107 protein-coding genes (1 of these 107 running past the window's edge) are annotated in these 113626 nt (G+C 64.7%); 58 read left to right on the forward strand and 49 right to left on the reverse strand.

Translation table 11 applies throughout. The annotated features are described in order from the left end of the window. Positions 1-444, reverse strand: the 5' end (the start) of a protein-coding gene (locus IVA92_RS06910; RefSeq protein ID WP_247281814.1) for an alpha/beta hydrolase. 549 nt of this gene lie to the left of the window's left edge; the window shows 444 of its 993 coding nt (coding positions 1-444); the start codon lies at positions 442-444; the stop codon falls past the left edge of the window. Positions 445-620: 176 nt separating this feature from the next. On the opposite strand from IVA92_RS06910, the gene IVA92_RS06915 reads away from it, so the two are divergent. Both IVA92_RS06915 and IVA92_RS06920 read left to right on the forward strand, forming a co-directional pair. Continuing rightward, the gene (locus tag IVA92_RS06915; RefSeq protein WP_247281813.1) at positions 621-1202 is read left to right on the forward strand and encodes an XRE family transcriptional regulator; all 582 of its coding nucleotides are present in this window, start codon (positions 621-623) and stop codon (positions 1200-1202) included. Positions 1203-1244: 42 nt separating this feature from the next. Continuing rightward, complete coding sequence (locus IVA92_RS06920; RefSeq protein WP_247281812.1) at positions 1245-1709, forward strand: GNAT family N-acetyltransferase; 465 nt, start codon at positions 1245-1247, stop codon at positions 1707-1709. A 55-nt stretch (positions 1710-1764) separates the two neighbouring features. On the opposite strand, the gene IVA92_RS06925 is transcribed toward IVA92_RS06920, so the two are convergent. Continuing rightward, the gene (locus IVA92_RS06925; protein ID WP_247281811.1) at positions 1765-2295 is read right to left on the reverse strand and encodes a DUF1003 domain-containing protein; all 531 of its coding nucleotides are present in this window, start codon (positions 2293-2295) and stop codon (positions 1765-1767) included. Positions 2296-2404: 109 nt separating this feature from the next. Here IVA92_RS06925 and IVA92_RS06930 point away from each other — a divergent pair, with 109 nt between their 5' ends. The 8 genes from IVA92_RS06930 (at position 2405) to IVA92_RS06965 (ending at position 11120) form a co-directional block, all read left to right on the forward strand. Continuing rightward, positions 2405-3448 carry a LacI family DNA-binding transcriptional regulator gene (locus tag IVA92_RS06930; protein ID WP_247281810.1) on the forward strand — a complete coding sequence of 348 codons (1044 nt, stop codon included), beginning with the start codon at positions 2405-2407 and terminating at the stop codon, positions 3446-3448. A gap of 82 nt (positions 3449-3530) precedes the next feature. After that, the gene (gene xylB / locus IVA92_RS06935; protein WP_247281809.1) at positions 3531-4985 is read left to right on the forward strand and encodes a xylulokinase; all 1455 of its coding nucleotides are present in this window, start codon (positions 3531-3533) and stop codon (positions 4983-4985) included. Further along, on the forward strand, positions 4986-6308 hold the full coding sequence (gene xylA, locus IVA92_RS06940) for a xylose isomerase (RefSeq protein ID WP_247281808.1): 1323 nt from the start codon (positions 4986-4988) through the stop codon (positions 6306-6308). Between the two features lie 12 nt (positions 6309-6320). Then, the gene (locus tag IVA92_RS06945) at positions 6321-7079 is read left to right on the forward strand and encodes an ATP-binding cassette domain-containing protein (protein ID WP_247281807.1); all 759 of its coding nucleotides are present in this window, start codon (positions 6321-6323) and stop codon (positions 7077-7079) included. Then, positions 7079-8161 (forward strand): ABC transporter permease, encoded by a 1083-nt coding sequence (locus tag IVA92_RS06950; RefSeq protein WP_247281806.1) that lies wholly within the window; start codon positions 7079-7081, stop codon positions 8159-8161. The genes IVA92_RS06945 and IVA92_RS06950 overlap by 1 nt, the downstream gene beginning before the upstream one ends. Before the next feature lie 95 nt (positions 8162-8256). Further along, positions 8257-9189 (forward strand): sugar-binding protein, encoded by a 933-nt coding sequence (locus IVA92_RS06955; RefSeq protein ID WP_247281805.1) that lies wholly within the window; start codon positions 8257-8259, stop codon positions 9187-9189. Between the two features lie 107 nt (positions 9190-9296). Beyond that, positions 9297-10274, forward strand: coding sequence for an aldo/keto reductase (locus tag IVA92_RS06960; RefSeq protein WP_247281804.1), 978 nt, complete (start codon positions 9297-9299; stop codon positions 10272-10274). 3 nt (positions 10275-10277) lie between these two features. Beyond that, positions 10278-11120 carry an amidohydrolase family protein gene (locus tag IVA92_RS06965; protein ID WP_247281803.1) on the forward strand — a complete coding sequence of 281 codons (843 nt, stop codon included), beginning with the start codon at positions 10278-10280 and terminating at the stop codon, positions 11118-11120. Positions 11121-11318: 198 nt separating this feature from the next. Here the strand turns inward: IVA92_RS06965 and IVA92_RS06970 are convergent, their stop codons facing one another. The 4 genes from IVA92_RS06970 to IVA92_RS06985 all read right to left on the reverse strand — a co-directional run bounded on the left by IVA92_RS06970 (position 11319) and on the right by IVA92_RS06985 (position 14856). Next, the gene (locus tag IVA92_RS06970) at positions 11319-11684 is read right to left on the reverse strand and encodes a nuclear transport factor 2 family protein (protein ID WP_247281802.1); all 366 of its coding nucleotides are present in this window, start codon (positions 11682-11684) and stop codon (positions 11319-11321) included. A gap of 110 nt (positions 11685-11794) precedes the next feature. Then, positions 11795-12145 carry a RidA family protein gene (locus IVA92_RS06975; protein ID WP_027575148.1) on the reverse strand — a complete coding sequence of 117 codons (351 nt, stop codon included), beginning with the start codon at positions 12143-12145 and terminating at the stop codon, positions 11795-11797. 131 nt (positions 12146-12276) lie between these two features. Next, positions 12277-13194 carry a PHB depolymerase family esterase gene (locus IVA92_RS06980; protein WP_247281801.1) on the reverse strand — a complete coding sequence of 306 codons (918 nt, stop codon included), beginning with the start codon at positions 13192-13194 and terminating at the stop codon, positions 12277-12279. A 3-nt stretch (positions 13195-13197) separates the two neighbouring features. After that, positions 13198-14856, reverse strand: a complete 1659-nt coding sequence (locus IVA92_RS06985) for an FAD-binding dehydrogenase (protein ID WP_247281800.1) — start codon at positions 14854-14856, stop codon at positions 13198-13200. Between the two features lie 265 nt (positions 14857-15121). Here IVA92_RS06985 and IVA92_RS06990 point away from each other — a divergent pair, with 265 nt between their 5' ends. From IVA92_RS06990 to IVA92_RS07010, 5 genes are all read left to right on the forward strand, one after another. Beyond that, positions 15122-15592 carry a hypothetical protein gene (locus tag IVA92_RS06990; RefSeq protein WP_247281799.1) on the forward strand — a complete coding sequence of 157 codons (471 nt, stop codon included), beginning with the start codon at positions 15122-15124 and terminating at the stop codon, positions 15590-15592. Positions 15593-15786: 194 nt separating this feature from the next. After that, the gene (locus IVA92_RS06995) at positions 15787-15981 is read left to right on the forward strand and encodes a hypothetical protein (protein WP_346015479.1); all 195 of its coding nucleotides are present in this window, start codon (positions 15787-15789) and stop codon (positions 15979-15981) included. A 23-nt stretch (positions 15982-16004) separates the two neighbouring features. Further along, the gene (locus tag IVA92_RS07000; protein WP_247281797.1) at positions 16005-16595 is read left to right on the forward strand and encodes an SCO family protein; all 591 of its coding nucleotides are present in this window, start codon (positions 16005-16007) and stop codon (positions 16593-16595) included. A gap of 247 nt (positions 16596-16842) precedes the next feature. Continuing rightward, the gene (locus IVA92_RS07005; RefSeq protein ID WP_247281796.1) at positions 16843-17778 is read left to right on the forward strand and encodes a transporter substrate-binding domain-containing protein; all 936 of its coding nucleotides are present in this window, start codon (positions 16843-16845) and stop codon (positions 17776-17778) included. A 192-nt stretch (positions 17779-17970) separates the two neighbouring features. Then, positions 17971-19611: a lysine--tRNA ligase gene (locus IVA92_RS07010; RefSeq protein ID WP_247281795.1), complete on the forward strand. Its 1641-nt coding sequence runs from the start codon at positions 17971-17973 to the stop codon at positions 19609-19611. 103 nt (positions 19612-19714) lie between these two features. Here IVA92_RS07010 and IVA92_RS07015 read toward each other — a convergent pair whose 3' ends face one another. After that, positions 19715-20368: a helix-turn-helix transcriptional regulator gene (locus tag IVA92_RS07015; RefSeq protein ID WP_247281794.1), complete on the reverse strand. Its 654-nt coding sequence runs from the start codon at positions 20366-20368 to the stop codon at positions 19715-19717. 281 nt (positions 20369-20649) lie between these two features. Here IVA92_RS07015 and IVA92_RS07020 point away from each other — a divergent pair, with 281 nt between their 5' ends. Both IVA92_RS07020 and IVA92_RS07025 read left to right on the forward strand, forming a co-directional pair. Next, entirely contained in the window at positions 20650-20994 is a 345-nt protein-coding gene (locus IVA92_RS07020) for a DUF952 domain-containing protein (protein ID WP_247281793.1), read from the forward strand. Further along, positions 20991-22088: a quinone-dependent dihydroorotate dehydrogenase gene (locus IVA92_RS07025; RefSeq protein ID WP_247281792.1), complete on the forward strand. Its 1098-nt coding sequence runs from the start codon at positions 20991-20993 to the stop codon at positions 22086-22088. The genes IVA92_RS07020 and IVA92_RS07025 overlap by 4 nt, the downstream gene beginning before the upstream one ends. Before the next feature lie 129 nt (positions 22089-22217). Here the strand turns inward: IVA92_RS07025 and IVA92_RS07030 are convergent, their stop codons facing one another. The 5 genes from IVA92_RS07030 to IVA92_RS07050 form a co-directional block, all read right to left on the reverse strand. Continuing rightward, positions 22218-23543 (reverse strand): MATE family efflux transporter, encoded by a 1326-nt coding sequence (locus tag IVA92_RS07030; protein ID WP_247281791.1) that lies wholly within the window; start codon positions 23541-23543, stop codon positions 22218-22220. A gap of 1 nt (position 23544) precedes the next feature. Further along, on the reverse strand, positions 23545-24279 hold the full coding sequence (locus IVA92_RS07035) for an MBL fold metallo-hydrolase (RefSeq protein WP_247281790.1): 735 nt from the start codon (positions 24277-24279) through the stop codon (positions 23545-23547). 21 nt (positions 24280-24300) lie between these two features. Continuing rightward, positions 24301-24606, reverse strand: coding sequence for a DUF6460 domain-containing protein (locus IVA92_RS07040; protein ID WP_247281789.1), 306 nt, complete (start codon positions 24604-24606; stop codon positions 24301-24303). Positions 24607-24833: 227 nt separating this feature from the next. Continuing rightward, the gene (locus tag IVA92_RS07045; RefSeq protein ID WP_247281788.1) at positions 24834-26750 is read right to left on the reverse strand and encodes a cisplatin damage response ATP-dependent DNA ligase; all 1917 of its coding nucleotides are present in this window, start codon (positions 26748-26750) and stop codon (positions 24834-24836) included. Beyond that, entirely contained in the window at positions 26747-27784 is a 1038-nt protein-coding gene (locus IVA92_RS07050; protein ID WP_247282046.1) for a ligase-associated DNA damage response exonuclease, read from the reverse strand. The genes IVA92_RS07045 and IVA92_RS07050 overlap by 4 nt, the downstream gene beginning before the upstream one ends. A 199-nt stretch (positions 27785-27983) precedes the next feature. On the opposite strand from IVA92_RS07050, the gene IVA92_RS07055 reads away from it, so the two are divergent. The 4 genes from IVA92_RS07055 (at position 27984) to pdeM (ending at position 33794) form a co-directional block, all read left to right on the forward strand. Next, positions 27984-28910, forward strand: a complete 927-nt coding sequence (locus tag IVA92_RS07055; RefSeq protein WP_247281787.1) for a methyltransferase domain-containing protein — start codon at positions 27984-27986, stop codon at positions 28908-28910. Positions 28911-29024: 114 nt separating this feature from the next. After that, the gene (locus IVA92_RS07060; protein ID WP_247281786.1) at positions 29025-30254 is read left to right on the forward strand and encodes an ABC transporter substrate-binding protein; all 1230 of its coding nucleotides are present in this window, start codon (positions 29025-29027) and stop codon (positions 30252-30254) included. 229 nt (positions 30255-30483) lie between these two features. Then, positions 30484-33069, forward strand: coding sequence for a ligase-associated DNA damage response DEXH box helicase (locus IVA92_RS07065; RefSeq protein WP_247281785.1), 2586 nt, complete (start codon positions 30484-30486; stop codon positions 33067-33069). Positions 33070-33122: 53 nt separating this feature from the next. Continuing rightward, entirely contained in the window at positions 33123-33794 is a 672-nt protein-coding gene (pdeM, locus tag IVA92_RS07070) for a ligase-associated DNA damage response endonuclease PdeM (protein ID WP_247281784.1), read from the forward strand. Here the strand turns inward: pdeM and IVA92_RS07075 are convergent. Beyond that, positions 33791-34654 (reverse strand): LysR substrate-binding domain-containing protein, encoded by an 864-nt coding sequence (locus IVA92_RS07075; protein ID WP_247281783.1) that lies wholly within the window; start codon positions 34652-34654, stop codon positions 33791-33793. The two genes, pdeM and IVA92_RS07075, sit on opposite strands and share 4 nt — an antisense overlap. Before the next feature lie 95 nt (positions 34655-34749). Between IVA92_RS07075 and IVA92_RS07080 the strand changes: the two genes are divergently transcribed. Both IVA92_RS07080 and IVA92_RS07085 read left to right on the forward strand, forming a co-directional pair. After that, positions 34750-35661: a DMT family transporter gene (locus tag IVA92_RS07080; RefSeq protein ID WP_247281782.1), complete on the forward strand. Its 912-nt coding sequence runs from the start codon at positions 34750-34752 to the stop codon at positions 35659-35661. Positions 35662-35673: 12 nt separating this feature from the next. After that, positions 35674-36447 carry an MBL fold metallo-hydrolase gene (locus IVA92_RS07085; protein ID WP_247281781.1) on the forward strand — a complete coding sequence of 258 codons (774 nt, stop codon included), beginning with the start codon at positions 35674-35676 and terminating at the stop codon, positions 36445-36447. Positions 36448-36556: 109 nt separating this feature from the next. Here IVA92_RS07085 and IVA92_RS07090 read toward each other — a convergent pair whose 3' ends face one another. The 4 genes from IVA92_RS07090 to IVA92_RS07105 all read right to left on the reverse strand — a co-directional run bounded on the left by IVA92_RS07090 (position 36557) and on the right by IVA92_RS07105 (position 42829). Then, on the reverse strand, positions 36557-37327 hold the full coding sequence (locus IVA92_RS07090; RefSeq protein WP_247281780.1) for a TIGR02186 family protein: 771 nt from the start codon (positions 37325-37327) through the stop codon (positions 36557-36559). After that, the gene (locus IVA92_RS07095; protein ID WP_247281779.1) at positions 37324-38241 is read right to left on the reverse strand and encodes a sulfite exporter TauE/SafE family protein; all 918 of its coding nucleotides are present in this window, start codon (positions 38239-38241) and stop codon (positions 37324-37326) included. Before IVA92_RS07095 ends, IVA92_RS07090 begins: the two co-directional genes overlap by 4 nt. 276 nt (positions 38242-38517) lie before the next feature. After that, the gene (locus tag IVA92_RS07100) at positions 38518-41895 is read right to left on the reverse strand and encodes a tetratricopeptide repeat protein (protein WP_247281778.1); all 3378 of its coding nucleotides are present in this window, start codon (positions 41893-41895) and stop codon (positions 38518-38520) included. Between the two features lie 346 nt (positions 41896-42241). Further along, on the reverse strand, positions 42242-42829 hold the full coding sequence (locus IVA92_RS07105) for a PadR family transcriptional regulator (protein WP_247281777.1): 588 nt from the start codon (positions 42827-42829) through the stop codon (positions 42242-42244). A 198-nt stretch (positions 42830-43027) separates the two neighbouring features. Here IVA92_RS07105 and IVA92_RS07110 point away from each other — a divergent pair, with 198 nt between their 5' ends. The 4 genes from IVA92_RS07110 to IVA92_RS07125 all read left to right on the forward strand — a co-directional run bounded on the left by IVA92_RS07110 (position 43028) and on the right by IVA92_RS07125 (position 48945). Next, positions 43028-43411: a nuclear transport factor 2 family protein gene (locus tag IVA92_RS07110; protein WP_247281776.1), complete on the forward strand. Its 384-nt coding sequence runs from the start codon at positions 43028-43030 to the stop codon at positions 43409-43411. 113 nt (positions 43412-43524) lie between these two features. After that, a complete protein-coding gene (locus IVA92_RS07115; RefSeq protein WP_247281775.1) occupies positions 43525-45315 on the forward strand; it encodes an acyl-CoA dehydrogenase C-terminal domain-containing protein in 1791 nt (596 codons plus the stop codon). A gap of 52 nt (positions 45316-45367) precedes the next feature. Continuing rightward, complete coding sequence (locus IVA92_RS07120) at positions 45368-46576, forward strand: acetyl-CoA C-acetyltransferase (protein WP_247281774.1); 1209 nt, start codon at positions 45368-45370, stop codon at positions 46574-46576. A 155-nt stretch (positions 46577-46731) separates the two neighbouring features. Next, on the forward strand, positions 46732-48945 hold the full coding sequence (locus tag IVA92_RS07125) for an FAD-dependent oxidoreductase (RefSeq protein WP_247281773.1): 2214 nt from the start codon (positions 46732-46734) through the stop codon (positions 48943-48945). Positions 48946-49075: 130 nt separating this feature from the next. On the opposite strand, the gene gstA is transcribed toward IVA92_RS07125, so the two are convergent. Next, positions 49076-49690, reverse strand: coding sequence for a glutathione transferase GstA (gene gstA, locus IVA92_RS07130; RefSeq protein ID WP_247281772.1), 615 nt, complete (start codon positions 49688-49690; stop codon positions 49076-49078). Positions 49691-49816: 126 nt separating this feature from the next. On the opposite strand from gstA, the gene IVA92_RS07135 reads away from it, so the two are divergent. The 3 genes from IVA92_RS07135 (at position 49817) to IVA92_RS07145 (ending at position 52459) form a co-directional block, all read left to right on the forward strand. Continuing rightward, the gene (locus IVA92_RS07135; protein WP_247281771.1) at positions 49817-50314 is read left to right on the forward strand and encodes a MarR family winged helix-turn-helix transcriptional regulator; all 498 of its coding nucleotides are present in this window, start codon (positions 49817-49819) and stop codon (positions 50312-50314) included. A 97-nt stretch (positions 50315-50411) separates the two neighbouring features. Then, entirely contained in the window at positions 50412-51782 is a 1371-nt protein-coding gene (locus tag IVA92_RS07140) for a glutamate--cysteine ligase (RefSeq protein ID WP_247281770.1), read from the forward strand. A 110-nt stretch (positions 51783-51892) separates the two neighbouring features. Next, positions 51893-52459, forward strand: a complete 567-nt coding sequence (locus IVA92_RS07145; RefSeq protein WP_247282045.1) for a PAN domain-containing protein — start codon at positions 51893-51895, stop codon at positions 52457-52459. A gap of 58 nt (positions 52460-52517) precedes the next feature. Here the strand turns inward: IVA92_RS07145 and IVA92_RS07150 are convergent, their stop codons facing one another. The 4 genes from IVA92_RS07150 to IVA92_RS07165 form a co-directional block, all read right to left on the reverse strand. After that, complete coding sequence (locus tag IVA92_RS07150; RefSeq protein WP_247281769.1) at positions 52518-53087, reverse strand: nucleotidyltransferase family protein; 570 nt, start codon at positions 53085-53087, stop codon at positions 52518-52520. Between the two features lie 117 nt (positions 53088-53204). Further along, positions 53205-53984 carry a signal peptidase I gene (gene lepB / locus IVA92_RS07155; protein WP_247281768.1) on the reverse strand — a complete coding sequence of 260 codons (780 nt, stop codon included), beginning with the start codon at positions 53982-53984 and terminating at the stop codon, positions 53205-53207. Continuing rightward, positions 53981-55408 carry a metalloprotease TldD gene (tldD, locus tag IVA92_RS07160; protein ID WP_247281767.1) on the reverse strand — a complete coding sequence of 476 codons (1428 nt, stop codon included), beginning with the start codon at positions 55406-55408 and terminating at the stop codon, positions 53981-53983. Before tldD ends, lepB begins: the two co-directional genes overlap by 4 nt. Positions 55409-55520: 112 nt before the next feature. Beyond that, a complete protein-coding gene (locus tag IVA92_RS07165; RefSeq protein WP_247281766.1) occupies positions 55521-56054 on the reverse strand; it encodes an invasion associated locus B family protein in 534 nt (177 codons plus the stop codon). Positions 56055-56502: 448 nt separating this feature from the next. On the opposite strand from IVA92_RS07165, the gene coxB reads away from it, so the two are divergent. From coxB to IVA92_RS07210, 9 genes are all read left to right on the forward strand, one after another. Beyond that, entirely contained in the window at positions 56503-57342 is an 840-nt protein-coding gene (coxB, locus tag IVA92_RS07170; protein ID WP_247281765.1) for a cytochrome c oxidase subunit II, read from the forward strand. Between the two features lie 87 nt (positions 57343-57429). Next, on the forward strand, positions 57430-59046 hold the full coding sequence (ctaD, locus tag IVA92_RS07175; RefSeq protein ID WP_247281764.1) for a cytochrome c oxidase subunit I: 1617 nt from the start codon (positions 57430-57432) through the stop codon (positions 59044-59046). 61 nt (positions 59047-59107) lie between these two features. Next, the gene (locus IVA92_RS07180) at positions 59108-60052 is read left to right on the forward strand and encodes a heme o synthase (protein ID WP_247281763.1); all 945 of its coding nucleotides are present in this window, start codon (positions 59108-59110) and stop codon (positions 60050-60052) included. Between the two features lie 7 nt (positions 60053-60059). Beyond that, the gene (locus IVA92_RS07185; RefSeq protein ID WP_247281762.1) at positions 60060-60224 is read left to right on the forward strand and encodes a CoxF protein; all 165 of its coding nucleotides are present in this window, start codon (positions 60060-60062) and stop codon (positions 60222-60224) included. 5 nt (positions 60225-60229) lie between these two features. After that, entirely contained in the window at positions 60230-60874 is a 645-nt protein-coding gene (locus IVA92_RS07190; RefSeq protein WP_247281761.1) for a cytochrome c oxidase assembly protein, read from the forward strand. An 80-nt stretch (positions 60875-60954) separates the two neighbouring features. Then, positions 60955-61851, forward strand: a complete 897-nt coding sequence (locus tag IVA92_RS07195; protein WP_247281760.1) for a cytochrome c oxidase subunit 3 — start codon at positions 60955-60957, stop codon at positions 61849-61851. Between the two features lie 99 nt (positions 61852-61950). Then, positions 61951-62352: a DUF983 domain-containing protein gene (locus tag IVA92_RS07200; protein WP_247281759.1), complete on the forward strand. Its 402-nt coding sequence runs from the start codon at positions 61951-61953 to the stop codon at positions 62350-62352. After that, positions 62349-63110 carry an SURF1 family cytochrome oxidase biogenesis protein gene (locus IVA92_RS07205; RefSeq protein ID WP_247281758.1) on the forward strand — a complete coding sequence of 254 codons (762 nt, stop codon included), beginning with the start codon at positions 62349-62351 and terminating at the stop codon, positions 63108-63110. Before IVA92_RS07200 ends, IVA92_RS07205 begins: the two co-directional genes overlap by 4 nt. Positions 63111-63215: 105 nt before the next feature. Continuing rightward, positions 63216-63581, forward strand: a complete 366-nt coding sequence (locus tag IVA92_RS07210) for a nuclear transport factor 2 family protein (RefSeq protein ID WP_247281757.1) — start codon at positions 63216-63218, stop codon at positions 63579-63581. 54 nt (positions 63582-63635) lie between these two features. Here the strand turns inward: IVA92_RS07210 and IVA92_RS07215 are convergent, their stop codons facing one another. Then, positions 63636-64970 carry a histidine kinase gene (locus tag IVA92_RS07215; RefSeq protein WP_247281756.1) on the reverse strand — a complete coding sequence of 445 codons (1335 nt, stop codon included), beginning with the start codon at positions 64968-64970 and terminating at the stop codon, positions 63636-63638. Positions 64971-65057: 87 nt separating this feature from the next. Between IVA92_RS07215 and IVA92_RS07220 the strand changes: the two genes are divergently transcribed. From IVA92_RS07220 to IVA92_RS07240, 5 genes are all read left to right on the forward strand, one after another. Continuing rightward, on the forward strand, positions 65058-65702 hold the full coding sequence (locus IVA92_RS07220; protein ID WP_247281755.1) for a response regulator transcription factor: 645 nt from the start codon (positions 65058-65060) through the stop codon (positions 65700-65702). Between the two features lie 546 nt (positions 65703-66248). Then, positions 66249-67667 (forward strand): threonine synthase, encoded by a 1419-nt coding sequence (gene thrC, locus IVA92_RS07225; protein WP_247281754.1) that lies wholly within the window; start codon positions 66249-66251, stop codon positions 67665-67667. Further along, positions 67664-68953, forward strand: a complete 1290-nt coding sequence (locus IVA92_RS07230; RefSeq protein WP_247281753.1) for a pitrilysin family protein — start codon at positions 67664-67666, stop codon at positions 68951-68953. Before thrC ends, IVA92_RS07230 begins: the two co-directional genes overlap by 4 nt. 41 nt (positions 68954-68994) lie before the next feature. Next, complete coding sequence (locus tag IVA92_RS07235; protein WP_247281752.1) at positions 68995-69582, forward strand: GNAT family protein; 588 nt, start codon at positions 68995-68997, stop codon at positions 69580-69582. A 145-nt stretch (positions 69583-69727) separates the two neighbouring features. Then, positions 69728-70378, forward strand: a complete 651-nt coding sequence (locus tag IVA92_RS07240) for a hypothetical protein (RefSeq protein WP_247281751.1) — start codon at positions 69728-69730, stop codon at positions 70376-70378. A 210-nt stretch (positions 70379-70588) separates the two neighbouring features. Here the strand turns inward: IVA92_RS07240 and IVA92_RS07245 are convergent, their stop codons facing one another. The 5 genes from IVA92_RS07245 to IVA92_RS07265 form a co-directional block, all read right to left on the reverse strand. Further along, complete coding sequence (locus IVA92_RS07245) at positions 70589-71074, reverse strand: ATP F0F1 synthase subunit B (RefSeq protein ID WP_247281750.1); 486 nt, start codon at positions 71072-71074, stop codon at positions 70589-70591. A gap of 5 nt (positions 71075-71079) precedes the next feature. Then, positions 71080-71643 carry a F0F1 ATP synthase subunit B gene (locus IVA92_RS07250; RefSeq protein WP_247281749.1) on the reverse strand — a complete coding sequence of 188 codons (564 nt, stop codon included), beginning with the start codon at positions 71641-71643 and terminating at the stop codon, positions 71080-71082. Between the two features lie 66 nt (positions 71644-71709). Next, entirely contained in the window at positions 71710-71940 is a 231-nt protein-coding gene (locus IVA92_RS07255; RefSeq protein WP_007599451.1) for a F0F1 ATP synthase subunit C, read from the reverse strand. A gap of 53 nt (positions 71941-71993) precedes the next feature. Beyond that, positions 71994-72743 carry a F0F1 ATP synthase subunit A gene (locus IVA92_RS07260; protein ID WP_247281748.1) on the reverse strand — a complete coding sequence of 250 codons (750 nt, stop codon included), beginning with the start codon at positions 72741-72743 and terminating at the stop codon, positions 71994-71996. Positions 72744-72853: 110 nt separating this feature from the next. Further along, complete coding sequence (locus IVA92_RS07265) at positions 72854-73228, reverse strand: AtpZ/AtpI family protein (RefSeq protein WP_247281747.1); 375 nt, start codon at positions 73226-73228, stop codon at positions 72854-72856. Between IVA92_RS07265 and IVA92_RS07270 the strand changes: the two genes are divergently transcribed. The 3 genes from IVA92_RS07270 to IVA92_RS07280 all read left to right on the forward strand — a co-directional run bounded on the left by IVA92_RS07270 (position 73136) and on the right by IVA92_RS07280 (position 74727). Further along, complete coding sequence (locus tag IVA92_RS07270) at positions 73136-73690, forward strand: hypothetical protein (RefSeq protein ID WP_247534161.1); 555 nt, start codon at positions 73136-73138, stop codon at positions 73688-73690. The genes IVA92_RS07265 and IVA92_RS07270 overlap by 93 nt on opposite strands. Further along, positions 73587-74108: a hypothetical protein gene (locus IVA92_RS07275; protein ID WP_247281746.1), complete on the forward strand. Its 522-nt coding sequence runs from the start codon at positions 73587-73589 to the stop codon at positions 74106-74108. Before IVA92_RS07270 ends, IVA92_RS07275 begins: the two co-directional genes overlap by 104 nt. A gap of 145 nt (positions 74109-74253) precedes the next feature. Further along, positions 74254-74727, forward strand: a complete 474-nt coding sequence (locus tag IVA92_RS07280) for a secondary thiamine-phosphate synthase enzyme YjbQ (protein ID WP_247281745.1) — start codon at positions 74254-74256, stop codon at positions 74725-74727. Positions 74728-74788: 61 nt separating this feature from the next. Here the strand turns inward: IVA92_RS07280 and IVA92_RS07285 are convergent, their stop codons facing one another. Beyond that, positions 74789-76414, reverse strand: coding sequence for an MFS transporter (locus IVA92_RS07285; RefSeq protein WP_247281744.1), 1626 nt, complete (start codon positions 76412-76414; stop codon positions 74789-74791). A 339-nt stretch (positions 76415-76753) separates the two neighbouring features. Between IVA92_RS07285 and IVA92_RS07290 the strand changes: the two genes are divergently transcribed. Beyond that, a complete protein-coding gene (locus tag IVA92_RS07290; protein ID WP_247281743.1) occupies positions 76754-77425 on the forward strand; it encodes a response regulator transcription factor in 672 nt (223 codons plus the stop codon). A gap of 27 nt (positions 77426-77452) precedes the next feature. Here the strand turns inward: IVA92_RS07290 and IVA92_RS07295 are convergent, their stop codons facing one another. Beyond that, a complete protein-coding gene (locus IVA92_RS07295) occupies positions 77453-80293 on the reverse strand; it encodes a winged helix-turn-helix domain-containing protein (RefSeq protein ID WP_247281742.1) in 2841 nt (946 codons plus the stop codon). 196 nt (positions 80294-80489) lie between these two features. On the opposite strand from IVA92_RS07295, the gene IVA92_RS07300 reads away from it, so the two are divergent. The 4 genes from IVA92_RS07300 (at position 80490) to IVA92_RS07315 (ending at position 83431) form a co-directional block, all read left to right on the forward strand. Next, complete coding sequence (locus tag IVA92_RS07300; protein ID WP_247281741.1) at positions 80490-80909, forward strand: organic hydroperoxide resistance protein; 420 nt, start codon at positions 80490-80492, stop codon at positions 80907-80909. A gap of 34 nt (positions 80910-80943) precedes the next feature. Beyond that, complete coding sequence (locus IVA92_RS07305) at positions 80944-81972, forward strand: alpha/beta hydrolase (protein WP_247281740.1); 1029 nt, start codon at positions 80944-80946, stop codon at positions 81970-81972. A gap of 70 nt (positions 81973-82042) precedes the next feature. After that, positions 82043-82606, forward strand: a complete 564-nt coding sequence (locus IVA92_RS07310) for a cytochrome P460 family protein (protein ID WP_247281739.1) — start codon at positions 82043-82045, stop codon at positions 82604-82606. Next, positions 82607-83431: an SDR family NAD(P)-dependent oxidoreductase gene (locus IVA92_RS07315; RefSeq protein ID WP_247281738.1), complete on the forward strand. Its 825-nt coding sequence runs from the start codon at positions 82607-82609 to the stop codon at positions 83429-83431. 11 nt (positions 83432-83442) lie between these two features. On the opposite strand, the gene IVA92_RS07320 is transcribed toward IVA92_RS07315, so the two are convergent. The 6 genes from IVA92_RS07320 to IVA92_RS07345 all read right to left on the reverse strand — a co-directional run bounded on the left by IVA92_RS07320 (position 83443) and on the right by IVA92_RS07345 (position 93684). Beyond that, on the reverse strand, positions 83443-86952 hold the full coding sequence (locus tag IVA92_RS07320) for a PAS domain-containing hybrid sensor histidine kinase/response regulator (protein ID WP_247281737.1): 3510 nt from the start codon (positions 86950-86952) through the stop codon (positions 83443-83445). A gap of 320 nt (positions 86953-87272) precedes the next feature. Continuing rightward, positions 87273-88502, reverse strand: coding sequence for a 5-aminolevulinate synthase (gene hemA, locus IVA92_RS07325; protein WP_247281736.1), 1230 nt, complete (start codon positions 88500-88502; stop codon positions 87273-87275). 326 nt (positions 88503-88828) lie between these two features. Beyond that, on the reverse strand, positions 88829-89890 hold the full coding sequence (locus tag IVA92_RS07330) for an MBL fold metallo-hydrolase (protein WP_247281735.1): 1062 nt from the start codon (positions 89888-89890) through the stop codon (positions 88829-88831). 218 nt (positions 89891-90108) lie between these two features. After that, positions 90109-92250 (reverse strand): HAMP domain-containing methyl-accepting chemotaxis protein, encoded by a 2142-nt coding sequence (locus IVA92_RS07335; RefSeq protein ID WP_247281734.1) that lies wholly within the window; start codon positions 92248-92250, stop codon positions 90109-90111. Positions 92251-92413: 163 nt separating this feature from the next. Next, the gene (locus IVA92_RS07340; protein WP_247281733.1) at positions 92414-93139 is read right to left on the reverse strand and encodes an outer membrane protein; all 726 of its coding nucleotides are present in this window, start codon (positions 93137-93139) and stop codon (positions 92414-92416) included. A gap of 224 nt (positions 93140-93363) precedes the next feature. Beyond that, positions 93364-93684 (reverse strand): hypothetical protein, encoded by a 321-nt coding sequence (locus IVA92_RS07345; RefSeq protein ID WP_247281732.1) that lies wholly within the window; start codon positions 93682-93684, stop codon positions 93364-93366. Positions 93685-93864: 180 nt separating this feature from the next. On the opposite strand from IVA92_RS07345, the gene IVA92_RS07350 reads away from it, so the two are divergent. Further along, positions 93865-94149 (forward strand): hypothetical protein, encoded by a 285-nt coding sequence (locus tag IVA92_RS07350; RefSeq protein ID WP_247281731.1) that lies wholly within the window; start codon positions 93865-93867, stop codon positions 94147-94149. An 11-nt stretch (positions 94150-94160) separates the two neighbouring features. Here the strand turns inward: IVA92_RS07350 and IVA92_RS07355 are convergent, their stop codons facing one another. From IVA92_RS07355 to IVA92_RS07390, 8 genes are all read right to left on the reverse strand, one after another. Next, complete coding sequence (locus IVA92_RS07355) at positions 94161-95072, reverse strand: AEC family transporter (RefSeq protein ID WP_247281730.1); 912 nt, start codon at positions 95070-95072, stop codon at positions 94161-94163. A gap of 146 nt (positions 95073-95218) precedes the next feature. Further along, a complete protein-coding gene (locus IVA92_RS07360) occupies positions 95219-95428 on the reverse strand; it encodes a hypothetical protein (protein ID WP_247281729.1) in 210 nt (69 codons plus the stop codon). Further along, the gene (locus tag IVA92_RS07365) at positions 95425-95598 is read right to left on the reverse strand and encodes a hypothetical protein (protein WP_247281728.1); all 174 of its coding nucleotides are present in this window, start codon (positions 95596-95598) and stop codon (positions 95425-95427) included. The genes IVA92_RS07360 and IVA92_RS07365 overlap by 4 nt, the downstream gene beginning before the upstream one ends. Before the next feature lie 358 nt (positions 95599-95956). Continuing rightward, a complete protein-coding gene (locus IVA92_RS07370; RefSeq protein WP_247281727.1) occupies positions 95957-97576 on the reverse strand; it encodes an ABC transporter ATP-binding protein in 1620 nt (539 codons plus the stop codon). 2 nt (positions 97577-97578) lie between these two features. Continuing rightward, the gene (locus IVA92_RS07375) at positions 97579-98418 is read right to left on the reverse strand and encodes an ABC transporter permease (RefSeq protein WP_247281726.1); all 840 of its coding nucleotides are present in this window, start codon (positions 98416-98418) and stop codon (positions 97579-97581) included. Continuing rightward, entirely contained in the window at positions 98415-99386 is a 972-nt protein-coding gene (locus IVA92_RS07380; RefSeq protein WP_247281725.1) for an ABC transporter permease, read from the reverse strand. The genes IVA92_RS07375 and IVA92_RS07380 overlap by 4 nt, the downstream gene beginning before the upstream one ends. Positions 99387-99585: 199 nt before the next feature. Further along, positions 99586-101136 carry an ABC transporter substrate-binding protein gene (locus tag IVA92_RS07385; RefSeq protein ID WP_247281724.1) on the reverse strand — a complete coding sequence of 517 codons (1551 nt, stop codon included), beginning with the start codon at positions 101134-101136 and terminating at the stop codon, positions 99586-99588. 272 nt (positions 101137-101408) lie between these two features. After that, positions 101409-102959 carry a winged helix-turn-helix domain-containing tetratricopeptide repeat protein gene (locus tag IVA92_RS07390; RefSeq protein WP_247281723.1) on the reverse strand — a complete coding sequence of 517 codons (1551 nt, stop codon included), beginning with the start codon at positions 102957-102959 and terminating at the stop codon, positions 101409-101411. 134 nt (positions 102960-103093) lie between these two features. Here IVA92_RS07390 and mddA point away from each other — a divergent pair, with 134 nt between their 5' ends. Together mddA and IVA92_RS07400 are read left to right on the forward strand one after the other, a co-directional pair. Beyond that, positions 103094-103879 (forward strand): methanethiol S-methyltransferase, encoded by a 786-nt coding sequence (gene mddA, locus IVA92_RS07395; protein ID WP_247281722.1) that lies wholly within the window; start codon positions 103094-103096, stop codon positions 103877-103879. An 85-nt stretch (positions 103880-103964) separates the two neighbouring features. Then, on the forward strand, positions 103965-104387 hold the full coding sequence (locus IVA92_RS07400) for a GFA family protein (RefSeq protein ID WP_247281721.1): 423 nt from the start codon (positions 103965-103967) through the stop codon (positions 104385-104387). A 53-nt stretch (positions 104388-104440) separates the two neighbouring features. Here the strand turns inward: IVA92_RS07400 and IVA92_RS07405 are convergent, their stop codons facing one another. Further along, positions 104441-106000, reverse strand: coding sequence for a winged helix-turn-helix domain-containing protein (locus tag IVA92_RS07405; RefSeq protein WP_247281720.1), 1560 nt, complete (start codon positions 105998-106000; stop codon positions 104441-104443). A gap of 370 nt (positions 106001-106370) precedes the next feature. On the opposite strand from IVA92_RS07405, the gene pcaB reads away from it, so the two are divergent. The 3 genes from pcaB to IVA92_RS07420 all read left to right on the forward strand — a co-directional run bounded on the left by pcaB (position 106371) and on the right by IVA92_RS07420 (position 109851). Continuing rightward, positions 106371-107732 carry a 3-carboxy-cis,cis-muconate cycloisomerase gene (pcaB, locus tag IVA92_RS07410; protein WP_247281719.1) on the forward strand — a complete coding sequence of 454 codons (1362 nt, stop codon included), beginning with the start codon at positions 106371-106373 and terminating at the stop codon, positions 107730-107732. 112 nt (positions 107733-107844) lie between these two features. After that, entirely contained in the window at positions 107845-109101 is a 1257-nt protein-coding gene (locus IVA92_RS07415) for an aminopeptidase (protein ID WP_247281718.1), read from the forward strand. 294 nt (positions 109102-109395) lie between these two features. Next, positions 109396-109851 (forward strand): cupin domain-containing protein, encoded by a 456-nt coding sequence (locus IVA92_RS07420; protein ID WP_247281717.1) that lies wholly within the window; start codon positions 109396-109398, stop codon positions 109849-109851. A gap of 85 nt (positions 109852-109936) precedes the next feature. On the opposite strand, the gene IVA92_RS07425 is transcribed toward IVA92_RS07420, so the two are convergent. The 4 genes from IVA92_RS07425 to IVA92_RS07440 all read right to left on the reverse strand — a co-directional run bounded on the left by IVA92_RS07425 (position 109937) and on the right by IVA92_RS07440 (position 113526). Continuing rightward, entirely contained in the window at positions 109937-110989 is a 1053-nt protein-coding gene (locus IVA92_RS07425; protein ID WP_247281716.1) for an amidohydrolase family protein, read from the reverse strand. A gap of 110 nt (positions 110990-111099) precedes the next feature. Continuing rightward, positions 111100-111621, reverse strand: a complete 522-nt coding sequence (locus IVA92_RS07430; protein WP_247282044.1) for a hypothetical protein — start codon at positions 111619-111621, stop codon at positions 111100-111102. Between the two features lie 73 nt (positions 111622-111694). Continuing rightward, on the reverse strand, positions 111695-112639 hold the full coding sequence (locus IVA92_RS07435) for an EamA family transporter (RefSeq protein WP_247281715.1): 945 nt from the start codon (positions 112637-112639) through the stop codon (positions 111695-111697). 71 nt (positions 112640-112710) lie between these two features. Next, on the reverse strand, positions 112711-113526 hold the full coding sequence (locus IVA92_RS07440; protein WP_247281714.1) for an MBL fold metallo-hydrolase: 816 nt from the start codon (positions 113524-113526) through the stop codon (positions 112711-112713). Positions 113527-113626 lie beyond the last annotated feature (100 nt).

A 113626-nucleotide genomic window follows, 5' to 3' on the forward strand; every position in this document is an offset into this window, starting at 1 on the left:
GAACTGCGCATCCGCTGTCCGCGGCATGACGCTGGTCGGCCGCACGGGACTGCGCGGGCGATAGGGTACGCTGAGAATGGCAGCGGCGCGGAAGCGATCGGGACGCAGGCGCGCCGTGTGCCAGGCAATTGTCGCACCCCAATCATGCCCGACGATCACGGCGTCCTTCGCCTCGAACGCGTCGAGCACGCCGACGAGATCGCCGACCATGTGCAAGATCGTATACTGGTCGATGGCTTCGGGCCGGTCGCTCTTGCCATAGCCGCGCATGTCGGGCGCAACAGCGCGGTAGCCGGCCGCTGCCAGCGCCTCGAGCTGGTGGCGCCAGGAGTACCAGCCTTCCGGAAAGCCGTGGCAGAGCAGCACCATTGGCCCCTCGCCCTGCTCGGCGATGTTGAGGCTGATACCGTTGGCCTTGATCGTCCGCTGCGTCGGCTCGCCCATGTCGCCTCCCGGTCCTGCTTATGGGAAGCATCCTAATCGGGTGTCCCGGCTGCGCAAAGATTCTAATATATTGGACTGGCGCTCCCGGCATTCGCCTCTCGCCCGGCTTAGGTTGGTCGAGGCGGCATGCGGTCCTTGCGCCGGGCAACGCTTGGATGAAGGCCGGGGCTAAAAAAATGGACCAGCAGAAACTCGATCGTGCGGTCGGCCGCCGCCTGAAGACGCTGCGGACCCAGGCCGGCATGACGTTGAACGAACTGGCAACTCGGTCCGGCGTCAGCCGGGCCATGATCGGGCGGGTGGAGCGGGCGCAGAGCAGTGCGACGGCTGCGCTGCTCGGAAAACTCTGCGCAGCGCTCGACGTGTCGCTCAGCGATGTGGTCGCACTGGCCGAGAAGCCGCCCGAGCGGCTGGTGCGACTTGCCGATCAGCCGCATTGGCGCGATCCCGAGAGCGGCTATCGAAGGCGCCACGCCTCGCCAACCGATGCGGCGAGCGGGATCGAGATCATCGTCGTCGACCTGCCGGCCGGCGCGCGGGTGCCGTACAGTCCCTGGGGCCGCAACGCCTTCACCCAACAATTATTGATGCTGGAGGGAGCCATCGCCGTGCATATCGACGCCAAGGCGGTGCGGTTGCACGAGGGCGATTGTCTGGATTTCGACGTGATGCGCGCGGTGATTTTCGAGAACGAGACCCGGCAGGATGCGCGCTACGTCATCATCACGCGGCGCGGCGCTTCCTACGGCAAGATGTGAGGGCACCGATGCGATCCGAGACCCTGGAGTGAGGCCCTGACGATGCACATCCGCCCCGGCGACACCTTTGATCCCCGTGTCATCGCGCTGCTCGATCATCACGTCACGGCGGCGCGGGCGCAGACCGCGCCCGGTAGCGCCCATGCACTTGATCTCTCGGGTCTTCGTGCACCCGACATCGGATTCTGGACCGGCTGGGACGGCGAGACACTGGTCGCCACCGGCGCGCTGAAGACGCTTTCGGCCGACCACGGCGAGGTGAAGTCGATGCACACGCTGCAGACCACACGCCGGCGCGGCTTCGGCGGCCAGATGCTCCGCCACATCATCAGTGAAGCCCGCATGCGCGGCATGACGCGGCTCAGCCTGGAAACCGGCTCCTGGGGTTATTTCAAACCCGCGCACGCCCTCTATCAGGCCCACGGCTTCGTCGCCTGCGGTCCATTCGAAGGCTATGTCGAGGATCCCAACAGCCTGTTCCTGACGCTGGATCTGACCACCAGCTGAGCCTGCCGACTGGCGCAAGGTGCATGCAGCCGACTGGCGCAAGGTGCATGCAGCCTCAACTTCTTCGCGTCTCCTCGATCTTGTCGAGCACGCGTTCGGGGGCGATGTCCCGGGCCGCTTCCTCCAGATCGCGCTTCGAGTCAGGTTTGACGTCGAGCCGCTCGGCGACCTGCGTGAGCAGGCGGGCAACCTTGGTCAGTTCATGCTCGGCGAGCAGGCTGATCTGGAGGTCGAGATCGGCGCGCTTGTCCGCGGCCGCGGTCATGCGGTTCTGCGAAATCAGCACGAAGGTGGAGAGGAAAATCGCTTCCACCGAGGCGATCATCGCGAGCACCACAAAACTTTCGTCCCAGACCGGGATCCCCGGCAGCCAATTCAGATTGGCGATGATCCAGAAACCAAATATGGCCAGGTGGAGATAAACGAACGGCATGCTGCCGGTGAAGGCCGTGATCGCGTCGGCGAGTTTTTCCTGGTTCGTGGCAGCCCGCTGCTCCCCACGGCGACGCGCGACGAGCGCCTGGATGTTGCGCTCGAGCGTCGGGCTCAGGCCCTCGCCGGGATCATGGGTGATGTCGTTACGCACGCGGCGGCAACGGCCGAGTGGAGGACCTGTTCCTGGGAGGGCGGAGCCAAACCCCATCATTCCTCAAAATGAGTTGCGCACCTCAAAACACCTCTGCTAGCCTTCAGCCATGGCCGAGACGCTCACCCCAACTGCGCTGACGCTGAAGGATATCGCCCGCGAGGCCGGCGTCAGCCTCGCCACGGTCGACCGCGTCCTCCACAACCGCCCGGGCGTCCGCCCGGACACGGTCCGGCGCGTCAAGGCGGCGATCGAGCGCAATTCGTTCCAGCCGCACGTTGCGGCCGCCGAGCTCGCCCGCAGCCGCGCCCGGCGCTTCGCCTTCGTGATGCCGTCGGGCTCGAACCCGTTCATGCAGCAGATCGAAGCCTATCTCGGCGAAATGTCGGCCTGGCTGTCGGCCCGCCGCCTCAGCGTCGAGATGGTGCCGACCGACGTGTTCGACCCCTCCGCGCTCGCAGGCACGCTGGAGGCGCTATCGGGCGATTACGATGGCATCGCCGTGGTGGCGCTGGATCATCCGAGTGTTCGCGCCGCCATCAATGATCTCGTCGATGCCGGCGCCAAGGTGGTGACGCTGGTCTCGGACGTGCCGTCCTCGCGCCGCCATCATTATGTCGGCATCGACAACATCGCTGCGGGTCGCACCGCCGGCGCGCTGGTCGGGCGGCTGGTCGGCCAGAGGTCCGGCAAGGTCGCGATCGTCGCGGGCTCGCAGGGCCTGCGCGACCACGCCGAGCGCATCTTCGGCTTCAACCAGGTGATGGCGACGGAATTCCCCGGTCTCAGCGTGCTGCCGGTGCTGGAAGGGCGCGACGAGGACGAGCGTTCGGAGCAAGTATTGGCGCGGCTGTTCGGCAGGCATGCTGACATTGTCGGGCTTTATAACGTCGGCGCCGGCACGCAAGGCGTAGCCAAGGCTTTGACCGATGCCGGCCGCGAAAAGCAGGTGGTGTTCGTCGGGCACGACGTCACCGCGTTGACACGGCGGCTGCTGTTGCAGGGCGTGATGCATGCGGCGATCTCGCAGAACCCTGGCCATGAGGCGCGTGCCGCCGTGCGCGTTCTGCTCGCGCTCGCCCGCGGCGAGCCGATCTTGCGCGAACAGGAGAAGATCAGGATCGACATCGTGATGCGGGACAATCTGCCCTAGTGGCAGCTGGATTTCAAAATGGTCTGCAGCGGTGAATGCGACGTCAAGCTCGCGCACCGCGACAGGCAAAAGGGAGGATGGCGTGTATCTCGGACTAGACATCGGCACATCCGGTGTGAAAGCGGTGCTCGTGAGCGAAGCCGGCGCGATTGTCGCAACGGCCGCGCGCGAGCTTGCGCTGTCGCACCCGGCGCCGCTGTGGTCCGAGCAGGATCCGGACGCCTGGGTCGATGCGGCGATCGGCGCGGTGGACGATCTCGCCGCCCGCCATCCGCGCGAGGTCGCGCGGGTCGCCGGCATCGGGCTGTCGGGCCAGATGCATGGCGCGACGCTGCTTGGCGAGGATGGGCGGCCGCTGCGTTCCGCGATTCTCTGGAACGACGGCCGCTCGCACGCCGAATGCGCCATGCTGGAGCGGCGCTGTCCGTCGTTGCACGCGATCGCCGGCAATCTCGCCATGCCTGGCTTCACCGCGCCGAAGCTGCTCTGGGTGGCGCGGCATGAGCCAAAGATCTTCGATCGCGTCGCAAAGGTGCTGCTGCCCAAGGCCTATGTCCGCTATCGCCTCACCGGCGAAATGGTCGAGGACATGTCGGACGCCGCCGGCACGCTGTGGCTGGATGTTGGTCTGCGCCGCTGGTCGGCACTGTTGCTGCATGCCACCGGGCTCGATCTGCATCACATGCCGCGCCTCGTCGAGGGCAGCGAGGTGAGCGCGGTGCTCGCGTCGGAATACGCGCAGCGCTGGGGCATGACTGCGGATGTCGTGGTCGCCGGCGGCGCCGGCGACAATGCGGCGAGCGCGATCGGGCTTGGCGCGATCGCGCCGGGCAATGCTTTCCTGTCGCTGGGCACCTCGGGCGTGGTCTTCCGCGTCACCGACCGCTTCGCGCCGGCGCCGGCTTCGGCCGTGCATGCCTTCTGCCATGCGCTGCCCGGCCTCTGGCATCAGATGGGGGTGATGCTGTCGGCCGCGGCCTCGCTCGCCTGGCTGTCTGGCGTGATGGAGACTCCGGCCGCAGCGCTCTTGGCACCGCTCGGCGAGCGCGTCGACGGGCCCAGCCCCGTCTCCTTCCTGCCGTATCTCGATGGCGAGCGTACGCCGCACAACGATGCTACCGCGAGCGGGGCCTTTGTGGGCTTGCGCGGTGCGACCGGGCGGGCGCAGATCGTCCAGGCCGTGCTCGAAGGCGTCGCCTTTGCCGCGCGCGACAATCTGGCCGCGCTGAGCTCAGCGAGTGGGCCGCTTGCTGAGCTCGATCTGGTCGGCGGTGGCTCGCGCTCGCCGCTGTGGGCGCAGATCTGCGCCGACGTGCTCGGCATTCCCGTTCATCGCGTTGAGGAAGGCGAAGTGGGCGCCGCGCTCGGCGTTGCGCGGCTCGGCCGTATCGCCGCGACCGGCGAGGACCCCGCAGAGGTCTGCAAACCCCCGCGGCGGCTCGCGAGCTTCACACCCCGCCCATCCGTCACTGCGGCCTATGACGAGGCCTATCTGCGCTGGCGGGCGCTTTATCCTGCATTGAAGGAGACTGCCTGAGTGAACGCGTCAGCCAAATTCTTCGAGGCCAGCACGCCTGTCGCCTTTGCCGGCAAAGATGCGGACAACACGCTCGCCTTCCGCTGGTACGACAAGGACCGCCTCGTGCATGGCCGCCGGCTGGAGGACCACTTACGATTTGCGGTCTGCTATTGGCATTCGTTCTGCTGGCCGGGCGCAGACCCCTTCGGCGGCGAGACCTTCCTGCGGCCCTGGCACGACGGTACCGATGCGATGGCGCTGGCGCGGGCCAAGGCCGATGTTGCCTTCGAGCTGTTCCGCCTGCTGGACGTGCCGTTCTTCACCTTCCACGACGTCGATGCAGCGCCGGAAGGCGCCTCGCTTAGCGAGTCCGTCGCCAATCTCAACGCGATTGCCGATCTGTTCGAGGCGAAGATGGCTTCCGCGAAGGTCCGCCTGCTCTGGGGCACAGCCAATCTGTTCACGCATCGTCGCTACATGGCGGGCGCCGCGACCAATCCGGACCCCGATATCTTCACCTATGCCGCCGGCCAGGTCCGCGCCGCGCTGGAGGTGACGCACCGGCTCGGCGGCCAGAATTACGTGCTATGGGGCGGGCGCGAGGGCTACGAGACGCTGCTCAACACCGATCTCAAGCGCGAGCTTGACCAGCTCGGCCGCTTCGTCTCGCTGGTGGTCGAGCACAAGCACAGAATAGGCTTCAAGGGACCGATCCTGATCGAGCCCAAGCCGAAGGAGCCGACCAAGCATCAATACGATTTCGACGTCGCCACCTGTTACGGCTTCCTCGAGCGCTACGATCTCCTGAACGACGTCAAGCTCAACATCGAGCAGAACCACGCCATCCTCGCCGGTCACTCCTTCCATCACGAGGTTGCGCTCGCCGAGGCGCTCGGCGTGTTCGGCTCGCTCGACGTCAACCGCGGCGACGATCTGCTCGGCTGGGACACCGACCAGTTCGCGATGAACGTGCCGGAGCTCGCCTTGGTGTTCCACGAGATCCTGAGCCACGGTGGCTTCACCGCGGGCGGGCTCAATTTTGATGCCAAAATCAGACGTCAGTCGATCGATCCCGACGATCTGATCCACGCCCATGTCGGCTCGATGGATGCCTGCGCGCGCGCCTTCCTCGCCGCTGCCGACATGCTCGACGCCGGCGTGCTCACCACACCGCTTGCCAAGCGCTACGAAGGATGGGCCGGGCCCGAGGGCCAGGCCATTCTCGGCGGCCAGCGTTCGCTCGCCGATCTCGCCGACCGTGCGCTCGGCCCCGGCTTCGACCCGCAGCCGCGCTCGGGTCGGCAGGAATATCTGGAATCCCTGGTCAACCGACATGTCTGAGGAAGGCCGCTGATGACAAGCGCTGAAGCAACGCCGGTGCTCGAGCTGACTGGCATCGGCAAGGAGTTCGGCGCGATCCGGGCGCTGCATGAGGTCGACATGCAGGTGTTCCCGGGCGAGGTCGTCGGCCTGATGGGCGACAACGGCGCCGGTAAGTCGACGCTGGTCAAGATCATCGCCGGCAATTTCCGCCCCAGCCATGGCGAGATCCGCTTTGCCGGCAATGCGGTCCATTTCAGCCGACCGCTCGATGCCCGCACCGTCGGCATCGAGGTCGTCTACCAGGATCTCGCACTCGCCGACAATCTGACCGCCGCTGCCAACGTCTTCCTCGGCCGCGAGCTGAAGCGCACATTCGGACCCATTGCGTTGCTCGACCACAAGGCGATGGCGGCGCGGGCGCTGGAGCTGTTCGGCGAATTGCGCTCGGAGACCCGCCCCGATGATCTCGTCAAGCAAATGTCGGGCGGCCAGCGCCAGGCGGTCGCGATCGCGCGGACGCGGCTCTCCAATGCGCGGCTGGTGATGATGGATGAGCCGACGGCCGCGATTTCGGTCCGCCAGGTCGAGCAGGTGCTCGGCCTGATCCACCGGCTGAAGGAGCAGGGTGTCGCCGTGATGCTGATCTCGCACCGCATGCCCGACGTGTTCGCGGTGTGCGACCGCGTGGTCGTCATGCGCCGCGGCGAGAAGCGCGCCGACAAGCCGATCCACCAGACTTCGCCCGAGGAGGTCACCGCCCTGATCACCGGCGCGAAGGAGGCGGCGTGATGGCCATGCCCCTGGAATCTCCGATCAGCTTCACCAATGTCGGCCGGATCAGATGGTGGCAGCGCGGCATCTTCGCGTCACAGACCGGCTATGTCCTGCTCGCGCTGGCGGTGTTGCTGGTGATCATGCATTTCGCCAGCCCGTACTTCTTCACCGAAGGCAACATGCAGAACGTGGCGAAGAACTTTTCCTTCATCGCCATTGCCACGCTGGGCGTGACCTTCGTGATCATCACCGGCGGCATCGACCTCTCGGTCGGCTCGATGATGTGTTTCTCCGCCATGATCACCTCGATGGTGATGACCGAATTGTCGGCACCCGGCTCGCCGGCAGGCGCGCTGTTCGTGCACATGGCGGCCGACGGCAAGACCGTGCTCGCCAAGGTGCCAGGGCTGATCCTGCTGGTCTCGATCCTCGCCGGCCTCGGCGTCGCGCTGGTCGCCGGGCTCGTCAACGGCTTCTGCATCGCCGTGCTCGGTCTGTCGCCGTTCGTGACCACGCTCGGCATGCTCTCGATCGTACGCGGGCTCGGCTACGTCGTCTCCAACGGCCGTGGCAGTTTTCCGGGCGGACCGGATGCAGATTATTTCTATGCGCTCACCTCCGGCGACGTGCTCGGCGTGCCCGTGCCTTTCATCTATCTGGTGATCCTCGCGCTGGCGATGGCCGTGGTGCTGCACCATACCTCGTTCGGACGCCACGTCTTCGCGCTCGGTGGCAACGAGAAGGCGGCCGAGCTCACCGGCATTCCGGTGGTGCGGGTGAAGATCGAGGTCTACGTGATCTGCGCGCTCGCCGCGGGGCTCCAGGGCATCATCATCTCCGGCTGGCTTGGATCGGCGCCGGCCAACATGGCGACGTCCTACGAGCTCAACGTGATTGCGGCGGCCGTGATCGGTGGCGCCAATCTCGCCGGCGGCATCGGCGGTCCGTTGGGGGCCATCGTCGGCTGCGTGCTGCTGGAGGTGATCCGCAACGGCCTCGTGCTGGCGCAAGTCAGCTCCTACTGGCAGCAGACGCTGGTGGGCGTGATCATCATCCTGGCCGTGCTGGTCGATCGCATCCGATCGCGGATGATCTGACGTGACGTCGTTCCGGGGAGGCAACGAAAATGCCGCCTGTCCGCTTCCCGGACGAATCTGGAAAGGATGGGCGCAAGAGAAGGGTGGAGGAGACAATGAGGAAACTTCTTCTTGCCGGCATCACTGTTGCCATGATGGCAACGCCGGCGTTCGCTGCGAACTACCGCTTCGTCATCGTGCCCAAGGCGATGAACAATCCGTTCTTCGACTTCGCGCGCGACGGTTGCCTGAAGCGCGCCAAGGAGCTCGGCAACATCGAATGCATTTACAAGGGGCCGGTCGAGCACGAGCCGGCGACGCAAGCCCAGATCATCCAGGACTTCATCACGCAGAAGGTCGACGGTCTCGCCATCTCGGTCGCCGACGTCGCGGCCATGACCAAGTCGATCGAGGCGGCGACCGCGGCCGGCATCCCCGTCATCACCTTCGATGCCGATGCACCGGGCTCCAAGCGCATTGCCTATATCGGCACCAACAACAAGGAGTTCGGTGTCGCGCTCGGCAAGCAATTGCTGAAAATGCGGCCCGACGGCGGCAAATATGCGATGGTTTCGGGCGGTCCCGGCGCCAAGAACCTCGCCGAGCGCGTCGACGGCGTGCGCGAGGCGCTGAAGGGCTCGAAATGGACCGAAGTTGCGGGCTCGCCCACCTTCTGCAACGACGATCCCGCGCTCGCGGTCCAGCAGATGACCGACATGCGCACCGCAACGCCCGATCTCGCCGCCATCGTTCCCATCGGCGGCTGGCCGATGTTCGCTCCTGAAGGCTTCAAGGCCTTCGCCTCCAGGAACAAGAAGGACATCGACTCCGGCAAGTTCACCCTGGTGGTCGCCGATACGCTCAAGATGCAGCTTGAGCTCCTGCGCGACGGCTATGCCAATGCGCTGGTCGGCCAGCGTCCGTTCGAGATGGGCGAGAAGGCGATGGACACGCTGCTCGCCATCAAGAAGGGCGAGAAGGTGCCGGAGATCGTCTACACCGGTCTCGATCTCGTGACCAAGGACAACGTTGCACAGATGTTGAAGTAGGAGCGCCGCCAGCCCCGCGCTCCTGCGTGCCTCCCCCGCTTGCGGTTTCCGCGAGCGGGGGAGATGATTTGCGCCGCTGGAAGGACGACTCCTGGAAGGCAATGGAAATGAAACGGTCGCGCCTCGGCTCTCTCGACGTCACCTCGATCGGCCTCGGCTCCGCCCCGCTCGGCGGATTGTTCGCACCCGTCAGCGACGCCGATGCGCAAGCGACGGTCGCGCGTGCCTGGTCGCTCGGAATCCGCTTCTTCGACACCGCGCCGCTTTACGGCTTTGGCCTGGCCGAGCGGCGGCTCGGCGCGTTCCTGCGGCAGCAGCCGCGTGAATCCTATGCGATCTCGACCAAGGTCGGGCGTCTTTTGCGCGCGCCCGAGGGCGCCGCCGCCGAGGACGAGCACTACAAGGGCACGCCGCGTGAGCGGCCGGTGTTCGATTTCAGCCATGACGGCGTGATGCGCTCGGTGGAGGAAAGCCTCGCCAGGCTCGGGCTCGATCGCATCGACGTCCTGCTCGTGCATGATGCCGACGACCACTATGACGATGCCGTCACCGGTGCCTTCCGCGCGCTGCAGCGCCTGCGCGAGGACGGCACGGTCAAGGCGATCGGCGCCGGCATGAACCAGTCGGAAATGCTGGTCCGCTTTGCCGACGCCGTGCCGGTTGACTGCTTCCTGCTCGCCGGCCGCTACACGCTGCTCGACCAGGGCGCGCTGGATGCGCTATTTCCGGCCTGCCAGGCCAGGAACATCGGCATCCTGCTCGGCGGCGTCTACAACAGCGGCATCTTGGCCAATCCGCACACGAGCGCGAAGTTCAATTATCAGGATGCTGACGCGGCGCTTGTCGCGCGTGCGCTGGAACTCGACGCGCTCTGTCACGAGCACGGCACCGAGCTAAAGGCCGCAGCGCTGCAGTTCTGCATGGCCCACCCGGCCGTGACGGTCACGGTGATGGGCGCGCGCAATGCTGCGGAGGCGGCCGAGAACATCGCGATGTCGGAGGCGGCGGTGCCGCAGGCCTTCTGGCAGGAGCTGCGCGCGCAAAACCTCGTCGATGCGCGGGCGCCGCTGCCGGGCGGAGCGTGAGCCATGATCATCGACGGTCACCAGCATTTCTGGGATCCGGCGCGTGCCGACTATCCCTGGATGGACGCGGACGAGCTCACACCGATCCGCCGCGCCTTCGGCCCTGGCGATCTTGCGCCATTGCTGAAGGCAAACGGCATCGATGCGAGCATTCTGGTGCAGTGCCGCTCCGCGCTGGAGGAGACCGAGGAGTTCCTGCGCATCGCGCATGCGACGCCCTCTGTCATCGGTGTCGTTGGCTGGGCTGATCTGACGGACGGGGCGCTTGACGAAACGCTCGATCGATTGCGCGCTGCGCCCGGTGGGGACAAGCTGGTGGGCATTCGTCACCAGGTCCACGATGAAGCCGATCCGGATTGGTTACTCCGCGAAGACGTCCAGCGCGGCCTCACCGCGGTGTTTGCCCGCGATCTCACCTACGACTTCCTCGTCCGCACCCGCGAGTTGCCGGTTGCGATCGCGACCGCGCAGGCCTTCCCGCAAGCGCGCTTCGTGCTCGACCACGCCGCCAAGCCGCCGATCGCCGATGGCGCAAGCGACGAATGGGCCGATGGCATCGCGGCGCTCGCTGCTTGCGGCAATGTCTGGTGCAAGATTTCGGGCTTGGCGACGGAAGCAGTCTGGAGCGATTGGAATGCGGAGCGTCTGTTTCCGTTCGTTCAGCATGCCGCGACATGCTTTGGCGAGGATCGGCTGATCTTCGGCTCGGACTGGCCGGTGTGTCTGCTTGCGGGGAGCTACGGCGAGATCAAGGATGCGCTGGAGGCGTGCCTGGTGAGGCTGGGCGCACACGTGCGCGAGAAGGCGTTCGGTGTGAATGCGAAGGCTGCGTATCGGTTGGCTTGACTGTTCAGTCGAGGGTTGCACTCTTTCCCTCTCCCCTTGTGGGAGAGGGTGGCTCGCCGCGTAGCGGCGAGACGGGCGAGGGGTATCTCTCCGCGCACGACCCTCAAGCAGCAAGGATCGCGGAAGCAACCCCTCATCCGGCGCTTCGCGCCACCTTCTCCCACAAGGGGAGAAGGAAGAAAGCAGCGTGCCGGCCCTTCACGCGCCCGCTGGCACCTGATCCAGAAATCCCGTCACGCTCCTGATCCGGCCCTCCTTTAGCACGGCAAAATCCGTTCCCTTGATCGGGCTGTCGACGCCGTCAGGACCAAGTCCCCACGAGAAGCGCACATGGTCGCCGTAGCCGTTGGGCTCGCCGATCAGCTTGAAGGTGAAATCGGGAAAGCGCTGCTGCACGCCTGCGATCAGCGCGTGGATCCCGTCCTGGCCGTCGCCCTTCATCAGGGGATCGACATAGCTCGCATCCGCTGTCCAGTTTTGGCTGAGCAGTTCGCGCCGGCGGCCGGCGGCGCGTTCGTTCCAGAGCTCGATGTAGCGGCAGGCGATGGTGTTGGGATCGGTCATGATGTTCTCCTTCGACAGTGCCGTGTTGGCTGACCGTAACTATCGAAGGAATGCGCGCGCCGATCGATTACCTCGGAGGTCATCGGCGCACGCATAATCTCATGCAGGCGTCACTTCGCCGCGGTCACCATGATCTCTACGGTGTATTGCGGCGCCGCCAGCTTGGCTTCGACGGTGGCGCGGGCCGGCGTGTTGCCAGGCGAGACCCAGGCGTCCCACACCGCGTTCATCTCGCCGAACGTTTTCATGTCGGTGATGTAGATCGTGGCCGAGAGCAGCTTCGATTTGTCGGTGCCGGCCTTGGCGAGGTGGCCGTCGATGGTCGCCAGGATGTCCTGGGTCTGCTTCGTCACGCTTTCGCCGGCAGCCTTGTTCGCGACGACACCGGCGAGATAGACGGTGTTGCCGTGCACGACGACCTGGCTCATGCGCGGGCCGGTTTCAAAACGCTGAATGCTCATTTGGGATCTCCTGGTGGAAGGGCGGCCCTGTCTAGCCCAGCGATTCGCGCTGTGCCAGCCCAGGCACGCATGCGTTGCCAGGCGCGCATGCCTTGCCAGACACGCATGCGCTGCCTGCGGCGATGCGCCGCTCAGCGAAACTGGCTGAAGAAAGCCCAGATCGTCTCGGCGCCGTCGATGTCACTGTTCTGTGGCCCGAGCAGGCCGGTCGCGACCTTCGGGAAACGCGCGTCAGGTGCAAATCCGGGCATGCGATGGCCGCCTCGATTGACGCGATAGAGCACGACGTCGTGTCCGGCCGGGCAACGTGAGGAAATCCGCGTCACGGTGGATTGGTCGGTGGGACTTCTGTCGGGCAGGTCGGCTTCGGTCAACTCATCCGCGTCGCAGCCATTGAGCTTGCGCCAGAACGCCAGCGTCTCGTCGGTCGACCAGAACCCGTCTGCGGCATAATAGCCCGATCCGCGTCCACCTTCATAGGGCACCAGCGGGTCGGCCGTGCCGTTCATGATCAGAATCGGCAGCGGCCGGGACGGATGGCACGTGACAGCAGCCTCGTCGGTGAGATTCATGATCACGCTCGCAGCTGCCGCGAGCAGATCGGCGCGGGCGCAAGCCAGCGTCATCGCCATGGCGCCGCCGTTGGAGATGCCGGTCACGTAGACACGCTTTGCATCGGCGGTGCCGTCGGCCACCAGCTTCTCGATAAGTTTTGCGATGAACGCGACGTCATCGGTGCCCTCGGGTGGACCGCGGAGCGCGGGTCCCGCCTTGGTCCTCGCATCGGCCCAGGCGTGGTTGAGTCCGTCCGGAAAGACAACGGCGAGGCCCTCGCGCCTGGCAAGCTGCGGCCACGCCGTCCGCGCGACCATGTCGGCACCGCGCTGGGTCTTGCCATGCAACACGACGACTAGCGGCGCAGGCTTTTTCGCCGGCAGCTGCGCGGTGTAGGAGCGCTTCACGCCGTTGACGTCAACCGTATCGGCAGACGCCGCCGTGACGGCGGTGAGGGCCACGAGGAACGCCCCGATATGCATCCACCGCCGCATGATCTAGCCCACCGCCTTCGCCGCGGAGCGGCCGGCATTGCGCCCGGAGAACAGGCAGCCGCCGAGGAAGGTGCCCTCCAGCGAGCGGTAGCCGTGCACGCCGCCGCCGCCGAAGCCGGCGGCTTCGCCGACCGCATAAAGGCCGGGAATGACGCTGCCGTCCTCACCGAACACGCGCGACTCGAGATCGGTCTCGAAGCCGCCCAGCGTCTTGCGGGTGAGGATGTTGAGCTTCACCGCGATCAGCGGTCCATGCGCGGGATCCAGAATTCTGTGCGGGGAGGCGGTGCGGATCAGCTTGTCGCCGATATAGCGGCGCGCATTGTGGATGTTCATCACCTGCGCATCCTTGACGTAAGGATTGGCGATCTCTCGGTCGCGCGCTTCGATCTGCATCCTGATGTGCTCGAGCCTGACGAGGTCGCTGCCGGCAAGCTCGTTCATGGCCGCAACGAGCTCATCGAGCTTGTCGCGCACGATGAAGTCGACACCGTGGCTTTTGAACGCCTCCACCGGCCCCGGCGCGCCTTTGTTGGTGGCGCGGCGCAAGGTCATGCGCCAGCTCTTGCCGGTGAGGTCGGGGTTCTGCTCCGAGCCCGACAGCGCAAATTCCTTGTTGATGATGCTCTGCGTCAGGATGAACCAGGAATAATCATAGCCCGTCGACATGATGTATTTGAGCTGGCCGAGCGTGTCGGAGCCCGGGAATAGCGGCGCCGGCAGCCGCGTGCCCGTGGCGTCGAACCACATCGAGGACGGGCCGGGCAGGATGCGGATGCCGTGGCGCGGCCAGATGGGTGACCAGTTCTGGATGCCCTCGACGTAATGCCACATGCGGTCGCGATTGATCAGCCGCGCGCCAGCCTTCTCCGTGATGCCGATCATGCGGCCGTCGACATGCTCGGGCACGCCCGAGATCATGAATTTCGGCGGCTCGCCGAGCCGCTTCGGCCAGTTCTGCCGCACCAGCTCATGATTGCCGCCGATGCCGCCGGAGGCGACGATCACCGCTTGCGCCTTCAGCGAGAACTCGCCGACGGCGTTGCGTGACGAGCTCTTGCCCCGCTCGATCGTATCGGGGGCGAGAACGGCGCCGCTGACGCCATCCACCGTGCCGTTGGTGATGGAGAGCGCATCGACGCGATGGCGGAACCGAAAGCTCAGCCGGGCGCTTTGGGCGGCTTCGCGCGCGCGGCGCTCGAATGGTTCGACGATGCCGGGGCCGGTGCCCCAAGTGACGTGGAAGCGCGGCACCGAATTACCATGGCCCATTGCATCGTAGCCGCCGCGCTCGGCCCAGCCCACCACGGGGAAGATGCGATGGCCCATCGCCCGCAGCCAGCCGCGCTTCTCGCCGGCCGCGAACCCCACATAGGCCTCGGCCCATTGCCGCGGCCAGAAGTCCTCGTCGCGGTCGAAGCCGGCGGCGCCGATCCAGTCCTGGAGCGCGAGCTCGTAGGAGTCCTTGATGCCAAGTCGGCGCTGCTCCGGCGAATCGACCAGGAACAACCCGCCGAACGACCAGAACGCCTGGCCGCCGAGCGACTGTTCGCCCTCCTGGTCGACCACGATGACGCGCTTGCCCGCGTCCGCAATCTCCGTTGCGGCCACCAGTCCGGATAGTCCGGCGCCGACGACGATGACGTCCGTCTCTTCAATCATGTGTCTCCCCCTCCTCGGGTTCCCCCCTGTAGTTGTCCGGATTGAAGCCAGCGGTTGCAACTGAGATCAAGGGTGTGGCCGGTAAGACATCATTAACTTGTTCCACTTTGGGATAGAGACCAGCCGAGTGCAGCGCGGACGCAACACTGGATTTGAATTTGTTTTGAGCAAGCCGGCGTGCCTAGACAAAACCGCAGACTCGACCGACGCTAGCCGTGCATCACCACCTGACACGCAGATTCGAATACGACTGGGGCGGGGGACAATGAAGGTTCTGACGGGGTTGCTTGCGGCGATTCTGCTGATCGCCGGCATGGGGGCTTCTCACGCGGTGGTTCGAATTGCGGATGACCGCGGCGGCAGGATCGGAACCTACGTCGACAAATACCAGGGCCTGCGGCAATCAGGCGAAACCGTCATCATCGACGGCCTCTGCGCGTCCGCCTGCACCATCGTGCTCGGCGCCATCCCACGCGACCGGATCTGCGTGACCTCGCACGCAACGCTCGGCTTCCATGCGGCGTGGGATTTCGGCAGCAACGGCCGCGCCATCACCAATCCAGAAGCTACCCAGATGCTCTATGCGATGTATCCCTCGCAGGTGAAGCGCTGGATCGCGCAGCGCGGCGGCCTCACCCCGCACATGCTCTTCCTGAGGGGCAAACAGCTCCAGGCCATGTACAAGCCCTGCTACCTGGACGCGCAAGCCTCGACCAACAAGCCATCATCAAGGTAGGCCCAACCCCTCCGGTTTTGGCAAACTTGCACCACGATTGAGGTGCTCTCCCGCTTGGCTTGCGGGAGTGGCGACCCTGCGACAAGCTCGCGCTGCTACACGCTTATCGTGATCTCTGCCCCACCCCTGCGCTTGCCGGGTCCCGCGTCAGCGCCTATTTGAAAGGCAGGGAACCCTTCGCCCCGATCATGACCATGGTTCAACCACTGCACCCGGCCCATCCAGTATCGGACAATTCGCCCAATGCCGGCCGGATGCCGTCCGTGCTGCTGTGGGTGGGCGCGGGTCTCGGCGCGCTCGTCGTGGTCGCCGCCCTCACGCTCTGGTTTCACTACGGCACCCAGGTGTTCTTCGAAATGATCAGGACCGGTTTCACCGCCTGCTTCTGATCTCGACAGGAAGTGTTCCGCCAATGAGCTCCATCGCCCGTCCGCTGGTGATCGCAACCGCCTTCGCCGCAAGCCTCATTGTCGGGCTCCTGATCATGTTCTGGGCCATGGGCGGGATGAGCAAGGTGGCGCAGCCGGCCACGATCGGCGGTCCGTTCCAGCTCACCGATCAGAACGGCAAGACCGTCACCGACAAGAACCTGAAGGGCAAGCCGACCCTGATCTTCTTCGGCTACACCCATTGCCCCGACGTCTGCCCGACCTCGCTGTTCGAGATCTCGGAAGTGCTGCGCGCGATGGGCAAGGATGCCGACAAGGTCAATGCCATCTTCATCTCGGTCGACCCCGAGCGCGACACGCCGGCGGCGATGAAGGACTATCTGTCGAGCTTCGATCCGCATCTCGAGGGCCTCTCCGGCGATCCCGCCGAGATCGCCAAGGTGATCACGTCCTACCGTGTCTACGCCAAGAAGGTCCCGACCAAGGACGGCGACTACACCATGGACCACACCGCGCTGATCTATCTGATGGACCGCGACGGCCGCTTCGTCTCGCCGTTCAATTTGAAGCGGACGCCGGACGAGGCGGCGGCAGAGCTGAAGCGGTATCTCTAAGAAGAGCGCGATCGCACCGCGAGCTCACCCTCCTACCTGGCCTGCGGGAGAGGTGCAGCGGAGGCGGGGGTGATAGCTCTTTGCTCCGAGGGATTTCTTGGTTGTTGAAACACCCTCTCCTCCGCCTTCCCCCCCGGCACGGGGGGAGGGAGCGCACCGTCACCTTGTCCGCATTCAGCGCTCGCGTTCCGGGCCGAATGGTCTATAAGGCCCTCCGATCCCACCGATATCAGTTCATTTCCGGCCGATGGCACCATCGCAACAGGCGAAATCGTCGAAATCTGCCCGTAGCTTGCTGCGCCGGCTGGCCATCGGCGGGTGCCTGCTCGCGGGCCTATCCGGCGCGAATGCCCAGACACCAGCCAAGCGGCCGCCCACTGCGCCCCCGGCCACGCCGCAAACCGTGCCCCAGGCCGCCCCCCAGGCCGTGCCCGGTTTTTGGGATCCGCGGCGCCGTCCGGAGCGGCCGGACCTGTCACGCCTGACCGTGATCCGTTTCCTGACCGAGACCGACTATCCGCCGTTCAACTTCACCGGCGCCGACGGCAATCCGGCCGGCTTCAACGTCGACCTCGCCCGCGCATTGTGCGACGAGATCAAGGTGACCTGCACGGTGCAGATGCGCCGCTTCGAGACGCTGGTCGACGCGCTCACCTCCAACCGCGGCGATGCCATTATCGCCTCGATGGCGGTAAGCCCGCAGCTCCGCGCCCGCGTCGATTTCACCGATCCCTATTACCGGGTGCCGGCGCGTTTCGTCTCGCGCAAGGACGCGGTGATGCCGGAAATCCGGCCCGAATATCTCGAAGGCAAGAAGGTCGGCGTCATCGCCGGCTCCGCGCACGAAGCTTATCTCAAGGCGATGTTCACCGACGCCGAACTGCACGCCTATCCCAATGACGATGCGCTCCGCAGCGCTTTACGCAAGGGCGAGGTCGATTTCATCTTCGGCGACGCCATCTCGCTCGCGTTCTGGATCAACGGCACCGATTCCGGCGATTGCTGCGCTTTCTCCGGCGGCCCCTTCGTCGAGAGCCGCTTCTTCGGCGAGGGCATCGGCATCGCCGTGCGCAAGGGCAACGACGTGCTGCGCCAGGCCCTGAACTGGGCCCTGTTCCGCGTCTGGGAAAAAGGCCGCTACACCGATCTGTGGCTGCGGTATTTTTCGGTGAGCCCGTTTTAGGTTCTTCGCTGCTCTCAGATCCTCATCCTGAGGGCTTGCGTAGCAAGCCTCTCGAAGGATGAAGGCCCCACTGATGGCCTCGCCCTTCGAGACGCGCGCGAACAGCGCGCTCCTCAGGGTGAGGGTCTGACACTCGCCCACAAAATTGCATTCTGCCCGGAAATCGCTATTTTCCGCGGCCCGGAGGCCCCGATGTCCGTTATCGATCTTGCCGCGAGCCCGAGCGACCTGCGTGCGCTCGCCGAACAATCCAACGCCTGGCCGTTTGAGCAGGCGAAGGCGATCGTCGCGCGGCTGAAGAAAAGCCCGAAGGACGAGGTGCTGTTCGAGACCGGCTACGGTCCCTCCGGCTTGCCGCATATCGGCACGTTCGGCGAGGTCGCGCGCACCTCGATGGTGCGCCATGCTTTCCGCGTGCTGACCGAGGACAAGATCAAGACGCGCCTGCTCGCCTTCTCCGACGACATGGATGGCCTGCGCAAGGTGCCTGACAACGTGCAGAACCGGGCGCCGCTGGAAGCCAATCTCGGCAAGCCGCTCACGCGCGTCCCCGATCCCTTCGGCACGCATGACAGCTTTGGTGCGCACAACAATGCGCGCCTGCGCGCCTTCCTCGACCATTTCGGTTTCGACTACGAGTTCGCGAGCTCGACCGATTACTACACATCGGGCCGCTTCGATGCGACGTTGCTTAAGATGCTGGCCGCCTACGACAAGATCATGGCGATCATCCTGCCGACGCTCGGGCCCGACCGCCGCGCCACCTATTCGCCATTCCTGCCGATCAGCAAGACGACAGGCGTGGTGCTGCAAGTGCCGATGATCCGGCGCGATGTCGCGGCCGGCACGGTGACCTATGTCGATCCTGACACCAACCAGGAAGTCGAAACGCCGGTCACCGGCGGCAACGTCAAGTGTCAGTGGAAGGCCGATTGGGCGATGCGCTGGGTCGCGCTCGGCGTCGACTACGAGATGGCCGGCAAGGACCTCATCGACTCCGTGAAGCTGTCCGGCGCGATTGCCAGGGCGCTTGGCGCCACGCCGCCGGAAGGCTTCAACTACGAGCTGTTCCTCGACGAGAAGGGCCAGAAGATCTCGAAGTCGAAGGGCAACGGCCTCACCATAGACGAATGGCTACGCTACGCCTCGCCGGAATCGCTGTCGCTGTTCATGTACCGTGAGCCGAAGGCGGCCAAGCGGCTCTATTTCGACGTCATCCCGCGCAATGTCGACGATTACCAGCAATTCATCGACGGCTTTGCCAAGCAGGATGCCAAGCAGCAGCTCGGCAATCCGGTCTGGCACATTCATAACGGCCATCCGCCGAAAGGCGACATGCCCGTCACCTTCCAGCTCCTCTTGACGCTGGTGTCGTCGTCGAACGCGGAGAATGCCGAGACCTTGTGGGGTTTTATTGGCCGCTACCGTCCCGGCGTGAGCCCGCAGACGCATCCGAAGCTCGATGCCATGGTCGGCTATGCCATCAACTACTACCGCGACTTCGTCGCGCCCACGAAGCAATTTCGCGAGCCGACTGATAGCGAGCGTGCCGCGCTACAGGACCTGCGCGATGCGCTGTCGCAACTGCCGGAGGACGCCTCGGCCGAGGACATTCAGAACGTCGTCTACGAGGTCGGCCGCCGCGAGCCGTTCCTCGATCAGGTCAAGAAGGGCAAGGACGGCCGTCCCGGCGTCACGCTCGACTGGTTCAACATGCTTTACCAGGTGCTGCTCGGTCAGGAGAAGGGCCCGCGCTTCGGCTCCTTCGTCGCGGTCTACGGCATCCAGAACGCGGTCAACATGATCGACGGCGCGCTGGCGCGGAGTGCGTAGGACGTAGTCCCGATTGCTTGTACTTGACCTTGCCGAGGGCCACGGCGAAACGCGCGGCGCGGGTGATGTCATCGCCTGGTTCACCACGCCAGGCGGGGCGCAATCACTGGCTCGCCCAGACGATCCGCGCCATCCAGGCGACATCACTCACCGCGATCGCCCGCTCCGCCTGTGATGCATCGAACGGCTGCAAGTCCAGCGCCTTTGCCGTGCGGCGCTTCAGCGTCGCGACCGCCATCTCGCCCGCTTTGGTCCTCACCACCACGCGATCGCCTTTGCGGATCGGCGTGCCGCGCGAGACCAGGATGACGTCGCCGTCGCGATAGGCTGGTTGGAGCGCATCGCCGGAAATCTCCAGCGCAAAGGCGTGGCCGTTCTCGGCGGTGGGAAGCGCGATTTCGGTCCAGCCCTTGCCGGATGGAAGGCCCGATTCGTCGAAAGCGCCGCTCGCACCGGCGAGTGCGAAGCTGAGCAGCGGCACCGAGTGAGGCTCGCCGGCGTCCTCGTCGATCAGCCTGGCAAAGCTGTCAATCGAGGCGCCGGCCGCCGCCAACGCCTTCGCGATCGATTCCGTCGAGGGCCAACGCTCGCGGCCGTCGGAGGTGACGCGTTTGGACCTGTTGAAGGTGGTGGGATCGAGCCCCGCGCGCTTGGCAAGGCCGGATGGCGAAAGCCCGGCGCGCGCCGCCAGCCGATCCAGCGCGACCCAGATCTGGTCGTGAGTCAGCATCCTCTGCGCTTTGGCCTGTTTGACCATCGAAGCAACTCAGGAAAACTGTCCTCAAATCAAACCGGTTTTCCGTTTTTCGCGCAAGGGGTGGTGGGCAGAAGCTTTTTCAAGCCAAGTGGGCACCGGTTCGCGTCAAGAAAACGCGTCAAAACAAGAGTCTAGAGGCCCGTTCCGATTTCATCGGAACGGAAAGGCTCTAGGTCTTGAGTTCAGAAGGGGCCGCCTTTACGGTCGCGGCCGGGTTTTGAGGACCCGCGAGAGACGAAAAATCCCAAAAAACTCAAAGAGCAAACAGGACTGCGGTAGCGGTGGTCAAGATCTACAAAATCTGTCCGGCCTCGGCCTGGCGCGAGGCGGAACGGCAGGGTGTCTACCGTGGCAGCGCGGACGATGCGCGCGACGGTTTCATCCATTTCTCGACCGCCACCCAGGTTCCCGAGACCCTGCGCAAGCACTATGTCGGGCAGCGCGCGCTGTTCCTGGTGGAGGTCGACGGCGATGCGCTCGGCAGCGAATTGCGCTGGGAGCGATCGCGCAATGACGAGCTGTTTCCGCACCTTTATGGCGAGCTCGATCTCGGCGCGGTGATCGCTGTGATGAACCTCAACTTGCGTTCCGACGGCGGTCACGATGTTCCGGAGCTTGCCCCGTGATCCGCGCTTTCGACGCGTTTTCGCTGCCGGTGCTGCGCTGGCTCGACCCGGAGGATGCGCATCGGCTCGCGATCCAGGGTCTGCGCTTCTTGCCACCCGTCAAGCCGCGCCTTGATGATCCCAAGCTCGCGGTGCGCGCCTTCGGGCTCAACTTCCCCAATCCGATCGGCATGGCCGCGGGCTTCGACAAAAGCGCCGAGGTGCCGGATGCGTTGCTGCGGCTCGGCTTCGGCTTCGTCGAGATCGGCTCGGTGACGCCGAAGCCGCAAAGCGGCAACCCGCGGCCGCGGCTGTTCCGGCTGGAGCGCGACGAGGCCGTCATCAACCGCATGGGCTTCAACAATGACGGCGCGGACGTCGCCTTGCGCCGGCTCGCGGCGCGCGCAGCGCACGGCGGCATCGTCGGCGTCAATGTCGGCGCCAACAAGGATTCACCCGATCGCGTCGGCGACTACGTCAAGCTGATCGAGACCTTTGCGCCGGTTGCGAGCTATTTCACCGTCAACGTCTCCTCCCCGAACACACCGGGTCTGCGCAATTTGCAGGAAGGCGCACTGCTCGACGATCTTCTCGCACGCGTGATCGACGCGCGGGAACGGGTGCGCCAGAAGGCGGGCGACACGCCGGTGCTGCTCAAGATCGCGCCTGATCTCAGCCTTGCTCAGCTCGACGATGTCGTGCAGGTGGCGCGCTCGCGCCGGGTCGACGGCATGATCGTGTCGAACACGACGATCGCGCGACCGACCACGCTGCGCGAGGAGATGCGCGCCAGGGAGCAGGGCGGTCTGTCCGGACGACCACTATTCCGCCTGTCGACGCGCATGGTCGCGGAGACCTATGTGCGCGTCGAGGGCGCATTTCCCCTGATCGGCGTTGGTGGCGTCGATTCGGGCGGGGCCGCGCTGACCAAGATCCGCGCCGGTGCCAGCTTGATCCAGCTCTATTCGTCGCTGGTCTACAAAGGACTCGGCCTCGTCGACGAGATCAAGCGCGACCTGACCTCGACGCTGCTCCGCACCGGGCGGGATTCGCTCTCCGAGATCGTCGGCGCGGATGCGGCGACGCTCACGGCGGAAGATTGGCCGGGGATGTAAGGTGGACTCCGCGCCGCCTTGGGCGGTGCGGTGCTGATCGGGGCCCACAAGCCACGGGGTCCCGGCTCTGCGCAGCAGCGTTTCACGCTGCAGCGCGTCCGGGACACGAACATCTCGGGTACGATCTTTCTACGGCTTCGAAAACGTCGCCCTGAACTGCGCCGGATAGCGCGCGGCCTGCAAGCCGCCGCGCGAGACGTAGGAGGCCAGCAGGGCGCTCCACAGTCCGGCATTGCCGAACGATTGCAGCGCCCACCAGGTGCCGAGGAAGATCGCGAGCGAGGCCAGCATCAAATTGCGCATCTCGCGCGCCCAGGTCGCGCCGATGTAGATGCCGTCGAAGCCGAAGGCGAAGACGCCGGGTAGGGGCGCGAGTACAACGAACGGCAGGAAGTCGCGCGCGGTACGGCGGACGTCTTCGCTCGCCGTCATGAAATCGATCAGGGCCGGCCCGAACAGCGCAAACAGCACCGCGACGACGATTGCAAAGCCGAGTCCCCACAGCAGCACCAGCCGGGTCGAATCGGCAAATCCCTTGGCATCGCGTGCGCCAAGGCTGCGGCCGCAGAGCTGCTGGGCCGCGTTGGCGAGACCGTCGAGGAAGAAGGCGCTGACCAGCAGGAAGTTGTTGAGCACGGAGTTGGCGGCCAGCATGACGTCGCCGGCCTGTGCGCCCTTGGCGGTGAAGAACAGGAACACGGCGATCAGCGCCGCGGTGCGGATCAGGATGTCCGAATTCACCGCCAGCATCCGCAGGAGCTTCTCGCGGTCGAGCAGCGTAGCGTACGGGACGGCGAAGCCGCCGCCGGCATAATAGCGGCAGACGATCACGCCAAGGGCGAACCCGACGGCTTCCGACAACAGCGCGGCGCTCGCGGCGCCGGCGATGCCGGTGTCGTAGACCAGCACCAGCAGGATCGTCGCCGCCATGTTGACGAGGTTGATGACGACCTGAAGCAACAGAGCCGAATTGGCGCGGGCCTGGCCGATCAGCCAGCCGAGGATGACGTAGTTGGCGAGCGCGAACGGCGACGACCAGATCCGGATCTTGAAGTACGTCTTCGCGGCCTGCGTCACGCCCTCGCTGCCGCCCATGAGGTCGAACAGCATCGCGGCGAGCGGCAGTTGCAGTGCGATCAGCGCGGCGCCGATCAGGCCAGCAACGATGAAACCGCGCGCCAGGATCGCGGTCGGCTCGCGCGTATCACCAGCGCCCAGCGATTGCGCGGTGAAGGCGAGCGTGCTCATGCGCAGGAAGCCGAACAGCCAGAACAGGCAGTCGAAAATCACTGACGCGATCGCGACGCCGCCGAGCAGCGCCGCATCGTCGAGCCGTCCGATCGCTGTGGTCGAGACCACGCCGATCAGCGGCGTGGTGAGGTTCGCGACCATCGCAGGCCCGGCGATGGCGAACACCTGGCGGGAACCGATCCTGGGATGAACGGGCGCGTGCATGTCAGAACACGAGCGCCATGCCGTCTTCGGCGGCGAGATGCTCGATGTCGTCCAGGCGCGACAGCATGTCCTCGCTCATATGGGTGAGGACGAGGCGCTTTGCGCCGATCGCGGGCAGATGCTGTTCCAAGGTCTTCAGGCTGAGATGGTTCTTGACCGCCTTCTCGTACATATAGGCTTCGGCAATGAAAAGATCCGCGCCATGCGCCAGCGGAATGAGCGTCTCCGTCCATTCGGTATCGGCGCTGTAGGCGAGCGTGCGGCCCTCAGCCTCGACGCGATAGGCCAGGAATGGCCCGCCGGATTGGCCGTGCACGACCGGGTAGGGCGTCACTGTCACTGCGTCGAAGCTCTGGCTTTGCTGAGGCGCGAGTTCGACGACGGAGAGCTCGAAACCTTGTTTTGTCTTCGAGGAGTGCTCGAACAGCGCTTCCATCACCTGCGTTAGTCGCATCTCGATGCCTTGCGGGCCCGCAATCGTCAGCGGCCGCGTCCGCCGCGAGAATTGGGCGTCGAGCAGGAAGAATGGCAGCCCGGCGAAATGATCGCCGTGGAAATGTGTGATGAGAATGAGATCGATGTCATTGCGCTCGATCTCCAGCCGTTTCAGGGCCGGCAGAGCCGACGCGCCGCAATCGATCAGGAAATTGGTCTCGCGCCCCGAGATGTGGAAGCAGGTGTTGAGCCTGCCACCGGAGCCGAAGGCGTCACCGCAGCCGACAAAGCGTAGTTGCATCGGCTGCGGGCCCCTAAATCCTTACCTGCCGCGCGGCGCGCCGAACACGCGCGACAGCAGCCAGATCGGAATAACGATGACCGCGCCCAGCAGGAAGTAGCGCCACAGCCAGTTCACGGCATCGAAGCCGAGATCCCACAGCCGCTGGAATAACAGGCGGATGCTGTAGATGATATTCCAGGGATCGAAGCCGATCGCGGCCAGCACGACGCCGACCAGGATCGAGAGCAGGACCAGCCGAAACGCGACCGCCAGCGGCGTGCCGCCGAGAAAGCGGTTCAGGCCATCGCTGCGGCCAGCCGGCAAATCTCTGACGTCGTGGGCCATCGCAAGAAACTCCTCAACGGGGATTCGCCCCGATTATAGGTCACCGCGGGGCACATGGGGAACCCGCAACGGTGCGTCAATCAGCTTACCGCATTTTAATTCGGGCAGCGCCAGGGCCACGATTTGGGCGCGCCGCCCGCCGCGGGCGCGGTGCAAACCTCTCCCGCTTGCGGGAGAGGGAGCGCACCTCTGCCTGGGCGAGAAACGAGCCTCGACTCAGCGCGCTTTCACGCCTCGATCTCCGCCGCCTCCGCCTTCAGCATCCTTTCCAGCGTTTCCAGCCGATCGGCCTCGCGCGGCGGCTTGTCCCAGCGCAAGCGGCTAATGCGGGGAAAACGCATGGCGACGCCGGATTTGTGTCGCGGCGAGCGCTGGAGCCCTTCGAAAGCGACCTCCAGCACCAGCCCCTTGTCCGGCTCGTGCACGACATGGCGGACGGGGCCGAATTTCTCGGTGGTGTTGCGGCGGACGAAGCGGTCGATCTGCAACAGCTCCTCGTCGGTGAAGCCGAAATAGGCTTTCCCGACCGGCACCAACTCGTCGCCGCCATCGCCTGCGGTCCAGACGCCAAACGTGTAGTCGGAATAATAAGACGAGCGCTTGCCATGACCGCGCTGCGCGTACATCAGCACGGCATCGATGATGTGCGGGTCGCGCTTCCACTTCCACCATTGTCCCTTCGGCCGCCCCGGCATATAGGGCGCATCGCGCCGCTTCAGCATCACGCCTTCGACCGCGTCCGCATCTTCGCCCGCACCGGCGCTGGCAGGATCGGCGCGCGCAGCGGTCAGCGCCTCCCAGCTTGCGAACGGGATGGTGGGCGACAGGTCGATGCGGGGATCGTCAAGCTTTGCGATGAAGGTCTCCAGCCGCTCACGCCGTTCCGCGAACGGCAGCTCGCGCAGATCGTTCTCGTCGTCGCCCAGCAAATCGTAGGCGCGCAAGTGGATCGGAAATTCCTTGATCAGCTTCGGCGAGACCACCTTGCGGTTCAGCCGCTGTTGCAGGACGTTGAAACTCTGCACGCGGCCCTCACGCAGGATCAGCAGCTCGCCGTCGATGGCGCCGGGCAAGCGCAGCGCCGGCACGAGGTCGGGAAAGCTTCCCGTGATGTCCTCGCCGGTGCGCGAGTAGAGCCGCGCCGTGATGTGGCCGCGATCATCGCGCCCTGCCACCGCCTGCACGCGGATGCCGTCCCATTTCCATTCGGCGATGTAATCGGCGGGATCGAGTGCGGCGAAATCCATGTCCTCGATCGCATGCGCCAACATCACGGGCCGAAACGGCGCCGGATCGCGATTGACGGGCTTTTCGGCGCGCCCCTCGAGCCACGCGAAGAGGTCGAGATACGGCGGGGCGAGCCCCGGCCAGATCAGCTCGATCTCGTGCGGATCCTTGTCGCCGAGCGCCGCTACCGCGGTCTTGGCAAGACGCGCGGAGATGCCGATGCGAAGCCCACCGGTGACGAGCTTCAGCAGCGCCCAGCGGCCGGTCTCATCGAGCTCGTCAAGCCAGCGTTCGAGTTGCCTTGGCAGCTCGGTCTTGCCGAGCGTTCGCAGTGTGGTGACGACTTCGGTGAGGGATGGGGGTGGCGGGCTGTTGTGGTTGCTTGGGTGAGAGGACACATTGGTATCGCGCCCGCGGTACCCCCCTTCCTGACCCTCCCCCACAAGGGGGGAGGGAACGGTGAGGCTCGTGTGTCCCTCACGCTTGGACTGTTTTGCGATGGTTACTGAAGCATCAGGTGATTGCGCAGTACTCCGCTGCGCTCCCTCCCCCCTCTCGTCCGTCGAAGCTCGAAGAGCGAAGGCGGATGTGGGGGAGGGCTGGGGAGAGGGGTAGCCCGGAAAGGATTCGTTATTACCATGCGCCTGCTTTGGCCACATCAGCGCCACCGTCTCCGAGAGATCGCCGACATAATCGTAGCTCAACCCGAACAGCACCGGGTCGGTGCGCGCGGCGATGAGATCGCGGATCAGGGCCGGCTTGGCGTGCTTGAAGCTCAGCGCGCCGGTCAGCGCGGCCAGCGCGTAGCCGCGGTCGGGATCGCCGACCTCGCGGAAATAGCCGGTGATCAGCCGCAGCTTGTTGTTGCGGCCGGGCTCGTAGGCGAGACGGTCCAGAAGCTCGGCGAAGCGGTTCATGCCTCCGCCTCGCCCTCAATTGGCGTCTCGCTCTCCTCCTCGTCGCCATAGCCGACGAGATCAAGCGGCCGCGCCTTCAAGCCCTTGCTTTGGCACCAATGCACCAGCGCGTCTTCCTGGCCGTGGGTGACCCAGATCTCGCCGGCACCTGTCGCACCGATCGTGGCGGTGAGGCCATCCCAGTCGGCATGGTCGGAGATCACCAGCGGCAGCTCGACGCCGCGCTGCCGCGCTCGGGCGCGCACGCGCATCCACCCGGAGGCGAAGGCGGTGAGAGGATCGGGGAAGCGCCGTGTCCAGAGATCGGATGTTGCCGACGGCGGTGCCAGCGTAATCGTGCCGGCGAGCGCCGCTTTCTTCACGCCTTTCGCGGGCCTGAGCTCGCCGAGTTCGATGCCGCGGATCTGATAGTAATGCGTGATCGTCTCCATCGCACCATGCAGGTAGATCGGCGCGTCGTAGCCGGCCTGGCGCAAGAGTGCGATCACGCGCTGGGCCTTGCCAAGCGAATAGGCGCCGACGAGATGCGCGCGCTCCGGAAAGAGGGCGACGGAGGCGAGCAACTTCTTCACCTCGTCGGCGGCATCGCCATGACGGAATACCGGCAGCCCGAAGGTCGCCTCGGTAATGAAAACGTCGCAGGGCACGAGCTCGAACGGCGTGCAGGTCGGATCGGGTGCGTCCTTGTAATCGCCGGAGGCGACGATGCAGGTGTCTTTGCAGCTCACCGCAATCTGCGCCGAGCCCAAGACGTGTCCGGCCGGGTGAAACTTGACGGTGACGTCGCCGAGCCGGATCTCCTCGCCATAGCGGATCGCTTGCGTCAAGCCGGCAAAATGCTCGCCATAGCGCAGCCGCATCATGTCCAGCGTTTCCTGCGTCGCCAGCACTGCGCCATGGCCGGCGCGGGCATGATCGGAATGGCCGTGGGTGATCACGGCCCGCTCAACCGGGCGCACGGGGTCGATATGGAAGCCGCCGGGCTTGCAGCACAGGCCGGCAGCAACTGGCAGCAGGATGTCTTGCGGGCGCATGGAGACGATATAGGAGGCAGGCGCCCCGAATTCACCTGTCATGCGCGGGCTTGCCGTCTCCGTTAGGCTTCGCCGGCCCGGCGGTGTAAAAAGCCCGCCGAAGCCAATGGGCGGAGGCTTGACCCGCGCATCCATGCACTTAAACAGTCGTTTTTTGATGGATTGCCGGGTCAGCCCGGCAGTGACGAGCCGAGTTCCTATGCCCCTGCGCCTGTTCCTGACCTCCGGCGATCTCATGGCCGACCGCCGCTTCGAGTTCGCGCGCGACCTCCAACTCAAGGGCGATCTGGCCGCGGCCGCGGACCTGCTGGAGCAGGCGATCGAGCTCGCGCCGAACTTCACCTCGGCCTGGTTCACCCTCGGCGAAGTCCGTCAGCAGCTCGGCGAGCGCGACAAGGCCATCGCGGCGTTTCGTGAAGCGCTCAGGTCCGATCCCGAGGATCAGCACGGCGCCGGCCTGCATCTGATGCGACTCGGTGATGCCGAGATGGCGGAGATGCCGAAGGCCTATGTGCAGGCCCTGTTCGATCAATATGCGCCGCGCTTCGAGCACACGCTGATCAACGATCTCGGGTACCGCGCCCCGAGCCTGATCTTCAAGGCGGTGCTGGCCTCACGCGCGGCCGCCAAGAAGCCCGCCTTCTTCAAGCGCACCATCGATCTCGGCTGCGGCACCGGGCTCGCGGCCGCCGCCTTCGCCAAGCAGGTCGATCATTTCGTCGGCATCGATCTGTCGCCCGGCATGATCAAGCAGGCGCGCGCCACCAATCTCTATGCCGAGCTCGAAGTCGCCGACATGATCGAAGGTCTGCGCGACAAGAGTGATGCGAGCGCGAACCTCGTGGTTGCCGCGGATGCCTTCGTCTATCTCTCTGATCTTGCGCCGGTGCTCACCGAGGCCAAGCGCGTGCTCGCAGCCGGCGGCGTGCTGGCCTTCACGCTGGAGACGCATGACGGCAGCGGCATCGTGCTCGGCGAAGGCCTGCGCTACGCCCATTCCGCGGAATATGTGCGCGCCGCCATCGCGAAAGCCGGGCTCAAGCTGCTGACACTGGAGCCGGCCTCGCCGCGCAACGAGAACAACGAGCCGGTGCGCGGCCTCGTCGCCGTTGCCGAGAAAACTTGAGTCTAGGCGCTAATCGCCTGGCAATTTGAGCGTCATTGCGTCGCAAAGCTGCGACTTCCCACTTGCGAGCCGTGCGGCGGTGCCAGCACAATGCGCGCACAGGGAGAAACAAACATGACCAAGAATCCATCGCGGCGCGACTTCAGCGCCGCCGCGCTCGCCACAATTGCCGCATCCACTTTGCCTGCGCCTTATGTCTGGGCCGCGGAGAAGAAATACGATGCGGGGGCCAGCGACACCGAGATCAAGATCGGGCAGACCGTGCCGCATTCCGGCCCCGGCTCGCTCTACGGCGTGCTCGGCCGCATTGGCGAGGCATATTTCCAGATGCTGAACGAGAAGGGCGGCATCAACGGGCGCAAGATCAAGTTCCTCACCATGGACGATGCCTACAGCGCCCCGAAATGCGTCGAGGCGACGCGGCGCCTGGTCGAGCAGGAGGAGGTGCTGGCGCTCTACGGCTCGCTCGGCACCGCACCGCAGACCGCCGTGCACAAATACCTGAACTCCAAGGGCGTGCCGCAGCTCCTGCTCAACACCGGGGCGTCGAAGTGGAATAACCCGAAAGAGTTCAAATGGACCATGGCGGGCCTGCCGCTCTACCCGACCGAGGCGCGCATACTGGCCCGGCACGTCGTCAGCGTGAAGCCGAACGCCAAGATCGGCATCCTCTACCAGAACGACGATTTCGGCCGCGACTTCCTGGGTCCCTTCAAGAAGGTGCTGGCCGATGCCGGCGGCACCGCGCAGGTGATCATGGAGCAGACCTACGATCTCACCGAGCCGACGGTCGATTCCCAGCTCATCAACCTCTCGAAGTCGGGCGCCGATGTCTTCTACAACATCTCCACCGGCAAGGCGTCGTCGCAGTCGATTCGGAAAGTAGCCGAGCTCGGCTGGAAACCGCTGCAGCTGCTGTCGGCCGGCTCGACCGGCCGCTCCATCCTCAGCGCCGCGGGCCTCGAGAACGCCACCGGCATCGTTGCCATCCGCTACAACAAGGAGGTCGGCCTGCCGAAATGGGAGAAGGACCCCGACGTGATGGCGTTCGAGGAGCTGCGCAAGAAATACACACCGGCGATCGATCCCGACAACACCATCGCCTTCGCCGGCTACGGCCAGGCGGTGACCATGGGCGAGATCCTGCGCCGCTGCGGCGACGAGCTCACCCGCGCCAACGTGCTGAAGCAGGCATCAAACCTCAACGGTTTCCACTCGCCCTATTTCCTCGACGGCGTCACCTACAGCTACACGCCCGAGAATTACACGCCAATGAAGACGCTGTTCATCTCGACGTTCACCGGCAAGGACTGGGACATCTCCGACAAGCCGATGTCGGAGTAGGGAAGCTCTTCCTTCTCCCCTTGCGGGAGAAGGTGGCGCGAAGCGCCGGATGAGGGGTTTTTATCCGCGCCTCCAAACGAGAGTTAGATTCGTGGGGAGAGACCCCTCATCCGTCTCGCCGTTGCGCGGCGATCCACCCTCTCCCACAAGGGGACAGGGACAGTGGCGTCGGCTATTCGGCCGCTTCAACCCCTCGACGAACCCGCGCGCACGGCTTACTTCTTATGCCGTGCCGCCCCGCATCCTCAAATCCCCGGCCGAGACGCCTGCGCTGCTGCCGGACCGCTTCAACGCGTGGTTCGCAGCCCGCGGCTGGTCGCCGCGCGCCCATCAATTGGCGCTCTTGGAGAAGGCACGCGAGGACCGCTCGGCGCTGCTGATCGCGCCGACCGGCGCCGGCAAGACGCTGGCGGGATTTCTGCCGACGCTGGTGGAGCTGTCTTCTGATGCAGCTCGGCGGGAGGCTAGCGCGAAGAAGAGCCTCGTCTCCACCGGACGCAGCCTGCAGCGCAGCGGCGGTCTCCACACGCTCTACATCTCGCCGCTGAAAGCGCTCGCCGTCGACATCGCGCGCAATCTGGAGCGGCCGATCGCCGAGATGGCGCTGCCGATCAAGGTCGAGACTCGCACCGGCGACACGCCGGTGTCGCGCCGGCAGCGGCAGCGGCGCTACCCGCCGGACGTTCTGCTGACCACGCCCGAGCAGCTTGCGCTGTTGCTGTCCTCCGACGACGCGCCATTCCTGTTCTCCTCCTTGAAGCGCATCGTGCTCGACGAGCTGCATGCGCTGGTGACGTCGAAGCGTGGCGATTTGCTCTCACTCGGGCTGGCGCGGCTATGGCGGCTGGCGCCGCAGCTGCGTGCGATCGGCCTGTCGGCGACCGTCGCCGAGCCGGAGCAGCTCGCGCGCTTCCTGGTGCCGCAGCCCGAAGGCAGGGAAGCTGCGGCCGACATCGTCATCGCCGGTGGCGCCGCGCCGCCTTTGGTCGAGATGCTGGATACGCGCGAGCGATTGCCCTGGGCCGGTCACAGCGCGCGCCACGCGCTCCCTGAGATCTACGAGCTGATCAAGGCGAACAAGACCACGCTGGTATTCGTCAACACCCGCAGCCAGGCCGAGATGCTGTTCCAGAATCTCTGGAGCATGAACGATGACGGCCTCGCCATCGCCCTGCATCACGGCTCGCTGGACGTCGCCCAGCGCCGCAAGGTCGAGGACGCGATGTCGACGGGCAGGCTGCGTGGCGTGGTCTGCACCTCCTCGCTCGACCTCGGCGTCGACTGGGGCGACGTCGATCTCGTCGTCAATATCGGCGCACCCAAGGGATCCTCGCGCCTGATGCAGCGCATCGGCCGCGCCAACCACCGCCTCGACGAAGCCTCGCGCGCGGTGCTGGTGCCCGCCAACCGCTTCGAGGTGCTGGAGTGCCGCGTCGCCATCGATGCCATCGCGGAGAATGCGCAGGACACGCCGCCGCTGCGCACGGGCGCGCTCGATGTGCTCGCCCAGCACGTGCTCGGCTGCGCCTGCGGCGAGCCGTTCCTCTCGCACGAGCTCTACGGCGAGGTTCGCACCGCCGCGCCCTACGCAAACCTGTCGCGGCAGGATTTCGACGACGTGGTCGATTTCGTCGCCTCCGGCGGCTATGCGCTGAAGACCTATGAGCGCTTCGCCCGTATCAAGCAGGACAAGGAAGGACGCTGGCGCGTCGCCAACCCAAAAGTGCGGCAGAGCTACCGCATGAATGTCGGCACTATCGTCGAGGACGACATGCTGAAGGTGCGGCTAGTGCGCTCGCGCGGCGGTGAAGGAAAAGCAGGCGGCTCGACCGGGGTGATCGCGCGCGGCGGCAGGCTGCTTGGCGAGATCGAGGAAGCCTTCATCGAGGGCTTGAGCCCCGGCGACACTTTCGTGTTCAGCGGCGAGGTGGTCCGCTACGAGACCCTGGTCGAGGACCAGGTCTATGTCTCGCGCGCGCATGACAAGGATCCGAAGGTGCCGTCCTATATGGGCGGCAAATTCCCGCTCTCGACCTATCTCGCCGAGCGCGTGCGCCGGCTGCTCGATGATGGGCGCGCATGGGGTGGCTTGCCCGAGCAGGTGCGCGATTGGCTGTCGCTGCAAAAGGATGTCTCCCGCGTGCCCGCGGTGCGCGAGCTCCTGGTCGAGAGCTTTCCACGCGCCAACAAGCATTATCTCGTCTGTTATCCGTTCGAGGGCCGTCTCGCGCACCAGACCCTCGGCATGCTGCTGACGCGTCGTCTCGAACGCGCCCGCGCCCGGCCGCTCGGCTTCGTTGCCAACGAATATGCGATCGCGGTCTGGGCGCTTGGCGATATGTCGTTCATGATCCGGGACGGCCGGATCGATCTCGATGCCCTGTTCGACCCCGACATGCTCGGCGACGATCTCGAAGCCTGGCTCGCCGAATCGGCGCTCATGAAGCGCACCTTCCGCAATTGCGCGATCATCTCCGGCCTGATCGCGCGACGCCATACCGGCGAAGAGAAAAGCCGGCGCCAGGTGCTGTTCTCCACCGATCTGGTCTACGACGTGCTGCGCAAGCACCAGGCCGATCACGTGCTCTTGCGCGCCGCCCGCGCCGATGCCGCCACCGGCCTGCTCGACCTGCGCCGTCTCAGCGACATGCTGATGCGTATTCAGGGCCGGATCACGCTTCGGGAACTCGACCGCGTTTCCCCGCTCGCCGTCCCCGTGATGCTGGAAATCGGCCGCGAGTCAGTTTATGGCGAAGCTGGCGACGAGCTGTTGGCGGAAGCCGCCGACGAGCTGGTCAAAGAGGCCATGGGATAAGAGCAGGTTCGGACGTGACGGCAGGCGCGCAGGTTTCAGGAGATGTCGAGGACATGCGCGTTTCGAAGGTTACCATCAGCGGTGTGACGTTCGCGGCCGACCTCGCCGGTGCATTGTTCTGGGAAGAGCAGCGCCTGCTCGTCGTCTCCGACCTGCATCTGGAAAAAGCCTCCAGCTTCGCCACCCGCGGCGTGCTGCTGCCGCCCTACGACACGCTGGCGACGCTAAGCCGCCTTGCTGCTGTCATCTCCCGCCATGATCCACGCATCGTCATCGCGCTCGGCGACAGCTTTCACGACCGCACCGCGCATGAGCGTTTGTCGGCGGAAGATCGCGACGCTGTCGCCGCACTCCAGACCGGCCGCGACTGGATCTGGATCTCGGGCAATCACGATCCCATGCTGCCGCGTGATCTCGGCGGCACCGCCGCCGACGAAGTCTTGGTTGGCCCGATCGCCTTCCGCCACGAGCCGACCGGCGCAAGCGGCGAGATTGCCGGCCATCTGCATCCGAAGGCCCGCGTTTCCACGCGCGGCCGCTCGATGGAGCGCCGCTGCTTTGCCAGTGACGGGATGCGGGCCGTGATGCCGGCCTTCGGCGCCTATACTGGCGGCCTCAGCATCCGCGATGCCGCCTTCGCAAAGGTCTTTCCGACCAACGGCTTTGTCGCCCATCTGCTCGGCGACCGCCGCGTCCACGCGATCGCCGCGTCGCGGTGTTATTAGGCCGCCTTCGCCTGCACATCATCGCAGAACTCGGCGAGCCGATCGGCCAGCCGCAGCGTTGCGGGGCTGGCGCCGGGCGCGGCCATCAATGCCACCTCCGTGCGGTTGATCGGCGCAAAGCCATCCTTGGCGGTCAGCACGCGGTGGTCGGACTGGATGGCCATCTCCGACAGGATGCTCAGCCCCATGCCGGCGGCGACCGCGGCCTGGATGCCGGCGAGACTGGATGACGTGTAGGCGGTGTGCCAGGCGCGGCCCGCGCTTTCCAGCGCGTGAATGGCGCCGGCGCGATAGATGCAGCCGAGCGGAAACCCGATCAGCGGCACCGAGGGCACGTTGACGTCGACCGGATGGCTCTTGCTGGTGACCCAGTGCACCCGCTCGGGCCACACCGCGATGGCGTCCTTCGCGCCGGCCTCGCGCTTGTACAGCGCAAGATCGAGTTCGCCGCGTTCGAGATCACGGGCCAGATGCTTGCTCTGGTCGGCGCGGACGTCGAGCCGCAGGCGCGGATGCGAGCGCGAGAACGCACCGAGCAGTTTCGCCAGTCGGTATGCCGCGAAATCCTCGGGAATGCCGAGCCGGATCGCGCCTTCGCCCTCGGGCTGGCGCAGCACGTCGCGCGCCTCCTCGGCCAGCGAGAGCAGCCGCCGCGCATAGGACAGCAGCCGCTCGCCGGCCTCTGTGGGGCGGACATCTTTGCCGTCGCGGTGCAGCAGCGCCTGGCCGACGTCCTCCTCCAGCCGCTTGATCTGCTGGCTCACGGTCGACTGCGTGCGGTGAACGCGCTCGCCGGCGCGGGTGAAGCCGCCGGCCTCGATCACCGAGACGAAGCTGCGCAGCAGCTCGAGATCGAGCATCGCCGCCTCCATTCGAAAATCCACTGAATGGAAGTTAATCATTTAATTTCCAAATGGCAAGCTGCCTTCCTAGATCGAGGGCTCAGGAGAATGTCATGTCGCTCGCCCCATCGATCGCCGTCCCCCGCAGCCGTTTCAATCCGCTGCCGCTCTATATCGGCCTGTTCTGCCTGCTCTGGAGCTACGCCTTCATCGCCGGCAAGATCGGCGTCACCTATTGCCCGCCACTGATCCTGCTCGCCGCGCGCTTCTCGCTGGCCGGCGTTCTGATCCTGGGCGCGACCTGGATTCGAGGCGACGGCTGGTCCCTGTCCTGGCGCGACGCCGCGATCTTCGCCGTGCTCGGCATCGCCAACAACGCCCTCTATCTCGGGCTCGGCTATACCGGCCTGCAATCGGTCTCCGCGGGCCTCGGCGGGCTGATCGTCTCGGCCAATCCGGTGTTCACGGCTGCGCTTGCGGCGCTGCTGCTCGGCGAAGGCACGACCTGGCGCAAGGCGGCGGGCCTGCTGCTCGGCGTCATCGGTGTCACCTTCATCGTGTGGCACCGTTTGTCGGTCGGCACCGACAGCCTGCACGGCATCCTGTTCACGCTGGCCTCACTGGCCTCGATCGTAGCCGGCACCATCCTGTTCAAGCTGCTGGCGCCGAAGGGCTCGTTGTGGATCGGCAACGGCATCCAGAATCTCGCCGCCGGCATCGTGCTGGCGCCGGTCGCGCTCACCTTCGCCGACGTTCACGCGATCGTGGTCACCCCGAGCCTGATCGGCGCCTTTGCCTTCCTCGTGCTCGGCGGCTCGATCCTCGCCTACCTGCTCTGGTTTCATCTCCTGAAAGTGTGTGGCGCCACCGCCGCCAGCGCCTATCATTTCCTGATGCCGCCACTGGGCATGCTGTTCGCGTTTCTCGTGCTCGGCGAGCATGTCGAGGCCCGCGATTTGCTCGGGATCATTCCAGTCGCGCTCGGTATCTATCTGGTGACGCGTCCGGCAAAGCTCGTCTCGTAACAGGAGTTCATCATGCCCGTTTCCATCACCCTGATCGGCGGCCCCACTGCGCTGATCGAGATCGACGGCTTTCGCCTGCTCACCGACCCCACCTTCGACGCGCCCGGTGCCTATCAACTGCCGCATGTGAAGCTGGAGAAGACGATCGGACCTGCCGTCAGGCCTGACGCAATCGGTCCGATCGACGCCGTGTTGCTGAGCCACGATCAGCACTCCGACAATCTCGACAATTCCGGCCGGGAGCTTCTCGGCAAGGTCAAGCGCGTGCTGACGACCGAAGCCGGCGCAAAGCGCCTCGGCGGCCATGTCGAGGGCCTTGCGCCCTGGAGCGCCGCGCATCTCAGGGACGGCGACGGCAATGCGCTGACCATCACCGCGACGCCCGCGCGCCATGGCCCGGCCGGCATCGAGCCCTTGTCCGGCGACGTCATCGGCTTCGTGGTGTCGTCGAGCCGGAAGGACACGCGGCCGGTCTATATCAGCGGCGACACCACCTGGTTCGACGGCGTCGCCGAAGTCGCGCGCCGCTTCAAATGCGGTGTGGTGCTGCCCTTCGCAGGCGCGGCGCAAACGCGCGGGCCGTTCCATCTCACCATGGACACCAACGACACCATCGAGACCGCGCGTGCCTTTCCCGATGCGACGATCGTGCCGCTGCACACCGAAGGCTGGGCTCATTTCCGCCAGAGCAGCGAGGATCTGCGCAAGACCTTCGACGTGCTCGGCTTCGGGACGCGCTTGCGCCTGCTGGAGCCAGGCGTGCCGACGGTGATCGAGGCGCCGTGATGTCGCCACGTCGTCATTGCGAGGAGCCCTTGCGACGAAGCAATCCAGAATCCCTCCGCGACGGCAATCTGGATTGCTTCGCTTCGCTCGCAATGACGGAGTGTGTGGCTCAATCCTTCCGAAACACGATCGACGCCATCCAGCCCGTCATCAGCGCCATCGCTGCGGTGGCGAGGCCATAGAGAAGCCCATGTTGTCGCGCGCTGGTGGCGACGAACTGCTCCAAGCCGACCTTGACGATCTCGAACGCGGTCTCGGTCTTGCCGATGAACGCACCGCTCGCAAACAGCTTGATCTCCACCTCATAAGTGCCGATCGGCACCTCTGCCGGCAGCGGAATGCCGGTGCGGAACAGCGTCGGCGTCAGGAACGTCACCGCGCTCGCATCCTCCCGATAGAGCCCGTCCTGGGTGCGCAGGCGGATGAAGGCGGAGCGGAACGCATCGTTCGGCACCACGTCGGCATAGTCGCCGCTGACCCGCTGGGTCAGCAGCACGTTGTTGAGCCCGATCTGCTGCCGCCGCGCGATCTCGGGCGAGGTGATCACATCGAAGGGACGGTTGGCGAACAGCGCCAGATAGCTCGGCACCTCCAGGAATTGCCGGTAGTCGGTGTTGATCCAGATGCCGAAGGTGCGCTCCTTGCGCCGCGTCACCATGTCGGCGCGCGGGCCCAGCACGGTGACGACGAGATCGTAACTCGTGCGATCGGCCGGGGTCGTCGCATCCTTTTCGATCGAGCCGAACAGCACCAGCTCCTCGCCTGAATAATTCGGCGTCACGGTGACGCGGTGGTTGGAGACCGACACGATCAGCCGCTCGGCGCGCGCGCCGCCGACGAGCAGCAGGACGAGAAGCACTGCGACAAGCGCGCGCGTCATCCGCTCACTCCCAGCTCACGGATGGTGAAGAGGTCCGCAGGTTGGATCACCAGCTCGATCGCGAAGCGGATGCCGACCGAGAGGATCAAAAGGCCGAGCAGCAGCCGCAGCTGCTCGCCGCGGATCTTTTGGCCGGCGCGGGCGCCGAACTGCGCGCCTGTGACGCCGCCGACCATCAGGATCAGCGCCAGCACGGCGTCGACGAGGTGATTGGTCACCGCGTGCAGCATGGTCGCGAACAGCATCGTGACCAGGGTGAGGACCATCGAGGTGCCGATCACGGTCGAGGTCGGCACCCGCAACAGATAGATCATGATCGGCACCAGGATGAAGCCGCCGCCGATGCCCATGATGGCGCCGATGAAGCCGATCATGATGCCGACGACCACGACGGGAATCACCGAGAGGTAGATCTTCGAGCGCTTGAACCGCATCTTCAGCGGCAGGCCGTGGATCCAGTTGTGCGCGCGGCGCGGCGGCACCGCGCCGCGCCGGGTCCGCATAAGGGCGCGCAGGCCCTCGGAGAACATCAGGCTGCCGACGGTGCTGAGCAGCACGACGTAAGAGAGCGCGATCATCAAGTCGAGCTGGCCGAGCGCACGGAGCCGGGTGAAGGTCCAAACGCCGAGCGCCGTTCCGGTCACGCCGCCGCAGAGCAGGACGCTCGCAAGTGCCGGATCAATCGCGCGCCGCCGCCAATAGGACAGTGCGCCGGAAAAGGAGGAGGCCGCGATGTGGCTCGCGACCGAGGCGACCGCGACCGCCGGCGTGATGCCGATGAAGATCAGCAGCGGCGTCATCAGGAAGCCGCCACCGATCCCGAACATGCCGGACACGAAGCCGACCGCGGCGCCCATGGCGAGCACCAGGAAGACGTTGACCGGAAGATCGGCGATCGGAAGGTAGAGCTGCATTGAACCACGCGCCGGCGGGACAGATCGATTGCCGCGGAATGCTCGCGGGAAGGTCGGAACGATTGCCCCGCCCCTCCATAGCGGAATTCGCTGTCGGGAGGGATCGGGAAATTTGCGCGTGGTGAATGCGCGCAACAGCGGCATCCAAGCTCTTTCTCCTCACCCTGAGGAACCTGCGCAGCAGGCGTCTCGAAGGGCGAGGTCCGGATTTAGAGCCGGGCCTGCATGGTTCGAGACGCGCGCAAGAGCGCGCTCCTCACCATGAGGGGAAAGAGCTTAATGCGCCGCCGACGCCGACTTCTTGGTCGCGACCGGCTTCGGCGCCGGCTTGGCGCTCGCCTGCGGCGCGCTATCCCAGCCGCCGGCGGGCGTCGCGACATTGACGGCATCGTCGGGCTGCGGTTCGGCGCTGAAGGTCTGGATTGCGAGCTTGGCGGCGGCGAGCGATTGCGGGTCGAGACGTTTGGCGACGTCGTCGCGCTTGCCGGCCGCATCTGCGTCGCCCTGAGCGGCGGCCAGGCTGAACCATTTGTAGGATTCGGCGAGGTTCTGTTCGACGCCGATGCCGCGGGCATAGAGAATGCCGAGGTTGAACTGGCTGTCGGCAACGCCGCGGTCGGCCGCTTTGCGGAACCACAGCGCCGCGCTCTTGTAATTGGCGCCACGTCCGCCGCCATCGGCATCTAGCACCGCGAGATTGTGCATCGCCTTGGCGTTGCCGCGCTCGGCGGCCTGCGTGTAGTAGCGGCGGGCGATATCGGCGTCCTTCTTCACGCCAAGGCCCTTCTCGTAGAGCGTGCCGAGGCGGAAGGTCGCGGGCACCACGCCGGCCTGCGCCGCGCGGTCGTACCATTTGGCGGCTTCGTCGTAGTTCGCAGCCACGCCCTTTCCTTCCGCAAAGCGCACGCCGATCTCGTAGGCCGCGGTCGCATCGCCCTTCATCGCGGCGGTGCGCAGGCCCGGGCCGCCGATGCCGTCGGGCAGCTTCTCGCTCGGCGGCACCTGGATGAGGCCGAGCTTGCCGCGGCTCGTGCCCGACAGCGCGCCGGTGACGTCGCTGGAGACAGGCGGGGCCGCGGGAGGGACCGGCGGGATTTCGACCGAGGCCGAGCTGCCCGGATTGGCGGCGGGAGCCGGCGCGGCATTGTTCTGGGATTGTCGTCCGATCGGCGTCGGCGAGGTCATCGACGGTGTGACCTGTTCGGGCGTAGCGGGCTTGGTCTCGACCGGGGGCGGCGGGGCCAGCGGTGTGGGCTGGCCCGACGAATTCTCCATCGTTTGCGGCGCCGGCGGCGCGCTGCCGCCTTCGAGCAGGCCCATCGCCATCTTGAAGGTGCCGAGCACGATCACGACAACGCTCGCGCCGACCAGCAGCGAGCGGATCTTCGACGTGATGGTCGAGCCGCCGTCCTTGTCCTTGGAGCGATCGGCCCCCGCCTTGGCGGCGCGGCCGGTCTTTTCCGGCTGCGCGGCGGCGGCCTGGGCGGCGCGGCGCGCGGCGGCGATGAAGCTGGACGACGACACCGGCTCTTTCGGAGCGGTGGGAATTCCGCTGATTGCGCTCTCGGAGGCGGCGATGCGCTCCGACGGCGTGGCGACGCGTCCACCCGGCCGTGTGCCCGGCTCGAGCGGATGATCCGGCGGCAATTCCGGCGCGAGTGCAGCGCGCGCGGGCACGGTGTGCGGCTCCAGGATTTCGCTGATCGCACGCGGCGGAACGGGCGGTGCCGACGGCACCGGCGGCGGCGCGGCATGGAATTCGCGCGGCGCGGCGGCGAAGGCGGCCTGCGCTGCCTGCGCTGCGGCGGGGTTCGGCAGCTCCGGCTTCGGATCGTATTTCGGCTGCTGCGGCGGCCGCGGCTCGCGCGCCATCGGAGCGGGCTCCATCGGAGCGGCCTCCATCGGAGCGGCCATAGGCATCAGCGGTGCCGGCGGCGCGGTGCGCACGGCGCGCAGATCGCCCTCGATCATGGAGAGGCGGTCGACGACATGACCGAGCGTGTTGTGAACGGCTTCGAGCGAATCCTGCGTATTCCGGTTGGTCTCGGCCTGGCTGAAGCGGATGTCGGAGAGCTCGCGCTTGACGAGATCGACCACGCCGGAATCGGGCGGCGGCGAATTGCGGCTCTCGGCCAGCGCGGAATAGGTCGCCTGCTGCCGCTCCAGGTGCCTCAGGATGTCGTGCAGCCCGTCCTCGACGCGGCTCAGGTTGCCGCTGCGTGGATCGGAGGCGGCCTCGATCCGCTCCAGCAGATAGGAGACACGCTGCTCGAGATGGGCGAAGGTCGAGGCCGAGTCGTTGCCGACCTGCATGCGATCGAAGCGGTCCGACAGCGCACGGATCGCAGCTTCCAGATGCTCGGTGCTCTCGGACGGCTGCGCCCGCTCGCGGGTTTCCAGCGCCGCGGTGAGCGCCGCGATGCGCTGCTCCAGCACCGCAAAGCTGTCGCTCGGGCCGGTGGCGCGGGTGATCTGGTCGACCTTGGAGGACAGCAGCTGCACGTCTTCGGACAGACGCGCCAGCGCTTCGTTGGAGGCGACGTTGGAGACGATGCTGCGCAACGCCGAGATCGCGTCTTCGAGCTGGCGCACTGTCGAGGGATCGTCATTGGCGCGCAGGATCAGATCGAGCTTGGCGCCGAGATTGCGGATCGCCTCGTCATAGCCGGTGAGCTGCTCGGCCGGCGTCAGCGTGCGCAGCACCTGCTTGATGTCGGATAGCGCGCGCTCGATGCCTGACAGGACCTGGCCGTCGGTGCCGTTGGAGCGGGTCTCGTCGATGCGACGGTGCAGCGAGCGGATCTCGTTCTCGATCGATTCGATCGCGCGCCGCGGCATCGCCTCGGTGATGGCGTGACGGATCTCGGCAAGCTCGCTGCGGAAGGCGGTGACCGCCTGCTCGGTATTGTCAGGGCGCTGGAGCGACTCGATCTGGCTCGTGATCTTGAGCAGATGGCGCTCGAGCGAGGAGAAATCCGGCCCCGACGGTTGGGGCGGCGGCGCGTAGGCGGGGGCGGGTGGCGCCGCCATCGGCGCGATCGGCAGCGCGGCGCGCGGCGGCATCGGCCGCGGTGCAAAGCCGTCGAGCTCGCTTTGCCGCGCCGTGATCTCGGCGACCGCGACGTCGAACGACGCCGGGCTCAGGGGAGGCGAGCTGCGATAGATCTGGGCTGCCGCGCGCTCGACCGCATCGGCCTGGCGCTGGCGCGTCTCGACCGGTGACGGTGGCGGCCGCTGGGTCTGAGGCTGCTGCTGCGGCTTCGAGATTTGCGAGAGCCGTGCATCGAGCCGCGAGATCGCATCATTGAGCTGGCGCGCGACGCCCTGCTCGCGCGAGATGTCCTGCCGCGAAGGGTCCTGGCGCTGGGTGGGCTTTGAAATCCGTTCGATCTGCTGGGTGATCGCGTCGAGCCGCTGGTGGATGTCGGCGACTTCGCGGCTTTCCTGGCTCGGTCCGTGCGCCTGGCTCGGTCCTTGCGGAATGTGCTGCGAACGCTGCTCGTAAGGTGCGCGAAAGTTCGGCGCGGCAGTCTCGCCGAGCGTGGAGTTCAGCCAATCGTTGAGTGACATGCCGGCTCTGCGCGCAGCAGCTTCGGCCCGCTCCCGGACGGATGGATCGATGCCGTCAACACTCCACGATACGCGCGAATTCATGACTCTGTCCGGTTCCGACTCCGGCGCCCCACCCGGCGCCTCCAGCCTCCCCTCGCGTGCCGGTTGCAAACACAACCGAATTTGGCGCGGGTCGTCTGCCTCGAAAACCGACTTTTTCCTGTTACGGTAAATAACGGGTTAAGGAATGCGGCACCGCTGTCTTAAAGTTGGGCGGGGGAGCTCAGCCACGAACGAGGTGCGCTCCCTCCCCCGCTTGCGGGGGAGGGCTGGGGAGAGGGTGCTTCAACAACGAAGACTCCCAAAGAGGAGAAAGCCCTCACCCGGCGCTACGCGCCGACCTCTCCCGCAAGCTTGCGGGAGAGGTGACCGGCACTGCCTATGCGTCTCAGCCCTTCGCCCGCTTCCCCTCCTCCAGCGGCACTACGCTGGCCTTGCCGCTCATTGCCGACAGCGCGTCCAGCGCCTCCTCGCAGAAATCGGCCACCATCTGCTCGTGCCGGGCGCCGAGCTGAAGCAGGAGCAGATTGCCGAGGTCGAGCCGGCCTTCCGCCGTTCCCTCCGGAAAACGCTTCTTCAGGATGCGCTCGTAATTGGCGTGGCGGTCGCGGTGATGCTCCAGGCGGGCCATCAGATCAGTGCGTATGGGCTCGATGTCGATGCTGTCGAGCGCATGCAGCCGCACCAGGAGGTCGTCCTTGATCGAGGGCGGCGTGCTGGGCCGCGCGGCCCAGTGCCGCAGTGCTGTTCGGCCCTCGGGAGTAAGCGTATAGATCAGTTTATTGGGCTTGCCAGACTGCACGACCTCGCGGCCCTGGATGTAGCCGCGGTCGCGCAGCTTGGAGAGTTCGCGGTAGATCTGCTGGTGGTCGGCCTTCCAGAAGAAGCCGATCGATGAATCGAACGTCTTGGCGAGCTCGTAGCCCGTCATCGGACGTTCCGTCAGGCAAGCGAGGATTGCGTCGCCCAGTGCCATGACCGGCCTCCCTTCGCGAATTTGACCGACTTACTTGACTTTATGCGCATCGGCGCATATGCGTCAATGTGCATATGAGGCAGCTTGCGCACGGGGCTAAAGACCCCGACGGAAAATCCAGCGGAATCAACCTCCTCGCTACTGTGCATGGGGTTGTTTTTGTCCTTTTTGCCCTTGCCCTTAGGGAGGCACCCGAGAATGACCGGTCTCGATTCCTGGTACGCCTACATGAAGTCTCACGACCGCGCCGCGCTCTGGGACCTTCTGCACCCGGATGCCGTGTTCGAAAGCCCCGTCGTGCATTCGCCGCAGCGCGGGCGCGACATCACCTTCAAATACCTCTCCAGCGCCGAGAAGGTGCTCGGCGGCCCGGGCTTCACCTATGTCGGTGAATGGCGCAGCGACACTGGCGCCGTGCTCGAATTCAAGAACGTCATCGACGGCATCGAGATCAACGGTGTCGACATCATCAGTTTCGACAGCGACGGACGCATTACCCGTTTCAAGGTGATGGTGCGTCCGCTCAAGGCGATCAACATGCTGCACCGCCTGATGGCGGAGCAGTTGGCCGCCCAATCATGACACTGCCCTGAGGTTGCGGAAGCCGCTAAGCTCGCGACTGCGCCGCAGGGACTTCACGAGAATTCCACCACTTCAAGGCTCAACCAAGTCGAGGCCCGTGCCGGGAGAACGCCATGCCGATCTATAAAGCCCCCGTCGACGATGTGAACTTCCTGCTCAACGACGTCTTCCAGATCGATCGCTACGACAATCTGCCGGGCTTCTCGGATGCGTCCAGCGACGTGCGCGAGGCGATCCTCGGCGAGGCCGCCAAGCTCGCTGAAGAGGTGCTCCAGCCGCTCAACCGTATCGGCGATCTCGAAGGCTGCAAGCGTGCCGATGACGGCAGCGTCACCACGCCGAAGGGGTTCAAGGAGGCGTTCAAGCAGGTCGCCGAGGGCGGCTGGCTTGGTCTGTCGGCGCCGACCGAATATGGCGGGCAGGGGCTGCCGGTGACGCTCTCCCAGGCGATCAATGAATTCCAGATCTCCGCCAACATGGCGTTCTCGATGTATGGCGGCCTCACCATGGGCGCGACCGCGGCATTGCTGGTGCACGGCACGCCCGAGCAGAAGCAGACCTACGTGCCGAAGATGGTCGCCGGCGAATGGACCGGCACCATGAACCTGACCGAGCCGCATTGTGGCACCGATCTCGGCATGCTCCGCACCAAGGCGGTGCGCCAGGCCGACGGCAGCTTCAAGATATCAGGCACCAAGATCTTCATCTCGGCCGGCGAGCATGACCTCGCCTCCAACATCATCCACCTCGTGCTCGCCCGCATCGAGGGCGCGCCCGCCGGCATCAAGGGCGTGTCGCTGTTCGTGGTGCCGAAATTCCTGGTCAACGCCGATGGTTCGGTCGGGCAGCGCAATAGCGTCGTCTGCGGCTCAATCGAGCACAAGATGGGCATCCACGGCAATTCCACCTGCGTGATGAACTACGACAACGCCACCGGCTGGCTGATCGGCGAAGAGAACAAGGGTATGCAGGGCATGTTCGTGATGATGAACGAGGCTCGCCTCGGCGTCGCCGTGCAGGGCCTCGCGCAATCCGAGGTCGCCTATCAGAACGCGGTTGCCTATGCCCGCGAGCGCATCCAGGGCCGCGCGCTGACAGGCGCCAAGGCCCCGGACAAGCCGGCCGATCCGATCATCGTTCATCCCGACGTGCGCCGCACGCTGCTCTCGATCCGCGCCTTCAACGAGGCCGCGCGCGCCTTCGTGATCTGGACCGCGCTGAAGAGCGACGTCGCGCATCGCTCGGAGGATCCCAGGGACCGCCAGGCCGCCGACGACCACATGGGCCTGATGACGCCGGTGCTGAAGGGCTTCCTTACCGATTACGGCTTTGCCAATGCGGTGCACGCGCAGCAGATGTATGGCGGCCACGGCTACATCGCCGAGCAGGGCATGGAGCAGTTCGTGCGCGATGCCCGCATCGCGATGATTTATGAAGGTGCCAACGGCATCCAGGCGCTCGACCTCGTCGGCCGCAAGCTGCCGCGGGACGGCGGCCGCGCCATTATGGCCTTCTTCGGCGAGGTCATGGCCTTCGCCAAGGAGAACGGCGGCGACGAGGCGCTAAAACCGTTCATCGCTCCGCTCTCGACCTCACTCGGCCATCTCCAGCAGGCCACCACCTGGCTGATGCAGAACGCGATGGCGAAGCCGGACAATGCCGGCGCCGCCGCAACCGATTACCTGCATCTCTTCGGCTTCGTCGCGCTCGGCTACATGTGGGCGAAGATGGCGAAGGTGACGCTAGGGAAGATTGCCGAGAGCGGGGCCACGCCCTATCTCTCGACCAAGCTCGTCACCGGCCGCTTCTTCATGGAGCGGATGCTGCCGGAGACCGCGGCCAATCTCGCGCGCATCCAGGCCGGCTGCGCCACCATCATGGAACTGCCGGCGGAAGCGTTCTGACCTGCTTCCGCCGCCTGCTCCCAATCGTTGAACATCACATCAGGAGGGCGTCATGCCTGAGGCATTCATCTACGACCACGTTCGCACCCCGCGCGGCCGCGGCAAGGCGGACGGCGCGCTGCACGAAGTCACGGCGCTGGCGCTCGCGACCGTGCCACTGAAGGCGCTGAAGGACCGCAACAACCTGCCCGAGGACTCGGTCGATGACGTCGTGCTCGGCGTGGTCGATCCGGTGGGCGAAGCGGGCAGCGACATCGCGCGCTTCGCAGCGCTGAAGGCGGGTCTCGGCCAAGCCGTGCCCGGCGTGCAGATCAGCCGCTTCTGTGCCTCAGGTCTCGACGCCGTGAACTTTGCCGCCGCCCAGGTGATGAGCGGCCAGCATGAGCTGGTGATCGGTGGCGGCGCTGAATCCATGAGCCGCGTTGGCATCGGCGCCTCCGGTGGCGCCTGGCCGATGGATCCCTCAATGGCGGTGCCGGCCTATTTCATGCCGCAGGGGGTCTCGGCCGATTTGATCGCCACCAAATATGGTTTCTCGCGCGACGACGTCGATGCCTACGCGGTGCAAAGCCAGCAGCGCGCGGCCAAGGCGTGGGACGAGGGCCGCTTCGATAAGTCGGTGGTGCCGGTGAAGGACATCAATGGCCTCACCATCCTCGCCAAGGACGAGCACATGCGGCCCTCGACGACGATGCAGTCGCTGGCCCAGCTGCAGCCGTCGTTCACGATGGTGGCGCAGATGGGCGGCTTCGACGGCGTCGCGGTGCAGTCGCATCCGGAGATCGAGCGCGTCAACTACGTGCACCACGCTGGCAACTCCTCGGGTATCGTCGACGGCGCCGGCGCCGTTCTGCTCGGCAGCAAGGAGGCAGGCGCGAAATACGGCCTGAAGCCGCGTGCCAAGATCCGTGCCTTCGCCAATATCGGCTCCGAGCCGGCGATGATGCTGACCGGTCCAGTCGACGTCACCGAAAAACTGTTCGCGCGCTCCGGCATGAAGAAGTCCGACATCGACCTGTTCGAGCTCAACGAGGCCTTCGCCTCCGTCGTGCTGCGCTACATCCAGGCCTTCGACATCGACAATGCCAAGATCAACGTCAATGGCGGTGCGATCGCGCTCGGCCATCCGCTTGGTGCGACCGGCGCGATGATTCTCGGCACCGTGCTCGACGAGCTCGAGCGCACCAACAAGTCCACCGCGCTGGTGACGCTGTGCATCGGCGGCGGCATGGGCACCGCAACCATCATCGAGCGCGTGTAACGCGTTGCTGTAGGGTGGGCAAAGCGAAGCGTGCCCACCACTGCGCTTCGAAAATGATGGTGGGCACGGCGCAGGAGCGCCTTTGCCCGCCCTACGAGATCTCAAGTCAACCGCCAGCGCCTGAGATCGGCGGCCGGCACCGAGGAGCAACCAAAATGTCGTACAAGAACTTCAAGCTTGAGACCGATTCCGATGGCATCGTGCTCGTCACCTGGGACATCCCGGGCCGTTCGATGAACGTGCTCGACGAGACCTCGACCAATGAGCTCGACGCGATCGTCAAGGCGACCACGGCTGATGCCGCGGTGAAGGGCGTCGTCATCACCTCAGCGAAAGAAGCATTCTGCGCCGGCGCAGATCTCTCGATGCTCGAAGGCATGAACCAGGCCTACGCGAAGGTCTTGAAGGAGCAGGGCGAGACCGCGGCGAACCAGATGCTGTTCGAGCAGAGCCGGCGCTTCTCGCAGGTCCTGCGTTCGATCGAGACCTCCGGCAAGCCCTGGGCGGCGGCGATCAACGGCCTCGCGCTCGGTGGCGGTTTTGAGATCACGCTGTGCTGCCATTATCGCGTTGCCGCAGAGAACCCCAAGACTCGTCTCGGCCTGCCCGAGGTCAAGGTTGGCCTGTTCCCCGGCGCTGGCGGCACGCAGCGCGTGCCGCGTCTGGTGCCGCCGCAGGACGCGATGACGATCCTGCTCAAGGGCGATCCCGTCACGATCGAGAAGGCGAAGGCGCTGAACCTGATCCACGCCATCGTTCCCGCTGCCGACCTCATCAAGGCGGCCAAGGACTGGATCAAGGGCGGTGGCAAGGCGGTCGCACCCTGGGACGAGAAGAGTTTCAAGCTGCCCGGCGGTCCGGTGTTCTCAAAGGCCGGCATGATGATGTTCCCGGCCGGCAACGCAATCTATCGGCGCGAGACCTACGACAATTATCCGGCCGCGCGCGCGATCATGAGCTGCGTCTATGAAGGCCTGCAGCTGCCGATCGACGCCGCCTTGCGCGTCGAGTCGCGCTATTTCACCTCGGTGCTGCGCTCAAAGGAGGCGGCCGCGATGATCCGCAGCCTGTTCCTGTCGATGCAAGAGCTCAATAAGGGCGCACGCCGTCCGAAGCACGTGCCGCCGACCAAGGTGAAGAAGATTGCCGTGATCGGCGCCGGCTTCATGGGCGCGAGCGTCGGCTACGTCTCGGCTCGTGCCGGTCTCGACGTCGTCCTGATCGATCGCGACCAGGAGAGCGCCGACAAGGGCAAGGCGCATGCGCAGAAGGTGATCGAGGAGCAGATCAAGAAGGGCCGCGCCAAGCCGGGCGATGCCGAGGCGCTGCTCGCCCGCATCACCGCGACGGCGGACTATGCCGCGCTGAAGGATGTCGACCTCGTCATCGAGGCTGTGTTCGAGGACCGCAACGTCAAGGCGGAGACCTTTGCCAGGGCGCAGGAGTACCTAAAGTCCGACGTGATCTTCGCGTCCAACACCTCGACGCTGCCGATCACCTCGCTGGCCGAGAGCTTCAAGGACCAGGGCAAGTTCGTCGGCATCCACTTCTTCTCTCCGGTCGAGAAGATGATGCTGGTCGAGATCATCCTGGGCAAGAACACCGGCGATGTCGCGCTTGCGACCGCGATGGATTACGTCCGGCAGATCGGCAAGACGCCGATCGTGGTCAACGACTCCAGAGGCTTCTTCGCCAACCGCTGCGTCGGCCGCTACGTCGCCGAGGGCAACGAGATGTTCCTGGAAGGCGTGCCGCCGGCAATGATCGAGAACTGCGCCAAGATGGCCGGCATGCCGGTCGGCCCGCTCTCGCTGTCGGATGAAGTCGCGCTCGACCTCGGTCTCAAGATCATGAAGGCGACGGAAGCCGATCTCGGTCCCAACGCCATCAATCCCGAGCAGAAGAAGCTGATGGTCGAGATGGTCGAGAAGCAGGGCCGGCTTGGCCGCAAGAACAGCAAGGGCTTCTACGACTATCCCGAGAAGGGCAAAGGCCAGAAGAGCCTGTGGCCGGGTCTCTCGGCCTTGCAGCCGAAGCAGCTTGACCCTGACACGCTCGACATCGAGGAGCTGAAGCAGCGCTTCCTGGTGGTGCAGGCGGTGGAAGCCGCTCGCACGGTCGAGGATCACGTCATCACCGATCCGCGCGAGGCCGATGTCGGCTCGATCCTCGGCTTCGGCTTCGCGCCGTTCACCGGCGGTACGCTGTCCTACATCGATTTCATGGGTACGAAGAAGTTCGTCGAACTCTGCCACAAGCTCGAGGCCAAATACGGCTCACGCTTCACGCCGCCGAAATTGCTCGAGGAGATGGCCGCAAAGGGCGAAACCTTCTACGGCCGCTTCGCGCCGAACAAGGCGGCGGCCTGACGGAACCCGTCATTCCGGACAGTCCGCAACGCGGACTGATCCGGAATCTCGATGGGCTTTGCTCGGTCATGCAACAACTGCGAGCTACCGGGTCCGCCGCGTCGCGGCGCCCCGGAATGACGAAGAACAATCACTTCGCCTGAAGCAGCCCTTCCTTCCTCAGCGCTTCCTGCACCTGCGGCCGCGCCGCGACGCGGGCCTTGTAGGCGGTCAGGTTAGGCATCGCCGAGAGGTCGAACTTCATGCGGTCGGCCCAGGTCAGCATCGTGAACAGATAGCCGTCGGCGACCGTGAACTGCTTGCCCATGAGGTAGTCGCGGCCGGCGAGCTGGCTGTCGACATATTTCAGCTTGCCCATGACGCGGTCCTTGAAGAAGGCCTTGGCCTCGTCGTTCAGCGCCGGGGCGAACAGGGGGCCAAAGCTCTTGTGCACCTCCGAGGTGAGGAAGTTGAGCCATTCGAGCAGCTTGTAGCGCTCGGAACTGTCGCGGGCGGGGGCCAGCGCCTTGCTTGATGCCCGATCGGCGATCATCTGGACAATCACCGGGCCTTCGGTCACGATCTCACCGCTGTCGAGGCCTAGCGCAGGGACCTGGCCCTTGGGGTTCAGCTTCAGATAATCCTCACCATTTTCGAGCTTCTTGGCCCGGATATCGACCTTGACCAGCTCATAGGGCAGGCCGGCTTCCAGAAGCGCGATGTGGGGGGACAGGGAGCAGGCGCCGGGCGAATAATACAGCTTCATGGAATTTCCTCCTCATGACGCTTGGTTGGAGCGAAAGAACGACTACATGCGCTTGCATGAAATAGTCAAGATTGATGCAGGTGCATCGAATGAGGTAAAGAGCGGGCGACGAGCTTGAGCGGGACCATGAAACGCAAACCATCGACCGAGGCAACTTCGGCCTGGATCCGCCTGATGCGGGTGCAGAGCCGCGTGCTCGATTGCGTCGAGCAGGATCTGAAAAAGGCCGGGTTCCCGCCGCTCGCCTGGTATGACGCGCTGCTCGAACTGTCCCGCGCCCCCTCTGGCGAGTTGCGGCCGGTGGAGCTCGAACGCCAGATGTTGATCCCGCAATACTCGACCTCGCGGCTGATCGACCGCCTGGTCGACGAAGGTCTCGCCTTGCGGCGCGAATGCAAGATCGACAAGCGTGGCCAGTTCGTCGAGATCACGGAAGCCGGCCGCGAGTTGCAGAAGCGGATGTGGGGCGCCTATTCGGCCGCGATCGAGAAATATGTCGGTTCGAAACTATCGGATGCCGACGCCGTCAAGCTCAGCGGTCTGCTCGATCGCCTCGGCTGCTCGTGCGGCGAGATGAAACTGCCGCCCGCCGCAAACGCCAACGAAAGCACACCGTCGCGATGATCGCGCGGCAAACCAGCACGTCCGCGCGCCCGGCGGGTTCGCGGAGGCTCCCGTCACCCGCGCGTTCGGTCGAAGCGCTTTTTGATTAGAGTTTGATATGGCGCGAGACCAGATCGACATGACGCCACTGCAATCGCGCGACGAGCTCGTCGCGTGGTTCGAGGCCGGCTGCAAGGATCCGTCCGAATTCCGCATGGGGACCGAGCACGAGAAGACGCCGTTCACGCTCGAAGGCCACCGACCGGTGCCTTACGAGGGGGCGCGCGGCATCGGCGCGCTGCTCGAGGGCATGAAGCTCCTGCTCGGCTGGGAGCCGATCATGGAGCAGGGCAATATCATCGGCCTCTACGACGTCACCGGCGGCGGTGCCATCTCCCTCGAGCCCGGCGGACAGTTCGAGCTCTCCGGCGCGCCGGTCGAGAACGTGCACCAGACCCAGAGCGAGCTGATGGCGCATCTGGCGCAAGTGCGCGAGATCGCAACCCCGCTCGGCATCGGCTTCCTCGGGCTCGGCATGACGCCGTCCTGGTCGCGCGCGGACATCCCGGTGATGCCCAAGGGCCGCTACAAGATCATGACCAATTACATGCCGAAGGTCGGTCAATATGGCCTCGACATGATGTACCGGACTTGCACCGTGCAGACCAATCTCGACTTCTCCTCGGAAGCCGACATGGTCAAGAAGCTGCGCGTCTCGCTCGCGCTTCAACCGGTCGCGACCGCGCTGTTCGCCAATTCGCCGTTTACCGAAGGCAAGCCGAACGGCTTTCTCTCCTTCCGCTCCGAGATTTGGCGCGACACCGACAATGCGCGTTCGGGCATGATGCCGTGGGCGTTCGAGGATGGCATGGGCTTCGAGCGCTATGTCGATTACGCGCTCGACGTGCCCATGTATTTCGTCAAGCGCGGCGAGCAGTACATCGACGTATCGGGCTCCTCGTTCCGTGCCTTCTTCGACGGCCGCAACAACAATCTTCCCGGCGAGCGACCGACGCTGTCGGACTGGGCCAATCACCTCTCGACGATCTTCCCGGAAGTCCGGCTCAAGCGCTATCTCGAGATGCGCGGCTCCGACGGTGGTCCGTGGGGCCGGTTGCCGGCGCTGCCGGCGTTCTGGGTCGGGCTGCTCTACGACGATGTCTCGCTCGACGCCGCTTGGGAAATCGTGAAGCACTGGAGCGCGCCTGAACGTCAGGCCTTGCGCGACGACGTGCCGCGCTTCGGCTTCAAGTCGCGGATCAGGGATCGCTATCTCTTCGAGGTCGCCAAGGAGTGCCTGGTTCTCGCACATGCCGGCCTGCGCCGGCGTGGCCGGCTCGACCAGCTCGGCCGCGATGAGACGAGGCATTTGGAGCCGCTCGATCGCATCATCGAGTTCGGCCGGACGCCGGCTGAGGAGATGCTGGACAAGTTTAATGGTCCCTGGAAGGGCTCGGTGGAACCTGCCTACGCGGAATACGCTTTCTAGATTAGGCTAATAGCAGGCAATTGAGCCGTTCATCGCCCGTACAGGTTTGCGGCGATCAAATGATCGGCTGGAAAAACCTGTGCATCGTCAATAACTCGAAAGCTGTTCCGATGGGAAAGGGCCGCCTGCCTGGGGTCGTCATGGCCCGCGTCTTGGCTTGCGTCGCGCTGCTTTCGCTCCTGTTTGCGAGCGCGCCGGCGCCGGCGCAGACGGCGTTCGACCGCCCAGGCGGCGACTATTTCAACACGCCGGTCACTTCGGGCGACCCTGAGGATTGCGCGCTGCTGTGCGAGCGTGACCGCCGTTGCCGCTCCTGGAGTTTCAACTATCCCGACGTCGAGGGCGGCTCGGCGGTGTGCTGGCTCAAGAATACGGTGCCGACGCGGGTGCCGGGCAATTGCTGCATCTCCGGGGTGCGCGGCGCTGGCGTGATCGAGCCGCGCATCGAGGGTGTGGAAACGTCGATCGATCGCCCGGGCGGCGACCTGCGCAATTTCGAGCTCAAGGTCGGCGAGGGCGAGGAGACCTGCAAGGCCGCCTGCACCGCCGACAACAAATGCCGCGCCTTCACCTATGCCCGTCCCGGCTACACCGGGCGCGAGGCGCGCTGTTTCCTGAAGAAGGAAATCAAGCCGCCGCGGCGGAAGGCTGGGTTCACGTCCGGCGTTGTGAGATAGGCCTGTGTCCCGGACAAGACACATCGCTGGCGATGTGTCTTGTCCGGGACACGAGAGGTTACGCGCCCGCCGCAATCACGGTAAGCTCCGGCCACAGCGCCTTCCATCGCGCGGATTTTGCCTCGTAATTGGCGGCGGAAAAACTCAGCGCCCGATTGGGCCGTACGATCAGCCTCGCGACGTCGTCGAACCCGTGCGGCGCATAGACATCGAAACCGTCGCCCGCGCGTCTCACTCCGATTTGCGTGTTCTGCGTCAGGAAGCGGTCGATGCCGTCGGTCGAGCATGTCAGCGGTGGATAGGGCAGACCGTGCTTGTCGGGGTACCACAGATGCACGCGCGCCTGGTTACGAACCTCGACCTTGGCGGCGAGATGCGCGAGCCGCGCATGCAGCGTGCGGATCACCGCATCCTCCGCCTCCCAGGAGGTATCGGAATCGAAATAGAACACGTCGTAATCGGCGATACCGTGATCGATCGGGCGGCTCGTGACCGCGTTCCACACCGATTGCACTAGGCAGCCTGCGACCAGCCACGCATCCGGCAGCGCGAGTCGGCCGAGTTCATCGACGATCGCGGCGTTGACATGGTTTTGCAGAGCGAGAGCGAGGAATTCGTCTTTGCTCATGGCAAACCGTAGGAATCGTAGGGTGGTCAAAGGCGCGCGCTCCTTCGCGCGTCGTGACCACCATCACTTACGATAGAAGCGGTGGGCACTTTGCCCACCCTACGATCTACACTCTACTCAATGCACAGCGGTGAAGAACCGTGCGAGCCTGAAGCCGGAGAGCCAGGTCCACACCGGCTGGCCGCGGATGCCGAGATCCCAGGAGCCGAGCACCGCGTCCGCGCGGCCGACCAGGTTGTCGATCGGCAACAGGCCGACGCCGCCGGAGCGCAAAGGTACGCGGCTGTCGGCGGAATTGTCACGGTTGTCGCCGAGCACGAACAGATGGCCTGCTGGCACCGTCACCTCAGGCGTGTTGTCGAGGGGGCCGTTGTCGCGCATCTTGAAGATCAGGTGCGACACGCCGTTCGGCAACGTCTCGACATAGCGGTAGGCTGGCTCGCTGCCGCCCTTGTCGTCCTCGGCAGCGCCAACGCCATCGGGCTTCAGCTCGGCGGGACGGTCGTTGATGAAGAGCTGCCCCTGCCGCATCTGGATGCGGTCGCCAGGCAAGCCGACGACGCGTTTGACCCAGGCCTGCGAGCGATCACCTGGCCAGCGGAACACGACGACGTCGCCGAGTTTCGGCGTCTCCGCGAACACGCGGCCAGTCTCCGGCAGGTTGATCTGAATCGGCAGCGACGAGGTGCCGTAGCCATAGGGAAATTTCGAGGCGAGCAGCGCATCGCCGATCAGCAGCGTCGGCTCCATCGAGCCCGACGGCACGTAGAACGGTTCGGCGAGCGCGCCCTTGGCAATGAACACGGCGGCGACGATGCCGGCGAGTTGCATCAGCTGTCCGCCCCAGCCACTGCTCTTCCGCTTGGTGGTGACAGTGACCTTTTCTTCAACGCTCATGCGCCCGTTCCACCCACCGTGATGCGTTCCATCAGAAGCGACGGCTGGCCGACCCCAACAGGCACGCCCTGGCCGTTCTTGCCGCAAGTACCGATGCCGGTGTCGAGCGCGAGGTCGTTGCCGATCATGCGGATGCGGTGCAGGTCGGTCGGCCCGTTGCCGATCAGCATGGCGCCCTTCAGGGGCGCCCCCAGCTTGCCGTTTTCGATCTTATAGGCCTCGGTGCACTGGAACACGTATTTGCCCGAGGTGATGTCGACCTGGCCACCGCCGAAATTCGCGGCGAACACGCCGTTCTTCACGGAGGCGAGGATCTCGGCGGGATCGCGGTCGCCCGCGAGCATGTAAGTGTTGGTCATGCGCGGCATCGGCACATGGGCGTAGCCTTGGCGGCGGCCGTTGCCGGTCGGCTTCATGTTCATCAGGCGCGCGTTCTGGCGGTCCTGCATGTAGCCGACCAGGATGCCGTCCTCGATCAGCACGGTGCGATTGGTCGGCGTGCCCTCGTCGTCAATGGAGAGCGAGCCGCGGCGCGAGGCGATGGTGCCGTCGTCGACCACGGTGACGCCCTTGGCCGCGACCTGCTGGCCCATCAGGCCGGCAAAGGCCGAGGTCTTCTTGCGGTTGAAGTCGCCCTCGAGGCCGTGGCCGACCGCTTCATGCAGCATCACGCCGGGCCAGCCGGCGCCCAGCACCACATCCATCTCGCCGGCGGGAGCCGGAATCGATTCCAGATTGACCAGCGCCTCGCGCAGCGCGCCCTCGGCGGCTTCGCGCCAGGACCTGCTCTCGATGAATTCGCCATAGCCGGCGCGGCCGCCATAGCCCTTGCTGCCGCTCTCCTGACGATCGCCCTGGCCGGCGACGACGGAGATGTTGACGCGCACGAGCGGGCGGACATCGCGATAGCTCTCGCCATCGGGGCGCAGGATCTCGACCACCTGCCAGGTCGCGCCCAGGCTGACGCTGACCTGCCGCACCCGCGGATCCTTGTCGCGCAAGTAGGCATCGATCTCGGCGAGCAGCTTGACCTTCGTCTCGAAGCCCGGAGCATCCAGCGGATTGTCGTCGCCATAGAGCCGCACATTGGTGTGCGGGGGCGGAGCCGCAAAACTGCCGGAATAGCCGCCGCGCACGGCCGCGACCGCATCCGCGGCGCGAATCAGCGCCGGCAGCGACACGTCGGAGGAATGCGCATAGCCGACCGCGTCGTCCTTGACGGCGCGCAGGCCAAAGCCTTGCGAGGTGTCATAGGTCGCCTGCTTCAGCCGCCCATTGTCGAACATCAGCGCTTCGGTCTGGCTGTATTCCAGGAACAATTCGCCGTCGTCGGCACCGGCCAGCCCGCGCGCAACCTCGTTGCGAACCTGGTCGCGGTCGAGATTGGCGCGGTCGAGCAGGGAGGTTGTGGCAGGGTTGGTCATGCGTCCGTCCATTATCGGGAGGTGTGGGGCAAGATAATGATTTCGGAACGGTTCCGCGAGGGCACGAAGCCTCACATTACGGAAACAATAGGATCGCCCTCGATCTCACACCCTACGGCAGCTTGTCGTATCCCTCACCCAGCCCATTCAGGCTGAGCGGGAAACCGATGCCCTCTTCCGGGGTCTCGAAGATGATGAAGGTGGCGGTCTTGGCGCCGCGGAGCTGGCCCAGCAGCTTGTCGTCCATCACCACCTCCGCCACGCAGCCATTGGGCAGGCATCTGACAAAACCGGCGCGGCCGACGTCCTGGTTGTCGAGCTTGAGGCCGAGGCCGGAAGGCAAGAGCACGCCGAGCGGAGCGACCACCCGCATCAGGCGGCTCTTCTGGTCGGCGGTCTTGAGCACGATCACGGTCAGGCCGGCATTGGAGCGGTCTTCCGCCACCACGCTCTGGATCAGGGCGCATTGCTCGGTCTGGGCACCGGGCGGGGTGTCGCAGCGGATCTGCCAGTCGCCATGGACGGAGCGCACCGCGCCCTGCGCATGGGCCAGGCCAGGCAGCGCCAGGACGGCGAGCGCCACCAGCAGGGTGGCCAGCATCGTGGGCCCGCCAGCCTGCCTTGCCATGCTTCTCGAAAGCCCCATCGGGTCGGTCCCTCTGCTCGCCTGGTTCGCTCGCACCTGGCGGACTGATACGGGAATGACGGCGGCTTGAAGGCAATTCCCAAGCAAATATCGCGCCGCCGCGCGCCACCATCGCCCGCACGAATCAGGTTCCTGCGCGGCCGTCTGTCAGTGCCTACCGCGGGCAATCTCGCTGTCAAGCCGCAGCATGCCGGGAAACGGTATTTTTGTCTGATGTTACTAGGAAATATCTTGCGGGTGATGCCTGGCAGCTGAGGCCCAAGACTGCATTGCGATAGATCGAGAATTATGGTTTGAGAGGCTTGATTTCGGCGTTCTAGCGATCTGGCCCCAATTCCTCTTAGAGGTATTCTTGCGCGGCGGTTTGTCAGACGGGCGGATGGAATAAGCGTTTCCCGGAAATAGGGAAATGCACGTGGGGTGATTTCGTAAGGGGAGCGCGAACGGCATGAGGATGTCGATGGGCCGGATGGGCCGGCAGTTGCTGGGATTGGCCGTGGCGGGTCTGACGCTGGCGACGGGCGGTGTGGCATTCGCCGAGCTCGGGCAACCGGCACCGTGGGAGTGGACGCTCCAGCAATCCGGCTCGCCGGTGATGGACAACATCGTTTGGTTCCACAACTTCCTGTTCGTGCTGATCACCCTGATCACGCTGTTCGTCCTGGCGCTGCTCGTGGTGGTGGTCGTCAAGTTCAACGCGAGGGCCAACCCGGTGCCGTCGCGGACCACCCACAACACGCTGATCGAGGTGGCCTGGACGCTCGTTCCGGTGCTGATCCTGGTCGGCATCTCGGTGCCGTCGTTCCGGCTGCTGTTCCTCGAGCTCGACGTGCCGAAGGCGGACCTGACGATCAAGGCGACCGGCAAGCAGTGGTACTGGTCGTATGCCTATCCTGATAACGGCAAGTTCGAGTTCGACTCGTTGATGGCCCAGGACAAGCAGCCCCGCTTGCTCGGCGTGGACAACGAGATGGTGGTGCCCGTCAACAAGGTGGTTCGGGTCCAGGTCACCGGCGCGGACGTCATCCACGCCTTCGCGCTGCCGGCTTTCGGCGTCAAGATCGACGCCATTCCAGGCCGGCTGAACGAGACCTGGTTCAAGGCGGCAAAGACCGGCACGTTCTACGGCCAGTGCTCGGAGCTGTGCGGCAAGGATCACGCCTTCATGCCGATCGCGATCCGCGTGGTCGACGACCAGGAGTTCGCCTCCTGGGTCGAGACGGCAAAGAAGAAATTCGCGAGCGGCGGCACCAGCACCTACGCCTCCGCGGCCGGCCCGACGCAGTAAGCGCCGGGCGGAAGCTCGAGGGACTGAAAGCGATATGAAGGGCGGGACCGCATACGGTCCGAATGGGACGCAAGGCAGGATTTGAATATGGCAACGAGCGCAGCGGCACATAGCGATCACGCGCATCATGACGAGCACGCCCATCCGACCGGATGGCGGCGCTACGTCTATTCGACCAACCACAAGGACATCGGCACGATGTACCTGATCTTCGCGGTCGTCGCCGGCGTCATCGGCGCCGCGATGTCGATCGCGATCCGGGCCGAGCTGATGTATCCGGGTGTGCAGATCTTCCACGAGACGCACACCTATAACGTCTTCGTGACCTCTCACGGCCTGATTATGATCTTCTTCATGGTCATGCCCGCGATGATCGGCGGGTTCGGCAATTGGTTCGTGCCGCTGATGATCGGCGCGCCCGACATGGCGTTCCCGCGCATGAACAACATCTCGTTCTGGCTGCTGCCGGCCTCCTTCGCGCTGCTGCTGATGTCGACCTTCGTCGAGGGCGAGCCGGGCGCCAACGGCGTCGGCGCCGGCTGGACTATGTATGCGCCGCTGTCGAGCTCCGGTCACCCCGGCCCGGCCGTCGACTTCGCGATCCTGTCGCTGCATCTGGCGGGCGCCTCGTCGATTCTCGGCGCCATCAATTTCATCACCACGATCTTCAACATGCGCGCGCCGGGCATGACCCTGCACAAGATGCCGCTGTTCGTGTGGTCGATCCTGGTTACAGTGTTCCTGCTGCTGTTGTCGCTGCCGGTGCTCGCCGGTGCGATCACCATGCTGCTCACCGACCGCAATTTCCATACGACGTTCTTCGCGCCCGAGGGCGGCGGCGATCCCGTGCTGTTCCAGCACCTGTTCTGGTTCTTCGGTCACCCCGAAGTGTACATCCTGATCCTGCCCGGCTTCGGTATGATCAGCCAGATCGTCTCGACCTTCTCGCGCAAGCCCGTGTTCGGCTATCTCGGCATGGCCTACGCCATGGTTGCGATCGGCGGCATCGGCTTCGTGGTGTGGGCGCACCACATGTACACGGTCGGCATGTCCTCGGCGACGCAGGCCTATTTCGTCGCCGCCACCATGGTCATTGCGGTTCCGACCGGCGTGAAGATCTTCTCCTGGATCGCCACGATGTGGGGCGGGTCGATCGAATTCCGCGCGCCGATGATCTGGGCGGTAGGCTTCATCTTCCTGTTCACGGTCGGTGGCGTCACCGGCGTCGTGCTGGCGAACGCGGGCGTCGACCGCGTGCTCCAGGAGACCTATTACGTCGTCGCGCACTTCCATTACGTGCTGTCGCTCGGCGCCGTGTTCGCGATCTTTGCGGGCTGGTACTACTGGTTCCCGAAAATGTCGGGTTACATGTACAATGAGTGGCTGGCCAAGCTGCACTTCTGGGTGACCTTCATCGGCGTCAACCTGGTGTTCTTCCCGCAGCACTTCCTCGGCCTGTCGGGGATGCCGCGCCGCTACGTCGACTATCCCGACGCGTTCGCGGGCTGGAACCTGATCTCGTCCCTCGGCTCCTACATCTCCGGATTCGGCGTGCTGATCTTCCTCTACTGCGTCCTCGACGCCTACATGAAGAAGGTGCCTGCCGGTAACAATCCCTGGGGTGCGGGCGCAACCACGCTGGAGTGGACGCTGCCCTCGCCGCCGCCGTTCCACCAGTTCGAAGTGCTGCCTCGGGTGCAGTAAGCCATCGCACGCGGCGCCCGTGACGGGCGCCGCGGCTCTATCAGGAAGCGAGCTGAATTAAGTGTCCGTCCTCGACCACAATGCCGTCGACATCAATCCTCGCATCTCCGAAGCGGAGGTCGGCGATTACATCGCGCTGCTCAAGCCGCGCGTGATGTCGCTGGTGATCTTCACCGCGCTGGTCGGGATGGCGATGGCACCCGGGCATTTCCACCCCGTGCTGGCGATCACCTCGCTCCTCTGCATCGCCGTTGGTGCGGGCGCCTCCGGCGCGCTCAACATGGCGCTCGAGGGCGACATCGACGCCAAGATGTCGCGTACGGCGAACCGGCCAATCCCGCGCGGCCGCGTCACCCGCCCCGAGGCGACGGCGTTCGGCATGACGCTCGCCTTCTTCTCGGTGATGACGCTCGGCATCCTCGTCAACTGGATCGCGGGCGCGCTGCTCGCCTTCACCATCTTCTTCTACGTCGTGATCTACACGATGGGCCTGAAGCGTCGGACCGCGCAGAACATCGTGATCGGCGGCGCCGCCGGCGCGCTGCCGCCGGTGGTGGCCTGGGCCGCCGTGACGGGCACGGTCGACGTCGAGCCACTGCTGCTGTTTGCCATCATCTTCTTCTGGACGCCGCCGCACTTCTGGGCGCTGGCGTTGTTCCGCTCCGACGATTATGCGCGCGCCGGCATTCCGATGCTGCCCAACGTCGCCGGTCCCGATGCGACGCGGCTCCAGATCCTGCTCTACACGATCGTGCTGATCGCGGTCGCCGCCGCACCCTGGGCGCTCGGCTATTTCGACGCCGTCTACGGCATCGTCTCGCTGATCCTCGGCGCCGGCATGCTGGTGCTCGCCATCAATGTCTACATGCGTCGCGAGCGCAGCCAGTCGCTGCGTGCCACCCGCAAGCTGTTTGCATTCTCCATCCTTTATCTGTTTGCGCTGTTCGCCACCCTGCTGGCGCAGGTTGTATTCCGGGCGCTTGCTCCGATGGCATGGGGCGCATGAGGCAGGGATGGCCGACAAATCCGAGCCAGATGGAATCGTCCTCACCGAGGCGCAGAAGAAGAGCCGTCGTCAGCGCTCCATTGCCATTGCTTTGGCGCTCGGCGTGCTCGTGGTGCTGTTCTTCGCCGTCACCATGGTCAAGGGGCCGGCCGTTCTAGTGCGGCCGATGTAGGAAACATGGATCACGAGCCGACCATACCGCAGGATCAGAGCCGGACGGCGGGCAAGGGCCGCATCGGTGGTCTTGGCCGCGATGCGCTGGTCGCCTCGATCTGCGGCGGCGTGGTGGCGCTGATGGTGGGGGCATCCTACGCCGCGGTGCCGTTCTACAACTGGTTCTGCCGCGCCACCGGCTTCAACGGCACGACTCAAGTCGCGACCTCCGCGCCGGCCACCGGCCCGATCGCGCGAAAAATCTCGGTGCGGTTCGATTCCAACGTCGCGCCGGGCCTGCCCTGGAAGTTCGAGCCCGAGCAGAGCGAGATCGAGGTCAATATCGGTCAGGTGACGACGGTCTACTACACCGTGACGAACCAGGCCGCGCGCACCACCGCGGGCCAGGCCGCCTATAACGTCGCGCCGCTGACGGTCGGGTCATATTTCCAGAAGATCAACTGCTTCTGCTTCACCGAGCAGACCATGGCGCCCGGCGAGAAGCGGGAAATGCCGGTCGTGTTCTATGTCGATCCGTCGATCGCCGAGGATCGCGAGAACGATGGGCTGAACACGATCACGCTGTCCTACACGTTCTATTCGGTGAAGGATCCTGTGGTGAAGCCGCTGGCATCGGGTGATGACGACAAACGCAAGGGAAATCTCTGATCGCCGGGCGCACGCTCGGGGGATTGGACGCAAGGGGATAAGTGCCTGACAGGCACGGGATTGAGGAGAGAGACCGCAAAATGGCAACGGCGCACACCAAGCATCACGACTACCATCTGGTCGATCCCTCTCCCTGGCCGGCCGTCGGTTCGCTGTCGGCCTTCATTATGGCGGTTGGCGCGATCGCCTGGATGCACCACATGTTCTCGGCTGCGCCGATCGTGTTCGGTGTGGGCACCGTCGGCGTGCTCTACACCATGGCGAGCTGGTGGGGCGACGTGATCAAGGAAGCCCAGTACAAGGGCGACCACACCCGCGTCGTGCAGCTCCATCACCGCTACGGCATGATCCTGTTCATCGCCTCCGAGGTGATGTTCTTCGTGGCCTGGTTCTGGGCCTATTTCAACGCCGCGCTGTTCCCGGCTGACGCCGTCCATGCCACGCGTGATGCGGTGTTCGGCTGCGGCCTTGGCACCCAGGCCGGCGCCTGCTCCGTTCCCGGCACCTGGCCGCCGAAGGGCATCGAGACCTTCGATCCCTGGCATCTGCCGCTCCTGAACACGTTGATCCTGCTCACCTCCGGCACCACAGTGACCTGGGCGCACCATGCGCTGCTCGAGAACGACCGTCAGGGCCTGAAATACGGCCTGATCCTCACCGTCGTGCTGGGTGCGCTCTTCACCTGCGTGCAGGCCTATGAGTACAGCCACGCGGCATTCTCGTTCGGCGGCAACGTCTATGGCGCGACCTTCTTCATGGCGACCGGCTTCCATGGCTTCCACGTGCTGGTCGGCACCATCTTCCTGCTGGTCTGCCTGTTCCGCGCCTATGCCGGCCACTTCACGCCGACCCAGCATCTCGGCTTCGAGTTCGCCGCCTGGTACTGGCACTTCGTCGACGTGGTTTGGCTGTTCCTGTTCCTTTGCATCTATGTCTGGGGACACGGCGCCGAGACCATGGCTCACGGCGCGCACTGAGCTGCGAGGCAGATGATTCAGAAAGGGCGGCCGCAGGGCCGCCCTTTCGCTTTCCGGCCGCCTGAAGCCTTGGCGGAAACTGTGATAGAGATTGCCATCATGGACGACACCGCCGGCCCATCCGAGTCCGAAACCACGGTCCTGCAAAGCGCGCTGCGCGGGCTCGCCTGCAAATGTCCGCGCTGCGGCGAGGGCAAGCTCTATGCGGGCTTCCTGACACTCGCGCCTCGCTGCGAGCGCTGCGGTCTCGACTATGCTTTCATCGATACCGGTGACGGTCCGGCGATCTTCATCATCATGCTGGCCGGCGCGATCGTGGTCGGCTGCGCGCTCGTCGTCGAGGTCAAGTATCAGCCGCCGTTCTGGCTGCACGCGGTGCTCTGGCTGCCGCTGATTCTCGCCACCACGCTTTTGCCGCTGCGCGCGATGAAGTCGCTGCTGATCGCGCTGCAATTCCACCACAAGGCGGCGCCGGGCCGACTCATCGACCGCGCGAAATGAACCGGACCGTGCGCAAGCCTCGCGTGGCCGGCTTTGGGCTGTTCACGCTGCTCCTGACGGCTGTGTTCGTCGCACTTGGCATCTGGCAATTGCAGCGCCGGACAGCCAAGCACGAGCTGATCGCTGCTCTCACTGAACGGCTTGCGGCCGCGCCGGTCGCGCTTCCGGCGCCCGCGCAATGGGCGGCGCTCAATCCCGCGCGCGATGAATTCCGCCGCGTCAGCTTCTCCGCAACCTACGTCCCGCTGCCCGATGCGATGGTTTATTCCTCCGGCTCGGCCGTGCGCAAGGACGCCTCCGGTCCCGGCACCTGGGCATTCCTGCCGGCGCGGCTTCCGAGCGGCGAGATGGTCGTGATCGATGCCGGTTTCGTCGAGAACACGATGCAGGATCGCGCCATCGAGGATCGCGCGGTGAAGAAGCTCGTCACGGGCCAGCCGGTCGTGCTCACCGGCTATCTCAGGTTCCCGGAAGCACCGGGCTGGCTGACACCTGCGGAGAACCGCGAGAAGCGGCTCTGGTTCGTGCGCGATCATCTGGCAATCGCGAGCGCGCTCGGCTGGGGGACGGTTGCGCCGTTCTATGTCGACCTCGAGCAGCCGGTGCCCGAGAACAGCGTTCCACGTCCCGGTCCGCTCGACGTGCATCTGAAAGACGATCACCTGCAATACGCGATCACCTGGTTCACGCTCGCAGGCGCCCTGCTGATCGCCTTCGCGGTGTGGGCGAGGGGGCGGCAAGACCGAACTCATCCGTAGATCAACCGAGGGAACCCGGTATCGTCCGGGCTTTACCGTTCAGCGCACATTCACGAGTGTGGTTCTAAGCCGCCACTAGTGTCCGCGGCAGGACAGGATTGCAGCGTGAGCGATTTCGACCAGATGGGAATTGTCATTGACTGGGTAGATGCCTGCCGCAAGGGCGACCTCGCGGCGCTGCTCGATCTATATGCGGACGACGCCGAGCTTGAATGCATCTGCAACGGAACGCAGCGCCATCGCGGCCGAAGCGAGCTCGAAAGCTATTGGAGACCGCGACTTGGCACCCTGTCGTTGGCGGGCTTCAGGCTGGAAGAGATCGATCCAGGGTCCGACGGCGTCGATCTCGAATATTCCATCGCTGGCGCGCTGCGTATTCACGCCTCGTTTCGCTTCAGCACGGAAGGCAAGATCCGCAGCACGCTGTGCGAGCCGGCGCGACAGAACGCGCATGTTGGCTGCGCGTGCTAGCTAGGGCATGATCCGGAAAAGTGTGTAGCGGTTTTCCGAAAAGATCATGCTCAGCTAAACCGGCGCCTCCCGGGTCGGCGCAGCCGGAAGACGGCATCGGACATAGGTTCGTTCATTCGCGCGCAGCAGTGACAGCGATCCGCTGAGCGCGCGAACGCGCTCATGCATGCCGGTCAGGCCCCGGCCGAAGACGTTGTCGGCGGGAAAGCCGCCGCCATCGTCGGAGATCTCGATGACGAGCGTCTCACCGGTGATGGTCGTCTGCACATGGGCGTTGCTCGCTTTGGCATGGCGCAGCACGTTGGTCAGCGCCTCCTGGATCAACCGATAGACGGTCCGCGCCAGCGGCCCGTCTAATCCGTTGAGGCGGGGGTCAATCGTGTCCGTCAAACCGATATGCGGTGCCTGCTTGCGAAAGTTTTGAAGCAGTGTCTGCACGCTGGTCGCGAGGCCCAGTTCCTCAACATAGAGCGGCCGCAGCCGGTCGAGAATACGGCGGTTGGCCTGCTGGAGCGCCTCGACCGATTGCAGCACCTCTTGCGCCGAATTGCCGAGATTTCCCACGGCAGGCGCGGCCTCGATCAGCGCGACCGCGCCGGCGCGGATGCCGAACAGAAGCGGGCCGAGTTCGTCGTGCAATTCGCGGGCGAGGTCGCGCCGCTCATCGTCCTGAAGCGACACCAGCCGATGCAACAGGTCGCGATTGTCCTGGCTCAATTGCGCCAACGTGCCCGCCAGCGCGTTCGCCACCTCGCAGCTCTGCCGGATCTCCGGCGGCCCTGCCACCGGGATCGGTTTTGTGTAGTCGCCGCGTCGCATTCGCGTGAGTCCTTCGCCGAGCTGCTGCAGGGGGCGTAGCGCCGACTCCGCCAGGACGTAGGCGATGGTGCCGGTAAGCGCCATTAGCCCGGCGATCAGGCCGGTGAGCGCGAGGAAGCCGATCCATTTCTCGAACAGCTCGGCGGATAGGTCGGGCACGAAGACGACATCGCCGACACGCTCGCCGTCGATCGTCACCGGGGATGCCGCGTCCATTTCGGGGATGGTGATCAGGTCGATGAACCATTGCGGCACGCTATGCGGCGTGCGCGGGTCGTCCTTCGGGGAGCGCGCGGGACCCGCTTCCGCGGAACGGAATTGGATATCAGAGGAGGTGTCCAACGATTGGACAAACGCATCGAGCGTCCGTCGTGGATTGTCCGAAGCGCGCAGCGTGTTGTTGAGCGCGGTGGCGATGGCCCGGGTCGAACGCCGGCCTGGCTCATTCTCCTCAACGAGCTGGCCCCCTGCGAAGGTCTGAAGCAGCACGCCGCCGAGGATCAGTGCCGCGAGAAGGCTCGCGCCGAGCGGAAGAAACAGTTGCGTCCTGAACGAGAGTTGTTGCCACATTAGGTCAATTCTAACGTGTTTTGGCGGAATTCTCTCTTTCCATTTGTTCCCGCCGGTCTATGAGTCGAGAAAGCAAGTGAGCCTGCGATGCAAGATACCGCCAAGCCGGCAACCAAGGTCCTGATCGTCGACGACCACCCTGTGGTGCTGTCCGGTTGCCGCACCCTGTTCGCGTCCGACCAGTCGATCCGTATCGACGAGGCGAACGATGCGAAATCCGGGCACCGCGCCTATATCAGCAAGCGGCCCGACGTTACCGTGATCGACATCAGCCTGCCTGATGTCTCCGGCTTCGAGCTGATGCGACGCATTCGGAAGGACGATCCGGACGCCAAGATCATCATGTTCAGCATGAACGATGATCCGGCCTTCGTGGTGCGGGCGGTCGAGCTTGGGGCCCAAGGCTATGTCTCCAAGGGTGACGATCCCAGGATCCTGCTGAAAGCGGTGCGCAAAGTGGTCGCGGGCGATAATTTCATCTCTCCGCAGCTTGCGGAAGCCGTGACGTTTTCCGGTGCCGCAATCAAGGCCAATCCAGCCTCGCAGATGACGCCGCGGGAGCTCGAGATTCTTCGTCTGCTCGGACGCGGCGACAAAATCGTCGAGGTCGCCGAGGCGCTCGGCATCTCCTACAAGACTGTCGCGAACACGACGTCCCTGCTCAAGCAGAAGTTAGGGGCCAAGAACCATTCCGACCTGATCCGGATCGCAGTGGAAATCGGGATGAATTGACCTCCCGCCAACGACCGAACCGGCTGCTCCAGGAGGCAGCGGTTCGGTCGACGGATCGGCGTCGCTATCGGCCGGGCAATGCATGGGCGATGGCCGGCACCGTCCGCCGACCCAATCGGCCGCCACGGCATTCGTTCCTCAGGCAGGCCATGGGTTAGGGAAAAGACGGCAATATCACGCAAGTCATTGCTCATATCCGCGAAAGAAGGCCTGGAGCACGCCGGGAAAAACTGGAACATCTTCCCCCGCCCGCCGTTTTGGCTCTTGACGATTTGACGACAGCTGACGAAAGCTTGGGTGAACAGTTTTAGCGGGTCGAACGACCCGACGAGGCAACCGGTCTGCACACAACGACAGACCTTCCAAGAGAAGGGCTGCGGCAATGCCGCAGCCCTTTTTCATTGGGCCACGGGGCGAGCGGAAGCGGTTTCCCGATGCCGCAAAACACTTTATGGTGGCTCAAAGCCTCTGGCTGTTAACAAGTAATTTCGTAAAATCAAAGGCTTAACGAGCGAGCTCAGACTCGGTTGGCCTTTGGAGGGCAGTTTGACTCGTTATATCTCGACCCGGGGCGAAGCCCCCGAACTCGGCTTCTGCGACGTGATGCTGACCGGGCTAGCCCGCGATGGCGGGCTGTACGTGCCGGCCGTTTGGCCGCAGCTTTCGGCGCAGACCATCGCCGGCTTCTTCGGCCGCGCCTATTGGGAGGTCGCGGTCGACGTGATTCGCCCCTTCGCCGGCGGCGAGATCACGGACGCCGAGCTTGGCCGCATGGCCAACGAGGCCTATGCCACCTTCCGCCATCCCGCGGTGGTGCCGCTGCGCCAGATGTCGCCGCATCAGTTCGTGCTCGAGCTGTTCCACGGCCCGACGCTCGCCTTCAAGGACGTGGCGATGCAGCTGATCTCGCGGCTGATGGACCATGTGCTCGCCAAGCGCGGCCAGCGCACCACCATCGTGGTCGCAACCTCCGGCGATACCGGCGGCGCCGCGGTCGAAGCCTTTGCGGGTCTGGAGAATGTTGACCTCATCGTGCTGTTTCCGCATGGCCGCATCTCCGAGGTGCAGCAGCGGATGATGACGACGACCGGTGCGGCCAATGTGCACGCGCTCGCCGTCGAAGGCACCTTCGACGACTGCCAGGCGCTCGTGAAGGGGATGTTCAACAACCATCGCTTTCGCGATGCGACGTCCCTGTCCGGCGTCAACTCGATCAACTGGGCGCGTATCGTCGCCCAGGTGGTCTACTATTTCACGTCGGCCGTTGCCGTCGGTGCACCGGCGCGCGCGGTGGATTTCGTCGTGCCGACCGGCAATTTCGGCGACATCTTTGCCGGCTACGTCGCCAAGCGCATGGGGCTGCCGGTGCGTACGCTGCACATCGCCGCCAACGTCAACGACATCCTGGCCCGCACGCTCAAGACCGGGATCTACGAGGTGCGCGAAGTGCACGCCACGGCGTCGCCGTCGATGGACATCCAGATCTCGTCGAATTTCGAGCGGCTGCTGTTCGAGGCTGGCCGGCGCGATGCGGCCGGCGTGCGCCGTCTGATGGATTCACTGAAGCAGTCCGGGCGTTTCGTGCTGCCCGATGCGACGCTGGCCGCGATCCGCGAGGCGTTCGACGCAGGCCGTGCCGACGAGACCGAAACCGCGGCCGCGATCCGCGCCGCTTGGCGCGAGGCGGGCGAGCTGGTCGATCCCCATACCGCGGTGGCGCTCGCGGTCGCCGACCGCGACACCACCGACACGACGGTCCCGAGCATCGTGCTCTCTACCGCCCATCCGGCCAAATTCCCCGACGCCGTCGAGGCGGCCTGCGGCCAGCGGCCGCAACTGCCCGCCTGGCTCGACGGATTGATGACCAAATCCGAACACATGAAGGTGATGAAGAACGATCAGGCCGAGGTCGAGCGGTTCGTGCTGTCGGTCAGCCGCGCCGCAAAGCAAGGAGTTGCCGGATGAGCGTCGAGATTTCCAAGCTTGCCTCCGGCCTGACCGTCGTCACCGACAAAATGCCCCATCTCGAGACTGCGGCGCTCGGCGTCTGGGCCGGCGTCGGCGGGCGCGACGAGAAGCCGAACGAGCACGGCATCTCGCATCTCCTGGAGCACATGGCGTTCAAGGGTACGACCAAGCGCTCCTCGCGCGAGATCGTCGAGGAGATCGAGGCGGTCGGCGGCGATCTCAATGCCGGCACCTCGACCGAGACCACGTCCTATTACGCGCGGGTGCTGAAGGCCGACGTGCCGCTCGCGCTCGACGTGCTCGCCGACATCCTCGCCAATCCTGCCTTCGAGCCGGACGAGCTGGAGCGCGAGAAGAACGTCATCGTGCAGGAGATCGGGGCTGCGCAGGACACACCCGACGACGTCGTGTTCGAGCATCTCAACGAGCTCTGCTATCCCGACCAGCCGATGGGCCGCTCGCTGCTCGGCACCGCCAAGACGCTGCGCGGCTTCAACCGCGACATGCTCCGCGGCTATCTGTCGACGCATTATCGCGGGCCCGACATGGTGGTGGCCGCCGCCGGCGCGGTCGATCACAAGCAGGTGGTCGCCGAGGTCGAGCAGCGCTTCGCGAGCTTTGAGGCGACGCCGGGACCGAAGCCGCAATCCGCCCAGTTCGGCAAGGGCGGCGCCAAGGTGGTCCACCGCGAACTCGAGCAGGCGCATCTGACGCTGGCGCTCGAAGGGGTGCCGCAGACCGACCTGTCGCTGTTCTCGCTCCAGGTCTTCACCAACATTCTCGGCGGCGGGATGTCGTCGCGGCTGTTCCAGGAGGTGCGCGAGAAGCGCGGCCTCTGCTACTCCATCTACAGCTTCCACGCGCCCTACACCGACACCGGCTTCTTCGGCCTCTACACCGGCACCGATCCCGCCGACGCGCCGGAGATGATGGAGGTCGTGGTCGATGTCATGAATGATTCGGTGGAGACCCTGACCGAGGCCGAGATCGCGCGTGCCAAGGCGCAGATGAAGGCGGGCCTGCTGATGGCATTGGAGAGCTGCTCCTCCCGCGCCGAACAGCTCGCCCGGCATGTCCTGGCTTATGGCCGGCCGCAGACGGTGCAGGAGCTGGTGGCCCGGATCGACGCCGTCAGCGTCGAATCGACCCGGGATGCCGCGCGTGCGCTGCTTTCGCGCAGCCGCCCTGCGGTTGTTGCATTGGGTAGTGGCAGGGGTCTGGACACGGCGGTATCTTTTGCGGAAGGATTGACGCGGGCGCGTGCCAAGGCGCGGCTGCATTAAGAGCCGCCGCGCAAGGGGCGCCCGCTCCGGGAAGCATCACCATGGCCCTGTTCCGCCTGCCATCCAGTGGACCCGCCGCCCTCGCGCCGCGCGGCAACGGGCTGTTGCTGCGCGCCCCGCAGATGTCGGACTTCCTGCAATGGGCTCACTTGCGCGAAAGCAGCCGCGACTATCTCACCCCCTGGGAGCCGATCTGGCCGTCGGACGATCTCACCCGGTCCGGCTTTCGTCGCCGCTTGCGCCGCTATTCCGAGGACATTGCTGCGGACCGTTCCTATCCCTTTCTGATCTTCCGCGAGCTCGACGGCGCCATGGTCGGCGGCATCACGCTGGCCAATGTCCGGCGCGGCATCGTGCAGGCCGGCACCATCGGCTACTGGGTTGGGCAGCCTTACGCCCATCGCGGCTACATGACCGCCGCGCTGCGGGTGCTGCTGCCGACGCTGTTCGGCGAGCTCAATCTGCACCGCGTCGAGGCCGCTTGCATCCCCACCAATGCACCATCGATCCGGGTGCTGGAGAAGTGCGGCTTCTCGCGCGAGGGGCTGGCGCGCCGCTATCTCTGCATCAACGGGATCTGGCAGGATCACCTGCTGTTCGGCCTGCTGCATGAGGATTTTCGCGGTTGAGCTGCCACCTCCTGCGGCCAAAGTCTTGATCGTCCCGCCTTGTTTGCTGCCGTAATCTGCCTGCCTTGGGTTCGCCGATTTTGGCGATATAACGGCGCGGGCCGGCCAGCGATCGGCGCTGTGCTGTCATGGAGTATGGGTGTTGATGGTGAAGGAGCTTCGGTCGTCGCGAAATGCGTTGCGGCGGAGGACGGTGGCAGCTTTGACGTTGTCGGTTGCGCTCGCGTCTGTCTCGCCGGTGGCGGCCCAGTCCTTGAGCGACCGCTTCAAGAGCCTGTTCGGCGGCAAGTCCGACGAACCGGCCCAGCCCAAGCCGGCGCCCGCGCCCGGCCAGCCGGCCGATGACGACGTTGATTGCCCGCAGGTCACGGTGCGCGCCGGCGCCTCGACTTACGCGGTCGGCGCGGGTGGCAAGCAGGCCGTCGGCAACGACATCCGCTTCCAAGCCACAATCACCAAGATGGCGCGCGAATGCGCCCGGAGCGGCGGTGATATCACCGCGCGGATCGGAATCCAGGGCCGTGTCATCGCCGGTCCCGCCGGCGCGCCTGCGACCGTCGAGGTCCCCTTGCGTGTTGCCGTGGTGCAGGGCGGCGTCGGCGAGAAGGTGATCGCCTCGAAGGCCTACCGGACCACGGTCGAGATGTCGGAGGGCGGCAGCGTGCCGTTCACGTTCGTGGCCGAAGATCTGGCCTATCCGATGCCCTCGGCCGCGGTCGCCGATACCTACATCTTCTATGTCGGCTTCGACCCGCAGGCGCTCGCGCCCGAGCCGAAGGGACGGAAGAAGAAGTAGGGTTCAAGCTCGGCTGTCACTACAATTACGGCTGTCATCACCGCGAAGGCGGGTGATCCAGTATTCCAGAGAGGTCAGTGATCTATCGAGAGGTCGCGGCGTACTGGATGCCCCGACTGCGCGGGGCATGACACTGGACTTGTAGCTATAGATCGGCCAACAAAAAGCCGGCGCTCATCGCGCGGCTTTTGAGTGGTGAGGGCAGAGTTCTCAGTTCAGCTTCTGCCGGACTTCGTTGATGCCCCTGGCGAGCAGGTCGTCGGCGACCTGGCCCTTGACCGACTGTGACAGGATCGTGGAAGCGGCCTGAACGGCGGCTTCCGCGGCTGCGGCACGGACGTCGGCCAGCGCCTGGGCCTCGGCGAGCGCGATCTTGCTCTCGGCGGTCTTGGTTCTGCGGGCGACGAAGTCTTCCATCTTCGCCTTGGCGTCGGCTGCGATTCGCTCGGCTTCGGCTCTGGCATTGGCGATGATGTCGGCAGCCTCGCGCTCGGCCATGGCACGGCGCGCCTTGTAGTCGGCGAGCACCTTGGCCGCCTCCTGCTTGAGACGCGCCGCGTCATCGAGCTCGGCCTTGATGCGATCGGCGCGATGGTCAAGCGCGGCCATCGCCGTCTTGAAGATCCCGAGATAGCCGAACACGACCATCAGGATCACGAAGGCGACGGCGACCCAAAATTCAGGCTCGAAGAACATCTCAACTAACCCTTCAAGGACGCGTCGACCGCGGCATTGACCGACGCTGCGTCGGGAACGACGCCCGTGAGCTGCTGCACGATCTGGCCTGCCGCATCCGCCGCGATGCCGCGGACGTTGCTCATGGCGGCGGCGCGGGTCGAGGCGATGGTCTTCTCCGCCCCGGCCAGCTTGGCCGCCAATTGCTCTTCCAGCGCCTTGCGCTCGGCGTCCGCCTGCGCATTCGCCTTGTCGCGGGATTCGTTGCCGATCGCCTGTGCCCGCATGCGCGCCGAAGCGAGCTCGCTTTCATAGGCCTTCAGCGCTGCGTCGGACTGGTCCCTCAGCTTCTGCGCTTCGGTGAGGTCGCCCTCGATTTTGTTCTGCCGCGCCTCGATCACACCGCCGACGCGCGGCAGAGCGAGCTTGGACACGATCACGTAAAGCAGGACGAAGAAGATCGCGAGCGACACCAGCTGTGAAGCAAAGCTGCTGCTCTCGAACGGCGGAAAACCGCCACCGTGGTGACCACCGTCAGCCTCGGTGTGAGCGCCCGCCGGACCTTTCGCGCCGCCATGACTCTCAGCCATGGAGTTCTCCTGTTGCTGTCACGCGCGCCGTCCCAGAGGCTGGAACGGCGCGAAAAAACGTCGTTCTCAGAGCGGAACGAACAGCAGCAGCAGCGCGATCAGCAGCGAGAAGATGCCGAGCGCTTCGGTCACGGCGAAGCCGAAGATCAGGTTGCCGAACTGGCCCTGAGCGGCCGACGGGTTGCGAACGGCTGCGGCGAGGTAGTTGCCGAAGATCACGCCCACGCCGACGCCCGCACCGCCCATGCCGATGCACGCGATGCCCGCGCCGATAAGTTTTGCTGCTGCCGGATCCATTTTAGTCTCCTTGGAAGAAAGATTGGGTTTTGGGTGGAAATTCCCCGGACAGCTCAGTGTCCCGGATGAATGGCGTCGTTGAGGTAGATGCAGGTCAGGATCGCGAACACATAGGCCTGAAGGAATGCGACCAGGATCTCGAGCGAGGTCAGCGCGACCGTGAGCGCCAGCGGCAGCACGCCGCCGACCCAGCCGAGGGCGCCGAGCGAGAAGCCGAGCATGGCGACGAAGCCGGCGAACACCTTCAGCGCGATGTGGCCGGCCAACATGTTGGCGAAGAGACGGACGCTGTGGGAGACCGGCCGCAGGAAGAACGACAGGATCTCGATGAACATGACCAGCGGCAGAATGTAGATGGGGACGCCGTGGGGAACGAAAATCTTGAAGAATTTCAGGCCGTTCTTGTAGAGGCCGTAGATCAGGACGGTGAAGAACACCAAGAGCGCGAGCGCCGCGGTGACGATCAGGTGGCTCGACACCGTGAAGGTGTAGGGGATGATGCCCACCAGATTCGAGACGCAGATGAACATGAACAGCGAGAAGATCAGCGGGAAGAACTTCATGCCTTCCGCGCCGGCCGTCGAACGGATGGTCGAGGCGACGAATTCGTAGGAGATTTCAGCGACGGACTGGAGGCGTCCGGGAACCAGCTGCGTGCCGCTGGCGAGCATCAGGATCGAGATGATCGCGACCGCCACCAGCATGTAAAGCGACGAATTGGTGAAGGCGATCGTATGATTGCCGATATGGCCCAGGGTGAAGAGAGGCTCGATGTTGAACTGGTGGATCGGGTCGATTTTCATCAGCGCGGCATCTCTTGGTCTGCCGGCAATGCCGGCGGGTCTCGGTCTGCCGGCCGGGCCGGCCCGTACCGGCAAGGCCGGCACGATCATTCCTCTGCTGGGCGGATCGCTTAAGAACCACCGCGCCTGTTTTGACCCGCGCCCGCCGTTCTCACCACATTCACCACGCCGGCGACGAAGCCCAGCAGCAGGAACACGATAAATCCGAAAGGCGACGTCGACAGCAAGCGGTCGAACCCCCAGCCAATCCCCGCTCCGACAACGACGCCGGCGATCAACTCCGAGGATAACCGGAAACCAAGCGCCATCGCCGAGGCTCTGGCCGCTCCGTCCTCACCGTCACCTGCGGGTTGCTCGGTCTTGCTCCGCCGGTCCCGAAGTTCGGACAAGCGTTGATCAAGATTTCCGAGCCGTTCGGAAAGCGCAGCTTCCTCGGACGATCTATCGCGATCTCCATTCCCGCCGTGCTCCGTGCCCTGTGTCATGCAACGAAGACCCGAAACGCCGCGGCTGAATGGAAATTACGCCCGCCACCCTCAAAAGCCGCGCGGACCATACTGATGGCCTATTATCAAGTCAAGCCAAGTCACGATTGCGTCGTTTTCCGTTATGTATCTGATTTCTTTGCTGATATTGGCGCGCACAGCAGTGCTGCACACAGCGTGACGCCGCACCGCAGCAGCTCTCCGCATGATCGACGAATGCAGCCGCCATTTCGCCGCGCCGCCGGGATCAAAGAGACGGTCGTGGTCGTTGATATCGGTGGTGCGTTTTGGGCGGCGGATTGCCTCGGCGGGGGTAGAATTGCGAAAGTGTCACCTGCACGTCGTGGCGGAGCGCAAGATGAGACCTGTGACGTCATCCACAACATCATGGTTTGCGGTAGCGACGTTCGCCGTGGTGATGGTCGTCAGCGGCGGCTTCGTCGCCGCGCAATCCGCTCCTGACAGCGAAAACGGCCGCTACAGCATGACGCCGATCCCGGAAGGCGTGTTGCGGCTCGACACCCGCACCGGCACCATGTCGACTTGCACCAAGAACGGCGCCGGCTGGGCCTGCTACGCCTTACCTGACGAACGGGCCGCGCTCGATACCGAAATCGGCCGGCTTCAGGCCGAAGTCGAGAAGCTGAAGGGCCAGCTCGCGGCTGGGCCGACGGTATCGGGCAAAATCGACGAGCCGCTGCCGAAATCCGATCCGCTCAAGAAGGCGGAGCCGAAGGCCGCCGAGGGCGAGCGCAAGATCGAGATCCCGCTGCCGAGTGACCAAGACGTCGACCGCGTGATGTCTTTCCTGGAAAGGGCCTGGCGCCGGCTGATCGACATGGCCAACCGCGTGCAGAAGGACGTGTCGGGGAAGATTTGATTCGGCCCCTTCGAGGTCGTCCTCGCGGAAGCCAGGCCCATGTACCGCAGCCTCTCTGTTTTTCGACACGAGTTGCCACCTTTCGCCATCACGAGCATTCGGGGTAGTGGGTCCTGGCTTTCGCCAGGACGACGAGAGGCTCTTGATGACATCAGGTAAATCCGTAAAGCGTTCGGCGTCATCATTCGTGCAAACCACCACGCTCGCATCGTCGCTGCTCACCGTGCAGACGCCCGGCCGCGGCTTCACCGATCTGACCAGCGAGGCAGCCAAGTTCATCGCCGAAGCGCACGCGCGCGAGGGCACGCTGACATTGTTCATCCGCCACACCTCGGCCTCGCTGACGATTCAGGAGAACGCCGATCCGTCCGTCCTCGTCGATCTCACCACGGCGCTGTCCCGGCTTGCGCCGGAGAATGCCGGATGGACGCATGACACTGAGGGGCCGGACGACATGCCGGCGCACGTCAAGACGATGCTGACGGGGACCTCGCTTCAGGTGCCAATCCTGAAAGGCAAGCTCGCGCTCGGCACCTGGCAGGCGATCTACCTGATCGAACATCGCAGCCGGCCGCATCGGCGCGAGATCGTGCTGCAATTCGTCGGCAGCAATCAGTAGGGACAAAACAAAACCGGCCGCGGAGACCGCGGCCGGTTCGTGTTGTCGACTGTGCTTTCGATCAGGTCGCCTTGATGTCGACGTCCTTGGTCTCGGGCAGGAACAGGAAGCCGATCACCACGGTGATGGATGCGAAGATGACCGGATACCAGAGACCTGCATAGATATCGCCTGTCGAGGCCACGATGGCGAAGGCGGTCGCGGGCAGGAGGCCGCCGAACCAGCCGTTGCCGATGTGGTAGGGCAGCGACATCGAGGTGTAGCGGATGCGGGTCGGGAATAGTTCGACCAGCATGGCCGCGATCGGGCCGTACACCATGGTGACGAACACCACCAGAATGAACAGCAGCCCGACGACTGCCGCAACCTGCGGGCGGAAGATGTCGAACGGGTGCGCCATCTTCACGATACCCGCATCGCCCGCCTTCGGATAACCGGCGGCCTGCACGGCGGCGAGGACGGCCGGGTTGCTGTCCTTGGCGTTCGTGTACGGAACCTCCTTGCCGTTCACCATGACCTTCACGCCGGAGCCGGCCGGGCCTGGTGTGGTCGAGTACTTGACCGACGACTGCGACAGGAAGGCGCGTGCGGTGTCGCAAGGCGCGGTGAAGACGCGGGTGCCGACCGGGTTGAACAGGTCGCCGCAGCCTTTTGGATCTGCCACCACCTCGACCTTGGTCTGCTCGATGGCCTTTTCCAGCGCCGGATTGGCGTTGGTGGTGATCATCTTGAAGATGGGGAAGAAGGTCAGCGCCGCGATCAGGCAGCCACCGAGGATGATCGGCTTGCGGCCGATCTTGTCGGAGAGGATGCCGAACACGATGAAGAAGCCGGTGCCGAGCAGCAGCGACCAGGCGATCAGGAGGTTGGCGGTGTAGCCGTCGACCTTCAGGATCGATTGCAGGAAGAACAGCGCATAGAACTGGCCGGTGTACCAGACCACGCCCTGGCCCATCACGCCGCCGAGCAGGGCGAGCAGCACGAGCTTGCCGTTCTGCCAGTTCCCGAAGGCCTCCGTCAGCGGCGCCTTCGAGCTCTTCCCCTCGTCCTTCATCTTCTGGAAGATCGGCGATTCGTTGAGACGCAGCCGGATCCAGACCGAGATGCCAAGCAGCAGCACCGAGACCAGGAACGGGATGCGCCAGCCCCAGGCCGCGAAATCGGCTTCGCCGGTCGCGGTACGGGTGAACAGGATCACCAGCAGCGACAGGAACAGGCCAAGCGTCGCCGTGGTCTGGATGAAGGAGGTGTAGTAGCCGCGCTTGCCGTTCGGGGCGTGCTCCGCGACATAAGTCGCCGCACCGCCATACTCGCCGCCGAGCGCCAGACCCTGGGCGAGGCGCAGCGCGATCAGGATGATCGGAGCCGCGATGCCGATGGTCGCCGCGTTGGGCAGCAGGCCGACGATGAAGGTCGAAAGACCCATGATCAGGATGGTGACAAGGAAGGTGTATTTGCGGCCGACGATGTCGCCGATGCGGCCGAACACGATCGCGCCGAACGGGCGCACCAGGAAGCCGGCGGCGAAGGCCAGCAGCGCGAAGATGTCGCGGGTTGCGGGCGGATAGGCCGAGAAGAACTGGGCGCCGATGATGCTCGCCAGCGAACCGTAGAGGTAGAAGTCGTACCATTCGAAGACGGTACCGAGCGAGGAGGCGAGAATGACGAACCGTTCGTCCTTCGTCATACCTCCCGCGCCCGTCTGAGACACTGCCATTGTCGACATGTTGAGTCGCTCCCCGAAATGCGTTTCCTCGCGCCCCAGATGCCCGGACGGGCCGGATCAATCCAGGTCTTGCTTGCAAGGTAACATCGGCGTGAAACCCGCCCCAATACGACTTTCGGCTTTGCGCACTGACGCGCGCCTGACGCTCCGGTCTGGGGCGCCGGTGCGCAACCGTAAAGGCTGGGATTAACCCCTTTGCGACAAAGGGATAATGTGCACTTGCATGCCATGGCCGCTCGGGGAAGAATTGACCGCCGCCGCGTTGACACGCCTCCCGGCGCGAACGACAGCAAGAGAACGATGAACGCTCCCTCAACCCATCTCGTCATTGCCGATGATCATCCGCTGTTCCGCGACGCGCTGCGGCAGGCGGTGGCGGGCGTCCTGACCTCGGCCAGGATCGACGAGGCCGGATCGTTCGAGGATCTGACCAAGCTGCTGGAACAGGCCTCCGACGTGGATCTGGTCCTGCTCGACCTCTCGATGCCTGGGATCTCCGGCTTTTCCGGCCTCATCTATCTACGGGCGCAATATCCGGCGATACCGGTCGTGATCGTCTCGGCGTCCGACGACAGCGCCACGATTCGCCGCTCGCTCGATTTTGGCGCCTCCGGCTTCATCCCCAAGCGTTTCGGCGTCGAGACGCTGCGCGACGCCATCCTCAAGGTTATGGAGGGCGACGTCTGGGTTCCCGCGGACACCGATCTGTCGGCCGCCGCCGACCCCGACATGACGCGCCTGCGCGACCGTCTGGTGACGCTGACGCCGCAGCAGGTCCGGGTCCTGATGATGCTATCGGAGGGCCTCCTCAACAAGCAGATCGCCTATGAGCTCGGCGTCTCCGAGGCCACCATCAAGGCGCACGTCTCGGCCATCCTGCAAAAGCTCGGGGTCGAGAGCCGCACTCAAGCCGTCATTGCCGCCGCGAAGATCGCCGGTGGCCAGTGGAAGCAGGGCACGCCGACGGGGTGAAGCGTCCCGGGGTGCGCACAGTCCGACCTAGATCATCGCCAGCAGCCTGTTAGCGGCGGTGATATCCGTCGTCTCGGAGCCCGTGGCGAAGCCATCGAGCGCTGATTGAAGCAGGCGTTTCGCGTGCTCTCGCCGGCCCCGTTCCGCAAGGAGCTCGGCGAGATCGATTGCCGCTCGCAGCTCCCAGGCTTTTGCACCTCTGTGGCGGCTCAAATCCAGCGACTGCATGAAGTGGGCTTCTGCTTGCTCAGCGTTGGGCTCTGGCAGCGACAACAGGATTCTGCCTTTCATGCGCAGCAGCTCGGGCATGTAGAGGTGGTCGCCGCCTTGCTCGACGAGGCGGATCGCCTCGTCGACCAGGCGTGCACTCTGCTCGATCTGTCCGATTGCCAAGAAGCCCTGAACCATCGCGATGTTGAAGGTCGTAGTGAGCAGCTCGTAGCCGGCATCGTGGAGCTCGTGCAGACAAGCCCTGATCGTCTCGAGGCCGTCAGCGGCGTTTCCCCGCCGGATTGCCAGCTCGCCTTTGACGCCGCGGCCGACCGCGAGATACGGGCTCATCGAGCGCGATTCGGCGTGTGCGATGAAGCGGTCGATGTTCGCTTCCGCGTCGTTGAGGTCTCCGTTCCAGAGGTCGATCGAAACCGCCCAGATCAGCGCGATGCAGAGCGTGATCGGATGATCCATCTGCGCGGCTTCGGTGACCGTCTGTCGCGCCAGCTGCTGCGCCTGCGCGGGCCGGCCCTGCAACCAAAGCTCTCGTGCAAGCGAAATGCCGGCCCGGTTGCGATGATCGAAGCCGTAGACCGTGCTGATCCGTTCCGTGCCTGGCCCCAGCCAGGCAGCCTCCAGCATCGTCAGCGCATCGTGATGCTCGCCGGCCAGATGCAGCGAGACGCCCAGGAGCGAATGGGCAAGTGCGGTCGAAGCCGCATCGCCGAGCGCCTCGGCAACGGTGAGGCTCTGCTGGGCGTAACGGAGTGCGGCATCGAACTCTCCCATCCGCTCGTGGAAGATATGCATGCGGCCGAGCAGTTGGAGCTGGTTGATCTCGTCGCAACGGCCCTGGGCGATCGCAAGGCTCCGGCTCAAGGCGGCGCGCGCCGCTTCGCTGCCGCCCCGCGTGAACATCAAGGTGAGGCCGAGGGCAGCCTGGATGTGCATTTCCTCGGCGCTACCGCGCGAGGAAGGATCGATCGCAAGCAGCGCCCGCTCCGACCAGCGCCGGCATTCGATCAAGAGCGACATCGCGAGGAAGATCGGTGCCGCCGCAGCGGCGAGCGCCATGCCGATGCCGACATTGCCGTCCGTGCCGAAGCACCAATCCAGCGCGGCGCGCACGTTGTGAAGTGCGGAGAAGTGGATCGCCCGTTCGTCGGCGCTCGGCACGGTGGCCCAGGTCGAGCCCGCCTGCTCCAGCCATTGCCGGTAGTAGGTGGCGTGGCGTCCGGCGAGCCCCGCGTCGTTCGGCTCGATCTCGAGCAAATAGGCGCGCGTGGTGTCGAGCAGCCGGTAGCGCATCATGGCGCCGATCGGTCGGGGCGCCACCATGGACTTGGCGACGAGGCTGTCGATGGCGTCGAACAGGTGGGAGCGATCGACGCGTTTGTCCGGGACGACCTCGAGCGCGGCGTCGATGGTGAAGTGCCCGGCGAACACCGCAAGCCGGCGCAGCACCAGGCGCTCGGTGTGGGTCAGGAGCCCGTAGCTCCAGTCCAGGGTCGCCTGCAACGTCTTCTGCCGCGGCGGCGCGGTGCGCTGGCCCTGCCAGAGCAGATTGAGGCGTTCGTCGAGCAGCGTGGCCGTCTGCTCCAGGCCATAGGCCTCGACCCGGCCGGCGGCGAGTTCGATCGCCAGGGCCATGCCGTCGAGCTTGCGACAAATCCTTGCGATGATCGCGGCATTGGCATCGTCGAGCGCGATCTGCGCGCCGCTGGCCGTGGCACGTTCGAGGAAGAGTTGAAGTGCAGGATAGGTCCGCGCCGCAGCGACTGTTAGTCTCGAGCGGTCTGGCGGAACAGCGAGTGGCGCCAATCGATAGACTTGCTCGCCCTCGACGCGTAGGGCTTCGCGGCTCGTGGCCATGATATGGACATGCGGTGCGGCGTGGAAGATCTCCGCAGCCAGCGGGGCCACAGCAGCGATGACGTGCTCGCAATTGTCGAGGATCAGCAGCATCCTCTTGTCACGGAGATGCGCGAGCAGCGCGGGCAGAGGATCGTCGGTTTGCGCCGGCAAGCCCAGCATCAGCAGGATCGAGGTGATCACGAGATCGGGATCGCTGAGCGCGGCAAGATCGACGAAGTGTGCGGCATCGGCGAAGGTCTCGAGCAGGTCATGAGCGATTGCGACCGCCACGGCCGTCTTGCCGACGCCGCCGGGACCGGCGATCGTGACGAAGCGCGAGGCGATGAGCTTGTCCGAGACGGCGGCGATCGCATCGTCGCGTCCGACCATCCGTTGCAGCCGGTTCGGCAGCTTCACCGGCGACAGGCCGCCCCGCGGTGCCGCGCACCGCTCTGCCGGGATGGCCGCTCGCGAGATCGGCGCCACGAAGCAATAACCGCGGCCGGAGAGCGTGGTGATGTAGCGTGCGCCGTCGCTGCCGTCGCCGAGCGCCTTGCGAAGGGCTGCGATGTGAAAGCGCAAACTGGCTTCTTCCACAGTCAGGCCGGGCCACACCAGCGCCATCAGATCCCACTTGCTGACGACCTCGTTCGGCCGCGACATCAGCGCGATGAGCAGGTCGAAGGCTTTCGCGCCGAGCGGCAGCGGGATGCCGTCGCGCGTCATCAGCCTTTCATGCGGCGTCACGGTGAATGGCCCGAACGATAGGGTTTTTGCCACAGACCCGGCCGGTTCAGTCATGACGAATCCTGATGCTTTCCAATGGACCCGATAGCAGATGGCTGCGATCCAGCAAGCGCCTGCCTGCATCGGCATCAGACGGTGGATGCAGCCCTTGTGAGACGAGCGAGCTGAGACCTCACAACTTCTCACAATTCCAAACGGGTGTCCTGCGGCAGCCGCTGCTAGTCAGCTGCGCAACGGCAAGGAGACCTTGATGACGCAAGCGGCAAAACTGCTTTACACGGCCAAGACACACACCAGCGGCGGTCGACACGATGGCATGTCGCGCAGTTCCGACGGTCGGCTTGACGTCAAGCTGTCGCCGCCGGGTGGCGCAGGCATCGGCACCAATCCCGAGCAATTGTTTGCGGCGGGCTGGTCGGCCTGTTTCGAAGGCGCGATGGAGATCGCGGCGCGCAAGCGGAGAATCGATCTCCCCAGGAAATGCGCGATCGATGCGGAGATCGACCTCGTGCTCGACGAGGGCGCTTACTCGCTGAGGGCGCGCCTCAATATCAGTCTGCCGGGTCTCGATCGCGAGGTCGCACGCGGCATCATCGATGAAGCGCATCAAACCTGCCCCTATTCCAAGGCCGTCCGTGGCAACATAGACGTCACGGTCGCGCTGATCTGACGCATCATCACCCACCATCAGCAAGGTAGCCACCATGAAGCAGATCATCGACCAACATCGCCGCCAGTTTCTCGGCGTCGCCGCGGGAACCGTTGCCGCCGGTCTCGGCGTGATCGAACTCGCCCGCGCCGAGACGGAAGCGTCGCGATCCCAAGCATCAAACGCGTCCTTCGGTACGATCAAGCAGACCGATGCCGGCGTTCTCAATGTCGGCTATGTGGAGGCGGGTCCCTCCAACGGGCCCGTCGCGATCCTGCTGCACGGCTGGCCCTACGACATTCACGCCTTCGTCGATGTCGCGCCGATCCTGGCAAAAGCCGGCTATCGTGTGATCATCCCTTACCTGCGCGGCTATGGTACGACGCATTTCCTCTCCAGCGAGACGCCGCGCAACGGCGAGCCGGCGGCAATGGCTGCCGATATCATTGCGCTGATGGACAAGCTCGATATCAAGACGGCCGTCGTCGCCGGCTTCGACTGGGGCGCGCGCACCGCGGACGTCATCGCCGCGCTGTGGCCGGACCGCTGCCGGGCATTGGTGTCGGTCAGCGGCTATCTGATCTCCAGCCAAGCCGCGGGCAACGCGCCGCTGCCGCCGCAGGCCGAACTGCAATGGTGGTACCAGTTCTATTTCGCGACCGAGCGCGGCCGCGCCGGATACGAGAAGTACACGCATGATTTTGCCAAGCTGATCTGGAAGCTCGCCTCGCCGCAATGGAAGTTCGACGACGCCACCTTCAATCGAAGCGCAGCAGCGCTCGACAACAAGGATCATGTCGCGATCACGATCCACAATTACCGCTGGCGGCTCGGGCTTGCCCAGGGCGAGACGAAATACGAGCATCTCGAAAAGAAGGTCGCGGCAGCTCCCGTCATCGACGTGCCAACGATCACGATGGAGGGCGACGCCAACGGCGCGCCGCATCCCGACCCGAGCGCCTATGCCAAGAAGTTCTCAGGCCGATATGAGTTTCGCCTCATCACCGGCGGCATCGGCCACAATTTGCCACAGGAAGCACCGCAAGCCTTTGCCAAGGCCGTCATCGACGCCGACCGCGCCTGAACATTGTCAGCACCTCGGTCCAGCCAGGCTGGACCAAGGATCGCCCCTCATTCCAGCTTGGTGGAACGTCATGACGACAACCGAACCTGAAAAGAAGAAGTCTTCTTACGCCAAGATGGTCGTTCTGGCGGTGATCCTCCTCGTCGTGCTCCTGACCTGCGTGCCGTATCTCGTCACGGTCGCCGTCGCGGAGGGGCCGGCGGACCGCGGCGCGGCGGACGCCTCGCCGATCTTCGGGGTCACGGTTCCGCCGGGCTACAAGCAGTGGGAGCTGATCGCGCCGGCCGAAGAGGCGGCGCCGCTCGACGAGCTTCGCGCTGTCGTCGGCAACCAGATCGCAATTGACGCTTATCACACGGGAAAGCTTCCGCTCCCGGACGGCACCGTTCTGGTCAAGCGCGCCTGGAAGCGGAAGCAGTCCCCTGAATTTGCGTCCGCGACGATTCCCGGCGCCGCAACTACGGTTCAGGTGATGGTCAAAGACTCCAAGAAATACGCCTCAACCGGCGGCTGGGGTTTTGGTCGCTTCGTCGACGGCAAGGCGGTCGATGAGGCCCAGCACCGCACCTGCTTCTCCTGCCACGAAGCCCGCGCCAAGAGCCGAGACTACGTCTTCACGCGGCTGGCACCCTGAATGTCCAGAATCTGGTTCATCAGCGGCAGCTCGCGCGGGCTCGGCCGCTCTATCGTGGAGGCGACGCTCGCGGCGGGAGATCGCGTTGTCGCTTCGGCCCGGGACCCAAAGCCGCTCGAATCGTTGCTTGGGCGCTTCGGCGAAAGGCTTCGGCTTGCAACCCTCGACGTGACCGACGAGGCGGCAGCGCAAGCGGCGCTCGGCCTGGCTGTGGAAGCCTTCGGTGGCGTCGATGTGGTCGTGAACAACGCCGGTTACGGCGATCTCGGATCGGTCGAGGACACGAGCCTGGACTCGTTCCGTCAGCAGATCGAGGTCAATCTGATCGGCACCATCATTGTTACCAAGGCGGCGATCCCCGTGCTGCGCCGGCAAGGCCGCGGGCACATCGTGCAAGTCTCATCCGTTGGCGGGCGCATTGGTGCTCCGGCTCGCGCGGCCTATTCGGCGGCGAAATGGGGGATCGAGGGCTTTTCGGAGTCCTTGGCGCGAGAGATGGCGTTGATCGGTGTGCAGGTGACAATCGTCGAGCCCGGCGGCTTCCGCACCGGCTTTGCCCAGACCGCGCATGCGACCGGCGATGGGCGAGCGGAGTACGACGTGGTTGTTGGCGCAGCCGTCAGGATGCAGCGCGATTACGATGGCCGCCAGCCCGGTGACCCGGCCAAGGCTGCAGCACTTGTGCTGAAGCTCGTCGATATGAATCGTCCACCTCTGCGGATCGCCCTCGGAAGCGACGCCGTGAACGCCATCGCGGCGTCGGACAGGCTTCGGCTCGAAGAGCTAGAGAAATGGCGCGCGCTCAGTGTGTCGACCGACTACTGACCGGCCCGCATTCATTCCGCCGCGACCATCTGCTGCGTGCGCCACTGACCGAGCAGGGCGCGCAGCGAGGCCGGCTTGACCGGCTTGTTGAGCACCGCGACCTTTTCATCCCGCGCGGCGACCTGCACGGCGGGGCTGCGGTCGGCGGTGATCAGGATCGCGGGGATGCCGTCGCCGAAGCGGCGGCGGATGTCGCGAATGGCGGCAATGCCGTTACCGCGATCGAGATGATAGTCGACGAGCAGGCCGGTGACGCGCCGTCCGGCGGCTTCGATCGCCGCCATCGCGCCCTCGGGATCGGCGACCGCGATAACCTCGGCATCCCACGCTTTCAGCAGCGTGCGCATGCCGTCGAGGATCGCCGCATCGTTCTCGATGCAGACGATCAGTGCGCCCGAGATCGGCGTGCGTGCCAGCGGCGTCGCGCTGGTCACGGCCGCGGTGTGGGTGATCGCCTTCGCCGTCGGCACCGTCACGGAGAATACCGAGCCGCCGCTTGCATTACCGTCGATGGCGATGCTGTGCTTGAGCACGCGGGCCAGCCGCTCGACGATCGAGAGCCCCAGGCCGAGGCCGCGTGCGATTCGCGCCCCCTGCTCGAGTCGGTGGAATTCTTTGAAGATCTCGCCGCGCTTGACCGGCGGGATGCCGACGCCGGTATCGTAGACGCAGATCTTGAGCGAGGCGCCGCGGCGACGACAGCCGACCAGCACGCGGCCTCGGGGGGTGTACTTGATCGCGTTGGAGATCAGATTCTGGAGCAGGCGCCGCAGCAGCAGCCGATCCGACTCGACAGGCAACGAGCAGGGCACGAAGGCAAGCTCCAGGCCCTTGGCGCGCGCGATCGGCGCGAACTCGATCTCCAGCGAGCGCATCAGATCGGCCATCTTGAAGCTCGTGATCGAAGTCGTCATCGCGCCGGCGTCGAGCCTGGAAATGTCGAGCAGCGCGCCGAGGATCTCCTCGATGGCCTGAAGCGACTCGTCGATGTTCTCGACCAGCCGGGTCTCCTCGCCATTGTGCTGGCGCTCGACAAGGCTGGTGACGTAGAGCCGCGCCGCGTTCAACGGCTGGAGAATATCGTGGCTGGCGGCGGCGAGGAAGCGCGTCTTGGAGATGCTGGCGTCCTCCGCCGTGCTCTTGGCCAGCGCCAGCTCCGAGTTCAGCCGCGTCAGCTCCTCGGTGCGGTCGCGGACGCGCTTTTCCAACGTCGCATTGGCGCGCTCCAGCGCTTCCGCCGCCTCGAAGGTGGGCGTGACGTCGGTGAAGGTGATGACGAAGCCGCCGCCCGGCATTCGGTTGGTGAGCACCTCGATCACCATGTGGCGTTCCGGCAGGCGTTCGAGATAGGGCTCGCTGTCGGTGGTGTAGGCGGCCAGCCGCCGCTCCAGCATGGCCTCGCGCTCGACCGGGTCGTCCGGATCGCTGATGCCGATGAACTCCAGGATTTCGCGAAGCGGCGTGCCGAACTGAATGAAATGCGGAGGAACGTTGAGGAGATCGCCGAACTGCCGGTTGGAGCAGATCAGTTGCAAATCGGCGTCGAAGACCGCGATACCCTGGCGTACATGGTTGAGCGCGGTCTGAAGGATCTCGCGGTTGAAGTGCAGCGCCGCATGGGAATCGTCGAGCAGTTTCAGCGCGGCCTTTGCCGAGACCGTCCGCTTGCGCAGCAGCAGCGACATCACGAGCCGCGAGGACGCGGCTCCGATCGACGAGGCGATCAGGTGCTCGGCATGCTGCAACAGCTCGAAATCGGCGGGCGCTCCGGGTTCGAGCCGGACATTGCGCCGCGCCGAGAAAGCCTCAAACGAATGGCGGGCGCGGTCGGGCCCGAGATATTGCGCGACCGTGGTCTGGATGTCCTGCACGGTGACGGTGGTGCGCCAGCGGCGGAAGCTTGGGGAGATCGGCGCGAGCGTGTTGGGGACAAACAGATCGGCCTGCACCAGCTCGATCGAAGATGGCCGGCGCGCCAGCGAGAGCAGCACATAGGTGAGAATATTGAGCGACAGCGACCAGATGACGCCATGCATCAGCGGCGGCAGGTCGGCGCCGAACAGCGCCTGTGGCCGCAGCGCCTCGATTCCGAACGGGCCGTGCTGGAGCAGCAGGATCCCCGTCGTCGAGGAATCCATGAAGCTCGGGACGAACAGCGTGTAGAGCCACACCACGAAGCCGACCAGCATCCCGCCGATCGCACCGCGCGCCGTCGCCCGTCGCCACAGCAGCCCGCCGAAGAAGCTTGGTGCAAGCTGGGCGATGGCGGCAAAGGACAACAGGCCGATCGCTGCGAGCTGGGTGTTGCCGAGCGCGCGATAGTAGAAATAGGCCATCACCATGATGGCGAAGATCGCAAGTCGCCGCGACCGCAGCAGGAAATCGCTGAAATCGGCGCCGCCGGTGCGGCCCTCCGGCCGTCGTTGCAGCACCAAGGGCACCACGAGGTCGTTCGAGACCATGATGGAGAGCGCGACGCATTCGACGATCACCATCGCGGTCGCGGCCGACAGGCCCCCGACGAAGACGGCGACGCTGAGCAGATCCGCGCCGCCCTCCATCGGCAGGGCCAGCACGTACATGTCGGGGTCGGCGGTGCCGAACGGGAAGGTCACGAGGCCGGCAATCGCGATCGGGATCACGAACAGATTGATGGCGACGAGATAGAGCGGGAATAGCCAGCGCGCGCGGCCGACTTCGGCGTCGGACGAATTCTCGACGACGCTGACGTGGAACTGGCGCGGCAGCAGCATGATCGCGCACAGCGACAGCAGCGTCATAGTCAGGAAGTTGCCGATCGACGACGAGTAGTTGATTGCGCGCACCGCCTCCGGCGTCTTCATGGCGCGCTCGATCAGTTCCTGCGGCGAGAACATCCAGAAGGTGACGAAGATGCCGGCGGCGAGGAAGGCGACCAGCTTGATGATGGATTCGGTCGCGACCGCCAGCATCAGGCCGTGCTGATGCTCGGTGGCGTCGGTCTGGCGGGTGCCGAACAGCACGGCGAAGGCCGCCATCGCCAGCGTCACCATCAGCGCCATGTCGCCGAGGATCGGGATGTGGGAGAAGGCCTGGTCCTCGCTCAGGATCGTGCCGAGCGATGAGGCGACCGCCTTGAGCTGCAGCGCGATGTAGGGCACCGAGCCGATGATGGCAATCAGCGCCACGGTGGCTGCCACCGCCTGGCTCTTGCCGTAGCGCGCGCCGATGAAGTCGGCGATCGAGGTGATGTTGTGGGCTTTGGCGAGCTGGATGACGCGCCGGAGCACGCCGGCGCCCAGTCCGATCATCAGGATCGGGCCGACATAGATCGCCAGGAAGTCGGTCGAGGTCCGGGTGGCGAAGCCGACCGAGCCGAAGAAGGTCCAGGAGGTGCAGTAGATCGCCATCGACAGCGGGTAGATCAGCCCGGAGGCGCGGCCGGGCCCGGTCGGCGAGCGACGGTCGCCGTGGCTCGCCACCAGGAACAGAAAGCCGATGTAGCCGAAGGCGGCGGCGATCACGCCCCAGTCGTGCAGCATGGCGAGCGCGCTTCTCCCTGGGCGCTGGCAGCGCCCGATCTCATTTTCTTAACAAATCTAGCGCGTTGCGCGGTCGCAAGCGACAGCGAAATGCCCGGTGGAGCCGGGAACTGGAGTTGTCGTTAAGCTGCTCGCTTGCGGCAGGGCGCCTATCCTCCCCTGGAGGGGGAGGGTCGATCGCGCGCAGCGCGAGCGGGGTGGGGTGATCTCTCGACACGGGCAGCGTTCGAGGTGGAGAGACTGTCACCCCACCCCGGCTCCATTTCGCTGCGCTCAATGTGAGCCGACCCTCCCCCTCCAGGGGAGGGTGGAAGCTAACCCTACTCCGCCGCCAGCGACTTCTGGCGCAGCGGCAGGCCCAGGCGGTCCCACACTTGCAGCAGGGCTTCGGCGAGCTGATCGATCAGACCGTCGTCGTGATAGGGCGAGGGCGTGATGCGCAGTCGTTCGGTGCCTTTGGCGACGGTCGGATAGTTGATCGGCTGGATGTAGATGCCGTGCTCCTCGAGCAGAAGGTCGGAGGCCTGCTTGCACTTCTCGGGATCGCCGACGAACAGCGGCACGATATGGGTGTCGCTCGACATCACCGGCAGGCCGGCGGCATTGAGGATCGCCTTGACGCGGGCGGCGCGGTCCTGGTGGCGCTCACGCTCCCAGTTCGAGGTCTTCAGGTGCTTGATCGCGGCGGTCGCGGCCGAGCAGATGGCCGGCGGTAGCGCGGTGGTGAAGATGAAGCCCGGCGCATAGGAGCGCACGGCGTCGATGATCTGACCGTTGGCGGCGATGTAGCCGCCAAGGCAGCCGAAAGCTTTCGCCAGCGTGCCTTCGAGGATGTCGATGCGATGCATGACCCCGTCACGCTCGGCAATGCCGCCGCCGCGCGGGCCGTACATGCCGACCGCGTGGACCTCGTCGACATAGGTCATCGCGCCATACTTTTCAGCGAGGTCGCAGATCTTGGCGAGCGGGGCGATGTCGCCATCCATTGAATAAAGGCTCTCGCAGGCGATCAGTTTTGGCCGGTTCGGCCCGGCCACTTTCAGCAGCTCTTCAAGATGGGCAAGATCGTTGTGGCGGAACACAACCCGCTCACAGCCGGACTGTCGGATGCCCTCAATCATCGAATTGTGGTTGAGCTCGTCCGACAGGATCAGGCAGTTCGGAATGAGTTTTGCGATGGTGGCGATGCCGGTCTGGTTCGAGACGTAACCCGAGGTGAACAGCAGTGCGGCTTCCTTGCCATGGAGATCGGCCAGCTCGGCCTCGAGCTGGACCAGCGGATGATGCGTGCCGGCGATGTTGCGGGTGCCGCCGGCCCCGGTGCCGACGCGGGTTGCGGTCTCGACCATGGCGCCGACCACCTTCGGGTGCTGACCCATGCCGAGATAATCGTTGGAGCACCAGATCACGATGTCGCGTTTGCCCTTCGGCGAATGCCAGACCGCGTGTGGGAACCGGCCGGCCGTGCGCTCCAGATCGGCGAACACGCGGTACCTCCGCTCGGTGTGAAGACGGTCGAGGGCGGAACTGAAGAACTCGTTGTAATCCATCGGCAAACCTGCAGCGGAACCCGGCCCAAGGCGGCCGTTCAATTTTTAGAGCTTTTCCAGCTCCGATGTCCATGCACCTGCTCACATTTGCGGCAAGGCGAGCGTGCCAATTGATAACGCCGGCCTGGCCGCGATTGTTGATTTGGATCAAGTGCCTAGCGCGCACTTGCGGCCCGGACCGGAGTTGCCGGAAAGGTGGGGCTGCCGTGGACATTTTGTCCATGGTGCACGCTCCGTCCATCATTGCGGAGCCGGCCGACGCCATCGCCTCAAGCTGCGCTTGAATTCCGGCCTCTGCCCGCAAGCGGGGAGAGGCGAAGGCAAACTCAGGTCGTCCTGAACTGCAACACGCCGTCTTGCGTCTCCGCCCTCAGCCGGCCCTCGACGATCATGTAGTTGACATGGGCCACCAGTTCGCCGGCGGCAAAGCCCATCTGATGCTCGTCCAGCACATGCTTGTTGAATACGACGGGCACCAAGGCGCGCGAGGTCTGCGGCACCTCGCGGCAGGCTTCCGCGATCAGGCGGCAGCGCTCCTCGTGGTGGTCGGCGAGCTGCTTGATGCGGGTCTTCAAGCCGTAAAACGGCACGCCGTGGCCAGGCAGCACCAGCACGTCGTAGGGGAGCGTCGTGGTGAGGCTGGCGAGCGAGGCCAGATATTCGCCGAGCGAGTTCTGGTCGGGCTCGACCGCCCAGACGCTGACATTCGGCGAGATCTTGCTCAGCACCTGGTCGGCGGAGAGGAACAGCTTGTCGTCGGCGCAATACAGCATCACCTGGTCGAGCGCGTGCCCGCCGCCGGTGATCACCTTGAAGCGGCGTGAACCGATCACGACGTCGTCGCCATGGGAGATACGGCGGTAGGACGGCGGCAGCACGGAGACGCGCTTGAGATAATCCTGACCGCGACCGAGCAGTTTTTCGGTGAGCGATTCGTCCATGCCATGGCGGCGGAAGAACAGCCGCTGCGCCTCGCGCCGCTCCTCGGTGCCGCGGTTCTGGTGATAGACCGATTGCAGATATTCGACCTGCGACATCACCAGCGGGCAGTTGAACCGTTCGACGATCCACCCGGCGAGACCGACATGATCGGGGTGCGAGTGGGTGACGATCAGCCGCGTGATGTTGACGCCTTTCAGCGGGCCCTCGAACAGCTTTGTCCAGGCCTCGATCGTTTCCTCGTTGCCGAAGCCGGCATCGATCATGGCATAGCCGTCGCCGTCGGCGAGCAGGTAGATGTTCACGTGATTGAGGCGGAACGGCAGTTTCAGCCGCGCCCACAGCACACCGGGCCGCACCTCAACCACCTCTTCGGGGCCGGGATGCTGTTCCCAAGGGTGGCGCAAGGCCTCGGCTGAGGACTGCGCGGTGTCGGTTTTCGAATTCATGCTACCGGCTTAAACCCGCGGCGCGCGGGGCGCCAGCCGAAAAGGATGGGAGTCGACCGTCGCATGGCCGTCATACCGGCAGCGGTTTTTCCGCGTCTCGGTTGAAGCCGGCAAAAAAAACGCTGTCCTTCCGGGGCGCGCGCAAGCGCGAACCCGGAATCCGGAGATTGTGGTGCGAGATTCCGGGCCCGCCTCTTCGAGGCGTCCCGGAATGACGATCAGGCCGCGCGCATGTTGTTGAGGAACGCGTCGATCTCCCCGCGCAGCATGTCGGCCTCGCGGCGCAGTGCATCGGAGGCGTTCAGCACTTCGCCTGCCGCAGCGCCGGCCTCGGCAGACGCCGTGGAGACGCCGACGATGTTGCTGGAGACCTCGCTGGTGCCGCCGGCGGCGTGCTGGATGTTGCGGGCGATCTCGCGGGTAGCGGCGCCCTGTTGCTCGACCGCAGCCGCAATCGTCGTGGTGACGTCGTTGATCTCGCCGATGATCCGGCCGATGCCCTGGATGGCACCGACCGCCGAGGTCGTTATCTCCTGCATGCTGGCGATCTGGGTGCGGATTTCTTCCGTCGCCTTGGCGGTCTGGCTCGCAAGGCTCTTCACCTCGGACGCGACCACTGCGAAGCCGCGGCCAGCCTCGCCCGCGCGTGCCGCCTCGATGGTGGCGTTGAGGGCGAGCAGGTTGGTCTGCGAGGCGATGGTCTGGATCAGATCGACGACGACATTGATGCGGCTCGCGCTGTCGGCGAGGCTCTGCACCGTCGCGTCAGTGGCGCCGGCCTCGTCGACCGCCTTCTTGGCGATCTCCGCCGAGGTCACCACCTGACGGCTGATCTCGGCGATCGAGGACGACAGCTGCTCGGTGCCGGCCGAGACCGTCTGCACGTTGACGGAGGTTTCCTCCGCGGCGGAGGCGACCGCGTTCACCAGCGCGTTGGACTGGTCCGCGGTATTCGACATGCTCTGCGCCGTCGATTGCATCGAATTGGCTGATTGCGCGAGATTGTCGAGCGCGGAGCGGACAGTGCTTTCAAACTCGGCGATCTTCGCCTCCATCCGCGCGGCACGTTCGGCTTTCGCTGCACGATCCTTGTCCTGCTCGCTGGCCAGCGACCGGGCTTCGATCATGCTGTCGCGGAACACGTGAAGCGTATCGGTCATCGCGCCGATCTCGTCGTTGTGCTTCGCGCGTGCGATCTCGGTGTCGAGATCGCCGGCCGAGAGCAGCTGCATGGCGCGCTGGAGGCCGCTGATGCGGCGGAGGATGTTGCGGCCGACATAGAGCCAGACGAACAGCGCCGAGCCGACCAACATCATGGCGCCCAGCGCCAGCATCGCCGTCGTGGCGAGCGAAATCTCCTGCCGCGCCTGGAAGGTCGACGTGTTGGTCTCTTTCTGCACGGCGTCGACGAGCTGCTGCACGCTGATGCCGAGGCCGACATTGAGCTTGCGGGTCTCGTCCAGGATGGTCTGGCCGTAATCGACGGAGTCGAGCTCCTTCTCGCGCAGATTGAATACGCCGGACTTGCCGGTCCCGAGCGCGAGCAGCTTTTCTGCGGTCTCGCGCAGCATCTTGTTGCCCTGATTGTCCGGCAACAGATCGAGGTTGGACCGCAAGCGACCCTGTGCCGTCTTGAATTCCTTCTGGATGTCATCGAGCTTGTCGCTCGTGTTCGCCGAGAGCGCCGCGCTCATGTCGGCGGCTGCGAGATTGCCGCTGGCGACGACGTTGCCGAGCTGGCCGACGGTCTGCGCGGCGTCAGTGGCATCTGCAGCGGACAGGTCGGCAGAGCCGAGAATGGCGTTGACCCGGGTCTGCGCGTCCAGCATCGCCGGACTGGCCGCGCCGACGAACGCGCCCTGCGCGTTGCGTAGCGCGTCATATTGCTTGTCATGCAGGGCCGCGATGTCCAGCCGTTCGCGGGCAGCCTTGGCCAGGCTCTGGGCCGCCTCGTTGATGCTCTTCATCGTCTCGCCGAGACCGGAGACGACGGCCTTGTCGCCGCCGAGCTCGATGATCTCGTTGAGCTTCTGCTGCGTCTGCTCCTGCAGTTCCTTCAGCTTCTTGGTGCGCTCGTTCAGGGCGTCCTCGGTTTGAGCCGCAAGCAGGGCAGGTCCCTGTGCCGCAAGGCTCGCGCTCAAGGCCGACAATTGCAGGCTCGCCGCAAGGCGCGGAATGTCCCGTCCGCTCAGTTCAGTCATGCGCCCGCCGAGTTTCTGCAGCGCCAGGCCGGCGCCGGCCGAAATCACGAGGCCCATGCCGGCGATCACTGCGAAGGCCGCGAACAGGCTGCCGCGCACGCCCCATTTCGGCAGTTTGAAACGCGGCTTGAATCGGCCGAGACTGAAACGGATCGCCATCGAAATTCCCCCACGCCCTTGCTTCTGTTTTGTGGCCGGGAGTATCGGGCACGCCGGTTAAAAAATCGCAATCTGTGCAATCGGTTGCGCGCGTTCCGCAGGGCGAAAAAAGAAGGGCCGGCAACATCGCCGGCCCTTCGTGATGATAACGTTTTGCTAACGCTCAGTAGCGCGCGACGGCCGGGCTGGCCCAGTTGAAGCGGTAATTGAGGCCCGCCTTGAAGGTATGGTCGTCGGTGGTGAAGTTGCCGGTGCCGACCAGCGGGCCCGCGGTGAAGTGCGCATCGCCGAAGTTGTAGTACTGGTACTCGGCCTTGGCCGACCAGTTCGGTGCGAACATGTATTCGAGGCCGGCGCCGACGGTGTAGCCGTTGCGATGATCGCCATCGATGATGAAGCCGGATGGTACGCCGCCAACAGTCACTCTCTCGTTGTTGTCCGAATAGGCATAACCGCCCTTCACATAGAGGAGGCCCGGACCCCAGGTGTAGCCGACCCGGCCGGTGATCGAGCCGAGCCCGCGCTGGTCGTTGGTGTAGGCGATGCCGCCCGGGAACACCGCGCCGACGCTGCCGGAGAGCCAGGAATACTGGCCTTCGACGCCGACGACGAAGTTCGGGTTGAACTGCCAGTCCGCACCGACCTGCACACCGCCGAGGAAACGGCCGTTGCCATTGTTGCCGGTGGAGAGACCGTTGAAATTGTTGTCGCTGGAGAACGCACCGCCGACATGGCCGCCGATGTAAAAACCGGTCCAGTTGTAGATCGGTGCAGCATAGGCCGGCGCGGGTGCCTTGTAGTAGTTGCGGTTACCGAGATCGGCGCCGACGGCCGGCGCGGCCGCGCCCAGCACGAGCAGCGCAACGGTCGCAAACAGAATCTTCTTCATCGTCTTGAACTCCAACACGTAAGGTCCCCGGCAGGCGCGCTTTCGCGCCGTCGTTGGTTTTGCAGATAGCTCGCTTTTGACGAAAATGCTGTCACATGCATGGCACAGCGGGCCCCAACCTAACCTACTGGGCCGCAAATGATTTTCGTGCTTAATGGCGCCTTAAGAAATGCTGAAGGAAGGCTTAACTTCGCGCGTCGCCGGTAACTTGCGGGCGCCTCCTCTTAACCAAGACGTCGCCGCGCCTCGTCGCGCATCTGAGCACGAAAGGCCGCGCGCTTTGCCGGGCGGTCTTCCTCGCGCACGTCGTGACGATCGAAGATGTCGAACTTCTCCAGGATCGGATAGCGCTCGCTTGCCATCGCGAGCACGCGCAGCACCTTGGTCGCCGCTGGTGTCGGGCCGCTGACCTCCCAGCGCCTTATGGTCTCGGCGCCGCCTTTCTCCGGCAGCCCGCACAGCCTGGCCATGTCGGCCGCGGTGAGCTTGCGCTCAAGGGCGTCGGAGAGGTCGTTGCGGAGTTGCTTCAGTTCGGCGCCGGTCATGCTGCTTGCGTCCAGGAAAGTCACTGAAGCCAATGCACTAGCGCTGATTCGGGTTCATCCGAAGGCGGCGAGCGCAGCCCGGCACGTTCGCGCGCGCACGGAGTTATGAACGCAGACCTATGGAAATTTTCCGATGAATGAACACTTGGCATACCGGGCACGGGGCGAAAGGATCAGGCCATGACAACCATCAAACTCGCCATTGCCGCACTCGTCACTGCCGGGCTGCTTGCCGTGCCCTTTGCGGCTGAAGCGAAGAAAGCCCGATCGAGCCGACATTACAGCAACGGTGTGGTGGCGCCGACCTATGGCGGTGCCGGAACGCCGTCAGCGCAGCCGAGCGCGTCCTATGGGTCGTCCGGACAGACGGTCGGCACCGTCACGGCGCCGTCGGTCGGCTCGTACAATTGGCCCTCGGTCGGCGTGACCAACTCGGTCCCCACCTGGAGCAACACCACGAGATAGACCGATGCCGGTCAGCGGACGCCAATCGCGAGGCCGGAGAGCAGATACAGCGCGACCAGCAACGTTGCGACGGACAGCATCGTCGTGATCGAGACCGTGGCCGCAACCAGCTTCTCGTCAACCTTGTGCTCATGCGCGAGGACGTACACGGTTTTCGCCGTCGGCACGGCCGCGCAGACGACAGCGGCGACCGTGTAGAGAGGATCGAGTCCCAAGATCACGCAGAGCCCGTAGACGATCAGAGGCATGACCACCAGTTTCACCGCCGCGAGCGCAAACGATGCCTTCAGGTTGGATCGCAGGCCCTCAACGGACAAACCAAGTCCGATGGCAAACAGCGCGCAAGGCGTGAGCGCTGCAGCGATCATGTTCAGATAGGTCGCGACCAGCGCCGGAATCGGCAAGCCCGTGATCGCCCACACCAGCCCAATGAGCGTCGACAGCACCATCGGATTGAGCAGGATCTGCTTTGCCAGTCCCGTGGGATGGGCGGGCTCGTGCGGGTCGCGTCCTTTCAGGAGGATGACCGTGATCGGAAACATTACGGCGGCCACGAACACTGTCGCTACCGCGGCGGGCAGGACGGCGGGCTGGCCGTAGATCACGTGCAGGATCGGCAGCGCGACAAACCCGGTATTGGTCATTGCCGCCGCCATCCCATGAATGGTGCTGCTGGCGATATCGTGTTTGCCACCCGCGCGGACCGCCAGAAACACCATCCCGAAGCAGATCAGTGAACCGCCGCCGAATGCGAGCAGGAAGCGCCATTCCAGCAGGTTGCGGGCCGGCTCCCGCGCGATCGTGACGATCAGGAGCGCCGGCATCGCCACGTTGTAAGCAAAGTGCACCAGGGCATCGGCAAGCGAGCGGGAGAGAGAGCCGAACTCGCCTGCCAGCCAGCCGGTGACGATGATCGCGAACACGGGAAGAATGAGGCTGGCGACCTCCATCTGGCTTCCCCCTCATGGACAAAGGGGGGCGAGGTTAGCCCAGCGATGGGTTGTCGTCACGGTGTGGTTTAATGGAGCCGTCCCGGGTGATCATTCGCCAAGGACGAAAATCTTCCTCGTTAGATTCCCCTGCGATCCTGCTTCCCAATCACGCAACGCCATGCCGCCAGGCGCTCAGCCGGATGCTGGTTCATCCATTCCGCAAGCTGCGGGGCGCCCATCAGGCAGGACTGCACCGAGACCTGAGCAAAGTCCGAGCTGGTGACAATCTGCTCATGGCAATTGGTCGGAGAGGAGAGACTGCAAAGCACGGCAATGATCTTGATCACGAAAGGTTACCCCTATCGCCGCCGCTGATCGTGCGGCCCGTTGCTTTATCCTGCCCATTGCTGACCGGATCAGATGGCGGAAAGATGCTGTCGTAGATTGCGCGTGCCTCCTGAATGAGGCGCGCGCGCTCGCGCTCAGATCTTGAGACAAATCGAATAACTTCACCCATGTTGGCTCCGAATGTCAGTGGGGCAAGCAGGTCATGAGATGATAACAATCATCTAATCGTATCTATGGCGTCCCCTCGGCTTTTGAAACGACGTCCCCGTTCACGACGGAATAAAAAGCCCGTGACCGCGCGGGCGTCCCAACGTCCGGGTGTTCCTGCGCCAGGTACGGGCTGTTCACCGTTCTTATCGCGCTGCTGCAATTACCGCGCGAGCGAACGCCGATGACAGCTTACTCTTGCCGCACCGGCAAGGCAGTCTCTGCAAAGCAAATGCCGATCGACCAAAGATGTTTCGCCGGCATCACCCGCAAGTTTTTGGAACAATCTTGCAGCTCGGCGAACCCGTCACGACGATCGCTCATGCCGCCGGCGCGCGCGCCTTTCGCCCCGGTACCGCCGACAGCAGTTCACGCGTATAGGCGTGCTCGGGCGCGGCGAAGAGCTGCGCGGTCTGCTTGAGTTCGACGATGGCGCCGCGCTGCATCACCGCGATGCGGTCGCAGATTTGCGCCGCGACGCGCAGATCATGGGTGATGAACAGCATCGAAAGGCCGAGGCGCGCCTTGAGGTCTTCGAGCAGCTTCAACACCTGCGCCTGCACGGAGACGTCGAGGGCGGAGACGGCTTCATCTGCGACGATGATCTCGGGCTCGAGCGCGAGCGCGCGCGCAATGCCGATACGCTGGCGCTGGCCGCCGGAGAATTCGTGCGGATAGCGCTCGAGGGCGCCGGCGTCGAGGCCGACCATCCTGAGGAGATCGCGAGCGCGGTCGAGCGCGACCTTCGGATCGGTGCCGGCCGCGATCGGGCCGTCGGCGATGATGTGGCCAATCTTGCGCCGCGGATTGAGCGAGGCGAACGGATCCTGGAAGATCATCTGGATGCGATGCCGTTCGGCGCGCAGCGCCCTGCCCGAAAGAGAGGTGAGATCGGTGTCGCCGATCCGCACCGTGCCGCGGTCGGCTTCGATCAGCCGCATCACGAGCCGTGCCACCGACGACTTGCCGGAGCCGGATTCGCCGACGAGGCCGAGCGTCTCGCCCTTGAGGATGTTGAAATTGACCTCGCGCGCCGCCTCGACGCGGCGGTCCTCGCGAAACCAGCCGCCCGACGTGACGTAGGTCTTGTCCAGTCCGATCACCTCGACGGCCCGGGCCTGATCGTCGAGCAGTTTGCGCACCGGCGGGTCCATCGACGGCACGGCGGCGAGCAGTGCCTTGGTGTAGTCGTGCTGCGGATCGTGGAAAACCGTCGCAGCGGGACCTTCCTCGACCACCTTGCCGTGTCGGAGCACCACGACCTGGTCGGCGATGTCGGCGACCACGCCGAAATCGTGGATGATGAACATCACCGCCATGTTGCGGTTGCGCTGGAGATTGCGGATCAGATCGAGAATTTGTGCCTGCGTGGTGACGTCGAGCGCAGTGGTCGGCTCGTCGGCGACCAGCACCGCGGGCTCAAGCGCGAGCGCCATGGCGATCATGGCGCGCTGGCGCTGGCCGCCGGAGAGCTGGTGCGGGTAGGCGCGCACGATCCGCTCGGGGTCGGGCAGGCCGACCTCGCGCGCCAACGCGAGTGCTCTTGCGCGCCGCTCCTTCGGCGTGAGCTGGCCATGGGCCTCGAACATCTCCGCCATCTGGTCGCCGATCCGCATCAACGGATTGAGCGCGGTCATCGGTTCCTGAAAGATCATCGCGAGCCTGCGGCCGCGCAGATCGCGCCAGCCGTCGTCGCCCAGCTTGAGCAGGTCGCGGCCTTCGAACTGGACCTCGCCGGAGGTGACCGACACGGTGTCCGGCAACAGGCCCATCAGCGCATGCGCGCACATCGACTTGCCGGACCCGGACTCGCCGACGACGCAGACGATCTTGCCGGGCTGCAAATCGAGCGAGACGCCGTCGACGGCGAACGGACGCTCGGCGCCCTTGGGCAGCGCGATCCTCAGGCTCTTGATGGAGATGGCGGGCGGTGCGGTCATCGTCAGCGCCCCTCCCGCGACAGTCGCGGATTGAGCGCGTCGTTTAGGCCTTCGCCGATCAAATTGAGGCCGAGCACCGAGATCAGGATGGCCACGCCGGGAAACACGGTGATCCACCAGGCCTGGCGGATCACGGTCCGGCCGGCGCCGACCATGTAGCCCCAGGAGATCAGATTGGGATCGCCGAGGCCAAGGAACGACAGCGAGGATTCCAAGAGGATTGCAGTCGCCACCATCAGCGAGGCCAGCACGATCACGGGCGACAGTGCGTTCGGCAGGATCTCGCGCAAAATGATCCAGGTGTTGCTCTGTCCCGTGACTACCGCGGCCTGGACATATTCGCGCGTGCGCAGCGACAGCACCTCGCCGCGCACGAGGCGGGCGACCGGCGGCCAGCTCACCACCGCTATCGAGGCCACGATGGAATAGATCGAGGGCTGCAGGATTGCGACCAGCACGATCGCGAGCGCGAAGCTTGGAATAGTCTGAAAGAATTCGGTGAAGCGCATCAAGGCATCGTCGACTTTGCCGCCGAAATAGCCGGCCATCGCGCCGATCGGCACGCCGACGATCAGGGCTACCAGCGTCGAGACAAGGCCAACGAGCAGCGAGACGCGTGCGCCGAAGATCATGCCGGCGAACACGTCGCGGCCGAGCGCGTCGGTGCCGAGCGGCACGGCCTGCAGCGTGAAGGGCGGCAGGAACGGCCGCTGCACCATGCGCCAGGGCGAGTTCGGGAACAGCATCGGCCCGAACACCGCGACCGAGATCGCAAGCAGCAGGATGACGAGCCCAATGACGCCGCTCGGGCTCTTCAACATCGATTTCCAAAATTGCTTCATGAGGCGAATTCGATGCGCGGGTCGACCAGGCGGTAGACCAGGTCGGTGATGAGGTTGAAGATCAGCACCATGGCGGAGCAGATCACGAAGACGCCGAGCAGTAGGTTGTAGTCGCGTTGGAGTAGCGCGTCGTACATCAGCCGACCGATGCCGGGCCAGGCGAACACGGTCTCGGTGATGACGGCGCCGCCGATCAGCGTGCCGGAATGCACGCCGGCGAGCGTCACTACCGGCAGCAGAGCGTTGCGCAGCACGTGGCGGCGCTGGATCACGGCGTCGGACAGGCCCTTGGCGCGCGCGGTCTTGATGAAGTCGAGCCGCTTCACCTCGAGCATCGAGGCGCGCGTCATGCGGGTGTAGGTCGCCATGAAGAACAGCCCGAGGGTCATCGCCGGCATGATCAGGTGCTTTGCGACGTCGATCGCGTGGGCAAGGCCGGTGAGATTGGCGCCGACTGTCTCGTAGCCGAAGCTCGGCAGCCAATCCATGGTGACCGAGAACAGCAGGATCCCCATCAGCGCCACCCAGAAGATCGGCATGGCGTAGAAAATCAGTGCAAAGACGGTAATGGCCGTGTCGAGGAAGATTCCGGCAAAGCGCGCGGCGAAGGTGCCGAAGAGGATGCCGAGCACGAGCGAGATCGTGAAGGCGGTCAGTGTCAGCAGTAGCGTCGCCGGCAGCCGTTCGCCGATCAGCTTTGCGACCGGTGCCTGCTGGCGGAAGGAGAAGCCGAGGTCGAGAGTGACGACGCCCTTGACGTAGATGAAGAGCTGCTCGGGCATTGGCTTGTCGAGGCCGAACTTTTCCCGGAGCTGCTTCACGAAGATCGGGTCGCTGGCGCCGGCTTCGCCCGCCATCACCACCGCAGGGTCGCCGGGCGCAAGTCGGATCAGGAAGAAATTGAGAACGATGATCGCGAGCAGGACGATCACGCCCTTTAGGACACGCTGAGCGACGAAGGAGAGCATAATTAGATGGCGATCAGATCAGGTTGAACGCAGCGGCGATCGCCGTGCGCTCCCTCTCCCGCTTGCGGGAGAGGGCAGGGGAGAGGGTATTTCCGCAGAGATGACACCGGGTGGAGAAAGCCCTCTCCCGCCGCGCTCTGCAAGCGCGTCGACCTCCCCCGCAAGCGGGGGAGGTGAAACAAGCGTGCGGCCTGCACCATCACTTGTCGAGCCATGCGTCCTTGAAGCCGTCATTGACCCCGATTCCCGTGGTGATCAGGTTCTTGACCTTGCAGCGCATGATGGTCGGGAATTGCAGCTCGAGCATCCAGGCCACCGGCACGTCTTCGACCAGGATCTTCTGCGCCTTCTCATAGATCTCCTTGCGCTTGGAGTCCGGGGTCGCGACAGCACCGTCGGCGAACAGCTTGTCGATCTCCGGGTTGGAGTAGCCTTCGACGTTATTGAAAACCTGGCCCTTGGCGATGGCGCTGGAGACGTAATTGCGTCCTACCCCGAGTGCGGGATCGCCGTACTGATAGAGATAGGTGAAGGCGATGTCATAGTCCCACTCGCCGATCTTCTGGTTGCCGCCAGCAACGTCGGTGGCAATCGTCTCGATGTTGATACCGGCGTCCTGGAGGTTCTGCTTCACCGCTTCACCCCAGCGCTGCCAGGTTTCGCCATAGGCCAGCGGCAACAGGCGGATCTTCTCGCCCTTGTAGCCGGCTTCCTTCAGCAGCGCCTTGGCCTTGGCCGGATCGTACGGGTACTTTTTCACGTCGTCGGTGTAATATTTGATGGTCGAGGCGGACGGGCCGGTCGCGACCTTGCCGAGCCCGTTCCAGATGACATCCTTGGCGAAATCGCGGTCGATTGCATACATGACCGCCTGCCGCACCCGCTTGTCCGCGAGCGGACCCTGGCGGTTGTTGAGCCAGAGCCAGGCCAGCGGCGAGAAGAACTCCCAGCCGGCGCCGGTGACACAGGTGTCCTTCAGCTTGGACAGCCGCGGCACGTCGAAGTTCTCGACCGAGCCGCCGGGCAGCACGTCGACCTTGCCGGTCTCATACGCCACCGAGCGGGCCGCGGCGTCGGGAATGATCTGCCAGTAGATCTCGTCGAGATAAGGCTTGCCCTTCTCGTAATAGTTCGGGTTCTTGACCAGGCGGATGAACGAGCCCTTCTGCCACTCCTTGAACATGAAGGGGCCGGTGCCGATGGGCGCGTTGTTGTAGGGATTCGTCTTGAAATCGGTGCCTTCATACAGATGCTTCGGCACCATCGGCATCGAGCCAACCTCGAAGATGCCGAGGAACGGGCCGAACGGCTGCTTCAGCGTGAAGACCACCGTGTAGTCGTCGGGCGCCTCGACCTTGTCGACCTGGGCGAGGTTGTTGCGGGCGCGCGCGTGGGTCTGCCTCAGCATCTCGACCGAGAACAGCACGTCTGCGGCGGTGAAGGGCTTGCCGTCGTGCCAGGTCACGCCCTTCCTGAGCCTGAAGGCGTAGGTTTTCGCGTCCTCGCTTACGCTCCAGCTCTCGGCGAGCTCCGGCTGCGGCTCGAGCTTGGGGCTGTAGCGCAGCAGCCCCTCGAAGATGTTGCCCGACACCATCTGGGTCGGACCGTTCTGGACCATTGCAAGCATCAGGCCGGGCGGCTCGGGCTGGATTACGGCATTGATCACGCCCCCTGTTTTCGGCTCTTGCGCCAGCGCCGGGGCCGTGAGGCCGCAAGCCAGGAGGAGACCAAGCAACACTCGTTTCGGCATGTCGTATCTTTCTCAAGCGAGGTCAGCCGTTAACGCTTCGCAACGTCCTCGCGCGCAAAGCGACGGCCGGCCCATCCCAGTCCCCATCCGGTAGCGAGGCTCACATAGTCTCGCTCGGCGCCGCAAGATGAAAGTCGCGACAACGTTCGCACAAAAAATGCACAGCGCGTCCTGTTTTGATTTATCTGCCTCATATCGCTGTGTACCGGTCATGTCGGTCGTTGGCCGACATGACCGGTGCGGCTAGCGACACAGCGTCGTGGGCAGGCCCGTCATCGCAACCCCGCCCGCCGAAATCCTTCTAGATAGTGCTCGCGGTCGGCGTCATTGGCCCACGGCAGTTGCGTCGCGATCCAGTGGAGCGAGATGCCGGGCTGGGCGCGGCGGAGTTCGCCCAGCGCGATCTCTGCCAGCTTTGCGTCCCCGGTCATGCCGGCGGAGACCGCGAGCACGCGGTAGGCGCCGGTGAGGTCGCCGCGGTGGCGGATCGCCTCGCGCGCGAGCGCGATCGCCTCGTCATAGTGCCGCTCGGTAAAGCGCGCATAGCCGGCAATGCCGTGATAGATCGCCAGCGAGGGATCGCGCGGCGAGAGCCGGATTGCCGTCTGCGCCGCCTCGAACGATTCCTTCGAGCGTCCGGCATAAGACAGTGCCAGCGCGTAATAGCCCTGCGCCAGCGAGAAGTTCGGATTGAGCGCGAGCGCCTGCTCGAACTCGGACAGTGCGTCGGCCAGCCTGCGTGTCGAGAACAGGACGCTCCCCAGCGCGGCATGCGCCCAGGCGTCCTCATGGTCGCAGCGCACGGCAGCGAGCGCGGCGGCTTCCGCCACTGGCGCCACCGCAGCAAGCTTGGCCCAGCCGAGATGCACGCCGAACATATGATTTGCCGCCAACACCGACAGCGCCTGACCATAATTCGGATCAATTCCGATCGCGCGCTCCAGCAGCGTCCGAGCGGCCTCGTGATCCTGCCGCGTCACGCGCCAATAGTGTGACAGTGCCCGCATCAGCAGATCCCAGGCATCCAGGCTCGCAGGCGGCTTGCGGTGAGCGCGAAAATTTTCGGCCGCGTGGATCTGCGGCTCGACCGCCGCCACGATCGCGTTGGTGATCTCGTCCTGCACGGCAAAGACGTCGATCAGCTCGCGGTCGTAGCGCTCGGCCCAGAGATGGCTGCCTGATGTGGCATCGTTGAGCTGTGCGGTGATGCGCACCCGGTTGTCCGCCTTGCGCACGCTGCCCTCGACGATGTAGCGGACGCCGAGTTCCTCGGCGATCTGCCTGATGTGGACCGCGCGTCCCTTGTAGGTGAAGGACGAGTTGCGGGCGATCACCAGGAACCAGCGCTGTTTCGACAGCGCGGTGAGGATGTCCTCGCTGATGCCGTCGCCGAAATAGTCCTGCGCGGGATCGCCGCTCATGTTCTCGAAGGCGAGCACCGCGACTGCCGGGCGATCCGAGACGGTGTGCGGCCGGGCAGGAACGGATATAGCGGGCGCAGGCGAAGCCGCCACCTCTTCCTGAACCTCGCCGACGAAACGAAAGCCTTTGCGCGGAATGGTCTTGATCAGCCGCTGGGTGGCGCCGTCGTCGCCGATCGCCTTGCGCGCAGCGTTGATCCGGCTGTTCAGGGCGGAATCGGAGACGATGCGGTCGCTCCAGATCTGGCTGATCAGGTCATCCCTGCTGACCACACGCGCGCGTTGAGCAACCAGATAGAGCAACAGATCGAACACCTGCGGCTGCAACGGCACGGCGACACCGGCGCAGGTGAGTTCCCGCAGGTCGCCGTCGAGCACGTTGTCTTCAAAGCAAAATCGCACGTTTTGTGTCGTCTCAAGCAAAAATCAATGGCATCTCAGGCGAAAATCAATTGTCGGCGAAAGTCTCGGGCCCGTCCGAAGCGCATGGTGGGGCGACCACATAGTGCCGATGTTTTGGCACAACGGAGCTTTCCATGTCTCAGATTGATCAGGTTCATTCGATCAGCCCGGCTGTTGCGGGCTCACGCATGTTCAAGTTCGCCGCCTTTCTGTACGGAATTGCGGCATATCTCGTGTTTTTCGTCACCATTCTCTACGCCATCGGCTTCGTGATGGGGCTGGTCGTGCCGAAGACCATCGACACCGGAACCGCCACGCCCCCGCTTGAGGCGGTCATCATCAATCTCCTCCTGATGACCCTGTTCGCCATCCAGCACAGCGTGATGGCGCGTCAGAGCTTCAAGGCGTGGTGGACGCAGTTCGTCCCGAAGCCAGTCGAGCGTAGCACCTATGTGCTGCTGGCGAGCCTGTCGTTGCTGCTCCTGTTCTGGCAGTGGCGGCCGCTGCCTTCGGTCGTATGGGAGGTCCAGGATCCCGATTTTGCAGTGACGCTGGTCACGCTGTCCTTCGCAGGCTGGGTGCTGGTGTTCACCTCGACCTACATGATCAACCATTTCGAACTGTTCGGCCTGCATCAGGTGACCAACCATCTCGTCGGCAAGGAAGCGGCGCCTGCGCGGTTCAAGACGCCGCTGCTCTATAAGTTCGTTCGTCATCCGATCTATCTCGGCTTCATCATCGCGTTCTGGGCGGCGCCGGTCATGACCGCGGGCCATCTGCTGTTCGCCGCCGTGACCACGCTCTACATCTTCGTCGGCATCGCGCTGGAGGAGCGCGACCTCGTCGCTCTCTTCGGGGACGAGTACCGGCAGTACAAACAACGCGTGTCGATGCTTATTCCCTGGCGCAGATCGGTATAGTCTTCGCCTCGCGCCAGGCGTCCACCGAAAGGAGGACGCGTGGCTGGCCCGACCAGCAATATCGATCCCAATGGAGACGAGCAAAATGAAACATCTCGGAAACTGCTTCTGTGGCGCAGTCACGATCGAGGTCACGGGCGAGCCGGAGGCGATGGGCTATTGCCATTGCCGTTCTTGCAGGTCGTGGTCGGGCGGACCGGTGAATGCCTTCAGCCTGTGGAAGCCCGAGGCGGTGCGCATCACCGAAGGCGCCCAGAACGTCGAGACCTTCGCCAAGACGCCGCTCAGCCAACGCAAATATTGCAAGAAGTGCGGCGGTCATCTCATGACCAACCACCCGCCGCTCGGCCTGGTGGACGTCTTCACCGCCACCATCCCCACGCTCGCATTTTCGCCAGGCGTCCACGTCAATTATGCCGAGACGGTGCTGCCGATGCGCGATGGCCTGCCCAAGCTGAAGGACTTTCCTGCCGAGTTCGGCGGCAGCGGCGAGATGATGCAGGAGTAGGACTTTTCTGACCCTCCCCTGGAGGCCCCCAGGGCAGGGTAAGCTGTGGCGAGCTACCTCATCCCTGCGCGCCGCAATCCTTCCAGGTAATGCGCGCGATCCTCGTCGCGTAGCATCGGCAGCTCGCGCGTGATCCAGGCAAGCGAAATGCCGGGCTGGGCGCGGCGCAGGCCGTGCAGGGCGGACGCGGCAAGGGCCGCGTTTCCCGACATACCGGCCGCGGCTGTCAGCACACGATGCGCGCCGACGAAATCGCTGCGTTGCCGCAGCGATTCGCGCGCCATCTGCACGGCTCCTTCGTAGTCGCGGCCGATGAACCGGGCGTAGGCCGCAACTCCACCATAGATCCCGGCGAGCGGATCGCGCGGGCTCAGCCGCAACGCACGGCGCGCGGCGGCGTCGCCGTCCTGCCATCGTCCCGCGTAGCACAGCGTCACACCGTAGAAGGCGTACGCCATCGCGAAATTCGGATTGAGCTTGAGAGCCAGATCGAACTCCGCCAATGCGTCCTCGAAGCGGCGGCGGAACAGATAAGTATAGGCGAGGCCGTGATGCGCCCAGGCATCGTCGCGATCGGCTTCCACCGCCGCCAGCGCCGCGCGTTCGGCGACCGGCACGGTTGCAGCCATTTCCGCCCAGCCCATATGCGCACCGAAGATGCGGCTGGTCGCGAGCAGGCCCAGCGCCTTGCCATAGGCGGGATCGATCGCGATTGCCTTTTCCAGCAGCTCCTGCGCAGCGGCATTGTCCTCGCGCGTGATGCGCCAGTAACGCGACAATGCGCGCATCACCAGATCCCAGGCATCCAGGCTGCCCGGCGGCTTCTGCTGGGCGCGAAAGCTCTCGGCGGCGTAGAGCTGCGGTTCGATCGCCGCGACGATCGCCTCGGTGATCTCGTCCTGCACGGCGAAGACGTCGGCGAGCTCGCGGTCGTAGCGCTCGGCCCACAGATGGCTGCCGGTCGAGGCATCGTTGAGCTGCGCCGAGATACGCAGGCGCTCGCCGCTACGCCGCACGCTGCCTTCGATCACGTACCGCACGCCGAGCTCGCGTGCGACCTCGTGGACGTGCACAGCGCGCCCCTTGTAGACAAAGGACGAGTTGCGCGCGACGACGAAGAACCAGCGCAGCTTCGACAGGGCGGTGATGATATCCTCGCTGATGCCGTCGGAGAAATAGTCCTGCTCGCGGTCGCCGCTCATGTTGGTGAAGGGCAGCACGGCGATTGCGGGCCGGTCGGGTAGCGCGAGCGTGGTCTGCGCCAACGGCGCCGCGGGGCCGGGTTCCTGAACGGCCGCGCCGCGCTTTGCCTCGACGTCGCCAACGAAGCGAAAGCCCTTGCGCGCGATGGTGCGGATCAGCGCCTGGTTCGCGCCATTGTCACCGATCGCCTTGCGTGCCGCGTTGATCCGGCTGGTCAGCGTCGATTCGGAGACGCTGCGGCCGTGCCAGATCTTGTCGATCAGCTCACCCTTGCTGACCACCCGGTCGCGGTTCTCCATGAGATGCACGACCAGGTCAAAAACCTGAGGTTCCACGGCAACGGGAACCTGCTCGCGGCTCAGCTCGCGCCGGTCGGTATCGAGAAGATGGTCCCGGAACAGAAATTGCACGTCGAAAACTCAGTCCTCACAACGACATCAGGCAATACAAAAATTAAAATGGATTTCGACTTGAAACCTGTAAGTCCGACGAAGGGACTGTCAGGTTCACCACGATCGCGTGATGCCAACTATGCTGTTTTCGGATGGGAACACGACCTCGACAGAATGTGGAGGCTTGGCGCGGATTGCCGCTGGCTTAATCCGCAAGCGTAGCGACGTCGGCAGTGTCGGACATCTCCCCAGCGTCGTCTGGCGAATGCCCGGCGAATGCCCACGGGCATCCGCCAGGACGACATCGGTCGTATGGCAGGCATTGTCGAATAGCATGGCCCGCGTAAGCTGCCTTCACACAGAACACTCCAACCACGAAGAAATGCCCATGCCCGCTTTTCCCACTGGGACCACCGTGCTCGACTCCATGCTGTTCCGGGACGCCTTCGGCACGCCCGAGATGCGGGAGGTGTTCTCCGATATCGCGCTGGTGGCGCGCTATGCCGAGGTCGAGGTCGCGTTGGCGAAGGCAGAGGCCAGATGCGGCGTGATACCGCAGGACGCCGCCGATCAGATCGCGGCCCGGACCAATGTTGCCGCGCTCGATTTCGATCTGTTGCGGCAGGAGACCGACATCGTCGGCTATCCGATCCTGCCGTTGGTGCATCAGATGGTGAAGCAGTGCGGCGAGTCTGGCCGCTACGTGCATTGGGGCGCGACCACGCAGGACATCATGGACACCGCGGTGGTCCTGCAACTGCGTGCCGCGCTCGAAATCGTCGAAAGGGACATTGCCGAACTGCGCCGCATTCTTGCAGACCTGTCCAAGCGATATCGCGATACGCCGATGGCGGGCCGCACCCATCTGCAGCAGGCGCTGCCAGTGACGTTTGGCTACAAGACCGCGATCTGGCTCGCGATGTTCGACCGTCATGCCGGGCGTCTGACGCAGTTGAGGCCGCGCGTCCTGGTCGGCCAGTTTGCCGGCGCTGCCGGCACGCTGGCTTCGCTCGGCGACAAGGGATTCGAGGTGCAGGAGGCGCTTTGCGCCGAGCTGAAGCTCGGCGTTCCCGCCTCGACCTGGCACGTCGCGCGCGACGGCTTTGCCGAGGCCGTGAACTTCCTGGCGCTCGTCACCGGCTCGCTCGGCAAGATAGCGCTCGACATCATGATCATGGCTTCGACCGAGTTTGCCGAGCTCTACGAACCCTTCGTCAAGGGGCGCGGCGCCTCCTCCACCATGCCGCAGAAGCGCAACCCGATCTCCTCCGAACTGATGCTTGCGGCGTCCAAGGCGGTGCGCCAGCATGCAGGCCTGATGCTGGATGCGATGGTGCAGGATTTCGAGCGCGCCACCGGCCCCTGGCACGCCGAATGGATGGCAATCCCAGAAAGCTTCGTGCTGACCGCCGGCGCGCTGCACCAGGCGAAGTTTGCGCTCGCAGGCCTCATCGTGGACGAGGCGAAGATGAATGACAATCTCGCCATCAGCCGCGGCCTGATCGTGGCCGAAGCGGTCATGATGGGGCTCGCGCCGCAAATCGGGCGGCAGGAGGCGCATGACATGGTCTATGACGCCTGCCGGCTCGCCAATGAGAAAAGTCTCTCGCTGGCGGATGCGCTTTCATCCGACTCCCGCGTCTTGAACTGCATCGACCGTGCCACAATCGAGGCACTCACCTCGCCAAGAAATTACCTCGGCCTTGCGCCCGCCATGGTTGACCGGGTGCTGAAATCGGCAACGCGTTGAAAACCAATATGCGTGAAACTGCGTATCTCTCCCTGCCGCAAGGTGCTCGCGCACTTGCGCCTCGCGATCCTGGGCTTAGATTGAACGAGAGACTTTCGGCAGAGGGCCCCGTATGACTGATCACCGCAATTCCGCTACTCCCATCAATCCCGCGAAACTCGACCGGCTGGCCGAGGTGGCGGTGAAGGTGGGGCTGGGTTTGCGGCCGGGGCAGGATCTTCTTCTGACGGCGCCTGCGGTCGCACTGCCGCTGGTGCGGCGGATCGCCGTGCACGCCTACAAGGCCGGCGCCGGCATCGTAACGCCGATCCTGTCGGATGAGGAGATGACGCTGGCGCGCTACCGCCACGGCCACGACGATAGTTTCGATCGTGCTGCCGGCTGGCTGTATGAGGGCATGGCCAAGGCATTCTCGGACAACACCGCACGGCTCGCCATCGTCGGCGACAATCCGATGCTGCTGTCGGGCGAGGATCCCTCCAAGGTGGCGCGCGCCAGCAAGGCCAATTCCATGGCCTATCAACCGGCGCTGGAAAAAATCGTCAATTTCGATACCAACTGGAACATCATCGCTTATCCGAGCCCTTCCTGGGCCAGGCAGGTGTTTCCTGACGACCCTGAGGACGCCGCAATCGGCAAGCTCGCGGATGCAATCTTTGCGGCGTCCCGCGTCGACCGTGAGGACGCGATTAGCAATTGGGCGAGCCACAATGCGGTCCTGCGCGAGCGCACCAACTGGCTCAATGGCCAGCGTTTCCGCGCGCTGCAATATTCGGGGCCGGGCACCGACCTCACCATCGGACTTGCCGATGGCCATGAATGGGAAGGCGGCGCCTCGCTCTCCAAGAACGGCATCAGCTGCAACGCCAACATTCCGACCGAAGAGGTCTTCACCACGCCGCATTGCCGCCGCGTCTACGGCCACGTCGTGAGCTCGAAGCCGCTGTCTTACCAGGGCACCCTGATCGATAACATCTCGGTGCGCTTCGAGGACGGCAAGATCGTCGACGCAAAGGCCTCGCGCGGCGCGGAGGTGCTGAACAAGGTGCTCGACACCGACGAGGGCGCGCGCCGCCTCGGCGAGGTGGCGCTGGTGCCGCATTCCTCGCCGATCTCGCAGAGCGGACTGTTGTTCTACAACACGCTGTTCGACGAGAACGCGGCGTCCCACATCGCGCTCGGCCAGTGCTACTCGAAATGCTTCGTCAACGGCGCGCAGCTCACGCCGCAGCAGATCGCCGCGCAGGGCGGCAACCAGAGCCTGATCCATATCGACTGGATGATCGGCTCGGCCGAGACCGACATCGACGGCATTCTCGCCGACGGCAGCAAGGTGCCGGTGTTCCGCAAGGGCGAGTGGGCGAAGTAACCTGCTCACCTCTCCTGTAGGAGAGGTGAGCACCGCGATTGGCTGTCAGAACCTCGAGCGCGAGGAGCATCGATGACTCCCTCGCGCATTTTGTCGCACCCCCCGGCAAAGATGGGTTCACATAGTCCAATTGGCAGGAAATCACTGCGTTAACGCGCTTCGCGGCTTCAACTACGGCCGATTGTCGAGGCCTGCGTAAGGAAGAATTAAAAGCCGATCACTAGCGTCGCGAGGATCATTGAAACAGTCCGGGCTCCGACCCGGTCAAACTTATTTCATTCCCCGAGGAAACAGATGTCGCGCGCAATGATTGAGATCGGCAGTTGCAATGTGGATCTGGAGCTGCGGCCGATCGAGCCGTCCTGGATCATCGAGGGTAACCCGGTGTCGCGCTCGCGCGTCCTGTCCACCAGTGCCGACGGCACGGCCCAAACCATCATCTGGGCCTGCACCGAAGGGCGCTTCAACTGGTACTACGATATCGACGAGACGATCATGATCATGGAAGGATCGATCGTGCTCGAAAGCGACGGCATGCCGCCGAAGCGCTACGGCCCCGGCGACGTCATTTTCTTCCGCGACGGCGCGCATGCCAAATGGCATGTCGAAGGGCACGTCAAGAAGATCGCCTTCTGCCGCAAGACCAATCCCGTGATGATCGGCTTTCTGATCCGTGTGGTCAACAAGCTCAAGAAGATGTTCACCTCCAGCGGCGAGCGCCGTCCGGCCTCCTTGATGGGTGCCGGCTAGAGCCCGAACAATAACGTTTCAAGGACGCTTCCCAGCGGCCACGACGGAAGAGGGGCCGGGATCAACATCCCGGCCCCTCTTCTCGTCACGACGGCAGTTCGAGCTGATAGAAATCGATGGCGGTCTGCGAGAACAGCGCCGTCTTTTCGGCCTCGCTCAGGGCCGCCGCGATGCGCTTGAAGGCGTTGAAGATCACCTGATAGCTGCACTGGCCCTTGTCCGGCGGGAAATTGCTCTCGAACATCGCGCGCCTTGGGCCAAATGCCTCGATGCAGGTCTCGACATAAGGCCGCCAGGCTGCGGCAAGCTCCTCGGATGACGGCGGCTTCTCGCGCCGATGGAAGTCATAGCCGAGCAGGCACATCGCGAGCCCGCCGAGCTTAACCACCACGTTCTCGCATTTCGCGATCTCGCGGATCGAGGCGCGCCACTGCGAAAACACCTCCTCGCGCCGTCCCGCAAAGCGGCCGACGCCGGCGGGGCCGCCGCAATGGTCGAGCACGATCCGGGTGTCGGGGAAGGCGCGCGCAAGCTCGGTCAGTTCGCCGATCTGCGGATGAAACAGCCAGGCATCGAAGCTGAGGTTCAGCGGCGCGAGGCAGGCAAATCCCTTGCGGAAGGTCGGATCCTGCAAAAGGCCCTTCGGCCGGTTCGCATACATGCCGGCGACCACGGGGTCTTCGTCCCAGGCCGAGGAATGCCTGATGCCGCGGAAGCGGCCGTGGCCCGCCGCGATCTCCGCTTCCAGCACCGGCTTGGCCGCGTCGCCCAGCAGCAGATTGGCGTGGCTGACGATGCCCGCACAGATCGCCGCCTTGCCGTAACCACCGCTCGCGCTCATCGCCGCGACGCCGTTGGCGAACTCGACCTCGCCGACGGGCCGGAACGCCTCTGGCCCATGCGCACGATACATCGAGCGGCAATCGACATAGACGGTTGCGACGATGTTGTGGCCAGAGGCGATGTCGGCCGCCATCTCCTCGATCAGATAGCGGTGCCCGCGATTCCAGAGATGGTGGTGAGGATCGACGATCGGCCGGGGCGCATCGATGATCTCCTCCTGGTGCTGCGCAAGCCAGTCCTCGCGCGGCTCGACAAACAGTCCGCTCGTATTGGCAGGCAATCCACTTGCGGTCATCGGCGTTCGCTCCCTCTGTGTTTGTGCTGGGAGCCTAGCACCTCATCTCGTCACGCGGCAGCGCGCGTCATGCAACCGCACCCGTCATCGCTAGCACAGCGGCACAGTCGTCAGCCCTCGCGCCGCTTTGCTTTCACATCGACCATCAGCCGCCAGTCCGCTACGGCGGTCGGCCTGACCTCCCCGAGCCAGTGAAAGGAATTGTCGGTAATCTCCGTAAAGCTCCAGCGCGTCAGCTCGCCGGCTTCGGTCGTGCCTTCCTGTACGATGGCGTCGCCGCGCGGACGGCCGATCTGCTGGCGGAACACGCTGCGGCCTGGATCGAACCAGGAAATCCGCCACGCGGCAATGGTTGGGTCATAGATACGCAGCGTCGTGCCGTACCAATTGCCGGCGATCGGAAAGGCCGGGCTGCCGGCGGGACGAGGAATCATCCAGACGTCCTGCACGGCGCGCCCCTCCAGTACCCAGCCGAAATGGATTTCGCCTGACGCTGTGTGTTTGGTTCCATCGAGCCCGTGGGCGGTGATTTCGGCGTCCCAGTCGCCGACAAAACGACCGTAAAGCTGCAGCGCCTCCGCGTGCTCTGGGTTCGGTCCGTCCGCATGCAACAATCTCGCAAAATCTGTCATGTCGATCTCCTCTTGCGAGGAGATCAGCATGAACGTGCCTTAGCGACTTGGAGAAAATTGCCGTCCGCGGTCGTCAGGTCTTGCGTGGCGACAGATGCCTCATGCCGCGATCGGTCGCATCGTTCGTTCGCCGGCTCGCTGAACGTTCCGCCAGCCAGATGACGATGATGGAGACAATGACGAGGACCGCGCCAAGCAGCATCAGACGTGAAAACGGCTCGCCCAGAATGACGGTACCGAGCAGCACTGCGATCACCGGGTTGACGAAAGTGTAGGTCGATACCAACGAGGTCGAGACGTTCTCCAGTAGCCAATTGTAGGCGACGAATCCGATCACGCTGCCTGAGATGATCAGCCAAAGCGCCGCGGCAAGCGAAGTCGGCGAGACGTCGCTCGGCCTGAAGCTTGGGATCTCGCCCGTCAGCCAACTGATTGCGAACAACACGGCACCGCCGATCGTAAGCTGCATGCCCGACAGCAGGACGGCGGACGCCTGGTGCGACATGCTCCGGGACAGGACGGTCCCGACCGACCATGACAAGGCCGCAGCCAGGAGAAGGACGACGGGAAGAATGCTGATGCCCGCCTGCTCGACGTTCTGCCACGCCACGAGACCAACGCCGAAGAAGCCGGGCACGAGCGCAAGCAGGGCGAGGGGTTTTGGTCGCTGATCGCCGGGGAACAAGACATCGATCAGCAAGATCCAGAACGGGATGGTAGCAAGAACGATCGCTGCCGCGCCCGAAGGAATCGATTGCTGGGCATAAGCGAGCACGCCGTGGCAGCCGACGAAGAAGAGCAGTCCGCAAAGGCTCGCCCGCGCCCACGCCTGCGAGGATACGTTTGCGACCTGCCCACCGCTCATCGCCAATAGCGCAATGCCGCCGCAGAACGAGCGGAGCGCCATCAGCAAAAATGGCGGGATCGATTCTAGGCCCAATGTGATGGCAAAGTAGGTGGAACCCCACAGCAAATATATCGCGGCGAATGAGCCGAGGATAGAAAATCGTCTGCTCATGATTGCTCCGACCAAGGATGATCTTGAAGCAAACCAAGTCAGAGGACGTTCATGTGTTCCGGCTTCGCGCGTCAGACCCCGTCGAGGATGATCACGGTCGGCTTCGACGGCAGAGCATCCCGCGAGATCCGGAACGACCGCTCGATGCGCTGGTCGATCTCGAACTGCTGGCCGATCCGGCGCATGAAAGTGTCGAGCGGGGTGGCGAAGCGGTGCATCGGCAGCACCACCGAGGCGCGCAGCCGTTTCGTGATCTCGGAGATGCCGTCCAGCGACATGGTATAGGTGCCGTCGATCGGCACCATCACGATGTCGAGCCGCCCGATCTGGGCGAAATGGCTGTCGTCGAGCTTGTGATGAAGATGACCCAGATGACCGATGCAGAGGCCGGCGACCTCGAAGATGAAGATCGAGTTGCCGTCGCGGATCATGTCGGCGCCAGTATCGTCGCCGAAATAACGGCGGATGTCGGTGGTGACGTTGCGGATGAAGGTATCGCCGATGCGCTCCGATACGATCGCCGGCTGGCCGTCCACGCCCCAGCCGTGCAGCACATGGGGAATGCGCTTGTCCGGGAATAGGGTGTAGTGCGTGCTGTGCGCACGGTTCATGGTGACCACATCGGGCAGCGGTCCCACCTGATAGGCGCCGCTATAGTCGGTGGCGATGCGCAGGCCCCCGGGCGTATCGATGAAATAGGTGGAGTGGCCGGCATAGGTGATCTCGACCTCGGCTGAGCCGGCGGCCTGCCGGAACGCGACCGGCAGCGCGCGCGGCGTCGCGTTGGCCATCGCCAGGCATTCGCTGCGTTGAGGTGGCTGTTGGGCGAGGGCAGGTGCGAGGGATACGCCGAACAGCGCCAAAGCCGCCGAAACCAGTCGCCACATGCATCCGTCTCCGATGACTTCACGAGAAAGTCTAGCGTGCAATGCGGCGCGTGGCCAATGGGCTGCGATCAACAGCGCGTCAGTGTCGCACCTTTCGCTA

Origin of the sequence: Bradyrhizobium sp. 154, assembly GCF_023073875.1 — a bacterium.
GTDB lineage: Bacteria > Pseudomonadota > Alphaproteobacteria > Rhizobiales > Xanthobacteraceae > Bradyrhizobium.

Bases quoted from the DNA above. Each gene is read 5' to 3' on its own strand.
- IVA92_RS07350 (WP_247281731.1), top strand. From the start codon at position 93,865: ATGACAACCATCAAACTCGCCATTGCCGCACTCGTCACTGCCGGGCTG.
- IVA92_RS06955 (WP_247281805.1), top strand. From the start codon at position 8,257: ATGAGGAAACTTCTTCTTGCCGGCATCACTGTTGCCATGATGGCAACG.
- IVA92_RS07205 (WP_247281758.1), top strand. From the start codon at position 62,349: ATGAACCGGACCGTGCGCAAGCCTCGCGTGGCCGGCTTTGGGCTGTTC.
- IVA92_RS07125 (WP_247281773.1), top strand. From the start codon at position 46,732: ATGTCGTACAAGAACTTCAAGCTTGAGACCGATTCCGATGGCATCGTG.
- IVA92_RS07005 (WP_247281796.1), top strand. From the start codon at position 16,843: ATGGCACCATCGCAACAGGCGAAATCGTCGAAATCTGCCCGTAGCTTG.
- IVA92_RS06965 (WP_247281803.1), top strand. From the start codon at position 10,278: ATGATCATCGACGGTCACCAGCATTTCTGGGATCCGGCGCGTGCCGAC.
- IVA92_RS06920 (WP_247281812.1), top strand. From the start codon at position 1,245: ATGCACATCCGCCCCGGCGACACCTTTGATCCCCGTGTCATCGCGCTG.
- IVA92_RS07315 (WP_247281738.1), top strand. From the start codon at position 82,607: ATGTCCAGAATCTGGTTCATCAGCGGCAGCTCGCGCGGGCTCGGCCGC.
- IVA92_RS07030 (WP_247281791.1), bottom strand. From the start codon at position 23,543: ATGCACGCGCCCGTTCATCCCAGGATCGGTTCCCGCCAGGTGTTCGCC.
- IVA92_RS07340 (WP_247281733.1), bottom strand. From the start codon at position 93,139: ATGAAGAAGATTCTGTTTGCGACCGTTGCGCTGCTCGTGCTGGGCGCG.
- IVA92_RS07380 (WP_247281725.1), bottom strand. From the start codon at position 99,386: ATGCTCTCCTTCGTCGCTCAGCGTGTCCTAAAGGGCGTGATCGTCCTG.
- IVA92_RS07115 (WP_247281775.1), top strand. From the start codon at position 43,525: ATGCCGATCTATAAAGCCCCCGTCGACGATGTGAACTTCCTGCTCAAC.
- IVA92_RS07365 (WP_247281728.1), bottom strand. From the start codon at position 95,598: ATGGGTGAAGTTATTCGATTTGTCTCAAGATCTGAGCGCGAGCGCGCG.
- IVA92_RS06985 (WP_247281800.1), bottom strand. From the start codon at position 14,856: ATGATTGAAGAGACGGACGTCATCGTCGTCGGCGCCGGACTATCCGGA.
- IVA92_RS06915 (WP_247281813.1), top strand. From the start codon at position 621: ATGGACCAGCAGAAACTCGATCGTGCGGTCGGCCGCCGCCTGAAGACG.
- IVA92_RS07165 (WP_247281766.1), bottom strand. From the start codon at position 56,054: ATGGGGCTTTCGAGAAGCATGGCAAGGCAGGCTGGCGGGCCCACGATG.
- IVA92_RS07105 (WP_247281777.1), bottom strand. From the start codon at position 42,829: ATGGCACTGGGCGACGCAATCCTCGCTTGCCTGACGGAACGTCCGATG.
- IVA92_RS07150 (WP_247281769.1), bottom strand. From the start codon at position 53,087: ATGAGCAAAGACGAATTCCTCGCTCTCGCTCTGCAAAACCATGTCAAC.
- IVA92_RS07275 (WP_247281746.1), top strand. From the start codon at position 73,587: ATGAGACCTGTGACGTCATCCACAACATCATGGTTTGCGGTAGCGACG.
- IVA92_RS07335 (WP_247281734.1), bottom strand. From the start codon at position 92,250: ATGGCGATCCGTTTCAGTCTCGGCCGATTCAAGCCGCGTTTCAAACTG.
- IVA92_RS07265 (WP_247281747.1), bottom strand. From the start codon at position 73,228: ATGACACAGGGCACGGAGCACGGCGGGAATGGAGATCGCGATAGATCG.
- IVA92_RS07235 (WP_247281752.1), top strand. From the start codon at position 68,995: ATGGCCCTGTTCCGCCTGCCATCCAGTGGACCCGCCGCCCTCGCGCCG.
- IVA92_RS07310 (WP_247281739.1), top strand. From the start codon at position 82,043: ATGACGACAACCGAACCTGAAAAGAAGAAGTCTTCTTACGCCAAGATG.
- IVA92_RS07290 (WP_247281743.1), top strand. From the start codon at position 76,754: ATGAACGCTCCCTCAACCCATCTCGTCATTGCCGATGATCATCCGCTG.
- IVA92_RS07430 (WP_247282044.1), bottom strand. From the start codon at position 111,621: ATGACAGATTTTGCGAGATTGTTGCATGCGGACGGACCGAACCCAGAG.
- IVA92_RS06960 (WP_247281804.1), top strand. From the start codon at position 9,297: ATGAAACGGTCGCGCCTCGGCTCTCTCGACGTCACCTCGATCGGCCTC.
- IVA92_RS07245 (WP_247281750.1), bottom strand. From the start codon at position 71,074: ATGTTCTTCGAGCCTGAATTTTGGGTCGCCGTCGCCTTCGTGATCCTG.
- IVA92_RS07080 (WP_247281782.1), top strand. From the start codon at position 34,750: ATGTCGCTCGCCCCATCGATCGCCGTCCCCCGCAGCCGTTTCAATCCG.
- IVA92_RS07415 (WP_247281718.1), top strand. From the start codon at position 107,845: ATGACTGATCACCGCAATTCCGCTACTCCCATCAATCCCGCGAAACTC.
- IVA92_RS07440 (WP_247281714.1), bottom strand. From the start codon at position 113,526: ATGTGGCGACTGGTTTCGGCGGCTTTGGCGCTGTTCGGCGTATCCCTC.
- coxB (WP_247281765.1), top strand. From the start codon at position 56,503: ATGAGGATGTCGATGGGCCGGATGGGCCGGCAGTTGCTGGGATTGGCC.
- IVA92_RS06950 (WP_247281806.1), top strand. From the start codon at position 7,079: ATGGCCATGCCCCTGGAATCTCCGATCAGCTTCACCAATGTCGGCCGG.
- IVA92_RS07300 (WP_247281741.1), top strand. From the start codon at position 80,490: ATGACGCAAGCGGCAAAACTGCTTTACACGGCCAAGACACACACCAGC.
- IVA92_RS07250 (WP_247281749.1), bottom strand. From the start codon at position 71,643: ATGGCTGAGAGTCATGGCGGCGCGAAAGGTCCGGCGGGCGCTCACACC.
- IVA92_RS06990 (WP_247281799.1), top strand. From the start codon at position 15,122: ATGAAGGTTCTGACGGGGTTGCTTGCGGCGATTCTGCTGATCGCCGGC.
- mddA (WP_247281722.1), top strand. From the start codon at position 103,094: ATGTCTCAGATTGATCAGGTTCATTCGATCAGCCCGGCTGTTGCGGGC.
- IVA92_RS07260 (WP_247281748.1), bottom strand. From the start codon at position 72,743: ATGAAAATCGACCCGATCCACCAGTTCAACATCGAGCCTCTCTTCACC.
- IVA92_RS07190 (WP_247281761.1), top strand. From the start codon at position 60,230: ATGGATCACGAGCCGACCATACCGCAGGATCAGAGCCGGACGGCGGGC.
- IVA92_RS06970 (WP_247281802.1), bottom strand. From the start codon at position 11,684: ATGACCGATCCCAACACCATCGCCTGCCGCTACATCGAGCTCTGGAAC.
- IVA92_RS07060 (WP_247281786.1), top strand. From the start codon at position 29,025: ATGACCAAGAATCCATCGCGGCGCGACTTCAGCGCCGCCGCGCTCGCC.
- IVA92_RS07375 (WP_247281726.1), bottom strand. From the start codon at position 98,418: ATGAAGCAATTTTGGAAATCGATGTTGAAGAGCCCGAGCGGCGTCATT.
- IVA92_RS06995 (WP_346015479.1), top strand. From the start codon at position 15,787: ATGGTTCAACCACTGCACCCGGCCCATCCAGTATCGGACAATTCGCCC.
- IVA92_RS07090 (WP_247281780.1), bottom strand. From the start codon at position 37,327: ATGACGCGCGCGCTTGTCGCAGTGCTTCTCGTCCTGCTGCTCGTCGGC.
- IVA92_RS07285 (WP_247281744.1), bottom strand. From the start codon at position 76,414: ATGACGAAGGACGAACGGTTCGTCATTCTCGCCTCCTCGCTCGGTACC.
- IVA92_RS06930 (WP_247281810.1), top strand. From the start codon at position 2,405: ATGGCCGAGACGCTCACCCCAACTGCGCTGACGCTGAAGGATATCGCC.
- IVA92_RS07010 (WP_247281795.1), top strand. From the start codon at position 17,971: ATGTCCGTTATCGATCTTGCCGCGAGCCCGAGCGACCTGCGTGCGCTC.
- IVA92_RS07255 (WP_007599451.1), bottom strand. From the start codon at position 71,940: ATGGATCCGGCAGCAGCAAAACTTATCGGCGCGGGCATCGCGTGCATC.
- IVA92_RS07120 (WP_247281774.1), top strand. From the start codon at position 45,368: ATGCCTGAGGCATTCATCTACGACCACGTTCGCACCCCGCGCGGCCGC.
- IVA92_RS06945 (WP_247281807.1), top strand. From the start codon at position 6,321: ATGACAAGCGCTGAAGCAACGCCGGTGCTCGAGCTGACTGGCATCGGC.
- gstA (WP_247281772.1), bottom strand. From the start codon at position 49,690: ATGAAGCTGTATTATTCGCCCGGCGCCTGCTCCCTGTCCCCCCACATC.
- IVA92_RS07140 (WP_247281770.1), top strand. From the start codon at position 50,412: ATGGCGCGAGACCAGATCGACATGACGCCACTGCAATCGCGCGACGAG.
- pdeM (WP_247281784.1), top strand. From the start codon at position 33,123: ATGCGCGTTTCGAAGGTTACCATCAGCGGTGTGACGTTCGCGGCCGAC.
- IVA92_RS07370 (WP_247281727.1), bottom strand. From the start codon at position 97,576: ATGACCGCACCGCCCGCCATCTCCATCAAGAGCCTGAGGATCGCGCTG.
- IVA92_RS07385 (WP_247281724.1), bottom strand. From the start codon at position 101,136: ATGCCGAAACGAGTGTTGCTTGGTCTCCTCCTGGCTTGCGGCCTCACG.
- ctaD (WP_247281764.1), top strand. From the start codon at position 57,430: ATGGCAACGAGCGCAGCGGCACATAGCGATCACGCGCATCATGACGAG.
- IVA92_RS07345 (WP_247281732.1), bottom strand. From the start codon at position 93,684: ATGACCGGCGCCGAACTGAAGCAACTCCGCAACGACCTCTCCGACGCC.
- IVA92_RS07230 (WP_247281753.1), top strand. From the start codon at position 67,664: ATGAGCGTCGAGATTTCCAAGCTTGCCTCCGGCCTGACCGTCGTCACC.
- IVA92_RS07110 (WP_247281776.1), top strand. From the start codon at position 43,028: ATGACCGGTCTCGATTCCTGGTACGCCTACATGAAGTCTCACGACCGC.
- IVA92_RS07045 (WP_247281788.1), bottom strand. From the start codon at position 26,750: ATGAACCGCTTCGCCGAGCTTCTGGACCGTCTCGCCTACGAGCCCGGC.
- IVA92_RS07100 (WP_247281778.1), bottom strand. From the start codon at position 41,895: ATGAATTCGCGCGTATCGTGGAGTGTTGACGGCATCGATCCATCCGTC.
- IVA92_RS07320 (WP_247281737.1), bottom strand. From the start codon at position 86,952: ATGCTGCACGACTGGGGCGTGATCGCCGCCGCCTTCGGCTACATCGGC.
- IVA92_RS07220 (WP_247281755.1), top strand. From the start codon at position 65,058: ATGCAAGATACCGCCAAGCCGGCAACCAAGGTCCTGATCGTCGACGAC.
- tldD (WP_247281767.1), bottom strand. From the start codon at position 55,408: ATGACCAACCCTGCCACAACCTCCCTGCTCGACCGCGCCAATCTCGAC.
- IVA92_RS06980 (WP_247281801.1), bottom strand. From the start codon at position 13,194: ATGCGGCGGTGGATGCATATCGGGGCGTTCCTCGTGGCCCTCACCGCC.
- IVA92_RS07435 (WP_247281715.1), bottom strand. From the start codon at position 112,639: ATGAGCAGACGATTTTCTATCCTCGGCTCATTCGCCGCGATATATTTG.
- IVA92_RS07050 (WP_247282046.1), bottom strand. From the start codon at position 27,784: ATGCGCCCGCAAGACATCCTGCTGCCAGTTGCTGCCGGCCTGTGCTGC.
- IVA92_RS07015 (WP_247281794.1), bottom strand. From the start codon at position 20,368: ATGGTCAAACAGGCCAAAGCGCAGAGGATGCTGACTCACGACCAGATC.
- IVA92_RS06975 (WP_027575148.1), bottom strand. From the start codon at position 12,145: ATGAGCATTCAGCGTTTTGAAACCGGCCCGCGCATGAGCCAGGTCGTC.
- IVA92_RS07330 (WP_247281735.1), bottom strand. From the start codon at position 89,890: ATGAATTCGAAAACCGACACCGCGCAGTCCTCAGCCGAGGCCTTGCGC.
- IVA92_RS07195 (WP_247281760.1), top strand. From the start codon at position 60,955: ATGGCAACGGCGCACACCAAGCATCACGACTACCATCTGGTCGATCCC.
- IVA92_RS07425 (WP_247281716.1), bottom strand. From the start codon at position 110,989: ATGACCGCAAGTGGATTGCCTGCCAATACGAGCGGACTGTTTGTCGAG.
- IVA92_RS07420 (WP_247281717.1), top strand. From the start codon at position 109,396: ATGTCGCGCGCAATGATTGAGATCGGCAGTTGCAATGTGGATCTGGAG.
- IVA92_RS07055 (WP_247281787.1), top strand. From the start codon at position 27,984: ATGCCCCTGCGCCTGTTCCTGACCTCCGGCGATCTCATGGCCGACCGC.
- IVA92_RS07095 (WP_247281779.1), bottom strand. From the start codon at position 38,241: ATGCAGCTCTACCTTCCGATCGCCGATCTTCCGGTCAACGTCTTCCTG.
- pcaB (WP_247281719.1), top strand. From the start codon at position 106,371: ATGCCCGCTTTTCCCACTGGGACCACCGTGCTCGACTCCATGCTGTTC.
- IVA92_RS07215 (WP_247281756.1), bottom strand. From the start codon at position 64,970: ATGTGGCAACAACTCTCGTTCAGGACGCAACTGTTTCTTCCGCTCGGC.
- IVA92_RS07085 (WP_247281781.1), top strand. From the start codon at position 35,674: ATGCCCGTTTCCATCACCCTGATCGGCGGCCCCACTGCGCTGATCGAG.
- IVA92_RS07145 (WP_247282045.1), top strand. From the start codon at position 51,893: ATGGGAAAGGGCCGCCTGCCTGGGGTCGTCATGGCCCGCGTCTTGGCT.
- IVA92_RS07240 (WP_247281751.1), top strand. From the start codon at position 69,728: ATGGTGAAGGAGCTTCGGTCGTCGCGAAATGCGTTGCGGCGGAGGACG.
- IVA92_RS07000 (WP_247281797.1), top strand. From the start codon at position 16,005: ATGAGCTCCATCGCCCGTCCGCTGGTGATCGCAACCGCCTTCGCCGCA.
- IVA92_RS07400 (WP_247281721.1), top strand. From the start codon at position 103,965: ATGAAACATCTCGGAAACTGCTTCTGTGGCGCAGTCACGATCGAGGTC.
- hemA (WP_247281736.1), bottom strand. From the start codon at position 88,502: ATGGATTACAACGAGTTCTTCAGTTCCGCCCTCGACCGTCTTCACACC.
- IVA92_RS07295 (WP_247281742.1), bottom strand. From the start codon at position 80,293: ATGACTGAACCGGCCGGGTCTGTGGCAAAAACCCTATCGTTCGGGCCA.
- IVA92_RS07075 (WP_247281783.1), bottom strand. From the start codon at position 34,654: ATGCTCGATCTCGAGCTGCTGCGCAGCTTCGTCTCGGTGATCGAGGCC.
- lepB (WP_247281768.1), bottom strand. From the start codon at position 53,984: ATGAGCGTTGAAGAAAAGGTCACTGTCACCACCAAGCGGAAGAGCAGT.
- IVA92_RS07185 (WP_247281762.1), top strand. From the start codon at position 60,060: ATGGCCGACAAATCCGAGCCAGATGGAATCGTCCTCACCGAGGCGCAG.
- IVA92_RS07135 (WP_247281771.1), top strand. From the start codon at position 49,817: ATGAAACGCAAACCATCGACCGAGGCAACTTCGGCCTGGATCCGCCTG.
- IVA92_RS07305 (WP_247281740.1), top strand. From the start codon at position 80,944: ATGAAGCAGATCATCGACCAACATCGCCGCCAGTTTCTCGGCGTCGCC.
- IVA92_RS07200 (WP_247281759.1), top strand. From the start codon at position 61,951: ATGGACGACACCGCCGGCCCATCCGAGTCCGAAACCACGGTCCTGCAA.
- IVA92_RS07035 (WP_247281790.1), bottom strand. From the start codon at position 24,279: ATGCAACTACGCTTTGTCGGCTGCGGTGACGCCTTCGGCTCCGGTGGC.
- IVA92_RS07280 (WP_247281745.1), top strand. From the start codon at position 74,254: ATGACATCAGGTAAATCCGTAAAGCGTTCGGCGTCATCATTCGTGCAA.
- IVA92_RS07040 (WP_247281789.1), bottom strand. From the start codon at position 24,606: ATGGCCCACGACGTCAGAGATTTGCCGGCTGGCCGCAGCGATGGCCTG.